The 113,514-nt window shown below is 54.9% G+C and carries 107 protein-coding genes and 1 pseudogene (2 of these 108 running past the window's edge); 42 read left to right on the forward strand and 66 right to left on the reverse strand.

The features are described from left to right. The 23 genes from AC2FAP_RS06070 to AC2FAP_RS06180 all read right to left on the reverse strand — a co-directional run. Nucleotides 1-1,806, reverse strand: the 5' portion of a protein-coding gene (locus tag AC2FAP_RS06070) for a phage tail tape measure protein (RefSeq protein ID WP_485452856.1). The gene continues 645 nt to the left of window position 1, outside the view; the window shows 1,806 of its 2,451 coding nt (coding positions 1-1,806); the start codon lies at nucleotides 1,804-1,806; its stop codon lies off the left edge, out of view. Further along, nucleotides 1,796-1,918 (reverse strand): GpE family phage tail protein, encoded by a 123-nt coding sequence (locus AC2FAP_RS06075; protein WP_032658721.1) that lies wholly within the window; start codon nucleotides 1,916-1,918, stop codon nucleotides 1,796-1,798. Before AC2FAP_RS06075 ends, AC2FAP_RS06070 begins: the two co-directional genes overlap by 11 nt. A 32-nt stretch (nucleotides 1,919-1,950) precedes the next feature. Beyond that, the gene (locus AC2FAP_RS06080; protein ID WP_485452857.1) at nucleotides 1,951-2,244 is read right to left on the reverse strand and encodes a phage tail assembly protein; all 294 of its coding nucleotides are present in this window, start codon (nucleotides 2,242-2,244) and stop codon (nucleotides 1,951-1,953) included. Nucleotides 2,245-2,300: 56 nt separating this feature from the next. Next, nucleotides 2,301-2,819 (reverse strand): phage major tail tube protein, encoded by a 519-nt coding sequence (locus AC2FAP_RS06085; protein WP_126347593.1) that lies wholly within the window; start codon nucleotides 2,817-2,819, stop codon nucleotides 2,301-2,303. Nucleotides 2,820-2,831: 12 nt separating this feature from the next. Next, entirely contained in the window at nucleotides 2,832-4,025 is a 1,194-nt protein-coding gene (locus AC2FAP_RS06090) for a phage tail sheath protein (RefSeq protein ID WP_058681332.1), read from the reverse strand. A 201-nt stretch (nucleotides 4,026-4,226) separates the two neighbouring features. Next, nucleotides 4,227-4,652 carry a tail fiber assembly protein gene (locus AC2FAP_RS06095; protein WP_458655559.1) on the reverse strand — a complete coding sequence of 142 codons (426 nt, stop codon included), beginning with the start codon at nucleotides 4,650-4,652 and terminating at the stop codon, nucleotides 4,227-4,229. Between the two features lie 9 nt (nucleotides 4,653-4,661). After that, a complete protein-coding gene (locus tag AC2FAP_RS06100; RefSeq protein WP_485452858.1) occupies nucleotides 4,662-7,004 on the reverse strand; it encodes a phage tail-collar fiber domain-containing protein in 2,343 nt (780 codons plus the stop codon). 11 nt (nucleotides 7,005-7,015) lie between these two features. Beyond that, nucleotides 7,016-7,546: a phage tail protein I gene (locus AC2FAP_RS06105; RefSeq protein WP_050737060.1), complete on the reverse strand. Its 531-nt coding sequence runs from the start codon at nucleotides 7,544-7,546 to the stop codon at nucleotides 7,016-7,018. Continuing rightward, complete coding sequence (locus AC2FAP_RS06110) at nucleotides 7,539-8,447, reverse strand: baseplate assembly protein (RefSeq protein WP_485452859.1); 909 nt, start codon at nucleotides 8,445-8,447, stop codon at nucleotides 7,539-7,541. The genes AC2FAP_RS06105 and AC2FAP_RS06110 overlap by 8 nt, the downstream gene beginning before the upstream one ends. A 5-nt stretch (nucleotides 8,448-8,452) precedes the next feature. Further along, nucleotides 8,453-8,803, reverse strand: a complete 351-nt coding sequence (locus AC2FAP_RS06115; protein WP_485452860.1) for a GPW/gp25 family protein — start codon at nucleotides 8,801-8,803, stop codon at nucleotides 8,453-8,455. Further along, nucleotides 8,800-9,441 carry a phage baseplate assembly protein V gene (locus AC2FAP_RS06120; protein WP_485452861.1) on the reverse strand — a complete coding sequence of 214 codons (642 nt, stop codon included), beginning with the start codon at nucleotides 9,439-9,441 and terminating at the stop codon, nucleotides 8,800-8,802. Before AC2FAP_RS06120 ends, AC2FAP_RS06115 begins: the two co-directional genes overlap by 4 nt. Before the next feature lie 212 nt (nucleotides 9,442-9,653). After that, on the reverse strand, nucleotides 9,654-10,640 hold the full coding sequence (locus AC2FAP_RS06125; RefSeq protein ID WP_485452862.1) for a hypothetical protein: 987 nt from the start codon (nucleotides 10,638-10,640) through the stop codon (nucleotides 9,654-9,656). Nucleotides 10,641-10,740: 100 nt separating this feature from the next. Continuing rightward, nucleotides 10,741-11,202 (reverse strand): phage virion morphogenesis protein, encoded by a 462-nt coding sequence (locus tag AC2FAP_RS06130; RefSeq protein ID WP_485452863.1) that lies wholly within the window; start codon nucleotides 11,200-11,202, stop codon nucleotides 10,741-10,743. Further along, a complete protein-coding gene (locus AC2FAP_RS06135; RefSeq protein ID WP_485452864.1) occupies nucleotides 11,195-11,662 on the reverse strand; it encodes a phage tail protein in 468 nt (155 codons plus the stop codon). Before AC2FAP_RS06135 ends, AC2FAP_RS06130 begins: the two co-directional genes overlap by 8 nt. Beyond that, nucleotides 11,625-11,870, reverse strand: a complete 246-nt coding sequence (lysC, locus tag AC2FAP_RS06140) for an Rz1-like lysis system protein LysC (RefSeq protein ID WP_485452865.1) — start codon at nucleotides 11,868-11,870, stop codon at nucleotides 11,625-11,627. Before lysC ends, AC2FAP_RS06135 begins: the two co-directional genes overlap by 38 nt. Then, nucleotides 11,758-12,183: an Rz-like lysis system protein LysB gene (lysB, locus tag AC2FAP_RS06145; RefSeq protein ID WP_485452866.1), complete on the reverse strand. Its 426-nt coding sequence runs from the start codon at nucleotides 12,181-12,183 to the stop codon at nucleotides 11,758-11,760. Before lysB ends, lysC begins: the two co-directional genes overlap by 113 nt. Continuing rightward, nucleotides 12,180-12,689, reverse strand: a complete 510-nt coding sequence (locus tag AC2FAP_RS06150; protein ID WP_193136867.1) for a lysozyme — start codon at nucleotides 12,687-12,689, stop codon at nucleotides 12,180-12,182. Before AC2FAP_RS06150 ends, lysB begins: the two co-directional genes overlap by 4 nt. Further along, entirely contained in the window at nucleotides 12,673-12,894 is a 222-nt protein-coding gene (locus AC2FAP_RS06155; RefSeq protein ID WP_014170137.1) for a phage holin family protein, read from the reverse strand. Before AC2FAP_RS06155 ends, AC2FAP_RS06150 begins: the two co-directional genes overlap by 17 nt. Then, nucleotides 12,885-13,088 (reverse strand): tail protein X, encoded by a 204-nt coding sequence (locus tag AC2FAP_RS06160; RefSeq protein WP_063848548.1) that lies wholly within the window; start codon nucleotides 13,086-13,088, stop codon nucleotides 12,885-12,887. Before AC2FAP_RS06160 ends, AC2FAP_RS06155 begins: the two co-directional genes overlap by 10 nt. After that, nucleotides 13,088-13,594: a head completion/stabilization protein gene (locus AC2FAP_RS06165; protein ID WP_485452867.1), complete on the reverse strand. Its 507-nt coding sequence runs from the start codon at nucleotides 13,592-13,594 to the stop codon at nucleotides 13,088-13,090. The genes AC2FAP_RS06160 and AC2FAP_RS06165 overlap by 1 nt, the downstream gene beginning before the upstream one ends. Nucleotides 13,595-13,693: 99 nt before the next feature. Then, nucleotides 13,694-14,449, reverse strand: coding sequence for a phage terminase small subunit (locus AC2FAP_RS06170; protein ID WP_485452868.1), 756 nt, complete (start codon nucleotides 14,447-14,449; stop codon nucleotides 13,694-13,696). 2 nt (nucleotides 14,450-14,451) lie between these two features. Continuing rightward, nucleotides 14,452-15,519, reverse strand: coding sequence for a phage major capsid protein, P2 family (locus AC2FAP_RS06175; RefSeq protein WP_485452869.1), 1,068 nt, complete (start codon nucleotides 15,517-15,519; stop codon nucleotides 14,452-14,454). A gap of 55 nt (nucleotides 15,520-15,574) precedes the next feature. Continuing rightward, nucleotides 15,575-16,429, reverse strand: coding sequence for a GPO family capsid scaffolding protein (locus AC2FAP_RS06180; protein ID WP_485452870.1), 855 nt, complete (start codon nucleotides 16,427-16,429; stop codon nucleotides 15,575-15,577). Between the two features lie 166 nt (nucleotides 16,430-16,595). Here AC2FAP_RS06180 and AC2FAP_RS06185 point away from each other — a divergent pair, with 166 nt between their 5' ends. Together AC2FAP_RS06185 and AC2FAP_RS06190 are read left to right on the forward strand one after the other, a co-directional pair. Further along, nucleotides 16,596-18,365 (forward strand): terminase ATPase subunit family protein, encoded by a 1,770-nt coding sequence (locus AC2FAP_RS06185; RefSeq protein WP_485452871.1) that lies wholly within the window; start codon nucleotides 16,596-16,598, stop codon nucleotides 18,363-18,365. A gap of 1 nt (nucleotide 18,366) precedes the next feature. Beyond that, a complete protein-coding gene (locus AC2FAP_RS06190; protein ID WP_485452872.1) occupies nucleotides 18,367-19,392 on the forward strand; it encodes a phage portal protein in 1,026 nt (341 codons plus the stop codon). Here AC2FAP_RS06190 and AC2FAP_RS06195 read toward each other — a convergent pair. Next, entirely contained in the window at nucleotides 19,389-19,544 is a 156-nt protein-coding gene (locus tag AC2FAP_RS06195) for a hypothetical protein (RefSeq protein WP_485452873.1), read from the reverse strand. The genes AC2FAP_RS06190 and AC2FAP_RS06195 overlap by 4 nt on opposite strands. Nucleotides 19,545-19,732: 188 nt before the next feature. Here AC2FAP_RS06195 and AC2FAP_RS06200 point away from each other — a divergent pair, with 188 nt between their 5' ends. Next, on the forward strand, nucleotides 19,733-20,767 hold the full coding sequence (locus AC2FAP_RS06200) for a DNA-processing protein DprA (protein ID WP_485452874.1): 1,035 nt from the start codon (nucleotides 19,733-19,735) through the stop codon (nucleotides 20,765-20,767). A gap of 1 nt (nucleotide 20,768) precedes the next feature. Then, the gene (locus tag AC2FAP_RS06205) at nucleotides 20,769-22,043 is read left to right on the forward strand and encodes a hypothetical protein (protein ID WP_485452875.1); all 1,275 of its coding nucleotides are present in this window, start codon (nucleotides 20,769-20,771) and stop codon (nucleotides 22,041-22,043) included. Nucleotides 22,044-22,216: 173 nt separating this feature from the next. Here AC2FAP_RS06205 and AC2FAP_RS06210 read toward each other — a convergent pair whose 3' ends face one another. From AC2FAP_RS06210 to AC2FAP_RS06235, 6 genes are all read right to left on the reverse strand, one after another. Continuing rightward, complete coding sequence (locus tag AC2FAP_RS06210) at nucleotides 22,217-24,409, reverse strand: replication endonuclease (protein WP_485452876.1); 2,193 nt, start codon at nucleotides 24,407-24,409, stop codon at nucleotides 22,217-22,219. Next, nucleotides 24,406-25,227 (reverse strand): hypothetical protein, encoded by an 822-nt coding sequence (locus tag AC2FAP_RS06215; RefSeq protein ID WP_088126776.1) that lies wholly within the window; start codon nucleotides 25,225-25,227, stop codon nucleotides 24,406-24,408. The genes AC2FAP_RS06210 and AC2FAP_RS06215 overlap by 4 nt, the downstream gene beginning before the upstream one ends. Nucleotides 25,228-25,239: 12 nt before the next feature. Further along, the gene (locus tag AC2FAP_RS06220) at nucleotides 25,240-25,518 is read right to left on the reverse strand and encodes a DUF5405 family protein (protein WP_088126646.1); all 279 of its coding nucleotides are present in this window, start codon (nucleotides 25,516-25,518) and stop codon (nucleotides 25,240-25,242) included. 22 nt (nucleotides 25,519-25,540) lie between these two features. Continuing rightward, nucleotides 25,541-25,759 (reverse strand): DUF2732 family protein, encoded by a 219-nt coding sequence (locus AC2FAP_RS06225; protein WP_063444016.1) that lies wholly within the window; start codon nucleotides 25,757-25,759, stop codon nucleotides 25,541-25,543. 66 nt (nucleotides 25,760-25,825) lie between these two features. Then, nucleotides 25,826-26,326 (reverse strand): replication protein B, encoded by a 501-nt coding sequence (locus AC2FAP_RS06230; protein ID WP_485452877.1) that lies wholly within the window; start codon nucleotides 26,324-26,326, stop codon nucleotides 25,826-25,828. 166 nt (nucleotides 26,327-26,492) lie between these two features. Beyond that, on the reverse strand, nucleotides 26,493-26,768 hold the full coding sequence (locus AC2FAP_RS06235) for a regulatory phage cox family protein (protein WP_059354248.1): 276 nt from the start codon (nucleotides 26,766-26,768) through the stop codon (nucleotides 26,493-26,495). 124 nt (nucleotides 26,769-26,892) lie between these two features. Here AC2FAP_RS06235 and AC2FAP_RS06240 point away from each other — a divergent pair, with 124 nt between their 5' ends. Continuing rightward, nucleotides 26,893-27,192, forward strand: coding sequence for a transcriptional regulator (locus AC2FAP_RS06240; protein WP_485452878.1), 300 nt, complete (start codon nucleotides 26,893-26,895; stop codon nucleotides 27,190-27,192). A gap of 96 nt (nucleotides 27,193-27,288) precedes the next feature. Next, complete coding sequence (locus tag AC2FAP_RS06245; protein WP_485452879.1) at nucleotides 27,289-28,299, forward strand: phage integrase; 1,011 nt, start codon at nucleotides 27,289-27,291, stop codon at nucleotides 28,297-28,299. A gap of 112 nt (nucleotides 28,300-28,411) precedes the next feature. Here the strand turns inward: AC2FAP_RS06245 and AC2FAP_RS06250 are convergent, their stop codons facing one another. From AC2FAP_RS06250 to AC2FAP_RS06285, 8 genes are all read right to left on the reverse strand, one after another. Then, nucleotides 28,412-29,962, reverse strand: coding sequence for a methyl-accepting chemotaxis protein (locus AC2FAP_RS06250; protein ID WP_449541658.1), 1,551 nt, complete (start codon nucleotides 29,960-29,962; stop codon nucleotides 28,412-28,414). Nucleotides 29,963-30,059: 97 nt separating this feature from the next. Then, nucleotides 30,060-31,076, reverse strand: a complete 1,017-nt coding sequence (locus AC2FAP_RS06255) for a LacI family DNA-binding transcriptional regulator (RefSeq protein WP_040017544.1) — start codon at nucleotides 31,074-31,076, stop codon at nucleotides 30,060-30,062. A 28-nt stretch (nucleotides 31,077-31,104) separates the two neighbouring features. Then, nucleotides 31,105-32,511 (reverse strand): sucrose-6-phosphate hydrolase, encoded by a 1,407-nt coding sequence (locus AC2FAP_RS06260; protein WP_047744687.1) that lies wholly within the window; start codon nucleotides 32,509-32,511, stop codon nucleotides 31,105-31,107. Next, entirely contained in the window at nucleotides 32,511-33,881 is a 1,371-nt protein-coding gene (locus AC2FAP_RS06265) for a sucrose-specific PTS transporter subunit IIBC (RefSeq protein WP_014170153.1), read from the reverse strand. The genes AC2FAP_RS06260 and AC2FAP_RS06265 overlap by 1 nt, the downstream gene beginning before the upstream one ends. Before the next feature lie 67 nt (nucleotides 33,882-33,948). Beyond that, nucleotides 33,949-35,466, reverse strand: coding sequence for a carbohydrate porin (locus tag AC2FAP_RS06270; protein WP_485452880.1), 1,518 nt, complete (start codon nucleotides 35,464-35,466; stop codon nucleotides 33,949-33,951). A 173-nt stretch (nucleotides 35,467-35,639) separates the two neighbouring features. Beyond that, complete coding sequence (locus AC2FAP_RS06275) at nucleotides 35,640-36,545, reverse strand: aminoimidazole riboside kinase (protein WP_449541659.1); 906 nt, start codon at nucleotides 36,543-36,545, stop codon at nucleotides 35,640-35,642. 89 nt (nucleotides 36,546-36,634) lie between these two features. Continuing rightward, a complete protein-coding gene (locus AC2FAP_RS06280; RefSeq protein WP_025204149.1) occupies nucleotides 36,635-37,846 on the reverse strand; it encodes a diguanylate phosphodiesterase in 1,212 nt (403 codons plus the stop codon). Nucleotides 37,847-37,939: 93 nt separating this feature from the next. Then, nucleotides 37,940-39,421: an alpha/beta hydrolase gene (locus AC2FAP_RS06285; protein ID WP_485452881.1), complete on the reverse strand. Its 1,482-nt coding sequence runs from the start codon at nucleotides 39,419-39,421 to the stop codon at nucleotides 37,940-37,942. 266 nt (nucleotides 39,422-39,687) lie between these two features. Between AC2FAP_RS06285 and AC2FAP_RS06290 the strand changes: the two genes are divergently transcribed. The 7 genes from AC2FAP_RS06290 to AC2FAP_RS06320 are packed head-to-tail and all read left to right on the forward strand — an operon-like array spanning nucleotide 39,688 to nucleotide 46,525. Beyond that, a complete protein-coding gene (locus tag AC2FAP_RS06290; RefSeq protein ID WP_252069448.1) occupies nucleotides 39,688-40,542 on the forward strand; it encodes a MurR/RpiR family transcriptional regulator in 855 nt (284 codons plus the stop codon). Between the two features lie 12 nt (nucleotides 40,543-40,554). Continuing rightward, nucleotides 40,555-41,130 (forward strand): D-alanyl-D-alanine dipeptidase, encoded by a 576-nt coding sequence (ddpX, locus tag AC2FAP_RS06295; protein ID WP_014170160.1) that lies wholly within the window; start codon nucleotides 40,555-40,557, stop codon nucleotides 41,128-41,130. A gap of 15 nt (nucleotides 41,131-41,145) precedes the next feature. After that, nucleotides 41,146-42,678, forward strand: coding sequence for an ABC transporter substrate-binding protein (locus AC2FAP_RS06300; RefSeq protein ID WP_449541660.1), 1,533 nt, complete (start codon nucleotides 41,146-41,148; stop codon nucleotides 42,676-42,678). Nucleotides 42,679-42,701: 23 nt separating this feature from the next. After that, the gene (locus AC2FAP_RS06305) at nucleotides 42,702-43,724 is read left to right on the forward strand and encodes an ABC transporter permease (protein ID WP_014170162.1); all 1,023 of its coding nucleotides are present in this window, start codon (nucleotides 42,702-42,704) and stop codon (nucleotides 43,722-43,724) included. Further along, nucleotides 43,721-44,617 carry a D,D-dipeptide ABC transporter permease gene (gene ddpC, locus AC2FAP_RS06310; protein ID WP_410384688.1) on the forward strand — a complete coding sequence of 299 codons (897 nt, stop codon included), beginning with the start codon at nucleotides 43,721-43,723 and terminating at the stop codon, nucleotides 44,615-44,617. Before AC2FAP_RS06305 ends, ddpC begins: the two co-directional genes overlap by 4 nt. Next, nucleotides 44,614-45,600: an ABC transporter ATP-binding protein gene (locus AC2FAP_RS06315; RefSeq protein ID WP_020884089.1), complete on the forward strand. Its 987-nt coding sequence runs from the start codon at nucleotides 44,614-44,616 to the stop codon at nucleotides 45,598-45,600. The genes ddpC and AC2FAP_RS06315 overlap by 4 nt, the downstream gene beginning before the upstream one ends. Beyond that, nucleotides 45,593-46,525: an ABC transporter ATP-binding protein gene (locus AC2FAP_RS06320; protein WP_025204144.1), complete on the forward strand. Its 933-nt coding sequence runs from the start codon at nucleotides 45,593-45,595 to the stop codon at nucleotides 46,523-46,525. Before AC2FAP_RS06315 ends, AC2FAP_RS06320 begins: the two co-directional genes overlap by 8 nt. Nucleotides 46,526-46,551: 26 nt before the next feature. Here AC2FAP_RS06320 and AC2FAP_RS06325 read toward each other — a convergent pair whose 3' ends face one another. After that, on the reverse strand, nucleotides 46,552-47,301 hold the full coding sequence (locus AC2FAP_RS06325) for an SDR family NAD(P)-dependent oxidoreductase (RefSeq protein WP_020884087.1): 750 nt from the start codon (nucleotides 47,299-47,301) through the stop codon (nucleotides 46,552-46,554). A gap of 153 nt (nucleotides 47,302-47,454) precedes the next feature. Between AC2FAP_RS06325 and AC2FAP_RS06330 the strand changes: the two genes are divergently transcribed. Then, nucleotides 47,455-48,360, forward strand: coding sequence for a LysR family transcriptional regulator (locus AC2FAP_RS06330; RefSeq protein ID WP_047955649.1), 906 nt, complete (start codon nucleotides 47,455-47,457; stop codon nucleotides 48,358-48,360). A 23-nt stretch (nucleotides 48,361-48,383) separates the two neighbouring features. Here the strand turns inward: AC2FAP_RS06330 and AC2FAP_RS06335 are convergent, their stop codons facing one another. Further along, on the reverse strand, nucleotides 48,384-48,812 hold the full coding sequence (locus AC2FAP_RS06335) for an OsmC family protein (protein ID WP_014170171.1): 429 nt from the start codon (nucleotides 48,810-48,812) through the stop codon (nucleotides 48,384-48,386). Nucleotides 48,813-48,939: 127 nt separating this feature from the next. Between AC2FAP_RS06335 and AC2FAP_RS06340 the strand changes: the two genes are divergently transcribed. After that, entirely contained in the window at nucleotides 48,940-49,899 is a 960-nt protein-coding gene (locus AC2FAP_RS06340; RefSeq protein ID WP_032678222.1) for a hypothetical protein, read from the forward strand. Between the two features lie 23 nt (nucleotides 49,900-49,922). Here AC2FAP_RS06340 and AC2FAP_RS06345 read toward each other — a convergent pair whose 3' ends face one another. Then, nucleotides 49,923-50,798, reverse strand: coding sequence for a LysR family transcriptional regulator (locus tag AC2FAP_RS06345; RefSeq protein WP_176587201.1), 876 nt, complete (start codon nucleotides 50,796-50,798; stop codon nucleotides 49,923-49,925). A gap of 111 nt (nucleotides 50,799-50,909) precedes the next feature. On the opposite strand from AC2FAP_RS06345, the gene AC2FAP_RS06350 reads away from it, so the two are divergent. From AC2FAP_RS06350 to adhP, 6 genes are all read left to right on the forward strand, one after another. Beyond that, nucleotides 50,910-51,761 (forward strand): Vmh family MBL fold metallo-hydrolase, encoded by an 852-nt coding sequence (locus tag AC2FAP_RS06350; RefSeq protein ID WP_047744697.1) that lies wholly within the window; start codon nucleotides 50,910-50,912, stop codon nucleotides 51,759-51,761. A 231-nt stretch (nucleotides 51,762-51,992) separates the two neighbouring features. Further along, entirely contained in the window at nucleotides 51,993-52,208 is a 216-nt protein-coding gene (bdm, locus tag AC2FAP_RS06355; protein WP_020884080.1) for a biofilm-dependent modulation protein, read from the forward strand. A 95-nt stretch (nucleotides 52,209-52,303) separates the two neighbouring features. Next, entirely contained in the window at nucleotides 52,304-52,441 is a 138-nt protein-coding gene (gene sra, locus AC2FAP_RS06360; protein WP_013096533.1) for a stationary-phase-induced ribosome-associated protein, read from the forward strand. A gap of 176 nt (nucleotides 52,442-52,617) precedes the next feature. Beyond that, nucleotides 52,618-54,315, forward strand: a complete 1,698-nt coding sequence (locus tag AC2FAP_RS06365) for an NAD-dependent malic enzyme (protein ID WP_020884079.1) — start codon at nucleotides 52,618-52,620, stop codon at nucleotides 54,313-54,315. A 322-nt stretch (nucleotides 54,316-54,637) separates the two neighbouring features. Next, a complete protein-coding gene (locus tag AC2FAP_RS06370) occupies nucleotides 54,638-56,347 on the forward strand; it encodes an ABC-F family ATP-binding cassette domain-containing protein (protein WP_485452882.1) in 1,710 nt (569 codons plus the stop codon). Between the two features lie 204 nt (nucleotides 56,348-56,551). After that, nucleotides 56,552-57,562: an alcohol dehydrogenase AdhP gene (gene adhP / locus AC2FAP_RS06375; protein ID WP_020884077.1), complete on the forward strand. Its 1,011-nt coding sequence runs from the start codon at nucleotides 56,552-56,554 to the stop codon at nucleotides 57,560-57,562. 43 nt (nucleotides 57,563-57,605) lie between these two features. Here adhP and AC2FAP_RS06380 read toward each other — a convergent pair whose 3' ends face one another. Further along, on the reverse strand, nucleotides 57,606-58,112 hold the full coding sequence (locus AC2FAP_RS06380) for an RrF2 family transcriptional regulator (RefSeq protein ID WP_014170178.1): 507 nt from the start codon (nucleotides 58,110-58,112) through the stop codon (nucleotides 57,606-57,608). Between the two features lie 199 nt (nucleotides 58,113-58,311). Between AC2FAP_RS06380 and AC2FAP_RS06385 the strand changes: the two genes are divergently transcribed. Beyond that, nucleotides 58,312-59,514 (forward strand): NAD(P)/FAD-dependent oxidoreductase, encoded by a 1,203-nt coding sequence (locus AC2FAP_RS06385; protein WP_449541661.1) that lies wholly within the window; start codon nucleotides 58,312-58,314, stop codon nucleotides 59,512-59,514. Nucleotides 59,515-59,544: 30 nt separating this feature from the next. Here the strand turns inward: AC2FAP_RS06385 and araJ are convergent, their stop codons facing one another. Further along, entirely contained in the window at nucleotides 59,545-60,723 is a 1,179-nt protein-coding gene (araJ, locus tag AC2FAP_RS06390) for an MFS transporter AraJ (protein WP_449541662.1), read from the reverse strand. A 166-nt stretch (nucleotides 60,724-60,889) separates the two neighbouring features. On the opposite strand from araJ, the gene ppk2 reads away from it, so the two are divergent. Continuing rightward, the gene (ppk2, locus tag AC2FAP_RS06395) at nucleotides 60,890-61,708 is read left to right on the forward strand and encodes a polyphosphate kinase 2 (RefSeq protein ID WP_025204134.1); all 819 of its coding nucleotides are present in this window, start codon (nucleotides 60,890-60,892) and stop codon (nucleotides 61,706-61,708) included. A gap of 43 nt (nucleotides 61,709-61,751) precedes the next feature. Here ppk2 and fdnI read toward each other — a convergent pair whose 3' ends face one another. The 3 genes from fdnI to fdnG are packed head-to-tail and all read right to left on the reverse strand — an operon-like array spanning nucleotide 61,752 to nucleotide 66,341. Then, nucleotides 61,752-62,405: a formate dehydrogenase-N subunit gamma gene (gene fdnI, locus AC2FAP_RS06400; protein ID WP_020884059.1), complete on the reverse strand. Its 654-nt coding sequence runs from the start codon at nucleotides 62,403-62,405 to the stop codon at nucleotides 61,752-61,754. Beyond that, nucleotides 62,398-63,282, reverse strand: a complete 885-nt coding sequence (fdxH, locus tag AC2FAP_RS06405; protein ID WP_014170219.1) for a formate dehydrogenase subunit beta — start codon at nucleotides 63,280-63,282, stop codon at nucleotides 62,398-62,400. The genes fdnI and fdxH overlap by 8 nt, the downstream gene beginning before the upstream one ends. An 11-nt stretch (nucleotides 63,283-63,293) precedes the next feature. Then, nucleotides 63,294-66,341, reverse strand: coding sequence for a formate dehydrogenase-N subunit alpha (gene fdnG / locus AC2FAP_RS06410; protein ID WP_252069590.1), 3,048 nt, complete (start codon nucleotides 66,339-66,341; stop codon nucleotides 63,294-63,296). Nucleotides 66,342-66,563: 222 nt separating this feature from the next. Here fdnG and yddG point away from each other — a divergent pair, with 222 nt between their 5' ends. The 3 genes from yddG to AC2FAP_RS06425 all read left to right on the forward strand — a co-directional run bounded on the left by yddG (nucleotide 66,564) and on the right by AC2FAP_RS06425 (nucleotide 69,684). Further along, nucleotides 66,564-67,442 carry an aromatic amino acid DMT transporter YddG gene (gene yddG, locus AC2FAP_RS06415; RefSeq protein ID WP_044857755.1) on the forward strand — a complete coding sequence of 293 codons (879 nt, stop codon included), beginning with the start codon at nucleotides 66,564-66,566 and terminating at the stop codon, nucleotides 67,440-67,442. A gap of 630 nt (nucleotides 67,443-68,072) precedes the next feature. After that, nucleotides 68,073-69,146, forward strand: a complete 1,074-nt coding sequence (gene ompC / locus AC2FAP_RS06420) for a porin OmpC (protein ID WP_032678230.1) — start codon at nucleotides 68,073-68,075, stop codon at nucleotides 69,144-69,146. A 79-nt stretch (nucleotides 69,147-69,225) separates the two neighbouring features. Further along, nucleotides 69,226-69,684 carry a GFA family protein gene (locus tag AC2FAP_RS06425; protein ID WP_020884055.1) on the forward strand — a complete coding sequence of 153 codons (459 nt, stop codon included), beginning with the start codon at nucleotides 69,226-69,228 and terminating at the stop codon, nucleotides 69,682-69,684. A gap of 39 nt (nucleotides 69,685-69,723) precedes the next feature. Here AC2FAP_RS06425 and AC2FAP_RS06430 read toward each other — a convergent pair whose 3' ends face one another. Beyond that, nucleotides 69,724-71,211, reverse strand: a complete 1,488-nt coding sequence (locus tag AC2FAP_RS06430) for an MFS transporter (RefSeq protein WP_020884054.1) — start codon at nucleotides 71,209-71,211, stop codon at nucleotides 69,724-69,726. A 116-nt stretch (nucleotides 71,212-71,327) separates the two neighbouring features. Here AC2FAP_RS06430 and AC2FAP_RS06435 point away from each other — a divergent pair, with 116 nt between their 5' ends. The 6 genes from AC2FAP_RS06435 (at nucleotide 71,328) to narI (ending at nucleotide 80,215) form a co-directional block, all read left to right on the forward strand. Continuing rightward, nucleotides 71,328-71,903, forward strand: a complete 576-nt coding sequence (locus tag AC2FAP_RS06435) for a TetR family transcriptional regulator (protein ID WP_020884053.1) — start codon at nucleotides 71,328-71,330, stop codon at nucleotides 71,901-71,903. Nucleotides 71,904-72,109: 206 nt separating this feature from the next. Beyond that, nucleotides 72,110-73,495 carry a NarK family nitrate/nitrite MFS transporter gene (locus AC2FAP_RS06440; protein ID WP_032678233.1) on the forward strand — a complete coding sequence of 462 codons (1,386 nt, stop codon included), beginning with the start codon at nucleotides 72,110-72,112 and terminating at the stop codon, nucleotides 73,493-73,495. A 66-nt stretch (nucleotides 73,496-73,561) separates the two neighbouring features. Further along, nucleotides 73,562-77,302 carry a nitrate reductase subunit alpha gene (locus AC2FAP_RS06445; protein WP_449541663.1) on the forward strand — a complete coding sequence of 1,247 codons (3,741 nt, stop codon included), beginning with the start codon at nucleotides 73,562-73,564 and terminating at the stop codon, nucleotides 77,300-77,302. Then, nucleotides 77,299-78,843, forward strand: a complete 1,545-nt coding sequence (gene narH / locus AC2FAP_RS06450; RefSeq protein WP_020884050.1) for a nitrate reductase subunit beta — start codon at nucleotides 77,299-77,301, stop codon at nucleotides 78,841-78,843. The genes AC2FAP_RS06445 and narH overlap by 4 nt, the downstream gene beginning before the upstream one ends. Beyond that, nucleotides 78,843-79,538 (forward strand): nitrate reductase molybdenum cofactor assembly chaperone, encoded by a 696-nt coding sequence (gene narW, locus AC2FAP_RS06455; RefSeq protein ID WP_160890601.1) that lies wholly within the window; start codon nucleotides 78,843-78,845, stop codon nucleotides 79,536-79,538. Before narH ends, narW begins: the two co-directional genes overlap by 1 nt. After that, nucleotides 79,535-80,215 (forward strand): respiratory nitrate reductase subunit gamma, encoded by a 681-nt coding sequence (gene narI, locus AC2FAP_RS06460; RefSeq protein WP_014170231.1) that lies wholly within the window; start codon nucleotides 79,535-79,537, stop codon nucleotides 80,213-80,215. Before narW ends, narI begins: the two co-directional genes overlap by 4 nt. Before the next feature lie 42 nt (nucleotides 80,216-80,257). On the opposite strand, the gene nhoA is transcribed toward narI, so the two are convergent. Then, the gene (gene nhoA / locus AC2FAP_RS06465; RefSeq protein ID WP_020884048.1) at nucleotides 80,258-81,103 is read right to left on the reverse strand and encodes an N-hydroxyarylamine O-acetyltransferase; all 846 of its coding nucleotides are present in this window, start codon (nucleotides 81,101-81,103) and stop codon (nucleotides 80,258-80,260) included. Between the two features lie 143 nt (nucleotides 81,104-81,246). Between nhoA and AC2FAP_RS06470 the strand changes: the two genes are divergently transcribed. Beyond that, nucleotides 81,247-81,822, forward strand: coding sequence for a flavin reductase family protein (locus AC2FAP_RS06470; RefSeq protein ID WP_241189654.1), 576 nt, complete (start codon nucleotides 81,247-81,249; stop codon nucleotides 81,820-81,822). A gap of 42 nt (nucleotides 81,823-81,864) precedes the next feature. On the opposite strand, the gene fusA is transcribed toward AC2FAP_RS06470, so the two are convergent. Further along, nucleotides 81,865-83,964 carry an elongation factor G gene (gene fusA, locus AC2FAP_RS06475; protein WP_014170234.1) on the reverse strand — a complete coding sequence of 700 codons (2,100 nt, stop codon included), beginning with the start codon at nucleotides 83,962-83,964 and terminating at the stop codon, nucleotides 81,865-81,867. A gap of 160 nt (nucleotides 83,965-84,124) precedes the next feature. Here fusA and AC2FAP_RS06480 point away from each other — a divergent pair, with 160 nt between their 5' ends. Beyond that, nucleotides 84,125-84,424, forward strand: coding sequence for an ArsR/SmtB family transcription factor (locus AC2FAP_RS06480; protein WP_014170235.1), 300 nt, complete (start codon nucleotides 84,125-84,127; stop codon nucleotides 84,422-84,424). 43 nt (nucleotides 84,425-84,467) lie between these two features. On the opposite strand, the gene pptA is transcribed toward AC2FAP_RS06480, so the two are convergent. From pptA to AC2FAP_RS06530, 10 genes and pseudogenes are all read right to left on the reverse strand, one after another. Next, complete coding sequence (gene pptA / locus AC2FAP_RS06485) at nucleotides 84,468-84,698, reverse strand: tautomerase PptA (protein WP_020884045.1); 231 nt, start codon at nucleotides 84,696-84,698, stop codon at nucleotides 84,468-84,470. 37 nt (nucleotides 84,699-84,735) lie between these two features. Further along, nucleotides 84,736-85,353, reverse strand: a complete 618-nt coding sequence (locus tag AC2FAP_RS06490) for a glutathione S-transferase family protein (protein ID WP_449541664.1) — start codon at nucleotides 85,351-85,353, stop codon at nucleotides 84,736-84,738. A 40-nt stretch (nucleotides 85,354-85,393) separates the two neighbouring features. After that, on the reverse strand, nucleotides 85,394-86,281 hold the full coding sequence (locus AC2FAP_RS06495; protein WP_014170238.1) for a transporter substrate-binding domain-containing protein: 888 nt from the start codon (nucleotides 86,279-86,281) through the stop codon (nucleotides 85,394-85,396). A gap of 9 nt (nucleotides 86,282-86,290) precedes the next feature. Further along, complete coding sequence (locus AC2FAP_RS06500) at nucleotides 86,291-87,064, reverse strand: amino acid ABC transporter ATP-binding protein (protein WP_014170239.1); 774 nt, start codon at nucleotides 87,062-87,064, stop codon at nucleotides 86,291-86,293. Next, nucleotides 87,048-87,974, reverse strand: a complete 927-nt coding sequence (locus AC2FAP_RS06505; protein WP_020884042.1) for an amino acid ABC transporter permease — start codon at nucleotides 87,972-87,974, stop codon at nucleotides 87,048-87,050. Before AC2FAP_RS06505 ends, AC2FAP_RS06500 begins: the two co-directional genes overlap by 17 nt. Nucleotides 87,975-87,983: 9 nt before the next feature. Next, nucleotides 87,984-88,493: a GNAT family N-acetyltransferase gene (locus AC2FAP_RS06510; RefSeq protein ID WP_020884041.1), complete on the reverse strand. Its 510-nt coding sequence runs from the start codon at nucleotides 88,491-88,493 to the stop codon at nucleotides 87,984-87,986. Nucleotides 88,494-88,502: 9 nt separating this feature from the next. Further along, a pseudogene (locus tag AC2FAP_RS06515) lies at nucleotides 88,503-90,766 on the reverse strand (NtaA/DmoA family FMN-dependent monooxygenase). A 16-nt stretch (nucleotides 90,767-90,782) separates the two neighbouring features. After that, entirely contained in the window at nucleotides 90,783-91,904 is a 1,122-nt protein-coding gene (locus AC2FAP_RS06520) for an amidohydrolase (RefSeq protein ID WP_449541665.1), read from the reverse strand. Continuing rightward, the gene (locus tag AC2FAP_RS06525; protein ID WP_449541666.1) at nucleotides 91,883-92,902 is read right to left on the reverse strand and encodes an LLM class flavin-dependent oxidoreductase; all 1,020 of its coding nucleotides are present in this window, start codon (nucleotides 92,900-92,902) and stop codon (nucleotides 91,883-91,885) included. Before AC2FAP_RS06525 ends, AC2FAP_RS06520 begins: the two co-directional genes overlap by 22 nt. Before the next feature lie 110 nt (nucleotides 92,903-93,012). Then, nucleotides 93,013-93,552 carry an AAA family ATPase gene (locus tag AC2FAP_RS06530; protein WP_020884036.1) on the reverse strand — a complete coding sequence of 180 codons (540 nt, stop codon included), beginning with the start codon at nucleotides 93,550-93,552 and terminating at the stop codon, nucleotides 93,013-93,015. Between the two features lie 342 nt (nucleotides 93,553-93,894). On the opposite strand from AC2FAP_RS06530, the gene AC2FAP_RS06535 reads away from it, so the two are divergent. Both AC2FAP_RS06535 and ansP read left to right on the forward strand, forming a co-directional pair. Beyond that, nucleotides 93,895-95,430, forward strand: coding sequence for a methyl-accepting chemotaxis protein (locus tag AC2FAP_RS06535; RefSeq protein ID WP_449541667.1), 1,536 nt, complete (start codon nucleotides 93,895-93,897; stop codon nucleotides 95,428-95,430). Between the two features lie 347 nt (nucleotides 95,431-95,777). Continuing rightward, nucleotides 95,778-97,274 carry an L-asparagine permease gene (gene ansP, locus AC2FAP_RS06540; protein WP_020884034.1) on the forward strand — a complete coding sequence of 499 codons (1,497 nt, stop codon included), beginning with the start codon at nucleotides 95,778-95,780 and terminating at the stop codon, nucleotides 97,272-97,274. A gap of 71 nt (nucleotides 97,275-97,345) precedes the next feature. Here ansP and yncE read toward each other — a convergent pair whose 3' ends face one another. Next, on the reverse strand, nucleotides 97,346-98,407 hold the full coding sequence (gene yncE, locus AC2FAP_RS06545; protein WP_020884033.1) for a 7-bladed beta-propeller protein YncE: 1,062 nt from the start codon (nucleotides 98,405-98,407) through the stop codon (nucleotides 97,346-97,348). Nucleotides 98,408-98,647: 240 nt separating this feature from the next. Here yncE and pqqU point away from each other — a divergent pair, with 240 nt between their 5' ends. Beyond that, nucleotides 98,648-100,762, forward strand: coding sequence for a TonB-dependent receptor PqqU (pqqU, locus tag AC2FAP_RS06550; protein WP_449541668.1), 2,115 nt, complete (start codon nucleotides 98,648-98,650; stop codon nucleotides 100,760-100,762). Between the two features lie 133 nt (nucleotides 100,763-100,895). Here pqqU and AC2FAP_RS06555 read toward each other — a convergent pair whose 3' ends face one another. The 3 genes from AC2FAP_RS06555 to AC2FAP_RS06565 form a co-directional block, all read right to left on the reverse strand. Further along, nucleotides 100,896-101,564, reverse strand: a complete 669-nt coding sequence (locus tag AC2FAP_RS06555; protein ID WP_449541669.1) for a GntR family transcriptional regulator — start codon at nucleotides 101,562-101,564, stop codon at nucleotides 100,896-100,898. Nucleotides 101,565-101,818: 254 nt separating this feature from the next. Then, nucleotides 101,819-102,859 (reverse strand): NADP-dependent oxidoreductase, encoded by a 1,041-nt coding sequence (locus tag AC2FAP_RS06560; RefSeq protein ID WP_025204117.1) that lies wholly within the window; start codon nucleotides 102,857-102,859, stop codon nucleotides 101,819-101,821. A 65-nt stretch (nucleotides 102,860-102,924) separates the two neighbouring features. Continuing rightward, the gene (locus AC2FAP_RS06565) at nucleotides 102,925-103,500 is read right to left on the reverse strand and encodes a helix-turn-helix domain-containing protein (RefSeq protein WP_014170255.1); all 576 of its coding nucleotides are present in this window, start codon (nucleotides 103,498-103,500) and stop codon (nucleotides 102,925-102,927) included. Between the two features lie 150 nt (nucleotides 103,501-103,650). On the opposite strand from AC2FAP_RS06565, the gene AC2FAP_RS06570 reads away from it, so the two are divergent. Beyond that, on the forward strand, nucleotides 103,651-104,169 hold the full coding sequence (locus tag AC2FAP_RS06570) for a GNAT family N-acetyltransferase (protein WP_020884028.1): 519 nt from the start codon (nucleotides 103,651-103,653) through the stop codon (nucleotides 104,167-104,169). Then, a complete protein-coding gene (locus AC2FAP_RS06575; RefSeq protein ID WP_014170257.1) occupies nucleotides 104,166-104,615 on the forward strand; it encodes a DMT family transporter in 450 nt (149 codons plus the stop codon). The genes AC2FAP_RS06570 and AC2FAP_RS06575 overlap by 4 nt, the downstream gene beginning before the upstream one ends. 14 nt (nucleotides 104,616-104,629) lie before the next feature. Here AC2FAP_RS06575 and AC2FAP_RS06580 read toward each other — a convergent pair whose 3' ends face one another. Both AC2FAP_RS06580 and AC2FAP_RS06585 read right to left on the reverse strand, forming a co-directional pair. Next, a complete protein-coding gene (locus tag AC2FAP_RS06580; RefSeq protein ID WP_032680936.1) occupies nucleotides 104,630-104,863 on the reverse strand; it encodes a YdcY family protein in 234 nt (77 codons plus the stop codon). Between the two features lie 51 nt (nucleotides 104,864-104,914). Continuing rightward, a complete protein-coding gene (locus tag AC2FAP_RS06585) occupies nucleotides 104,915-106,513 on the reverse strand; it encodes an ABC transporter substrate-binding protein (RefSeq protein ID WP_485452883.1) in 1,599 nt (532 codons plus the stop codon). A gap of 283 nt (nucleotides 106,514-106,796) precedes the next feature. Here AC2FAP_RS06585 and AC2FAP_RS06590 point away from each other — a divergent pair, with 283 nt between their 5' ends. Genes AC2FAP_RS06590 through AC2FAP_RS06600 form a run of 3 tightly spaced genes read left to right on the forward strand, consistent with a single transcriptional unit; the run spans nucleotide 106,797 to nucleotide 113,306 of the window. Further along, a complete protein-coding gene (locus AC2FAP_RS06590) occupies nucleotides 106,797-108,149 on the forward strand; it encodes an SrfA family protein (RefSeq protein ID WP_485452884.1) in 1,353 nt (450 codons plus the stop codon). 4 nt (nucleotides 108,150-108,153) lie between these two features. Next, complete coding sequence (locus AC2FAP_RS06595; RefSeq protein WP_020884023.1) at nucleotides 108,154-111,135, forward strand: virulence factor SrfB; 2,982 nt, start codon at nucleotides 108,154-108,156, stop codon at nucleotides 111,133-111,135. After that, nucleotides 111,132-113,306: a virulence factor SrfC family protein gene (locus AC2FAP_RS06600; RefSeq protein ID WP_485452885.1), complete on the forward strand. Its 2,175-nt coding sequence runs from the start codon at nucleotides 111,132-111,134 to the stop codon at nucleotides 113,304-113,306. Before AC2FAP_RS06595 ends, AC2FAP_RS06600 begins: the two co-directional genes overlap by 4 nt. Before the next feature lie 33 nt (nucleotides 113,307-113,339). On the opposite strand, the gene AC2FAP_RS06605 is transcribed toward AC2FAP_RS06600, so the two are convergent. Next, nucleotides 113,340-113,514 carry the end of an alpha/beta fold hydrolase gene (locus AC2FAP_RS06605; protein ID WP_342863356.1) on the reverse strand. Its footprint extends 584 nt past the window's final position, so only the last 175 of its 759 coding nucleotides appear in the window; its start codon lies beyond the right edge, outside the window; its stop codon occupies nucleotides 113,340-113,342.

Here is a 113,514-nt window from a genome sequence, read left to right on the forward strand (position 1 = left end):
GACCACCGCGACCACCGGCAGACTGATTGCCCCTAATGCCGCGACAATGGCACTTCCGGCAGTAGTGAAAACGACGCTCAGCATGCCAGCAGCAGCAATAATCGCGTTTATCCCTGCGATGACAGGCCATGCAATCAGACCAATCCCGCCGAGCACCCCAACCAGCGCCAGCCCACCGGCGACAAGGTTAAACAGGGTTTGCGTCAGTTCAGGGTTAGCTTTCGCCCACGCGGCCACCTTGCCGAGCCAGTCTGTTGCGGAAACCGTCAGGCGACGCAGTGCTGAGTCTTCTTTTTCGAAAACCTCAATCTGCAGGTCTTCCCATGCTGACTGCAGGTTTTTCAGATCGCCGTCGAGGTTGTCCGTCTGAATTTTCGCAATGCGTTCGGTCGTGCCTTTAGAATCCCGGATTTGCTGGCGCTTATTATCGAGCGAACCATCACCGGCAGCAGCGACGAGTTTAATCGCGCCCTTCATGGCCTCTTCACCGAAAATCACTTTCAGATATTCGCCCTGCTCCGCCGTACCGAGCTTGTTTTTCGCAAAGGACTTGTGAATATCTTTGAGGATTTTCTCGACCGGCAGCATGTTCCCTTTGCCGTCGCGGGTTTTCACGCCTAATTCTGAAATAGCCTCAACGGCCTTACCCATGGGGGCTTGCAGGCGGTTGAAAATGGCGCTCGCCCCCGTCCCGGCCATCGAGCCTTTAATCCCGTTATCCGCCAGAATGCCGAGCATGGCGGTCGTGTCTTCGATGCTCGCACCTGCAGCCTCAGCAATTGGCGCGACATATTTCATCGCCTCGCCCAGCTCGACGAGGCCGGTGTTTGATGACGTAAAACCTTTAGTCATCACATCCGCGACACGCTCAATCTCGGTGGTCGGCAGGTTAAATGCCGACTGCATGTTAGTGATAATGTCGGCGGCTTCTGCGATATCCACGTCGGCCGCGAGGCTCAGGTTTACGGTCGAACCGGTCGCAGCCAGCACGTCATCGGCGTTATAGCCCGAGCGTGCGAGCGTGGTCTGCGTGCGCGCTACATCACCCGGCGAAAAGGCGGTTGTCGCACCAATATCACGCGCCTGTTGACGAATGGCCGCGAGCTTATCGTCGCCCTTATCGAGCCCGAGAATCGCCTGCGTGCCTGACATCTGCTTATCAAAACCGATACCCGGCGCAATAAAGCGTGACGCACCATAAAGCCCGGCGGTCGCCACCCCGACGCCCACCATCCCGGCATTACGCGCACCGGCGGCGAGCTGTTGCCCGGATTCATAGCGGCTTTTTACCGCGCTGAGTCTGGCCTGTTGCTGACTGACGCGCGCCAGTGCATCACGTTGCCGGTTAAGCTGCGCGGTTGCCTCGCTGATACTGGTTTTAAGGCGTCGCTCGTCTGCCGACAGCGTGCGGGTATTTATCCCGGCCTGCGCGAGCTCGGTGCGCTGGCGCTGCACCGACTGCCTGAGCCCGTTATATTTGAGCTGCAGGTCAGCGGCGGATTTCTTTGCCGCCTCCATCGCGCGCGCCTGCGCGTTAGTCGGGTTTTCTGTGTTTTTAAACTGGACGGCCAATGCTGCGGCCTCCTGTTTCGCTTTATCAAGCGACTGACCGGTCACGGCAAGCTGTGCGCTCGCTTTCCTGAATCCGTCAATTCGGGACGCCTGCGCATTCAGATCGCGCAGGGTGTTTTGAGAAGTGCGGATATCGCCAGCAAGGGTCTTGCTGGCAGTCTGGATAGCTTTGAGCGGTCGGCTTGCCCGGTCTACTGCGTTAAGCAGCACCTCAAGTCTGACGTTATTGCTCATGGTGGTTTCCGCTTCGCTGCAGCGCCTTATCGCGCCATGTGATGAGCTCGGTCACGCTCAGGGAATTCAGCTCTGATGGCGGCCAGTGAAAAATCACCGCGATATCCGCCATCAGGTCATCGACCGACAGGTTATCGGGAAACGTCAGCGAGCCGAAGATGGCGACAAAAAACCAACCACCTTACCGGCGAATAAAATTAGGTCTGATGCTTCCAGACGCGTGACCTCATGCTCGGTGAGTGCCGGGTAAGTCATGCGCGGCAGCACCTTAATCAGCGCATCGACGTCAGAGTTTGCCAGCGAGGCCAGACTCACACCGCGCAGGGTTCCCGCGTTGGGTTTTGTGACGGTCACCTGCTCGATTTTCTTCTCACCGCGCATGATGGGGTTATCGAGGATCACAATGTTTGATTTTTCGGTTTCGTTGATGTTTTCCATGATGTTGGTCTCGTCAAAGTTAACTGACCGGCCAGCCTGACTGACCGGTTAAGGGGTTACAGGCCGATGGCCTTACGGTGTTCCGCCAGACGGTCGACGCCGTCGACTTTCATCACCATGTTGATGACGTCAATCTCGATGACCTCTTTGCCGTCAATCGTGAGCTGGTAGTAAGTACACTCGGTCGAGATTTTGGTCGTACCGCTTTCGCCCTGTTTGTTTTCGCCGCCGTCATACTCTTTGTGACGGCCACGCATGACCACCTCAACGGCAGAAATTGCGCCGGTGTCATCGCGCTGGTATGAGCCGGTAAAACGCAGCGGCACGCTATCCGCGCCCGGTGACGCGTACTGCGCCCACAGTTCGACGTCAGGCAGACCGCCCAGCGTCCACTCAAGCGACAGCGCATCATCATCGAGGCCGAGGTCAATCGACACCGAGCCCGGCATCCCGCCGCCGCGATATTTCTCAAGCTTACGGGTCAGCTTTGGCAGGGTGACGGATTCAACGACGCCCATGTAGCTGAGACCGTCGTTAAACATGTTCAGGTATTTCAGTTTGCGTGGTAACGCCATGCTCTGAGCTCCTTAGCTGTTGACCGAGTCTGACAGGTTCGCCAGATAGGTATCGGTGATGCGCTGGCGCAGGGTCAGGTTTTCCAGCGGCGGGACGGGGGTGTAGTCGTAATCGATATACAGTTTCCCCGCCTTGAGCGTTTCCACGCTGTTTGACTCCGGGTCGTACCAGCAGGAGCCGTCAACGATATAACCGTTGTTTTTCAGCTCGCGGAATTTCGCATTCATACCGGCGACGATGTCGCGAATAAGCGTCGCGGTGACGGGTTTATCAATCGCCCACGCATGCGCCTCCGCCATCGTGTCGGCAAGCACCTGCGCCGTGCGGGTGTAGTTTTCAAACAGGAAAAGCGGGTCATCTGAGCAGGTACGGTTGCCCCAGAATTTAAAGCCGTCGTTACGAATAAGCGTGGTGACACCGGCCTGATTAAGCAGGTTTGCGTCGGTGGCTTTCTCCTGCAAATCCCACGAGACCGAGGCGCTGACGCCGGTGACGCCATTCACGCCGACGTTAGACAGCGTTTTGTGCCAGCCGGTCTCCTGGTCGATTTTGGCGCGCAGGCCGAGCGCGCGGGCGGTCGCCCATGCAATATCGGTATCGTTCGCCGTGGTGTCCCATGCCAGAAAATCAGGGTGAATGACCATCAGTTCGCGCTGGCTGAAATTCTCGCGGTAGGCAATGGCTTCAGAAATGGTCTTGCAGCCCCACGCGCTGATATAGCCAAACGCGCGCAGGCTTTGACAGGTCGCCGCGAGCGCGGTCGCCACTTCCTGAGAGTCCAGACCCGGCACGCCGAGAATGCGCGGCTTAACGCCGGTGACGGTTTTTGCAGCCAGCAGCGCCTTAAGCCCGGTGTATTTGCCGTTTTCGTCGGTGGTGCCGATGATGTTGGAAATGGTCTCTTTCTGCGCCGCTTCCGGGTCTTCAGGGTCGTCGGTACCTTCGGCAACGCGCACAACCACAACGACCGGCTTGCACTGGTCGGCAATGGCCTGCAGGGATTTTGATAATGTGCCTTTTGTACCGGCTTTACCGATAGCGTTTTGCACGCTGGTAATCAGCACCGGCTCATTAAGCGGGAATGTTACGTCATCAGCATCGCTGGCCGTGCAGACCATGCCGATGATGGCCGTCGAGACGGTGGAAATGGTGCGCGTGCCATCGTTAATCTCTATGACCTCGACGCCGTGGTGATAGTCGCCCATCTGTTTAACTCCGTGGTTAAGGGGTGCGACTATTTTCGGTTGTGCTGATGGTCTGCGAAACGTAATGCCGTTGGGGGGAATACAGCACAACGGGCAGTCAGCCGTCACGATAACCTGCCAGTGTGATTCAACGTTTTCAGCGATTAATCAGGGAAAGTCTCTTAAAATTAAGCCCGCACAATGCGGGCTTGTTGTTATTCGTTATTCGTCCGACGGGGGCTCAGGCCATTCGATTTCAGGTGCTAGAGAAGTATCAATACGACTGAGTTTTACACTGAAAATTTCCCATTCTTTAAGCTGCTCCATTTCTTCCTCTGACGCAATTTCGTACTTTACCGCCCTCTGCAGAGGCAAAATCATTTCTTCCGCTTTGCTACCGAGACGGCTTTTTTCTGCCTCCGCTAACGCAGTGTGGTCAATAACCGGATCCGAAAGTAGCGGGGTGCCATCGCTGCCAGAGGTGATCACTTTGCCCCTGCATTGCCCCTCCAGAAGGGAATTATAAAGTTCTTCACTAATTTCTACGGCATCCTCCGGCCAGCCATCCGGGCTGTTCTCATAAAGTGCTTTCATTGACTCAGGATAAAAGCCGTTTTCTTTTGCACTCCAGAAATATCTTTCTTTCATTTTTTTATCCTATTTACCAAATGCGACCCAGAATGCTGTTTTTTCAGGATTGCCGTTCGCACCATAATTAAAACCAGTTTTACTGTGGCTTAACGATCTGATGTTGCTTGATGAGTCGGAAAGGTTACCTGTGCCTGCATCGCTGAGCGTAAGCAGGACGCCCATGCAGAAATTAGGGAACGCCTTAGGAAAATTGACGGCTGTGTTGTAGCCCGTTCGGGTTACTGTTCCCATCTGTATAATCAGACCGGTCGAATTGTCCTGCTGCCACCCTCCGGTAGCAGAAAGAGAAGCGGTGTTTTTGGCATTGTATCCCGCATCACTTTGCGCTTTGGTGTAGTACCGGGCATCGCTCTCAGCCTTGGTATACGCCCCCGTTTTCGGCATATACCCTGCGTCTGATTGCGTTTTGGTGTAGTAACGCCCGTCAAAGTTCGCAAAGCTACCCGGAATGATCTGACCCGGCGCAGAAAAGTTACCGTTAGTATCCCATTTGAAATTAACATCCTGGACGCCACTTCCTTTCATATGCAGGTGCCACGAAAGAGCGTCACCACTTACCAACGTACCTAAGGAAAAAGCCCAGGAGTTTTTACCGGTGATGGATGCCTGTTGTTTAATTATCGGATGGTATTCACTTGCACCAGTGGTTGAATATGAATTAAAAAACGGGGCTTTCGTGCCATATTGATTAGCCCAGCCATAATTCCCGCTATAACCCGCTGTAATTTCCTTTGATGCATAAATTGTGTTGCCTACAGTCAGTGGCGTTTCTGACTGCAGCGCGCCGGTTTCAAGGCTCACGCGTAATGGACGGATTGCATTATAAGCTCCGTAAGCGTCGCCCTTATTGGTCAGCATGAGGTAAAGGTTATACCCGTCATTACGCCAGAATGTACCGTAGTCACCATATGCAATACGGTAACTGTTAGCCGAGCTGGATTGCACTTCCCCGCCTGCGCGTAAGTATCTGCTAAATTGCCCCGCGCCGTTCATCTGAAATAGTAACGAGCCATCTTTACTTCGCTGAGAATAAAAGTGATAGCCCGAGTCATCAGACAATTCAACGACAGTTGGTCGGTCTGCATTCCCCCAAAGGCGCAAGGTGGCGTTTTTGTCAGACGTATTTGAAGAAACGAAGGAAAACTTTTTAGCGTTCCCTGAATAAAACCCGCCATTTTGCGAGGTGAAATGCCCTCGCGCTCTGACACCGGTGCTGGTATTGATTGCCAGCTCCTCCTGTGCATCGGTGGTGCCTGTCGCCAGACGATACTCGCCACCCTGAACGGTTTCATGCCAGATAGTATCCGTCCCGCCTCCGCGCATTTTACGCAGATAATTTTTATTGCCCGTCGCAGCATTGGAAAGTGCCGTCATGTTATAGGTCGACTGCGCTACTGAGTCCTGATTTAACGTTCCGGTCATACTGTCGCCGGATTTACTGACTCGCTCACTGGCATTTTTATTAGCTGCAGCGGCGTTGTCGTTTGCGGTTTTAACCGCTTTCGGCGTCGCCGCCAGTGTCTCAGACGTGCTGTCGGTCGCGCTGCTGAGCTGGACGATGCCCTTTTGCGCCGTGGTGGCGTCCTGAGCCGTGTATTTCCCTTTCGCAAGGTCATATGCAGCCTTAACCGCTTTCGGCGTCGCTGCGAGCGTCTCAGACGCGCTGTCGGTCGCGCTGCTGAGCTGGACAATACCCTTTTGCGCCGTGGTGGCGTCCTGAGCCGTATATTTCCCTTTCGCAAGGTCATACGCCGCCTTGACCGCTTTCGGCGTCGCTGCGACGCTCTCAGACGCGCTGTCGGTCGCACTGCTTAGCTGAGTGAAACCCTTTGCGGTGAGCGTGGCGTCAGGATGGCGACGGGACTGCTCATGCTCCGCGAGCTTATCGTCGACGTAGTCCTGCGTGGCCATCACCGTTGAGGTATCGATCGTCAGCTCGACTGACTCGATGTCGCTCACCATGATAACCATACGCACGGTCTGCGCACGCCCTGAGCCCTCAGCGAGCGCGGGTTTGTAGCTTTCGGCCATGTTACCCACCGCAATCAGCGTGCCGGTGTCATCATAGAGCCCAATTTCACGCATCCAGAAACCGCCGGTTTCAGGCGGGATAAGCAGCTCCGCCACGACATAATTTTTATTCTTTTTTTCCTGGCTGATTTTATTCAGTGCGTGACGCCAGACCTCTTTGACAAGCTTTGTCTGGTTAGGGTCAGGCACCGGCAGCGTGCCGCCACCGTCACCCACGGCCATCGCTGTAAAATTAACTTTTTTCCCGTTCGGGACGGTCGCTGCGGCCAGCTTGATTGCACCGGCTTTGGTGATGACCGTTTTGTATTTCACTGTCATTGTGCTCTCACTTATCCGGGGTAAACCGTGATGATGTCGCCGTCATATGTCAGCGCACCGGTGTAGAGATAGCCCGGCACATCCTGAATGATGTTAAGGCCGATAAGATGGCGACTTGCTGGCTTTGCATCAGCAATAAGCCGCTCCATTTCGTAATACATTTCCTCGGTGATGCCCGTCTCTAACACGCCGATATCGAGGCGAAACGTGCCGGGCGGGTCACTGGTTTCCCACCACTCAGTAACGTTAATCAGATAGCCGAGGGGCTCCACCACACGACGCACCGCCCCTATCGTTCCCTTGTGCGCGTGGATGTACCACGCCGCACGGATCACTTCCCTTTTTGTGGCCTCCGTCCATTTCTCATCCCAGCGGTCAACGGAAAACGCCCACGCCAGCCACGGCAGCAGGTTTGCCGGGCAGTCGTCAGGGCTCCAGAGACGGCGCAGGGGAACGGGGGTATTTTCGATTTCAGCGCAGGCGCGCGCCGCCGCCACCTCAAGAGGCGACGAGCCCACCGGCAACAGTCGGGTATCATTCATCGTTGCCCCCGATGGTCACGCTGTACTCGGTGCACCATGACGCCTGAGTCTCATCGAGCACGATGTCAGCCACCGGCGCGGCCAGCTCGACGCGCTGCACACCCTCAACGTGGAGCGCGGCATAAATCGCAGATTTACGGATGTCACGCCCGAGCCGGTGCTGTGCGGTGATATACGCCTGCAGTTTTGCTTTTGCCGCACTGAGTACCGGCTCACTTTCGGGACCGGGGTAAAGGTAAAGCGACGCGGTGATTTTATAGTCGACAATTTTCGCTGACTGCACGGTCACGCGGTCGGCCACCGGCCGGACGTCCTCGTCGTTAAGCGCAGTGCGCACGTTGGCGAGCAGTTCGTCAGAGGCCACGCCGTTATTTTCACGCGACAGCACCGACACGGTCACACACGCAGGCTCGGGACTTATGACGGAAATATCCGCGACACGCCCGTCAGCGCTGCGGCCATGAAACTGATATGCGCCGGTTGAGCCTGCGGTACTCAGTCCCTCAAAAGCCTGCTGAATGCGCAGGCGATAGTCGGTGTCCGACTCCATCACTGCTGGCGTGGGCGGAAACGTCGTGTCGTCTGCAGGCGTGATGACGAGGCGCTCGACGTTATAATTTCCGCCTATCTGGTCAAGGTCGGCATCTTCCGCATACGCCAGCATGACCGCACGCGCAGCCTCGTTGACGCGCTGTCGCCAGATAACTTCCCGGTAGGCGTTTTCCTGCAGCAGCTTAACAATCGGCTCTGATTCGAGCGTCAGGGTGCGCGCGACGGCCTCCTGTTGTTCTTCTGGGTATAACGAGACGAGCGTTGCCTTGCGCTCGCTCAGGATGCTCTCATAGTCCAGCACTTCCACGACATCGGGCGCGGCGAGCTGGTTCAGGTCAACAATTGCCATAGCGTTTAACTCAGTGGAATGGTGAGGGAAAAGGGCTGGCCGCTGGCCGAGTGCGTGCCGGTGATGTCGACATACAGCCCGCCGTCATTATCCGACCGCTCAAAGGTGATGCTTGTCAGGCTGACGCGGGGCTCCCATTTCTGGATCGCGGAATAACACGCGGCCATAATCTGCAGGCGCAGCGCCGGGGTCTGCGGCTGGTCAATCAGTGCTGACAGGAGCGAGCCGTATTCACGGCGCATGATGCGCGAGCCAACCGGCGTAACCAGAATGTCGCGCACGCTTTGCCTGATGTGCTCGACCTCAGAGATACTGAGGCCGGTCTGGCTGTTCATACCGAGATAACGCACCGTCATTGTGTCCCCTTAGTCCAGCTCCCGCCGCTCTGTACGTTGCCGTGCGCGTGGTCATCCACCTGCACGCCGTTGCTGATAAATTTCCCGCCGGTGTGCTCGATGTTCCCGGTCATCTTCCCACCTTTCTGCACTTCGAGCGTGCCGGTTGTCAGCTTGTTAGTGCATACCACCTCCGGCGTATCGAGCGTGATGCGGCTCGATGCTTTCACCAGCACCACCGGCACGGTGGCCGTAATGGAATCCAACGCGGTGACGTCTGCGGTTTTGATGCCTGACACAGTGAGCGCGCCGTTTTCGGGCTCGTACTCAATAACCGCCCCGTCAGGAAAGGACACGTGAAGCGCATCAGGGGAGGCAGACGGCGCGGGATGGTCATCCGAGAAAATGCCGGGCAGCACAAATGCCGTATCGAGCTCGCCGCCGATCGCCAGCAAAAGCACCTGCTCGCCAACGGATGGAGCCCACCATACGCGCGAGCGACCGGCGCGGCAGGTTAGCCAGTTCAGCCAGGTGGTTTCCATGCCGCCGGTCTGGACACGACAAAGCCCCTCGTCGTGGTCGACGTCGGTCACGATGCCGGTGCGGATAAGGTTGCGGATCGCGCGTGCGATTTCCTGAAGAGAATTTAGATTATTCATGGGGAAAGGATGCCGCCGGTCGAGGCCAGCGGCAATTGAGTGGGGTTTTGTGTGTAATGACACAACAGGCATCAATGTAGCTAGATTGAAATTGTTTATTTTAGAATCTTTTCGAATAGGCACCTAACCGAATAAATACCGCATTATTACCTGACATCTAGCGCATTTAGAAACAAGGCGCATATTTAATGCGCCCAGTTAATTCAACCCTTTCAACTTCCCTTAGAAGAGGCTTCTTTCCTTACCTCGAACTTTCCACCCTTGAACATAATATTCGAATCTTTGATACCATATAGTAGCATCTCGTAAGGATGATTGATTTTTTGTTCTTTCGTAGCAATGCTAGAATTAATCAATTGAAGCAAAGCAACATGATGCTCATTTGTTCCTAGTTCCACCATCTTAGCTGCCATGCAATTAACCTGTTCTCTTTTTAAAAAGTCCTCTCTCAAAGAAAGCAAAGTTAAACTGCGAGCATTGCAAAATTTAATCATATAAACTACAAAGGCACCCAACCCAATATATGAAAATGATACCGCCATATAAATAGCTGGAGGCGTAACAACACTCTCCCTAACCTGCCCCAACACTAAAAACCCCAATAAACCGAAAAAATAAATAAAATTAACGAAAATAAACATGTTACTCATTAATGCCTTGGTACTTCGCGTGGCATTGTACTCTTTTTCTAAATGTTCCAAAAATGAGGAAATCTTTATTAAATTAAGCCGCTCCAAGGTCTTCTCTTCCAAATCTTGAAAACGACCATCATTTCGTATTAGCTTATCTGTAACTTTCTCTACCGATATCTTTATAGATGCGGCAATAACATCTTCAATTTCCTTTTCAGAGTTGGCTTTTGACAGTACATCCTTTGTAATCTCACTCTGTTTAGATTCAATCAGTTTATTTAGAGCATCCTTATATTCAGTAAAACCATCACTACCAACTTCGCTCAATAATATTTCGCGAACATGTTTTTTTAATTGCTCCTCAGCAGTCACCTTCTCTTCCGAAGTAATATCCTTATCTACAGAATCGTAACGATCACTCCCTGCATCTAGAAGATTACGGGATATAAACTTATAAAACGGTTTGCGCAGAGCAACAAAACCAACAACAATTAATAATATAAATGGCGCGGCATTAATAAATGACCTTGTAAACTCAAAAATATATTGATCCACAGTAAATTTCACCTAAGTAAAGTTCCATGCACATATCATCTTACGTCATACCGATTTTGACAATAAAAATATGCACCCTCACTGAGCAAGTTATGCAACAAAGATAAAATGACTACTTATTACAATCACTATTCAAGTGTACAAGAATCAAGTTTTCAATGGCGTGTTTACTATCCTTGTTTAATCCAAGTAGCTGGCGTTCCGGGTATTGCATGGCACAGCTATATGGATTTGGTCGATCTCTAAGTCCAAACTGATGCACCTGTGCAATGCGTTGCACCCTGCCAGTAAACTCCACCACTGCTGCATCATTACGGCCAGTGGCTTTCATGTAGCGGCTTGTGCGGAGCTTCTGGAACATCGCCCGTTTAATCCGACCGGTTTTAGCCCTGAGCGGCTGACGCTTTCGCGCCTGATACGGTGAGCCATTCGGTGCTTTCTGCAGCTTGATACGTTGCTGTTGCGACTTGCGAAGCTCCTTTGCTATCTCTCCGGCCAGCTTACGGCGCGCAGCCGGTGACAGGGCAGCAATCAGACCATTGAGCCGGTCTTCAAAGGGCTTAAATTCACTCATCCCATTTGCTCACCAGTTCGCCGTTGATATAGAGCTCTTTTGGCCGGGTGACGGGCTCCGGCAGCGGCGGCTCAGGGGCATAGCTTACGTGCAGCGCGCCGTTTTCCTCTTTGATGAGGGTGCGCTCGGTGAGCTGCAGGCTGATACTGATATCGACGCTGTCCCCGTCGTTCAAATCCATCTGGAAACGGTAGCCCTTTTTGCGGCCGTCATCGAGCATGCAGATATCCGGCTGGTTTTCCCTGAGCCATGCGGCCACCGGCACGAAAATCAGGTCAGGGTCGCCCACAAAGTCACACACGATCACATTCAGGGTGTAAATTTTCTCATGCGACAGCGAGGCCGCGAGCCGCGCGTCGATATTGCCCTCATCGGCAAAGATGCGCATCATTTCGGGGTTTGTTTCAAGCTGCGGAACGGCTTTAATCAGCGCCTCGCGCAGGCTGCGTGCTTTCTTCATCGAGTTTATCCTGACAGTCTTTGACGGTTTCAACCTGCAGCGCGCAGGCGGCGAGCGCGTGCTCAAGCCTGCGAATATCGGCGCTCAGGTCGCCATTAGTGGCCGGGTCGCTTCCCGGCATTGGGCAATAGCTCACCTTCGGACAGGCGCTGTAAACAATGACCGGCGGAGGCGCAGGCGGCGCGGGTGTGCAGCCGACGCACAACATCAGGCAGCTCAGCGCTATACCAGCGGCGTAGGGTTTCATTCTCATTTATCAGCCTCGTAATGGTTTCTTCACGCCGCACGGCCATTGCACCGGCGGCCAGCAGTTCGCCGCGTAGACTGACCTGCGCGGTTTCATTTCGCCTGGCAATTCCCTGCGAAACGGAAAGCTGATTTTTCAGCATTCCGATCGCGGTTTTTTGTTCAGTGGCGACCCTGTTCGCCCGTTCAAACGAGCGCGTCAGGTTGCCGTTTTCATGACGCTGCCAGAGCACAACAGCAATCAGCGCGACCAGTAAAAACAACATCACTTTCATTGAATCCCCCTGAGGCAGTAAGCACGCTCGCGCGCGCGGCGGTTCTCTAGCCCCTTGTTAATTTCGCCGTTCACGTAAACCCAGCGAGTGAGCTGTTCGCACGCCTGCGGCCATTGCTGGCGCTTGATAAACGAGACCAGCGTCGACCGGCAGGCCGCGCCGGTTCCCACGTTGAAAGAGAAGCTGACCAGCGCGTCGTAAACGTGCTGCGGCATTTTCACCGGCGCGCATACACCCAAACGTTTCTCGACGCTCAGCACATCCGCGACAAGGTTCGCCGCCGCCTGACGCTCGGTGATTTCCCCTTTCGGGACGACGCCTGCAGTGTGGCCGATGCCTGACGTCCACACTCCCGCGCTGCACTGGTAAGGCGTCAGGCGACAACCTTCAAGGTCGGCAATCAGGGCCAGCCCTTCGGGCGAGGTGTTAAGCAGACGAAAGTCAGGCATCAGCGCAGCCAGCGCCAGCACTGCGGCCACACTGCATTTCTTAACGATTGATTTCACGAATAGCCCCTTTATCGAGTCCGAGCGATGTCAGATAGAGGTACGTCTTGCGCTTAAACCAGTAGTTCGTCAGCGCGGTAAAAATGGCGCATCCGCCACCCACGTAAAGCGCCATCTTTTCGGGTGAAATTGCCCCGAGATACGCCAGCGCAACGGCCAGCCAGTAGGCTATAAACGTGGTGATTTTTTCCATGCTCAGTCCCATAGATTCACCGTTTCGGTTCTGGCCGCGCTGTCGGTCTCGGGCAGCTCAATTGCCGTGCCGTGCGGCATAATGACGCCGAGCTCAGACAGGCCGGGATTAGCCTCCAGCACGGTTTCGACCACGCCCTCAGTGCGCCCGTAATATCGAGCACAAATCGCGTCGAGGGTGTCGCCCTGCAGCGCATACGCTTTCATCAGATTTGCCCCACAATACAGCGCGCTTTGTCCTGGATGCGCGCCACTGACCAGCGCATATCCCGCCACATCTCATCGATAGTGCTGTCGATGCTGTCGGCCTTTTTGTCACCTTTGGCGGTCGCATCCGCGCCGCGAAAGCGTTCATAGAGCGTGGCTGTCGTCATGGCACACACGGCGTTGAAATAGTGGAAAACGCGCACGCTCTCACCGTCGAGCTGGTCGGTCGGGACATCCGCCAGCGTGGAGTGACCGGCTTCGAGCTGGCGCTCGCGCCATTCGCTCAGCTCCGCATTTGTCTCCGCGATGGCGGTCTTAATCGCCCGGCGCAGGCGCACGGGGGAAACGGTTTGCTCTAAACGCATTTCCTCCCGCACGCGCTTCGGATCCACGTCAGGAAAAAACAGGGTGTTTTTGATTACCGGCTCGCTCACGCCCGGTGGCGGTATCACCACGCCCGGCACATCCTGCGGCTCTTGTTTTGGCTCAATAATCAGCGTCGTCATGACAACCTCGGGTAATAGGTGGGCGGTGGACGCCGTTCGCAGTCAGGGTAAGGAATACCCGCATTGAACGGCGTGCCGCCCGGCTCGGGGAGCGCTCGGTTAACCTGCGGCTTTTGCCGCCTTTGGTGGACGCCCGCGCCGTGCCGCCGGTTTAGCGGCAGGTTTGCGCGTGCGCGGTTTAGTCGTTTTGGTTTTCGGGGCGGGTTCAGGTTTTGGCCTGAGCTGACGCTCTAACTGCTCGATATCCTTTTTCACCCCGATAGTGCTTTCTAACTGGATCGCACGCTGTAGGTGCGCCAGCGCCTCCGGCAGTTGCTTCGCCTCACGCAGCACGTAGCCAGTGATTTTGTGCAGCTTCGCACGCACGATATCGGGCATATCCGCGCGCTCCGTCAGCGCAATGGTGTCGAGCAGGTTTGCCAGTTCGACCGGCTGTTTTGCAACGAGCAGGCGCTGCGCGGCGAGCGTGACCTCTTCGGCCAGCAGGCACGGCGTCGGACGGCGACCGACCGGCATGGTGAGGCCGTAGGTCATGGCGTAACGGGCTATCTCCAGCGCCCCGGCGATATCGTCAGCATCGAGACGCCACAGCATGACCGTCATGACGATGTCATCCTGCGCCCCTTTACCACTGTCGAGGACGCCAGCCACCCACGGCAGATAGAACGGCAGCAGCTCGCGTTTTTTCGCGGCTTTACGCTCTTTTGAACTGATTTGTTTTAGCGTGCGGTTGTCTGCGGCCAGCTTAACGAGCATCTGCTCATATGCAGTTGCATTGCGCAGTGGGACAGCAGCCCGCCGCGCTGTTTCAGAGGCCGAGACCCGCATCATGTGACGCGCTGCGGGACTCGTCATGGTTACTCCCCGCCTTCCGGTGCAGCAGGTGCGGTGAAGTCACCGAGCGTGATGTTTTCAATCAGGCACCCGGCGGCGTAAGCCTCGACCACGTAGTCGATATTCATTGACTCGTAGTTTTCGACGCGGTCTTTTTTCGGCTCTTCGATGATGGCGCGGCGGTGTGCGTCATCCATAAAGTAAATCGACAGGTTGTCGAGGCGCGTCACCATCAGGGCATTAGCCGGGAAGTACGGCACGCGCACGGCTGGCAGGTTGCCGATTCGCTTCTGGCTGATGATGATGTCAGCGGCCAGCGACTCGGTGTTTGCCTGCTCTTTGTTAACGATAGGGAAATATTTATCCGCCATCAGCTTACGCCCGGTGATGACAACCAGCTCCGGGTCATCCTGATAAATCTCGTCAATCAGATTGCCGGTGGCATCCATGACCAGCGCGTCGAGGTTCGCATAGTCGCCGTTTTTACCCACGCGGATCACTTCAGAAATTACCTCCCCTTCCTCGTCGGTAATTTTTGACATCACGCGCGCTGGCGCTTCATTGCGGTACTTCTGCAGCCAGCCGGTCGCCACGTCCTGCAGCATAGGGTTTTTCGCACGGTCAGACGTCGCCGCGCGCTCGATGCCGTTGAAACCGGCCATGATGAAATCGAGCGACTGACGCTTGATAATCGCGTCGCGGATACGGGTCTGGAAGTCCTGGAATCGCGCCCACAGGTCGAGCTGTTTGTAGCGGATATGGAAGTCAAAGTTAATCTGCGCGCACTCGTATTTGTTAGACTCCAGCGCGGTGAAATCAGCGGTTTTACGCTCGTCGTCACCGGTGGTGTCGGCAGTGCTGGCAATCGTACCGTTAACGCCAACCCCGACTTTTTCGCCTTTAAGCTCGTCGACCGGCACGATGTTGATTTTGGTCAGAAACGCGGATGACATCTGCAGGGTAGTCATCAGGGTTTGCGTGACCGACGGCTCGACGGTGAATTTCTTCGCCACGTCATCGGTGGAAATACCGTTCAGCTCCGCGACGCGGGACAGGTAGGCATTAAATTTGAAACGGGTATCTTTACGCATGGTTATTCCTGTTCGGGTAAAAGGGTTCAGGCCGAGCAACGCGCCCGGCTCGTTATCAGCAGTTGGTCAGCAGCTCGTCGCCCGTACCGCCTTTAGAAAGTTCGCGGCGCGGCTGGCTCTGGCTTTCGGTATTATCGAGGGAGCTTTTGAGGGCGTTAAACGCCTGCGCGCTTTCTTCCGCCTTGCTGGTCACGTTCTGCTTAAGCTGCGCAAAAGCGGTCTCCAGCTCGGTGATGCGCTGGTCGGTGGCGCTGAAATTGGTTTGCACCTGCTCGGTGATGGTGGTCACAGCCTCATGCACATCCGCGAAACGCGCGTCATCGCTGACCTGCTTCCGGCTGAAAATGGCCTTAACCATATCGGTAAGGCTGTTGAACATGGTGTCGGGAACGTCCTCGAATTCCAGCTCAGCCAGTGAGGCGACAGAAAAAACGTCGTCCGGCTGGTCTTTTTTACCGGCGAGCGGGTTCTGCGCGGCGCGGCTGCAGAATTCGAGGTATTCGGTGCCGAGACTTGCCGGGTCATCGGTGACGGCAAGGCCAACGAGGTAACATTTACCGCTGTTGGCAAAGTTCGGGCGGATCTCCATGGAGGTGTAAACCTTCTGTCCGGCCTTCACCATGCTGACCAGCTCGTCGAGCGGGGCGATTTTGCCAAACAGCGCTTTTTTGCCATCGAGCGCAGAACTATCGCTGATAATCTCCGCCTTAAGCTCGGTCACATCGCCATAACGTTTAAACTGGCTGTCAGGCATCAGCCCCCGGATATGTTCGAGGTTGATGCGGCAGCCGTAGACGCGCGGGTCGAACGTGTCAGCCATATCCTGAATATCATCGCCGCTGATGACACGGCCATCGCAGGTGTCACCCTCGACGCCGATGCGAAACCATTTAGAAACTTTCTTTGCCATTGTTCAGGTGTCCTGATGTTAGGTTTTCGGGTCGGGATTAGTTTCCCGACTCCTTTCCGCATCAGCCACCGTTTGCGCTCCTGTTAGATCTGATACAACAGTCACTTAGCGCGAATAACCCCCTATTTCCTTAGCCTTGCCACGTCACACCAAAAACGAGGCAAGCATGACCATTTCAACTGACCTTTCTGTGTTAAATGACCCGCGACGACAGGCGCGGCTGTTGTACTGGCAGGGGTTCGCCGTGCCGCAAATCTGCGACATGCTGCAGCTCAAGCGCCCGACCGTGCAGAGCTGGAAACAGCGGGATGGATGGGAAGAAACCGCGCCGATTAACCGCGTGGAATCGACACTAGAGGCGCGGCTTATCCAGCTCTACGCTAAGCCAGACCTGACCGCGCATGACTTCAAAGTCGCGGATTTTTTGTCGCGCCAGATGGAGCGGCTCGCGCGCATTAACCGCTACGGCCAGACCGGAAACGAGGTGGATTTAAACCTCAATATCGCCAGCCGTAACAAAGGGGATCGCAAAAAGCCGAAACGCAATTTCTTCAGTGATGAAGCGATTGAAAAGCTGGAAGAGATTTTCTTCGACCAGTCGTTTGACTATCAGCTCCGCTGGCATAAAGCGGGGTTAGAGCACCGCATCCGCCACATCCTGAAATCCCGCCAGATTGGCGCGACGTTCTACTTTGCGCGCGAGTCACTCCTGCGCGCGCTTAAGACCGGGCAAAATCAGATATTTTTATCGGCGAGTAAAACGCAGGCGTATGTGTTCCGAAAGTACATCATCGCCTTTGCCCGTCTGGTTGACGTCGACCTGTCAGGCGACCCGATCGTCATCGGCAACAATGGCGCTGAGCTGATATTTCTCGGTACCAATTCCAACACCGCGCAGAGCCATAACGGCGACCTGTATGTCGATGAAATTTTCTGGATACCAAATTTCCAGAAGCTGCGCAAAGTCGCCTCCGGTATGGCCTCACAATCACACCTGCGCACAACCTATTTTTCGACCCCGTCGACGCTGGCTCATGGCGCTTACCCGTTCTGGTCAGGTGAGCTGTTTAACCGTGGCCGCAGCAACCGCGACGAACGTGTCGACATCGATATCAGTCATCAGGCGCTTGCCGGTGGCGTGCTGTGCGGTGACGGCCAGTGGCGGCAGATTGTCACCATTGAGGACGCGCTGGCCGGTGGCTGCACCCTGTTTAACCTCAACCAGCTCAGGCAAGAAAACAGCGCGGATGACTTCCGTAACCTGTTTATGTGCGAGTTCGTCGACGATAAGGCATCGGTATTCCCGTTCGAGGAGCTGCAGCGCTGCATGGTCGATGCGATGGAAGAATGGGAGGACTTTGAGCTGTTCGCTGACCGTCCGTTTAACTGGCGCCCGGTCTGGATTGGCTACGACCCTTCACACACCGGCGACAGCGCAGGCTGTGCGGTACTGGCTCCGCCGGTGGTTGCCGGTGGCAAGTTCCGCATCCTTGAGCGTCACCAGTGGAAAGGAATGGACTTTGCCGCGCAGGCTGAGGCCATCCGTGCGCTGACCGAGAAATATACCGTCGACTACATCGGCATCGATGCGACCGGCATCGGCCAGGGGGTTTACCAGCTCGTGCGCTCATTCTTCCCGGCGGCGCGCGCCATCCGCTACACGCCGGAAATGAAAACCGCAATGGTGCTGAAAGCAAAAGACACCATTCGCCGCGGGTGTCTGGAATACGACGCCGGTGCAACCGACATCACGCAGTCATTTATGGCTATCCGCAAAACCATGACCAGCAGTGGCCGCAGCGCCACCTACGAAGCCAGCCGCAGCGAGGAAGCCAGCCACGCGGATATCGCGTGGGCGACCATGCACGCCCTGTTAAACGAGCCGCTTTCCGCCGGTAGCGGTATGCAATCAAGTTCAATTCTGGATATTAACTAAGATGAAAAAACGCCAAAACAAACAGCCAAAACAGACCAGCATGACCGCCAGCGCGCCGCAGAAAATGGAGGCGTTCACCTTTGGTGAGCCGTCACCCGTTCTGGATCGCCGCGACATCCTCGACTATGTCGAGTGCATCAATAACGGCAAATGGTACGAGCCGCCGGTCAACTTCTCTGGACTGGCAAAAAGCCTGCGCGCAGCCGTACACCACAGCTCCCCGATTTACGTAAAGCGCAACATTCTGACCAGCACCTTTATCCCGCACCCGTTGCTGTCTCGTCAGGACTTCAGCCGCCTTGTGCTTGATTATCTGGTGTTTGCCAACGGCTATCTCGAGAAGCGCATGAGCGTGACCGGCCAGCTCTTTAAACTGGAAACCTCCCCGGCCAAATACACCCGCCGTGGCGTTGAGGATGGGGTTTACTGGTACGTGTCGGACTTCACCCACCCGCACCAGTTCGCCCCCGGTTCGGTGTTTCATCTGCTTGAGCCCGATATTAATCAGGAGCTTTACGGGATGCCGGAATACCTGAGTGCACTTAATTCCGCATGGCTGAATGAATCCGCCACGCTGTTTCGTCGCAAGTATTACCAGAACGGCGCGCACGCGGGTTACATCATGTACGTGACCGACGCGGCGCAGAGCAGCACTGACGTTGAGTCGCTGCGCTCCGCGATGCGGGATTCGAAAGGGCTAGGTAATTTCAAAAACCTGTTTTTCTACGCCCCCAACGGGAAACCGGATGGCATCAAGATCGTGCCGCTGAGTGAAGTCGCCACAAAGGATGATTTTTTTAACATCAAGAAGGTGAGCGCCGCCGACCTGCTCGATGCGCACCGCGTACCGTTCCAGCTCATGGGTGGCAAACCTGAAAATATTGGCTCGATGGGCGATATCGAGAAGGTGGCGCGGGTTTTTGTGCGCAACGAACTGACGCCGCTGCAGGAGCGTTTCAAAGAGATCAATGACTGGCTCGGGATGGAGGTGATCCGCTTTAAGGATTACAACATCGAGACCGACTAAACCCCGCCCCAAATGCCGTCTCCGGGCGGCACATCTTCAAAGCGTGTCAGACGGTGCACACGCGACGCAATCACCACCGCATCACATTGACCGCCCCCACAGCACAGCACGCCGCCACGACGCGCACAGACGCGCAAAATAAATCCTGTCATCACGTCTGGCGCGCAGTGCTATCCCCGCCTCGCCTGCCCGCTTAACCTGTCGGTTTTGATGCAGCTGCATGTGACCGTTAAACGTTGATTGTACAAGACATGAGGTTCATTATTTTATTGTTTTTTTTGCATGCAATCTGATGCAAGAGCATGCACTCTAAAGTCTTGCTTCAACGTGCTACACTTTTATGCAAACCTATGATAAAAGCGATAAAAACACTTCCATTTTGGCGAACATTATGACGGATACTGAAACAGCTCGATGGAACACAGAAAGCGCCGCTTTGTTGGCGTTATCAGAAATACGTGGCGTTAGCTATTGGTCTTTATATAAAGTTGCTCAAAAGGGGATTCGTTTCAGAGACTTAGTCACCTGCCAAACCTTAGCCAACTTTGAGTCGCTACTCGGAGTAAAACTTCATCGCCAACCCTATTCTTTAAATGAAAACAATTGGTCTGTCTTTCGGGATGGTATGATTTCAGCGGCAAAAAGCTTGCTCACACATTATCACAATAGTGGTTATAAAATTATCCACCATGGTTCTCCGAACTATCCAAAAAAATTGAATGACCTAGCAGAACCGCCTTTCTGGTTGTTTGCTCAAGGCGATGTATCCTTGCTAGATAAAAAGTGTGTGGGCGTTGTCGGCACCAGGAACCCAACCGCACTGGGAGTTTATTTAACTCAAGCCGTAATCTCGCAATTTATAGATTCAAACTATGCGACCGTCAGCGGTTTGGCATATGGTATAGATCAATCCGCACATGAAGCATCCCTTTTATTTAAAATACCTACCATTGCTGTATTAGGTACTGGGGTAAACTCAAATTACCCCAAAAATAGTGGTGAGATGAGAGGTCACATTGTGAGTAACGGAGGACTAATTCTTACAGAGTATCTGCCAGACCAAAAGCCATCTCAGGAAAATTTTGTCCGTAGGAATAGAATTCAAGCAGCTTTAAGTGATGTGTTAATTCCTGTTGAATGGAGTCTGAAAAGTGGTACTTCTCACACCGTGAGATATGCTGCCCAATTAAAAAGAGCAATACTTTGCCCTTTACTTAGGGGAACTACTGCTCAGGAAGAAATAAAATACGCCCTATCCGAATATTCAGCCATGATAATGAACACTCCATTATCCGATTTTAAAGACGTGCAAAATCTGATTAAATTAGCATCAAGTGTAAAAACACAGCAACTCTCTCTTCTTGGAGATGAATAATATGCACTTAAAAGCAGTTATATTTTCAATAGCAGATGTTGTATTACCATTGACTTCTAACACTCAACCTCGGGAATTAAAATCACGAATAGACTCTGAGTTACACAGGTTGTTTGCATTTTTGTCATCAAAGGAAATTAAAGTTATCTTTTTGACAAACACCAATAGAAATGTCAGAACACATGAAGGTGTTGTCACATTAGACGAATATTTAAGAAATAAATTCCCAGAGTCAGTTCATTTTTGTCGCGAACTTAACCGCGACATACCAGCAAAGCAAACAGGGAAAGCCATAGATTTCATAATGGCTTCCTTAGAATTAAAACGAAACGAAATGATTTATGTAGGACGCTCTGAGGAAGACTTGCAAGCAGCTACCAACGGGAACACCTTATTTATCAATGCGACTTGGTACGAACCGGTTACAGATTATGGCTTTCAATTTTCAGAACCAAAAGAGATCGCTAGATTTATTGATGTTTTTTGCTTAAGAGAACAGTTGTGGGGATGGCAAGGGCATTTTAATGAAGATGTTCACTATTATGCATTAGCCCCATTTAGTACTTATGTAGCCGAATTTACCATGTATTCCGCAAATGCAAGAGCCCTTGCAAAGCTATCGATTGGAAGCCCTGACTTTTGGATAAGATACCTAGGTGCCAGCATATACTTCTCTGGCTTAAGCGAAGGAGCAAGCTTTATAACCACCTACGTTGGGCATAATGCTGACGACCCTTATAAACTAGCAGATATAATGGAGCATGATCTAAAGGGCTTAGCTGTCTCATTCAAAGGGAAATATCTGAAAGATTTATTCTTACGGCATACAACAGCTATCAAATCACAGCAAGCAAGGATAGATAGGCAAGGGGTCAAAATCACATCGCAGATAAATACGGTAAATTTAAACCCTTCACCAATTAAAAACCTCACCACTGGCGAAAGATATGTCAATAAACCTACATTAAGGGGTAAGAAAATATTGGTTATTGATGATTTCTGTACTGAAGGTAATGCTCATGAAACAGCAAGGATGTATCTCAAAGCTGCAGGAGCCAATGTTATTAATATATCGTGGTTAAAATTCATCAATCGTGACGTTGCTATCTGCGAGCCGACTTGTAGGGTAAGACCATGGGAAGCGAACACGCTTGACGCTGATGATATTAACTATGTAGGCACGATCGGCTATGCTGAAAATGTTGCTCGCGGTGGTGCACCTCAGGAATTATCAGAAAAAATCCAGCAATATGATAATTGGGACTGGCCAGAATAAATTACCCCACAATTCAAAGTGTCCCCCTGAGAATGGGGTACACTTTGAATGCTAAGCAAACAATAATCCTTACTAACACTTAATCGCATACTTGACACTTCAATTGCTTTATTTAAGTTTACTATTTTCTAAGCCGCCAATGTGAACCACGACTCCTTTGTAATCTAATTACCTTACCACTCATCCATCACCGAATATTTGAATTTTTTATCGCCATAAATCATCGTCGCCCCACGCGCCAGCGCTTCAAGCTCCCACCGTTCCGGGGTAATGCCCTCCTGAGCTAAATCGAAACGAATTTTTGCGACGCGATCCCTTTCGTGCTTTGTCATCCTGGCTGATGGCGCTTGCTCGCTTGTTTTGAGCGGCGCATCGCTTCTTTGCTGCCGATGTTTGCTCGGTGCACCAGCTTTTAACGCACCGTTAAGCACCTTCACGACCTCTGGCTCATTCCAGCCGATAATCCCGCGTTCAATCAGATTTAACACCGCTGCGGCTTGCTCAGACGGTGTGGGGGTCATAACTGGATCGCCACCGCCGGTGAGCTTTCCACAGTTATTGACAGGACTCCGAGGCGCGGCAGAGCCGCTTTTTAAGGTCAAAGGCTCAACGGCCAAAACCTTTGGAACGATACGCCATTCGGCTGTACGGGTTACATGGACACGGTCAGTCCCGAGATGAGGGGCATAAATACCGACCACCCTCTCGATATCTTCCTCGTACTCGTTAACCTCATCCGTCACCTTACGGGCGACCCTGACGGCCTGAGCATCACGCGGCATGTTTGCCCCACCCTGCGCGATGATGTACCGCTCAAAGTCACCCTCATCTGCAGCAGCTCGCGCGGCCTCGACCCTGTCGTCAAACTCGCAGGCAATACTCACCCCACGTGGCAGTTTGCGCAGTTCGCGGTAAGCGCCCATCGTCGGGAGACCAATCGGTTTAAACTGAGGGATGCGCCATGTTGACGCCCATGCGGTGACGGCTTCGGCCGTATCTTTCAGAGGCTTGCCGGTGTCGTGATCGAGCTGGCCGTCGAGTGCGTAACCGTCGATATTTTTTGCAATGTATTTAGCGATATAACCCGCCGCTCCGCCCTGATTAAGATGGCGTGACTCAAAGCGCTGTTTTGACGCGCCCTTTTCGTGTCCGTCCTCTTTGAGGGCATAACGACGCATAATTTCGTTAATGGCTTTACGCTGACCGGGTTTGCAAAAAAGCATCATGTGCCAGTGTGGCGTGCCGTCGTGGTGCGGTTCGACAACGCGCATCCCGTAAACATCTAAATCGTTATCTTTGAAAGCTGTACGCATCAGGCTCCAGATTCGGCATAGATAGCGCTGGCCGTCTTTGGGTGTGAATGCTGTTTCGTTCCAGCCGTGATTAAGCTGTACCGTTTTGCTTTCACCTTTGCCAACCTGACGGGTCGGGTGATACTTCGATGGCGTGGTCAGCGTGATAAACATCCCCACGTCACCAACGCTGGTCGCGTAGCGTTCAATCCCGGCGATAGTATTCATCAGCTCCATACGACGTATTTCAGGGTTCGAAATACTCCCCATGACCTTGCTTATGAGGTCAATACGTTCGCCAGTGATTTTGTTTTCCAGTTCGCAGGATTTCAGGTATTCGAGATTAGCCAAGCGGCGCGCGTGAACATCGCGGATCGCTATTTTGCTTGCGTAAGGTGAACGGTCTTTGTTGACCTCACCTGCTGCGATGAGCAGCGCCTCGCGCCAGCGCATCCGCTGCGCCTTGAGCTGGTTGACCCACCACTCGTCTTTAATCAGTCGTGAAATAGCGGAAAATGCCATGCGGATCGTCATCTGACCCTTATGGTATTTTTTCCAGTACATCGGGGTGATGTTAAATGCGCGAGCAACACCGGCCACTTGCCCGTATAGGTGCGACTGAGCTTCATCGGTGAAAAGTGTCTCTTTCCCGCCGTGCGCCTCCGCCCAGGCGTCGCTTAACTCCTCGTATTTGCTCCAGAGCTGAGAGGCAATTCTGGCCGCAAATTTCCTGAGTTCTTTGTCATTCATATCTGGTAAGCGCGCATACTGGTCGCGCTCGGACAGAAAACCAATCGAGGCGGATTCATTCATCCCGCACAGCTCATTAACACGCTCAAGACGCGGCAGCAGCTTGCGCTCAAACGTGTTTTTAAGGAAATACAGCCCACCCAAAGGGCTCTTTTTACGGCGGATGAAGTTATAACGCGCTGTAAACAGGGTTTGCAGGAAAAATGGCAGACGGTCAATACGGTTTAAAACACCTTGCACCTGACGGAGTTCGGCACGTGTAAGGGGTCTGTCGCGGCCAATGGCCTCGCGGGATTTATTCCAAGGGTATGTGAAATCAGTCATGCCACCAAAAGCTCCAACTGTTGCGGATGCTTTGGCATTTCAGACCAGCATTGAATTGCAGGAGGCGTGACACTCTCGATCGCGTTTTTCAGAATAGCGCAGCGACCAATAAGAATGGCGGCTTTAAGTTCACGCTCACTCAGTTTCTGGTTGTAATCCGCCTCCTGAATGAATCGAGTTATCTCAGGGTATTTGCTTGTAAATTTTGGAATATTAGAGGCGAGATTTGTGCTATCTGCAGTAGCAAGCGGATAGTTTCCAAGGACACGGCCATCCAGCATACGAAGGCCATGAATTTTAGTTTTAAAGCTATGTTTCAGATAAATTGCATCGAATGCTTCACGCATCCTGCGATGCCAGCGCTCAGTCCTGATGCTGGCATATTCACCAGATGAGCCAAAGCACACCCGAGGCCATTCATTACAAAGCTCAACCAGTCGGTCTAATGACTCATGAAGATGCCAGACAGGCGCGGCTTTATCCCGGAAACAGCGAGGCATTGAATCGATAAGGGCATCATTGTCAGCTTCTCCACCCTCAACCACATCAGGTATAACAAAGAAAGACACCTTTGGGTGATGATAGTGGGGCAATAACCACCGATAAAACTCCTGCCAATTGATAACAAGACCACGTTTCCACGCGGAAAAAGCCCCATTATCAATAGCAACGGCGCAAGCATATTTAATCGAGGCGGCGAGCTGGTCAGGTCTGGCAAAAGAAACAAAAGCGCCAGCACCATTCACTGCAACACGATGAACGTTACCGGCGTCTCCCCATACTGGCGTGCCGTGATAATGGATAATCGAATCCGTCATCATCAGCACAGCCTAGCTCTTAGCCTTTGAGCTGAAAGCTTGCTGACATTTTTCTGCCAGCCGCTCAACCTGCTTTTCTAAATCCGAAAACTGACGGGACTCACCTGTTAAAATTTTATGCAGTAACAGACCCGAAACGAGCTTAGAAATGGTCGGGTAGTAACCCACAACGTCCAACCATTCCTTACCTTCATTCTTCCCGGATGTAGCGGTCTTTTTTTCCTGCAATATGAATTGATAGCGGTCACTGGTGATGACGTACTGGTTATTAATCTCGATGCGTATGCTCATTTTTGCTTCCTGTTAAAAGTGGTTAGCCAGCCCTACCAAAAATTGAGTTGTGTAACTTTTCCGACTCCTGACCTAATAACTCGATAATCTCGGTACGATTAAGTTCTGACTTACTGATGTGCGCGATAAGCCCGTCAAACTGAGAAGAGAAACGGGTCGCCGTGTCGCGCTGTGCCTCGCTTACTGCCTGCGCTAGAAGTGCCGAATACATCCCCCGTTGCGCTGTATTTTGTTTTTGCATTTGCCTATCTCCGGACAAAAGGAGTCCCCACGCTGTAAGGCGCGTAATAAAACGAATCGAGATTAATTAATGTAAATACTGCTCAGGTTTTACCGAGGTTAAAATGGTTGGTGCGTACTCAAAAAGGCTGAACAGCTCTCGCAGAGCGCGGAAAAGTTTGTCACGCCAATAACAGTCATCTTCATTCAAACGCCAGTGCGGCATCATAAATTCCTGCTCTGTTAGTCCCGCATGAAGAAACAGTGATCGCCTTTGGCTAACGGTCAGGCGGCTGATGAAAGTTGCTTTCGACACTCCAAGTTGGCGGTGCCGGGCGAATGCATTTCTCAATTCATCAAGCGCGCAAACAAGACGCTCACGATCAGCTTCGGTCATTTCCTCTAAGCGCATGACAGAGTGACGCTGTTTTAATTGAGCGTGGAAACAAACCGTAAGACGCTCCCGCTCCATCATATGATTGTAAAAATCGCAAGTGTCTTGCCAGCGAGGCTGAGCCAGATACTTGCAGACCAGACCGCGAAGTGCTGTTGGTTGCTTCTGGATCACATCAAGTGTCATGACCGTCATAACCACAGTCCTCTCTTTTTGACCAGGCGGCGAAGCTTCTCGATAACACCCGTCTTACGGGTTCGGATGATGATGCCCTTGCGTCCGCGACCATGAGTGATAGTGAAGTTGGTAGGTTTAGGGCTTTCTCTTCGAAGCAACTGAGCAATACAGCGAGGTTCATTATTCATACTGGCTCCCCTAACCCGAGCCACATCAGCCAACCGTCTCTAATTTCCTTCGGGCGGCTGTCATAGGCCATCTTCATGCCCTTGTTCCACGCTGGCAGGTAAACCCAGTATTCCCCTGCGCGCCCACTCGTTGACTGGGGATCAGTCATCTCGACTACAGGCAGCTTGCCCTTCTCAATCATGCCTTTAACTGCTGCGGGTGTTTTACCAATAAGACGGGCAAATTCCTGATATGGAACCGCATCTGTTCTGCTTACAAGCTGGTTAGTCATCTGCTACGATTCTCCTTTAGTGTGATTAATTGCTCTAAATAGGGTTTAGTTGCTCTAAAAGGTGATTCATCTATCGGCTAGTTAAATCTACGATAGGTGATAATGTTCAACTATAGGTGATTTTATGTCAATACAGATCCATGAAAAAATCAAGCTGATAAGAGAGTCAGAAAGGTTAAATAGGCGACAATTCAGTGAGTTAACTGGAATCGTTTACGGTTCTTTTTGTAGTTATGAAGCCGGTGACAAAAAGCCGGGAGTCGAACAAATCATGAAAATCCTCCAGCATCCGCGCTTCACGAAATACACCATGTGGTTTATGACTGATCAAATAACACCCGAAGCTGGGCAGATTGCACCGGCTCTCGCGCACTTTGGGCAGCAGACAACAACGTTACCCCACTCAGACCAGAAAACTGGCTAACCATTTACGGCGCTTTTTTGTGCAGCAAATGCACAGTGAGTTTTTGCTATTTAAATCAGGAAATTGAAGTACGCAGTAACATCATCGGGAGGCTTTATGTCTGTTAAAAAGCTCGATGATGGTCGATATGAAGTGGACATTAGACCGAGCGGGCGTAACGGAAAACGCATCCGTCGGAAGTTCGACAAGAAAAGCGAGGCGATGGCTTTTGAAAAGCACACTCAATATAACCATCACTCAAAGGAATGGCTCTCAAAACCAACGGACAAACGCCAATTGTCAGAACTGAAAGAGTTGTGGTGGAAGCTGAAAGGTAAACATGAGGAGCACGGTCAATCGTATCGCAGGAAAATTGAGCGTTTCGAAACGATGACCGGTAACCCATGCGCTTTCCAGATCACCAAGAGCCTGATAACGCAATATTGTGCTCAACGCCGGGCTGAAGGTATTAAGCCAACTACCATCAACCGCGACCTGATTACATTAGGTGGGATGTTTACTACCCTGATTGAGTCAGAAATGTATAACGGCGAGCATCCGTTTAGGGGGTTCAAAAAACTGAAAGAGCAGACTGCCGAAACGGGCTATCTCACTCTTGAGGAAATTGACGCCTTACTGGCAGCGCTATCAGGAGATAATCGTAAAATTGCCGTCTTGTGTCTGAGTACTGGGGCAAGATGGGGTGAGGCTGCAAGGCTGAAAGCGGAGAACGTGATTCATAACCGGGTGTCTTTCGTTAAGACGAAAACCAACACACCGCGCACGGTCCCGATCTCTGATGACGTTGCGGCTTACGTAGTCGGCAAAACACGAGGCTTTCTTTTTCCTGAAGCCAGTTATCCTGACTTCAGGCGAACCCTCAAAGGGGTTAAGCCCGATTTACCGGCCGGACAAGCAACACATGCGCTACGACACTCTTTCGCCACGCACTTTATGATTAACGGGGGCAACATCATTACACTGCAGAGGATCTTAGGTCATACGAAAATTGCGCAGACAATGGTCTATGCGCACTTCGCTCCTCAGTACCTGCAGGATGCGATTTCGCTTAACCCGCTGAAGGGTGCTAATGGTGGTCAGAGTGTCCACAATGTGTCCACACCCTAGCCGCTTTTTATAGCTTTTGACTGCTAGTAGTAAAACGTGAAGCCTTGTCTGGCGCGGCTTTCAAGTTACGCCAGACATTAAAAAGGCTCCCTCAGGAGCCTCTCATTATCAATCAAGCCTGCGCCGGCAAACTAAAGCTCGAAATACTCCTTGAGAGCTGCTGCGCCTGCTCTTCCAGGGAAGCGGCGGCTGCGGCGGATTGCTGAACCAGCGCGGCGTTCTGCTGGGTCACGCCATCCATCTCTGTTACCGCCTGTCCGACCTGACTGATCCCACGGCTCTGCTCTTCAGAGGCCACGGAGATCTGCTCCATCAACGTATTCACTTTATTCACGGAACTGATAATTGAATCAATGACCTCGCCTGAGCGGTTCACCAGTTCAGCACCGTTTTTGACGCTGGAAACCGACTGGGCAATCAGGCTTTCAATGTCTTTCGCGGCAACCGCGCTTTTCTGCGCAAGGGTGCGCACTTCACTGGCCACCACGGCGAAGCCGCGTCCCTGTGTGCCGGCGCGTGCTGCTTCAACCGCGGCGTTGAGTGCCAGAATGTTGGTCTGGAAAGCAATGCTGTTGATGACGCTGGTGATGTCCTCGATGCGCTTAGAGTTCGCCGCGATGGTATTCATCGTTTCGATCACTTCGCGGGTCACGGCCTCACCGGTGTGCGCATTGTTCACCGCGTCCTGCACCAGTTTTCCTGCCTGGTGAACGTTATCGGTGTTATTCGCCACGGTCGCGCTCAGCTCTTCCATGCTGGCCGCCGTCTGGGTTAACGCGGAGGCCTGCTGCTCGGTGCGTGAAGCCAGATCGATATTCCCGGAAGCAATTTCCTGCGCGGCGTGGGTGACGGTATGGCTCGCGTCACGCACCTGGGCGATAGTCGACAGTAGCGCCTGGCGCATCTGCTCCATTGAGCCCATCAGGTGATCGATTTCATTGCCGGAGGTGCCTTTTACCGGCACTGGAATGTCCAGTTTACCGGCGGCAATTTGGCTGCAGTGCTCGCGTACCAGGTTGACCGGCGCGAAAACAAAGCGCTTCATCAGCAGGCTGACGGCAACAATCACGATTACAAACAGGAAAGCAATCGCCGCAATGATCGCCAGACCGGAGATGAAATTACTGCTCGCATCCTCGTTCAGGGTTTTGGCATATTTCTGGTGAACCGCAAGCACCTGATCGAGAACGATTTCATACTGACGGTCGAGGCGGGACACCTCCGGGATAAGCGCATTAAACTTCGCGACATCGTGCGCAGCGGCGGCGTCAATCAACGGTGCCAGCCCCTGGTTACGGTAGTTTTGCCAGGCATCCTGATACGCGCTCACCAGCGGCGCTTCATCCGACAGGCGCGGAGACGCCATAAACGCCGCAAAGGCATGATCCGCTTTTGTGAGGGCCTCTTTAACCGCGGAAAGTTTCGCTGACTCATCAGCCGAGTTCCCCGCTTCCACCATCTTTACGTACTCCATCACCCTGACGCGCAAGGTACGGCTGTGGTTGATGGGGTCAATGATCGACAGCACAACCTGGATTTCTTTGTTCACATTATCCAGGGAATTATTACTTTTAATGATGAGGCCAACGCTGGTAATGGTGCTGACGACAAAGAAGAAAAGCAGAGCAAAAAGGACAATCAGGGATGATTTTTTTAACGACATGGACCGATACCTCAAGAATAAACATTCCCTATCGTTATCGGCCGATCCAAAACTTAAATTAATTAAAGTTATTAACGTTTCCCTTCAGCAGCCAGAGCTATGCTTTCGCTTTATAGCGCCGCTGCAGGGTGGCATCCAATTTTCGCTGTAACGGTTGTGGCGTTTCGCCGTCGATCAGTTTGCCAATCAGATCAAAGCAGTGCCACGCCAGCTGGCGGTTATCCTGGCGAATGGTATCAACCGGAATGGTGAGCGAGTCGTAGAGGTAGTGATCGTCAAAGCTGGCTAACCGGATATCACTTTGCATCAGGTTGTGCTGCCCCATATAGCGCAATACCCCTTCCAGCAAACCACAGGCGGCAGTGAACAAGGCTTTTGGCGGGCGTCCCAGGCGGGCGCACAGCTCGGCGAACATCTCGTAGCCGGAGCTCGGGTGATAGTTGCCGTGAATGATCCACTCCGGACGCAGCGCCACATTGGCCTCTTGCAGCCCTTGCTTAAACCCTTCCAGACGATCGCGCGTCGGGGAAAGCCGCGGCTGCCCGCCAAGGAAGTAAATTTCATCAGGATGCTGGCGCGCAATGTCGGCCACCAGTTCCGCCGTCGGGGTAATAGAATCGGTGATCACCAGCGGCAATGTGCTGTCGTTCATATGGCGGTCAAAAAGGACGACCGGCAGCTGTTCGCTCAGCTTCTGGTAGTCGGCATCATTGAGCATACTGGAGGCCACAATCAGCCCGTCCACCTGACGCGCCACCATGTTATTAACCACCACCGTCTCCTGGCCCGGGTTTTCATCACTGCAGGAGATGAGCAGTTGAACGCCTGCCTCACGGCACAGTGTCTCCAGTTCGTGAGAAAACACCGCAAAGCCGTAGTTAGTGATCTCCGGCACCACCAGACCGAGGGTGTGGCTACGGTTATCACGCAGCGAGCGCGCGTGAATGCTGGGCTGGTAGTGATGCTCTTTCGCAATCGCCAGCACGCGCTCACGCGTCTCTTCCGCCACGCGAAGCTCTTTGCTGCGCCCGTTCAGTACCAGGCTGGCGGTGGCTTTTGAAACCCCCGCCAGTTCCGCGATGTCTTTAATTGTGACGCGTTTTGTTTTTCTCACAACGACTTAGATCCGGCTGCCAAAACCCTTATTCTACCATGCAGCCGCGCAGCGACCAGTAGCGTAATGTGATGTCGGACCCACCTTCGAATCGCACCCGTGCCGGATGGTCAGGAAAATAGCGGCTGCTCATCACCCCTTCGCCATGATTGATGAAAATTTCAACGCTGGAGCTGTCACACAGAATGCGTAAATGATGAACGTCGCCCCGCCAGTAACGGGTCAATGTCTCCCCGGTTTTCAGGCTGGTGCGTTCCAGACGCAATCCGCTGTCCTCGACGATAAGGCGCAACGCACCGGCGAAATCCACGGTTACTGAAGATGAGGTGAGTTCGAACTCAAGGCGCGTCGCATCAAGAGCCGGGGCATCGCTGGCGTTACCCTGCCAGCGACATTCCTCTTCGCGCAGTGCGTGCAGTTCGCGCACCGGCGTCTGCCACAGTTTGCCGTCACGGAAGTGTAATTCTCGCGGACAGGTCATCTGATGGATCCATCCTTGCGCCCGTGTGGGCTGAAGCATCTCTTCTCCGTCCGGCACGCCCATCCAGCCGATCAGTATCCGCCGTCCGTCTTCCGCCACCGTGGTTTGGGGAGCGTAGAACTCGAAACCGGCGTCCAGCTCGTGCAACTCGCCATGTTCAAACGTAGCGCGGGTATGGTCGAACGCCCCGCTCGTCCACGTGGCCGGATAAGTATTGAGATAGCGATGCGGTTCGCGCGCCAGCCCCTGCGGGCAGCAGATCAGTACGTGTGTCCCGTCGAGGTCAAACAGGTCCGGGCACTCCCACATGTATCCCGCCTCGGTCAGGCCGTTCACGCCATGACCGGCAATCTCTCCGCAAGACGCCCAGTGGTGCAAATCGGCAGATGTGAACAGCAGCACCTTGCCGCGTTTTTGCAGATCCTGCGCCCCCAGTACCATGTACCACACCCCGTCGTGCTGCCACACTTTCGGGTCACGCACGTGCCCGGTGTAGCCTTCCGGCAGCGCAAGAACCGGACCGAGTTTTTTGAATGTACCGTCGGGCTGTTGCGTGGCAAGGCACTGCCAGGCGGTGCGGCTGCCATCATCAAATTTCACGTTGCCGGTATAACACAGCGTCAGGACACCGTTGTTATCGACGGCGCTGCCGGAATAGCAGCCGTTGCGGTCATACTCCTCATCGGGCATCAGCGCCATCGGTTCATGCTGCCAGTGGACCAGGTCTGCGGAGCTCCAGTGTCCCCAGCACTTATAGCGATGGTCGCAATCCAGCGGATTCCACTGATAGAACAGGTGGTAGCGCCCGGCAAACCAGATAAACCCGTTAGGATCGTTCATCAGCCCCGTCACCGGTGCCGGATGCCATTGCGGATAATGGCTGTCGGCGTACGCACGCGGCTGGCCTTTCATGACGGCCTGCAGGATTGCAGGCCAGCGGGAAGGTAACGTCATTATTCAGAATCCGTTTTATATTTCAGCAGCAGCGAGACGGTAAACGCCACGCCGAAGGCAATCACCATGCCGATAATATAGTTGAGCAGCGAGCTTGCCTGCACGATCGCCATGCCCGGGATGGCAGTCAGCCCGACGGCGGTCATATAAACATGCACCGAGACCACCCACGCCCCGCCTGCCGCACCGCCAATCAGCGCGGCGATAAACGGTTTCACGAAACGCAGGTTGATACCAAATATTGCCGCTTCGGTAATGCCCAGCATGGCCGAAAACGCGGACGGTAACGTAATGGCTTTAATTTTCGCGTCTTTGGTTTTAAACCAGACCGCCAGACAGGCTCCCCCCTGCGCCACGTTGGCCATCGCCCAGATAGGCAGCAGGAAGTTAACGCCAATCGACGGATTCCCCAGTAAGCCGGCTTCAATGGCATGGAAACTGTGGTGAATACCGGTGATAACGATAACCGAGTAAAGCCCGCCAAATAACAGCCCGGCCAGCCAGCCCGCATGGGCGATCAGGGTGCTCAGAACAAAGGAGATGCCATCCCCTAACGCACGCCCGGCCGGGCCAATGATCAGCAAGGCAATAAAGCCGGAGAGAATAACGGTGAGGAACGGCGTCAGGATCAGATCTAACGCATCCGGAATAATACGGCGCAGGTTTTTCTCCACGATACTCATAAACCAGACGGCCAGCAGCACCGGGAACACCGTTCCCTGATAGCCAATCATGGCAATCTCAAGGCCGAAGAAGTTCATGGTGTGGAAGCCAGACGCCACGCCCCAGGCGTTTGTCAGCGCCGGGTGCGTCAGAATGCCGCCGAGGGTCGCCCCCAGATAAGGGTTACCGCCAAATTCACGCGCGGCCGTGAAGCCAATCAGGATCGGCAGAATGATAAATGCCGCTGAGCTGCACATATCCAGCATGATATAGAGCGCGTTATCGGCATTGACCCAGCCGTAGGTTTTGACCATCCCGAGCAGGCCCATCAGTAAACCGGAGGCCACAATCGCAGGAATGATCGGCACAAAGATGTTTGAGAGCAGTCGGGCAATGCGCTGGAACGGGTTCAGCTTACGTGCCGCCATGTCGGCCGCTTCGGACTTGCTGGATTCGCTAATCCCTGCCGCCTGGATAAACGCGGCGTAGACCTTGTTAACCACCCCCGTACCAAAAATCACCTGCATCTGCCCGGCGTTGCGAAAACAGCCTTTTACGCCGTCAACCTTGCCGATGGCCTGCTGATCGGCAAGCGTGTCGTCGACCAGCACCAGTCGAAGACGCGTTGCGCAGTGCGCCGCACTGGCGATGTTCTCTTTGCCACCGAGCAGCGGAATGAGCGCGCGGGCGATATTATCAAAATCCATAGATACCTCTGCCTGACTGTATTTTTATGATGTGAGAAACGCTCCCGCACTGCGGGAGCGTAAAAGGTTAAAACCAGGTTTCCATCTGTACCCCAAAGTTCCATTCCCCGCCGGCGTTGAAACCGCTGCTGCCAAAGGCATCATCGCTGGCGTAATTATCCAGTTTGCTGCTCCAGTCCATCCAGGTGGCGAACAGACGCAACTCAGGACGGCTGAAGAAATCGCCGATCTTGCCCGCTTTTAACGTTGGGGCAAAGGTCAGCTTGTAGAAACTTCCGTTGACGGCGTTTCGGTCTTTATACCCTTCCGGATTTAAATCCATGTACTGATAGCTGCCCTCAAACGCCAGGGCGAAATTCTGCGTGACTTCTTTAATCAGGCGGGTATTGAGCGTGACCCACTCATAGCTGTCGCCTTTGAAATAGCGGTCTTTACTGCTCTGGGCCAGAACGGCAGGCGCGATGTGCCAGCCGCCACCAAGAGGCGTGACACCGTAACTTGCAAAGCGCCAGGTATCGGCTTCAGAGAGCAATGCGCCATCGGAACCGATGCTCTTCACCTCTGCCCCCAGCCCGTGGCCGTACAGCAGCGCCGTTTTGGCTGAACCTTCGCGCAGGCCGTAGAAACTTTCATTGTGCAATCCGACCAGGGCATGAACGCCATTGTTGGCGGCGTCGGTTTTTATCAGATCGCCATTGCTGTCTTTGCGGTCGTCGTTGTCTTTTGCCCGCAGGCCGCTCACCATTAGCTGGAACGGCCCGGCGAAGTGGTTCATGCTCAGGATGTAGTTTTGAACGTTATTGTCGATTTGCTCTTCGCTGCCGAAGTTACGCCCGTAAAGAGAGAAGTTGCTGCGCAGCGATTCATTCCATTTCACGTCATACACGCCACCACCGGTACCGGCCAGGAACACCACATCGGAGTCCAGCCAGTGAATATCAAAGTTATCCCGGTCAAAGCGTTTACCGGCCCAGAAGGTACTGCCCTTCAGCGCGCCGCTAAAATCAGGCAGATTGCCCAGTTCAGCAAACGCCTGACGAATATTGAGATCGCTGGTGTCAGCGGACCAGTCGTTATAGGTTTTCTGACCATCCGCCAGCATGGCCTTGAAGCGCGTGGTCGCCCCGTTATCCAGGGTCTGTTTGTGTTCCACATTCAGCTCAACGTAGGTATCGGCTTCATTCCCCAGACGCCCGACCGCACCACCGGTTTCCCCGGCTGGCGTCAGATAAGGGCCGCTTTTGCTGCTCGACGCCGCGTCGTTCATCAGCAGGCCAGAACGGGCATAGCCATGAAACTCAAACCCACTGCTCTGATCGGCTTTCTTCTCCAGTGCAGCGGTACGCTGCGCCACTTGCTGGGTTGTTGTTTGCGCCTGCTGCTGGGCAGTCACCAACTGCTGCGTTTTTTGTTCTGCGTCGGTGGCGCGTTTCTCTGCAACCTGCGCGCGGGTTTCCGCAGCCTGAAGACGCTGCTCCAGAGCAGCAAGACGCGCTTCGATACTCGTCATATCCGTTTGGGCAAAAACAGAGGTACTCCCGGCCAGCATGCCTATCATCACGGCAAGTCTGCGTTTTTTATACATTTTGTCGCATCCCTAAAAGAAGTCATTGAAAGTGCTAAATTGCTAAACCGGTTTAGGTTGATGATACTAAACCTGCCAATTTTGGATCGGCAATCTTTTTTGCTAAACCGATTTAGTAAGTGTGATCGAGGCGACAATTCAGGCCGTCGACAGACGGCCCGTTGCGGGAGGAATTACAGTTGCGGGTGATAAGGCAGCGCGGTCATCGCCCCTTTAGCCGTGGTGGCTAACGCGCCGCAGCGCTGGGCTAATGCGATCACGCGTGGAAGATCGTGGCTGTCGATACTCCCAGCGGAAGCCAGTCCATAAAGCAGTCCCGCCACGAAGGCATCACCTGCGCCGGTGGTGTCCACGCATTCAACGGGGGTTGCCGGATAATGCTTCATCGTTCCGTCATGCCAGGCGATGACCCCGTCTTTGCCCTGAGTGACCAGCACCAGCCGGGCTGGACAGCGGCGCATCAGCGCGGCCAGCCCTTCCGTGACCCCAAGGTCGGCGGTTAAAAAAGCCAGTTCTTCGACGGAGAGTTTGACGACGTCAGCGCATTGCAGCGCCTGTTCGAGGCAGCGGCGCAGGTCGTCCTCATCCGGCCAGAGATCCGGGCGGATATTGGGGTCGAAACTGACATAACCCCCCGCTTCCCTGACCGCGTTCATGGCCTGAAACGTTGCAGAACGGCTCGGTTCAGCGCTCAGGGCAATGGAACAAACATGCAGCCACTCTCCTGCGCTAAAGGGCGGCAGGTCGGCTGACGCCAGAAACAGATCGGCGCTCGGGCGAACCATAAAGGTGAAAGAGCGTTCGCCCTGTTCGTCCAGGTCCACGACCACGGTTGACGTGCGGTGTGCCGGGTCGAGGCGCATCCAGTTTACGTCAACCTCCTCGTCAGCCAGCGTTTTATGCATAAAGCGACCGAAAGGATCGTCGCCGACCCTGCCGATAAAGGCGCTTTTCCCGCCCAGACGGGCAATACCGACCGCCACGTTAGCCGGCGCGCCGCCGGGGCATTGCAGCAACCGGCCTTCTCCCTCCGGTAATAAATCCACTACCGCATCGCCAAGTACCCAGATTTTTTGCATGTGATCCTCTCAGCTAAACAATGTTAAACCGTTTTAGCTATTTAAGCACAGGCAGGACGAAGGGGAAATAATACGGAAGGAAAATTGGCTTAACGCACCAGGTGTGGCCAGCTAATATCGCCTACGCCATTCAGCGCTGGACGGGCAAACAGAAAGCCCTGAAAACGTCGGATCCCGGCAGATTCAAGCCAGCACCACTCTTCCAGCTTCTCGATGCCTTCCGCCACCAGGGTGATTTCAAGGTCGGTGCAGCAGCTGACTATCGAGCGCACAATCGCCTGTTTTGGCCCACTGAGATGAATATTGCTGACAATTTCGCGGTCAATTTTAATTTTATCCGGCTGGAATCGGGTCAGCAGTGAAAGCCCGGCGTAACCGGAACCGAAATCATCGATCGCCAGGCCAATACCTTCAGCACGCAGGTGTTTAATGGCGCTATTGAACTTGTTGAACCCGGAAATCATCTCGTTTTCGGTCACTTCAATAACCACCTGCTCCGGCTGAAGCCCATGTTGTTTAATCTGTTCAACCAGAAACTCCACGGCGCCAGGCACTTTCACCAGCGACATCGGGAGAAGATTCACCGCGATTTTATGGCTCCCGATCCCCAGTTTGTCGGCCAGCGCAAAAGCCCAGGCCTTGGTCTGGAGATCGACTTCATAGATTTTGTCCTGATCGAGGCGGCTGAAAAAATGCTCCGGGCTTCCCCCGTCATTACCGCGGATAAGGGCCTCAAGCGAACTGATTTTCCCTTCCAGCGGTTCGACGATGGGCTGGAGGGCGAACTGGCAGGTTTGTTTGTCCAGCAGACCCAGACTCTCGCCAAACGGCGATTTCTCACGCGAGAGCGTCCATTTCTCCGGGGCAAAACGCGCCCCCGACGGGGCCGGTCGTTTGCCGGTAATAAACGTCTGAATAAATTTGAACACCCGATCATCAGATGTCAGATAACTGTCCAGTTTGCTGTAGTGCAGTACCGACTGCAGAACGTCTTTCGGCGACTGGTTCTGCAGGTCAAACAGCAGCATACCGACATTCTCAAAACGTCTGCGGGGGCCGTAATCCCGCATAAGCTCAACCACGCCGCTGTGCCGCTTATCCTCACGGATCTTCTGAAACAGCCTTACCACACTCTCTTCCGAGCCTTCGAGGAGTTGCAGGACATCATCCCCTTTTGAAAGAAGAACGCCGGTAATATTCAACCCGGCATTGCGCGTCCTGGCCTGTTCAACCAGCGCCTGGAGTTCGGCGGATCGGCAGGATAAATTCAACTGGCTGCGGTAAATAAGAGTAGTCAGCACAAAAACGTGTTCCGATAAGAGGTATGCGTTGGACATTACTGTTTAACATACTTCATCTGCGCGACCTAACAGATTAACCCCTTGCGGGAGAGGCTACTTTTTCTCATCCCCGATGCGTCTGTCAATCCTCTCCTGCATGTAGGCATAAAACGGGTTCGACGTCACCCGCATTAACGCGTCTTTGCCTACGCTCAGCACGGAGGTTTCCCCCCACAGCGCAATCGTGCCGAGGCTAATGCCATACCGGTTTTTCTCCGCAGGATGTCGGCCATAGAGATCGTCATCAGGCGGGAACGGCACGGCGACATGCGACAGTGAATAGACCTCCTGCGGCCAGGACATCGCCAGCGGTACCGCGGTCTCATCGGTGCGTCCCGCCGGGGTTATTTTCGCCACCGCGGCAAAACTGTCCGCGCTGGCATTGGTAATGATCGTGACACCGTAACGCCTTTTCGCCACAGGCAGTAACTCAGAGGTTGCCGCCCACGACGACGGTTTAAAGAGAGGACGGAAGCTGGCGGCCTGATTGATATCAAATACAACCAGCTCGCTGCCGTTCGCCGGAAGCAGGTCAAATAAGCCGGTGACCACGGCGCGGGTGCTGACCGTTGAATCCATCACCGACTGGAATGCGAGTACCGGTGGCAGCTGGTCCAGTCTGTGCTCCCGGGCATCCCGCCCCATTTGCTCCTGCAGGGCCTGGGTCAAGAGCCATGACTGGCGCGCCGCATTGACCGGGAAGGAGTTGTATTTATACGGGTTATATTCCGGCGAGATGTTTAACCATGCCGCTTTGGCAAACGGCGGTAACATCGCCGGCAATCCGGCCAATCCTGCAAACCGGGCGAACGCCGTGACGCCAATCATTGGCGAGAGCAGGATGAGCTGTTGCGGTTTGCGAAGCGCAGGCGTGTCCAGCGCATCAAGGGCATATTTCATCGCCAGCGCCCCACCGTTGGAGTAACCCACCAGATGCAGGGGAACATTGTCTCCCGCCAGCCGCGTGGCTTCGCGCACTGCGAGGCGCGTCGCCGCCAGCCACCTCTCCCAGTCAACGTCCGTCAGCGCGCCGGGCGCGGTGCCGTGCCCGGGCAGGCGTGGGACCACCGCCACAAAACCGTGCTGCTGATAATCACGGGCAAGATGCCGGACACTGTAAGGCGAATCTGTTAGCCCGTGCAGCAACACCACCGCGCCGCGTGGCGTTCCGGCAGGCATCAGCACAAAGGAGCGGTTGGCATCGGGTGAAAATTTACCGGGCCAAACCAGGCTCTGACGGTAGTAGCGGTTTAACGGCGTGCGCTCCTCACCCTGGGTTTTGCGCGTTACCGCATTATCCAGATCGGTGAAAATGGCGTTTTCCCGGGCGACATACTGGGCAAAACTCGCCTTATCGATCTCGCGTACGGACATCTCATTTGCCCGCCAGGTATGCCAGAGATGCAGTTCCGGCCCCTGCTGCGAGAGATAAACCCGAACCGCGAGCAGGACGATCAGTACCATTCCTGCGATCATCGCCATTTTCTTTGCGAGCGCCATCAGGCGCACGCTGATACGCCAGGGCAAGTTCGCCATGCCGGGATCCCTTTCATATTTACGTTGTCTCTATCTTATCAAAAATGTGAAGACGCTGACGTATTCACGAAATTCATACCTCCCCGCTCAGCCAGTGCACCAAAAGTGAACTACGCTGCACAAATGTTGATCATTGGTTAACTAAATATTGCATGAAGTTTGCAGCACAGCGGCGTCCCGTCGCTCTGTGGACATGGCACGCGTCATGCATTGTTAATCAAATAACACAAACCTGATGACTGACAGCCTGTTAACAGCGAGGCGGTATGACGACGAAACCCGAGGTGTTGAGCCGTATTGAAGCCACTTTCAGCCAGCTGACCCCCAGCGAGAAGCGGGTGGCGAGCTGGTTGCTGGCGCATGCCGCACAGATCCCGTTTGAAACAGCTGAAAGCGTGGGTCTGGCGACCGGCACCAGCGGCATTACCGTGGGACGCTTTCTGCGAAAACTCGGCTATCGCAATCTGGAAGATGCCAAAAAGAGCCTGCGCGACCCGCATCAGCCCTGGGGTATGAACGAGCGGCTGGACTCCTGGCAGCAGCAGTCCCCTCTGCCCAACCGCCTTCAGCACTCTCTGTCGCTGGAGGTGGATGCCATCACTCAGGTTTATCAGTTGGCGCACACCGACGCATTCCGCCGGGTGGTTCATCAGCTTGCCCACGCGGATGCGGTTTTTGTGCTGGGGATCCAGTCGACACGTGGGATAGCCAACGCCTTCTTCAGCCATCTTGAGTACCTTCGCCCGCGCGTCAGTTACGCCGAAGGCGCGTCCGGCAGCTGGGTTGAATCCCTGAACTCCGGTTTCGCCCACCCCTACGTGGTGCTGACCGATACCCGCACCTATTCCACCATTGCGCGGCAGTACTGTCGGGTCGCGAGCGAAAAAGGTATTTCGCTGGCCCTGATCACCGATATCTGGTGCCCGTGGGCGCGGGATTACCCGCTTGATTTACTGCAGGTGAAAACCGAAACCGGCCATTTCTGGGATTCGCTGGCACCTGTGAGCTGTCTGTTCAACCTGCTGCTGTCAGGTGTCGTGGAAGCGCTGGGTGATGCCCTTCCACAGCGGCTGGCGGTAAACCGGCAATTACAACAAGAGTTTGGTCAATTCGAACGCTAAAGGAGCGGAGCTATGCCCCCAGAGAGTGAACTGATTGATGTGGCGAAGACCTTCCCTGCGCTGCATATCGATCTGAAATATGCCACAGCCGACAACATCACGGGCCGTCCGATTTATCAGGAGGCGCTGTGCCTGCTGCATACCGATGCGGCCACCGCGCTGGCGAAAGCCATCAGCATCGCCGCACTGGCCGGGCTGAAGCTGGTGGTCTACGACGCTTATCGTCCGCAGGAAGCGCAGGCTCAGTTGTGGGATGCCTGCCCGAACCCGGAATACGTGGTTGATGTGGCGATTGGTTCCAACCACAGCCGCGGGACGGCCATCGACGTTACGCTGATGGACGAACAGAACACCGTGCTGGATATGGGGGCCGGTTTTGACGAAATGCACGATCGCTCGCATGCCTGGCACCCGTCCGTGCCGCCGCACGCGCAGCGCAATCGCCTGCTGCTTAACGCCATCATGTCCGGTGGCGGCTTTGTGGGGATCAGCAGCGAATGGTGGCACTTCGAGCTGCCGAACGCGGCCAGCTATCCCCTGCTTGACGATCGTTTTGCCTGTTTCCCGTTGACGCACACCCCTCTTTAAAACTGGAGCACTGCCATGAAAACAACGCTTCTTACTACCCTGATCGCCGCCTCGCTGGCACTCAGCGCCCCGGTTGCGCTGGCTGCCGTCCCGAAAGATATGCTGGTGATCGGGAAAGCGGCCGACCCGCAAACGCTCGACCCGGCGGTGACCATTGATAACAACGACTGGACGGTGACCTACCCCGCCTATCAGCGTCTGGTGAAGTACAAGCCAGGCTCCACCGAGGTGGAGGGCGACCTGTCAACGGGCTGGAAGGCGTCAGCGGATCAGAAAGAGTGGACCTTTACCCTTACCGATAACGCGAAATTCGCCGATGGCACGCCGGTTACTGCCGAGGCGGTAAAACTCTCCTTTGAACGTCTGCTGAAGCTTAGCCAGGGGCCGTCTGAAGCGTTCCCGAAAGATCTCAAAATTGATGCGGTCGATCCGCACACGGTGAAATTCACCCTCAGCCAGCCGTTTGCCCCGTTCCTCTACACCCTGGCCAACGACGGTGCGTCGATCGTTAACCCGGCGGTGTTAAAGGCGAACGCTGCCGATGATGCACGCGGTTATTTAGCGCAAAACACCGCCGGGTCCGGGCCATTCATGCTGAAAAGCTGGCAGAAAGGTCAGCAGCTGGTGCTCGTTCCGAATCCACACTGGGCGGGTGAGAAGCCGCACTTCAAGCGCGTTTCGGTGAAAATTATTGGTGAAAGCGCTTCACGCCGCCTGCAGCTTTCCCGTGGCGATCTGGATATCGCCGATTCACTGCCCGTCGATCAGCTTTCAGCCCTTAAGCAAGAAGGCAAAGTGGCGGTGGCGGAATATCCGTCCCTGCGCGTGACCTATCTTTATCTGAATAACAGCAAAGCCCCGCTCAATCAGGTGGATTTACGTCGGGCCGTCTCCTGGGCAACGGATTATCAGGGGATAGTGAAAGGCATCCTGAGCGGCAATGGTAAACAGATGCGCGGCCCGATACCGGACGGCATGTGGGGGTTTGACGCCACGGCAATGCAGTACAGCTTTGACGAGGCCAAAGCCAAAGCCGCGCTGGAGAAAGTCAAAGACAAGCCGACAAGCCTGACATTCCTCTATTCAGACAACGACCCCAACTGGGAGCCGATCGCCCTGTCCACGCAGGCGAGCCTCGGCAAGATCGGCATCAACGTGAAGCTGGAAAAACTGGCTAACGCCACCATGCGCGATCGTGTCGGGAAAGGTGACTATGACATCGCCATTGGCAACTGGAGCCCGGACTTTGCCGACCCGTACATGTTCATGAACTACTGGTTTGAGTCCGACAAAAAAGGGTTGCCGGGTAACCGCTCGTTTTACGAGAACAAAGAGGTCGACGCCCTGCTGAAGGCGGCCCTGAAAACCACCGATCAGGCGGAGCGTACCCACGATTACCAGCAGGCGCAGAAGGTGGTGATCGACGAGGCGGCCTACGTGTATCTGTTCCAGAAGAACTACCAGCTGGCGATGAACAAAGAGGTGAAAGGCTTCACCTTTAATCCAATGCTGGAGCAGGTCTTTAACATCGCCACCATGAGTAAATAACGGTTCTCGCCGGGGGAAAGTGTATGACGTTCTGGAGCATTGTGCGCCAGCGCTGCTGGGGGTTAATCCTGGTGGTGGCCGGTGTCTGTATCATCACCTTTATTATTTCACACCTGATCCCCGGCGATCCGGCCCGCCTGCTGGCCGGAGACCGCGCCAGCGACGACATTGTGCAAGGCATCCGCCAGCAGCTGGGGCTGGATCAACCGCTGTATATCCAGTTTGGTCGCTATGTGGATGCGCTGGCCCATGGCGATTTAGGCACCTCTATCCGCACCGGGCGACCGGTTGCGGAAGATTTGAAGGCCTTTTTCCCGGCCACCCTGGAGCTGGCTTTTTGTTCCCTGCTGCTGGCGCTGGTTATCGGCGTGCCGCTGGGGATTTTATCGGCGGTCTACCGTGACCGCTGGCTGGATCATCTGGTGCGGTTAATGGCGATGACGGGCATTTCAACGCCCGCATTCTGGCTTGGGTTGGGGGTGATAGTCCTCTTCTACGGGCATCTGCAACTTCTGCCAGGCGGCGGAAGGCTTGACGACTGGCTCGATCCACCGACGCGCGTTACTGGCTTTTATCTGGTGGATGCGCTGCTGGAAGGCAACGGGGAGGTCTTTTTCAATGCCCTGCAGCATCTGATTTTACCTTCAATGACGCTGGCATTTGTTCATCTCGGCATTGTGGCGCGTCAGGTTCGCTCGGCCATGCTGGAGCAACTCAGTGAAGATTACATACGAACCGCACGCGCCAGCGGATTGCCCGGCTGGTACATCGTGCTGCGCTATGCCCTGCCCAATGCGATGATCCCGTCGATTACCGTGCTTGGACTGGCGCTGGGCGATCTGCTGTATGGCGCAGTCCTCACCGAAACCGTCTTTGCCTGGCCGGGAATGGGCGCCTGGGTCGTCACCTCTATTCAGGCGCTCGATTTCCCTGCCGTCATGGGCTTCGCGGTAGTAGTCTCACTGGCCTATGTGCTGGTTAATCTGGTGGTCGATCTGCTCTATCTGTGGGTTGACCCGCGAATCGGGCGCGGAGGTGCCGAATGATGTTGACTCAGGAAACGCCCGTCCCGGTTAAAACAGCGAAAGCAGGCATCAACTGGGCAAAACTGTTCTGGATGCTGCGTAAAAGCCCCCTCACGCTGATTGGCGCCGCGATCATGATCCTGATGCTCCTGCTGATGGTGACATCACCGTGGATTGTGCCGCATGACCCCAATGCGCTGGATTTGACCGCGCGTCTGCAGGCTCCGTCTGCCGAACACTGGTTTGGCACCGATGAGGTTGGCCGCGATCTGTTCAGCCGGGTGCTCGCCGGCAGCCAGCAGTCGATCAGCGCGGGGCTGGCCGTCGTGGTGATTGCGGGCGGTATTGGCTCGCTGCTGGGCTGTTTGTCTGGCGTACTGGGCGGGCGCGGCGACGCCATTATTATGCGCATTATGGACGTGATGCTCTCCATTCCCTCGCTAGTGCTGACCATGGCACTGGCAGCGGCGCTGGGGCCGAGCCTGTTTAACGCAATGCTCGCCATCGCGATTGTACGTATCCCGTTTTACGTGCGTCTGGCACGCGGGCAAACCCTTGTCGTGCGCCAGTTTACCTATGTTCAGGCGGCCCGCACCTTCGGCGCATCACGCTGGCATTTAATCAGCTGGCATATTCTGCGCAACGCCCTGCCACCGCTGATTGTGCAGGCTTCGCTGGATATTGGCAGCGCCATTCTGATGGCCGCCACGCTGGGCTTTATCGGTCTGGGCGCACAGCAACCCACCGCCGAATGGGGCGCGATGGTTGCCGTAGGGCGCAACTATGTACTTGACCAGTGGTGGTATTGCGCTTTTCCTGGTGCGGCTATTTTGATTACCGCCGTGGGCTTTAATCTTTTTGGTGACGGCCTCCGCGACCTGCTGGATCCGAAATCAGGAGGGAAACAGTCATGACCGACTCTGTTTTAACCATCGAGGATTTACATCTGAGTTTCCCGATATACCGCGGTGAGGTTCATGCGCTGAACCACGTCTCGCTGGAGATTAAACGGGGGGAAATTGTCGGCGTAGTGGGCGAGTCGGGGTCCGGGAAGTCAGTTACCGCCATGCTCGCCATGCGCCTGTTGCCGGAAGGCAGCTACCGAATTCATCACGGTCAGGTAACATTGCTGGGAGAAGATGTTCTGACCGCATCGGAAAAACAGCTTCGCCAGTGGCGCGGGGCAAAAGTGGCAATGATTTTTCAGGAGCCCATGACCGCCCTTAACCCAACGCGACGGATTGGTAAGCAAATGGTGGAGGTGATCCGCCAGCATCAGCCGCTCGACCGTCGCGCGGCGCAGCAAAAAGCGATTGCCCTGCTGGAGGAGATGCAAATCCCGGACGCGAAAGCGGTGATGGCGCGTTATCCGTTTGAACTGTCCGGCGGCATGCGTCAGCGAGTGATGATCGCCCTTGCCTTCTCCTGCGAGCCTGAACTTATCATCGCCGACGAGCCGACCACGGCGCTGGATGTGACCGTGCAGCTGCAGGTACTGCGTCTGCTGAAGCACAAGGCGCGGGCCAGCGGAACCTCGGTGCTGTTTATCAGCCACGATATGGCCGTGGTTTCCCAGCTCTGTGACCGGATGTATGTGATGTACGCAGGAAGCGTAATTGAGAGCGGTGCCACGCAAACGCTGATCCACCATCCCGTTCATCCCTACTCCATCGGTCTGCTGCAATGTGCACCTGAAAACGGTGCGCCGCGCGAGTTGCTTCCGGCCATTCCCGGCACGGTGCCTAATCTCAGCCAGCTTCCACAAGGCTGCGCGTTCCGCGAGCGCTGCTTTGCCGCCGGGACGAAATGCGGTGAGGCACCGCGCTTGCTTCCCAATGGTGCAGAGGGCCAGATGGCTGCCTGCTGGTACCCGCAACGGGAGAAACACCATGTCTGACATTTTGCTTGAACTGGATAGCGTGCATGTCAACTTTCCCGCGCGCAAAAACTGGCTGGGCCGCGTTACGGAACAGGTGCATGCCCTCAATGGGCTGGACCTGCAGATCCGTCGCGGCGAAACGCTGGGCATTGTTGGGGAATCCGGCTGCGGGAAAAGCACGCTGGCACAGCTATTGATGGGCATGCTCAGGCCCAGCACCGGCGACTATCAGCGGACGCATCACGCGGGCGGCATGCAGATGGTTTTTCAGGACCCGCTCTCCTCCCTCGACCCGCGTCTGCCGGTGTGGCGCATCATCACCGAGCCGGTGTGGGTGCAAAAACGCAGCAGTGAACGCGAACGGCGCCAGCTGGCAGAGACGCTGGCGATGCAGGTGGGTATTCGTGCGGAATATCTTGACCGGTTACCGCATGCCTTTTCAGGCGGGCAGCGCCAGCGCATTGCTATCGCCCGGGCGCTGTCGTCCAATCCAGACATCATCGTGCTCGACGAACCCACCAGCGCGCTGGATATTTCCGTGCAGGCGCAAATCCTCAACCTGCTGGTAAAACTGCAGCAGGAACGGAACCTAACCTATGTGTTGATCTCACATAACGTCTCGGTAGTCAGACACATGAGCGATCGTGTGGCGGTGATGTATCTGGGCCAGATCGTGGAACTGGGAACTACCGATCAGGTGCTTGTCAGGCCGCGCCATCCCTACACCCGGCTGCTGCTTGATTCCGTTCCCAGAACCGGTGAACCGCTGGATGAAAACCTGGCGCTGCGTAAAACAGAGCTTCCTGGCAATCGCCACCTTCCCACCGGCTGTTATTTCCGGGACCGCTGTCCGCAGGCAGCGCAAGGATGCGAACATCCGCAGTCGCTACAGCCTTCAGTTGAGGGCTGTAGCGTGCGTTGCTGGCGCAATCTGAGCGAGTAGCCACGCAGGGTTGCGCTGTTTCACGTTTAAATTTGCGCCATTCCACCGTCGACAAACAGTTCGGTGGCGTTGATAAAGCTTGCTGCATCTGAGGCCAGAAACGCCACCGCTTTCCCCACTTCCCCCGGCGCGCCTAAGCGTCCCAGCGGCACCTGGGCGGCCAGCGCGTCATACAGCCCCTGACGATGTTCTTCCGGCACCAGGTCACCCAGCCCTGGGGTTTTGATGGGCCCCGGGCTCACCACGTTGACGCGAATACCGCGCCCCTGCAAATCCAGCGCCCACGAACGGGCAAAGTTGCGCACGGCGGCTTTACTGGCGCTGTATACGCTAAAGTTTGCGGTTCCTTTAATGGACACCGTGGATCCGGTCAGAATGATCGACGATCCGGCTGATAACAGCGGTAACGCTTTTTGCACGGTGAACAGTACACCGCGAACGTTGGTTGCAAAGATGCGGTCAAACTGCTCTTCAGTGATAGCGCCTAACGGCAGCATGTCGCCACCACCCGCATTGGCGAACAGAATATCCAGACGCCCTTCGTCTTTTGCAATCTGCGCATAGACTTTATCGAGGTCGGAAAGTTGAGAGACGTCCGCACGGATGCCGACCGCCGCGGTGGCAATTTGTGCAACGGCAGCGTCCAGCTCCGCCTGACGACGTCCGGTGATATAAACCTTCGCGCCCTGGGCCGCCAGTTCCTGCGCGGTGGCGAGACCGATACCTGTGCTACCGCCCGTAACCAGGGCAATTTTACCTGCGAGAGACGTATTCATGTTATTCACCTTTAATCATGTTTTCAGGATGCCCGCAAAAACGGTTGAAGAGGTTTTCGCTTGCGTTGAATAAACTCTATCGGTTGCAGGATTAATGAAAAACGGGCAAAAATGAAAATCACTATTCACAGGTGGAAATAATCCGGAGTACGAATGGACCAGCTCATGGCAATGCGCGCATTTACGCGGGTGGTGGAAACCGGAAGTTTTACGCGTGCGGCTGATTCTCTGAATATGCCTATCGCCACCCTGAGCAAGCTGGTGAAATCGCTCGAAGCGCACCTGGAGATCCGGCTTTTACACCGCACGACACGACGGGTAGTCACCACACCGGAAGGTGCCGGGTACTATGAAAAAGCGCTCAGGGTGCTGATTGATATTGAAGATATCGATACGTCGTTTCGCGTTTCTCGCGCGACGCCGAAAGGCCATCTGCGCGTGGATGTGGGCGGTTCAACCGCGCGCGACGTGCTGATCCCCCTGCTCCCGGATTTTATGCAGCGTTATCCGGAAATACGCATCGATCTTGGCGTGGCCGACCGGCCCGTGGATTTGATCAGCGGTAACGTTGACTGCGTGATCCGCGGCGGCCCTCTGGACGACTCCTCCCTTATTGCCCGTCATCTGGGCGACGCTGAAATGGTCACCTGCGCGACGTCCGATTATTTAAAACATCATGGCGTACCGGCCTATCCGCGGGAGCTGTGCAATGGCCATAAGCTGATTAGCTACCTTTCTCCCGTCACCGGTCGGGCCTTTCCGTTTCGCTTCAGGGAAAAGGGAGAAAAGCTGGAGATAAGCATTCCGCACTTCCTTGGGGTCAATGAAAGCAACGCTCATCTGGCGGCGGCGGTGGCAGGTTTAGGTATTATTCAGACATTTCAATATTCGGCAAAAAGGCATTTACAGGCGGGGACGTTAACTGAAATTCTTAGCGACTGGCGACCTGACGCTTATCCGTTTCATGTGGTTTATCCGCAGAACCGGCATCTGACACATCGACTGAGAGTGTTTATCGCCTGGCTGGCAGAGGTGTTTCCTGCCGCGCTGAAGGGATAGCCGGGTGTTAACCCGGCTGAGGTTTAATTGAGCGTGTAATCCAGCGTGATTTCCGCATTCAACAGCTGGGAAACCGGGCAGCCGGCTTTCGCTTTCTGAATAACGCCATCGAACTGCTGAGGGTCAATGCCGGGTACAGTAACCTTGCTCTGCAGTGCGACCTTCGTAATGGCGAAACCGCCCTCTTTTTTATCCAGTGACACGTCGGCGGTGGTATCAATGGAATCGGCGGTGTAGCCTGCTTCACCCAGCATCAGCGACAGTGCCATCGAAAAACAGGCTGCGTGTGCGGCACCAATCAGTTCTTCCGGGTTGGTCCCTTTTTCGCCTTCAAAACGGGTGTTGAAGCCGTAAGGCTGTTGATTGAGAACGCCGCTCTCGGTAGAAACAGTTCCTTTTCCGCGTTTAATATCGCCAGACCAGTGTGCTGAACCGTGCTTATGAATTGTCATTCTTGCTCTCCTTTTGGCTTACAAAGGGTTAAGTATAGACCAGAGATCTGACGCGTCCTGGAACACAGAGTATTCTGGTTGGCGTTGATGCGATACATCACTTCGAACCATCAAAAGGGAAAGGCCTATGATGCTAAACACCAGGATTGTCGTGGCGCTGACCACGCTCGCCGTGACGTTCCCCCTCTTTGCCAGCACGCCGGAGAATTTTATCTATACCAGCTCGGGCGACCTTGATGCCGCCGCCGCGCTTATCGCCCGTCGTGATATCGGTGGCGCGCAGATCGTTTATAACTGGCGTGCACTGGAGCCTGAGAAAAACAGATATGACTTCTCATCCATAGAGAGAGACCTGGCGCGCCTGAAGGCCAGCAATAAAAAGCTGTTTATTCAAATTCAGGATCGCTTCTTCGAAAAAGATGCCCGGTATGTCCCTGATTATCTGATGGCAGACACAAAGTACAGCGGCGGTATTTCTCCGCAGTTTGACAACCCTGGTGAAGGGAAACCTACAGGTTCAGGCTGGGTAGCCCGTCAGTGGGATCCTGCCGTGCGTGAACGGTATCAGGCCTTACTGGCAGCCCTGGCGAAGCGTTTTGATGGCCAGGTTTACGGTGTGAACTTACCTGAAACCGCCATTGACCTTGATGAGAAAAAGCCGCCGACAGGATTTTCGTGCGACAACTATTTTGCCGGAGAAATGGAAAACCTCGCCTTTGCGCGAAAGGTTTTCACGCAATCCCATGTCGTACAATATGTGAACTTCTGGCCGTGTGAATGGAACAATGATCATAATTACATGGGGCGGCTGTTTGAATACGCCAGTGCCCATAATATCGGGCTTGGCGGACCGGATATTGTTCCCAACCGCAAGGCGCAAATGAAAAACGCCTATCCGTTCTTTAACCAGTATAAAAACAAACTGCCGCTGGTCGCCATGGCCGTTCAGGAGCCCACACTTACCTATAGAAACCCGGCTACCGGCAAGCCCTTCACCAAAGATGAATTTGTTCAGTTCGCAGAAGCGTATCTCGGCGCAGATATTATTTTCTGGAGCACGACGTCGCCCTGGCTGACGACGAAATAAGCCACAGGCTCACTGCGCGGGCATCAGTTCAGATGCCCTGCAATTTCATCAAGAAAGACGCGCAGGGCCGCAGGCTGATATTCCCGCGACTGGTAAATCCCGTGAATGGCGAGCGGCTTAGGGACTAAGTCTGTTAGCAGCGGGACCAGCAGCCCTTGCTCGAGCGCCCCTTGCGCTTCGTGCTCGGGCAGCATTGCAATACCGCAATGTTTAACCGCCGCGTCCATCAACAACGACGAGATGCTGGCGCTAAGATTGCCGCTCACCGCGACGCTCACGCTTTCGCCTTCCAGCGTCACAAAATGCCACGACTGACCCGCAAAGAAGCTGTAATGCAGACAATTGTGCTGCGCCAAATCCTCAGGCGTCACGGGCGTGCCGTGCTGCGCAAGATAGTCCGGCGAGGCGCAAAGCACCGAACGGCACTCACCCAGCCTGCGGGCAATCATCCCCGGCTCCGGGTTATCGGTAATACGCACGGCTACGTCAATTCGCTCGCCCACCAGACTCACAGGATGGTTATTCACATCCAGTTCAATTCTGAGCTGCGGATAACGCGCCAGCAGCCCGGGCAGTACCGGCGCAATCATGTGCATGGCGGTAAAGTGCGCGCAGGCTACCCGTAAGGTGCCGGAAGGTAAATCTTTCTCCGACTGGCCTTCAATCTCCTGCGACAGTTGCGAAAGGGTACGCGTTTTCTGCAGTACCTTTTCCCCTGCTGCGGTCAGCGTCAGCTTACGCGTTGAGCGGTTCACCAGGCGGGTCCCCGCCCACTTCTCCATCTGCTCAAGATAACGGCTTACCATGGGCCGGGAAATGCCCAGCGCACGGGCTGCGGCACTCAAACTTCCCAGCTCGCAAATCCGGTTATAGACCTGTGCGGCAATAACGCGATCCATATAACGCTCCATTTGCTCGATTTATGAAACTAAGCATGTCTTGTTTCAGGAATTCTGGCAAATGTAGAGTTCGGTACAATAGGGTCTTTCCTGATAAAAAGAGACATGATGATGAAGCTCACTCGCCTTGCACTGCTATGCACCCTCTTCACGCCGGCGGTCTTTGCCGCACCGTTGACCATTGATACCTGGAACCCGCAGGAGAAAGGCATTTTTGCGGTCTCGTCGACGCTGGTGTCCGGCCCGAAAGAGGCCGTCCTGTTTGACGCGCAGTTCAGCGTGAAAGACGGTGAAGCACTGGTGGAGAAAATTCGCCGCAGCGGTAAAACCCTGAACAAGATTGTGATCACCTCCGGCGATCCGGACTTCTACTTTGGTCTGCAGCCGCTGGTTAAAGCATTCCCGAATGCGAAAGTCGTGGCGACTCAGCAGGTGGTTGACCATATCAAGGCCACCAAAGATGCCAAGCTGGCCTTCTGGGGCCCACAGATGAAAGACGGCGCGCCAACAACGCTGATCGTTCCCCAGGTGCTGACCTCCACCACGTTTATGGTTGATGGTGAGAAAATCGATATTGAACAGCCAGACAGCTACGCGGCCTATGTCTGGATCCCGTCGGCGAAGACGATTCTTGGCGGCACGGGCGTTTCATGGGGCATCCATCTGTGGACGGCCGATACCCAGACCTGGGCGCGTCGCCAGCAGTGGCAGGATACGCTGGAAAACATGGCGGCGCACAAACCTGAGCGCGTGATCCCGGGTCACTATCTGGGGACGCCACCGTCAGGTACCGGCGCTATCGATTTTACCCGTGAATATCTGCAGCGGTTCGAGCAGACGCTGGCTAATCACAAAGATTCTGCTGGCGTCATTAGCGCCATGAAAAAAGCGTATCCGGGCCTGGCCGAAGAGAGCTCGCTGGAATTAAGTGCGAAAGTGAATACCGGCGAAATGAAATGGTAAATTAATCTCTGCTCCTGCTATTTTCTCGGATAGCAGGAGCAGCATCAAAATATTCCCCCTCGTCCCCTGTCATTATTCCTCCATTTCTAAAAGTGTCTAAAAGCATGCACTTATGTCATTTTTATTTCTAAGATGAATCTTAGACACAGCAAGGAAAATATTTGCCATTCTGTTTGTGAATTACATTTTTTGCGAGCCGTACCATTACACAGACAACGACACGGAGGCAGCATGTTTACTTATTACCCGGCAAATACCGCAGCAGCACAACCTGAACTCGTTAACGCGATCGCACAGGGTCTTCACGCCGAACACGGTGCTGTGACTGAAGATGACATTTTGATGGAACTGACCAAATGGGTGGAATCCACAGACAATGACATCCTCAGTGACATCTACCAACAGACCATTAACTACGTGGTCAGTGGACAGAATGCCTCTTTGTAAAAACCTGCTAAGCTGGATCTGCAACCTAAGGGGTTACATTTCGTTTGCGTAAGCAAACTTGTCCTTAAAACTATCAACAGGATTGAGGAGTAAAGATGAAATCGAACCGTCAGGCACGCCATATTCTGGGACTGAACTACAAGCTTTCTAACCAACGTAAAGTGGTGATTGAGGGCGACAGTGAAACGCAAGTCACCCATGCCACCGGCAGAAAACGCCACGCTGGCAAGTAAGTTCCAGTAAGAGATCCTGAACACCATCGGCAAAACCGATGGTGTTTTTGTTTATGTGTTGCGGTAATTAACATTTAGCTCCTTTATAATACCGCCTGACCGCACCCCACCGCACAGGCCAGAAAGATGACAAACAGCAGTGTCAGGGACGGATCTTCAAAAAAAGAGTGAGTGACATGGACAACAAACTGAAAAAACATCGTTCCTTATATATCCCTTATGCCGGTCCGGTTTTACTGGAATTCCCCCTGCTCAACAAAGGCAGCGCCTTCAGCATGGAAGAGCGCAGCAGCTTCAACCTGCTTGGTCTGCTGCCCGAAGTGGTGGAAACCATTGAAGAACAGGCTGAACGTGCGTGGATCCAGTATCAGGGTTTCAAGACTGAAATCGACAAGCACATCTACCTGCGTAACATTCAGGACACCAATGAAACCCTCTTCTATCGCCTGGTTCAGAACCACCTCGAAGAGATGATGCCGGTGATCTACACCCCAACGGTGGGTGCGGCGTGTGAACGTTTCTCTGAGATCTACCGTCGCTCCCGCGGCGTATTCATCTCCTATCAGAACCGTCACAATATGGACGATATTCTGCAGAACGTGCCGAACCACAATATCAAGGTCATTGTTGTGACTGACGGGGAACGTATTCTCGGCCTCGGGGATCAGGGCATTGGCGGAATGGGGATCCCTATCGGTAAGCTCTCCCTGTACACCGCCTGTGGGGGTATCAGCCCGGCGTACACCCTGCCGGTAGTGCTGGATGTGGGTACCAACAACCAGCAGCTGCTCAACGATCCGCTGTACATGGGCTGGCGTCATCCGCGCATTACCGACGATGAGTATTATCAGTTTGTTGATGATTTTATCCAGGCCGTTAAAGCACGCTGGCCGAACGTGCTGCTGCAGTTTGAAGACTTTGCGCAGAAGAACGCCATGCCGCTGCTGAACCGCTACCGCGATGACATCTGTTCATTCAACGACGACATTCAGGGCACCGCCGCCGTGACCGTTGGGACGCTGATCGCCGCCAGCCGTGCGGCAGGCAGCCAGTTGAGCTACCAGAAAATCGTCTTCCTGGGGGCAGGCTCTGCGGGCTGCGGTATTGCCGAGCAGATTATTGCTCAGACGCAGCGCGAGGGCTTGAGTGAAGAACTGGCCCGTTCCCGCGTCTATATGGTTGACCGTTTCGGCCTGCTGACCGACGGTATGCCTAACCTGCTGCCGTTCCAGACCCGACTGGTTCAGAAACGCGAGAACCTGAAAAACTGGGATACCGACAACGAGGTGCTCTCCCTGCTGGACGTGGTGCGCAACGTGAAGCCGGACATTCTTATCGGCGTTTCCGGGCAAACCGGCCTCTTCACCGAAGAGATTATTCGCGAAATGCACAAGCACTGCGAGCGCCCTATCGTGATGCCACTCTCTAACCCGACTTCCCGTGTAGAAGCAACGCCGCAGGACATCATCGCCTGGACCGAAGGTAACGCACTGGTGGCAACCGGCAGTCCGTTCGACCCGGTGGTGTGGAAGGATAAAACCTATCCGATCGCGCAGTGCAACAACTCCTACATCTTCCCGGGGATTGGTCTGGGGGTTATCGCGTCCGGTGCGTCACGCATTACCGACGAAATGCTGATGTCCGCCAGCGAAACCCTGGCGAAACACTCACCGCTGGTGAATAACGGTGAAGGCCTGGTGTTGCCAGAGCTGAAAGACATTCATAAAGTGTCCCGTGCGATCGCTTTCGCAGTAGGAAAAATGGCACAGCAGCAAGGCGTGGCGGTGAAAACCTCCGCCGATGCGCTGCAGCAGGCCATTGACGACAACTTCTGGATGCCGGAATACCGCAGCTATCGCAGAACGTCTATCTAAAGAACAGGCCGGGTCAGGCAATCATGCCTCCCGGCCTGCCATTCTGCCCGCGCTTGCCGGGCCGTAAAATCCCCGCTACACTGCCTTCATCCATTAACCTACTGAATATATAAGGAGGCCAATTATGCTGTACTGTGAAATTTTCAATGTTTCACATACATATGGTGATCGCACCAGCTCAAGCGTTATCGGTATCGTGCTGCGATAACTTCTGCTTGAGCGAAGACACCAACCCCTAAATCCCTTCTCTCGGGCTTACTGAGTTATCGTCAGCGATGTTTGACGAGGCATAAACATGCCTGTAACTCTTGGGTAAGCAACAATGAGCACTTTACTCACTGCACAATCTCTACGTGTTGATACGGCGTTTGGTACGCTCTTCGACTCGCTCTCCTTTACGCTGAAAAAAGGCGATCGCATCGGTCTGCTGGGCGACAACGGCTGCGGTAAAAGTACGCTGCTGAAGGTGCTGGACGGTACGGACACGCCTGCCGCCGGAACGGTCGCGCTGGCCGGGCACTGCATCATGGCGCGCGTAGAACAACATCTCCCGGACGGGATTTATCCCCTGAGCATGCTGGATGCCGTGCTGGCACAACTGCCTGCGGCTGAACGCGAGAGCCTGCGCTGGAAAGCGGAAACGCTGCTGGCGAGTATGGGCTTTACGCCGCAGGACTGGACATTAACCTCGGCAACGTTGAGCGGCGGGCAACATACGCGTCTGCTGCTGGCGCGGGCTTTGATTAATGCGCCGGACCTGCTGCTGCTGGATGAACCGAGTAACCACCTCGATTTACCTACCATGCTCTGGCTGGAGCAATTTTTACAGGCCTGGTCAGGCAGCTTTGTGCTGGTTTCACATGACAGGCAGCTGCTGGATGCCGTAACCAACGGCAGCTGGATCCTGCGCGATAAGATGCTGCATTACTTTGCCCTTCCCTGCACCGCCGCACGCAAAGCGCTGGATGCGAAAGACGAAAGTGATGCGCAGCGCCACAAGGCAGAACAAAAGGAGATCGACCGCGTCGCGGCCAGCGCAAAAAGACTGGCGACCTGGGGCAAAGTCTACGACAACGAAGACCTGGCCCGCAAAGCGAAACAGATGGAAAAGCAGGTTGAACGGCTGAAAGAGAGCCAGACGGAGGTCACGGCGGGAAGTCAGTGGACATTAACCCTGCGCGGCGACGCGCTACGGGCCGACCGTCTGCTGGAGCTGGAAAACCTCGCGGTGCCGCCGGCGCCCGGGCTGCCTGCGCTGTTTAATATTGACATCGCGCGTCTCAAAAGCGGCGATCGCGTGGCCATCGTTGGACGTAACGGCTGCGGTAAATCATCCCTGATGAAGCTGATCTGGCGGCATTTTCGCGGCGAGCAGGCTGACGATGGGCTGAAACTCCATCCACGCGTATCGCCTGGCTATTATGACCAGACGCTGAACCAGCTCCCGGACGATGCATCGCTGTTTGACGCACTGGAGCCGTTTGCACCCGATCCGCAGAATCGCAAGATGGCCCTGATCGGTGCCGGCTTTGCGTGGCCACGTCATGGTCAGAAAGTCAGTACGCTCAGCGGTGGAGAACGATCTCGCCTGCTGTTTGTTGGCCTGACGTTAGCGCGCTATAGCCTGCTGATGCTGGATGAACCGACCAACCATCTGGACATGGAAGGCAAAGAGGCGCTGACGGAAACCCTGCAGCAATTTGAAGGTGGCGTGCTGCTGGTCAGCCATGATCGCCAATTAATCAGCCAAAGCTGCAACCGTTTCTGGCTGATTGAGGACGGCAGGTTGAGTGAATGGCATGACGTCGAAGCGGTCTTTGAACGGCTGCGTGAAAGTGCGGGCCTGATAACATCGCCGTGTTCACCGAAACAACAGCACGATCGCCCTTCGCAGTTTGACGACCTGCTCGAACGGCTGATCGCGCTGGAGACATTGCTGGAGGAAGACCTGGCCCGCAAACCGAAGCACCAGAAGCCGCAGTTGCAGGCGCAATGGCGCCAGGAGATTGAGGCGATAGAAGCAAAACTGTAAGTCCGCGCCCGGCGAGCGTCTCGCCGGGCCGCTCTGCCCCTGAATGCCCCCCTGATTATTAGAGGATCGCTGTATTCTTAATCCGAAATCGAATCAAATGATGACATTATGTTGCTGCCACCTTGCATTAACGCGCCTAAGTATTAATCCTTAAGAAGTAGTACACCTGCTATGCAGAATCTCATCATGAACAAGGAGAAACATATGAAGGCTGCTGTTGTCACTCAGGATCATCAGGTCAATGTCACCGAAAAATCATTACGCCCGCTTAAGCATGGAGAAGCCCTGCTGAAGATGGAATGCTGCGGCGTATGTCATACCGATCTTCACGTGAAGAACGGTGATTTCGGCGATAAGACCGGGGTGATACTGGGTCACGAAGGAATAGGGATCGTTAAAGAGATTGGCCCAGGCGTCAACTCGCTGAAAATTGGCGACCGTGCGAGCGTGGCATGGTTTTTTGAAGGCTGTGGACACTGCGAATACTGTAATACCGGCAACGAAACCCTGTGCCGGGATGTGAAAAACGCGGGTTATTCCGTTGACGGTGGGATGGCTGAAGAGTGCATCGTGACCGCCGATTATGCGGTAAAAGTGCCGGACGGTCTGGATTCCGCAGCGGCGAGCAGCATCACCTGCGCGGGGGTCACCACCTACAAAGCGGTAAAAGTGTCCCACATTAAGCCGGGCCAGTGGATTGCGATTTACGGTCTTGGTGGTCTGGGTAACCTTGCGCTGCAGTACGCTAAAAACGTATTCAACGCCAAGGTCATCGCCATTGATGTGAACGATGAACAGCTGAAACTGGCCGCGAGCATGGGGGCAGATTTAACCATTAACTCTCGCAGCGAAGATGCAGCGAAAATTGTTCAGGAGAAAACCGGAGGCGCACATGCCGCGGTGGTAACTGCCGTGGCAAAAGCAGCCTTCAACTCAGCGGTGGATGCCGTGCGTGCCGGTGGCCGCGTGGTCGCCGTGGGCCTGCCGCCGGAAGCGATGAGCCTGGATATTCCGCGCTTGGTCCTGGACGGCATTCAGGTCGTCGGATCGCTGGTGGGAACCCGTCAGGACCTGATGGAGGCATTCCAGTTTGCGGCAGAGGGCAAAGTGGTGCCAAAAGTGACAATGCGTCCGCTGGAAGATATCAATGCCATCTTTAAAGAGATGGAGCAGGGTCAAATCCGCGGTCGTATGGTGATTGATTTACGCTCTTAATCGCCGGTTGCCGGGGGGCGGTTTTGCCTTACCCGGCATTTCACTACGACGATCGCCGGTCAGAAATCCACTCCTGAACCTCAATCTGAAAGGTATCCGGCGCTTTGCGGTACATCTTGCGCGCCAGATCGAGAATGGTATGTCGCGCTAACTCCTCTTCCATCCGTTGCTGTGCGCTGTCCATGACCGAACGTACGCCACACGGGCCATTGCACACCCAGGCAGGAGGCGTTTCATTAAACACCGCCAGCCGCTGACGCACCTCGCGACACTCAAACATGTTCTTCTCACCGTCAATGGCGTGCGCCACATCCAGTACGGTGATCAACTCAGCCGGGCGCGCCAGTTTAAACCCGCCGCCCTTACCTTCCGTGCTGCTCACCAGCCCGGCACGTGACAAACGGGTGAAGATTTTTCCCAGGTAATCATACGGCACACCCTGCAGGGCGGCCATTTCCCGGACGCTCATCTCACGCTCATTGCCTTTTGCATCCACCATGCACATCAGGCTGTGAATGCCGTATTCCACACCGGAACTGTAAAACGCCATGGTTAACTCCGAAGTTATTTATCTGGGTCATTATAACGGCGTTATTGCCCACAATCACAACTACCCTCCCCTTTTTCATTAACATGCTGATTTTATGCAGCATTAAAATTTAACTCAGAAAGAAGTTGTCGCAGTTAACTACGACAAGTATAGTTGCAGTTATGTCAGGTATACAGCGTGATGATCAAAAGGATCGAAGATGAAGAAGCAGATTTTAATTGTGGGCACCGGTTTTTCCGGCATGTGGGCTGCCGTCAGCGCCGCGCGTCTGAATGCGCTGGAGGGCAATAACAGCCTGAAGATCGCCGTACTGGCACCCGCCCCCGAGTTGCGTGTTCGCCCGCGCTTCTATGAAGAGAACGTGACGTCGCTGGTCTCGCCGCTGACCGGACTGTTCGCTGAACTGGGTATTGATTTTATCGCCGGTAAAGCAGAATTCATTGATATAAAAGGGAAAAGTGTTTCCTATCGTGATGCGAATGGCGTAACTGCCGCAGTGAGTTACGAGCGGTTAGTGCTGGCCACCGGCAGTCAGAGCAAGCGTCCACCGATTGCCGGGCTGGCTGAGTACGCCTTTGATATCGATCAGCTTGAATCCGCACAGACCTTTGAGCAGCATCTTGACTCCCTGGTCTCGCGCCCTTCCACCGCTGCGCGCAATACCGTGGTTATCTGTGGCGGCGGTTTTACCGGCATTGAACTGGCAACCGAGCTTCCTGCCCGACTGCGCGCTCGCTTCGGTGATGATACGGCGACAAGAGTTATCGTAGTTGAGAGGGGTCATGTCATTGGCGGACGATACAGTGAAGCATTGCGTAACACCATTGAAGACGCGAGCCAGGAACTGGGGATTGAGTGGCGTCTGAACAGTGAAATTGAGGCCATCGATGCGAACGGCGTAACGCTGAAAAACGGCGAACGTATCCCCGCTGCAACCGTAGTCTGGACGGCAGGCGTTGAAGCAAACCCGCTTGGACAACAGATTAACGGCGAACGCGATAACCAGGGGCGTCTGAAAGTGACAGAAACGCTGCAGGTTCCGGCTCATCCGGACGTGTACGCGACGGGAGATATGGCCTACGCCAGAACGGACGAGATGGGGAACACGGCGCTAATGACCTGCCAGCACGCGATCCAGTTGGGTAAATTTGCCGGCCACAACGCGGCAGCCAGCCTGTTGAATCGCACGCCTTATCCTTACCGCCAGGTTAACTACGTGACCTGTCTGGACCTGGGTGCCTGGGGTGCCGTTTACACTGAAGGGTGGGACCAGGCCGTCAAATCGGTGCGTGATGACGCAAAGAAAATCAAAATCGCCATCACCAATGAACTTATCTACCCGCCAGCAGCGGACAAAGCCGTGGCGTTTGCCGCTGCCGATCCGTTGGCGAAATTTGTCTAGCGCCCTTCTACCGCGCCTTACCGGCGCGGTTCAACGTGCGGAAGCGAGCGAACCGGCGTCTGCCTTTCTGGCCCGAAGGTGCGCGTAGATCAGCAGTGAACTCATGGCTGAGAAAGAGAGCACAGCCGCTGGCAGCGTGACATAGCTCCAGCTAAAGCCTAGCGTGATCATCATCCCGCCAAAATACGCCCCTATCGCACTGCCGAGGTTAAATGCCATCTGCCCGCCTGCGGCACCCAACATCTCACCGCCCTTCGCATTTTGCAGGAGAAGAATTTGCAGCGGCGCAGAGAGTGCAAACAGCCCGGCACAGCAGATAAAGCCCATCACCAGCGACGCCGTTTTATGTTCCCCAAAGGCGAATAGCAACAGCAGTGACGCGACAATGACCATGTCGGTGGTGGCGGCAATACGCAGCGGACTGAAGCGGCCCGATAATTTCCCGCTCATGAGATTACCTAACACCATACCCAGCCCCATCAGCATCATGATGACCGTCATGACGCCTTCGGAGAAGCCAGAGACGTTGACCATAAACGGTTTGACGAAGCTGAACCACGCAAACACACCAGCATTGCCAAACATGGTGGCGGCAAAAATCAGCCACGGCTCCGGTTTTTTCAGAAAGGAAAATTGCGCGGTCAATTTGATTTCGGAGCGATCATGGATGTGCGGCACCCAGACCAGTACCGAGATGATCACCAGAGCATCAAACAGGGCAATCAGGAAAAAGGTATAGCGCCAGCTGAATTCATGACCCAGCCAGGTGCCCAGCGGTACGCCCACCAGATTGGCAACCGTCATGCCGGCTATCATGCCCGCCACGGCGACCGTCACCTTCCCCGGAGGCGCAATTCTCGAGAGAATAATCGCCCCGACGCCAAAAATGGCGCCGTGCGGAAAACCGGAAATTAGCCGCCCTATCGCCAGCCAGGCATACGACGTAGAAAAGGTAAAAATTGCATTACCGACGGCACACAGCACCACCAGAAACAACAGCGTGGATTTTAACGAGAACTTGCCTGAGAACAGCGCCACAATCGGGGCACCAATCACCACACCAAAGGCGTAAAACGAAATCATATTCCCGGCGGCGGGAATTGAAATTCCGGTGTCATGGGCCAGTTCAGTTAATACGCCCATAATGCCAAATTCAGCCATTCCCAGGCCAAACGTGCCAAGTGCCAACGAAAAAATTGTCTTTTTCATACCACAACCACTGGTTAATAACGCGCGACGGGCATTATTGAACAATCTTGTATGGTGAGCCAGTTCAAATCAGCTGGCTGACACGTTAATCCATTAATTCAGGTGGATTACACTTCATAGTGCGGCCCCGCTTTTTCCCGCGCCGGACAACCTGAGGATGACAATCATGGGAAGCAAGAAGAAAACCAGTGTCGCAGTTGATGTCATAAAGCATGAGCCGTTAAAAACGAAAGAGTATGAAAAAGAACTTCGTCGCCTCCACGTTGAACTGGTTAAACTCCAGCAGTGGGTCGTCGCAAAGGGATTAAAGGTCTGCATTGTCTTTGAAGGGCGCGACGGTGCCGGTAAAGGCGGAACCATTAAAGCCATCACTGAACGCGTTAGCCCACGCGTCTTCCGGGTTGTTGCGCTCCCCGCCCCGACGGAAAAAGAGAAGACCCAGCTCTATTTTCAGCGCTATGTTCCCCACCTGCCAGCCGCCGGCGAAATTGTCATTTTTGACCGCAGCTGGTACAACCGTGCGGGCGTTGAACGGGTGATGGGATTCTGCACACCGGAGCAGGTCGAGAAGTTTCTTGATGGCACGCCGGTGATGGAAAAAGCAATGGTGGATGCCGGGATCATCCTGCTCAAATACTGGCTGGAGGTCACGCCGAAAGAACAGGAGCGTCGTCTGCGCGATCGTATTAACGACGGGCGAAAGACCTGGAAATTATCGCCAATGGACATTAAGTCTTTCAATCTATGGGATGAATATACCGTGGCGCGAGATGCGATGTTTGCTGCCACCGACACCGCCTGGGCGCCGTGGTTTGTCGCCCGTTCGGAAGATAAAAAACGCGTGCGCCTGAACATTATTTCGCACCTGCTGGCGCAAATCCCGTACAAAGCCATTCACATCGAAGCGGTGAGTTTGCCGAAGCGTAAGATTGGTAAAGTGAAGCCGACCCAATACCCGTTCCGGTATGTTGAAGAGCGTTTTTGACTGAAGTGTTCGCGGGTCATTCGCTGACCCGCGAGCGCGGGACTTACGGCATCCCTTTCGTACTGTCCTGTTTCGCTTCCAGCCGCTCAACGTCACGGTACCAGCGCGGGTGGTGTTTCTGCGCCCAGCGGCGGCTCACCTTCCCTTCAATCATGCCTTTAATCGACCCTTTGACCCAGAAGGCCATATACATGTGGATCAGGATGGCGTGGATCAGAATGATGGCTGACGTCGCGTGAATGAGCAGCGCGTAGCGAATCACCTGAATGGGGAAGTAGTGCGCAAAGTACGGCCGCCAGATAATGACGCCGGTGACCAGCAGAACAAAAATCATGCTCATGATGGTCCAGAACATCATCTTCTGCCCGGCGTTGTATTTCCCGACCTTCGCAACCTTATGCTCATTGCCCTTCAGAACCTCAATAATCCCCTTCAGCCATGGAATGTCATGCTTGTCCGGAATATTGTGATGTACGAAGCGCGCAAACATAAACATCAGCACCACGAAAATCAGCACGCCGAAGAACGGATGCAAAATACGCCCCATCTGTGGCGTCCCGAAGGTTTCCGTCAGCCACTGCAGCGTCGGGAAGAAGAAGGAGATCCCCGAGACCGCCACCAGGAAGAAGCAGATCACTACCGTCCAGTGACAGGCACGGTCGACAAACTTCGTGCGCACAATCCATGACTTACTCATGAGGTTCCTCCTCGTCGTCATCCACCTCTTTGTTGGGTCCGATACCGATGTAGTGATAAATCAACCCGGCGAAAGTAGCGATAAAGCCCGCCGCAGAGAGCGGTTTGAGCGCCCCTTTCCACAGATTGATCGAGGTATCGATCGCAGGATCTTTCGGCAGATTGTGGTACAGCTCCGGCTGGTCGTTATGGTGCAGAACATACATCACGTGCGTTCCCCCCACACCCTGCGGGTTATAAATGCCCGCACTGGCGTAACCGCGCGCTTTCAGTTTGTCCACGCGCTGCTGGGCTACCTCCAGCATCTCTCTTTTTGTCCCGAAGTGGATAGCCCCGGTCGGGCAGGTTTTCACGCAGGCAGGCTCCTGCCCGACGCTCACGCGATCGACACACAGGGTGCATTTGTAGACCCGGTTATCCTCTTTACTGAGGCGCGGAATATTAAACGGACAGCCCGCAATGCAGTAGCCGCAGCCGATGCAGTTATCCTGCTGGAAATCGACAATCCCGTTGGCGTACTGGACGATGGCCCCGGCTGACGGACAGGCCTTCAGGCACCCCGGATCTTCGCAGTGCATACAGCCGTCTTTACGGATCAGCCACTCCAGCTTGCCGTTCTGATCGGTTTCGCTAAAACGCATTACCGTCCAGGATTTGGCACTCAGATCCGCCGGATTATCGTAAACGCCGACGCAGTGTCCCACTTCATCGCGGATATCGTTCCACTCCGAGCAGGCCACCTGGCAGGCTTTACAACCCACGCAGGAAGTGACATCGATAAGCTTGGCGACTTCTGCCTTATCATCCCGCGCACGAGGCGCGGGGGTGATGGAGTTGGTCGCGGAGCGTTTAATAATGTCCTGTGTTTCCATTGCCATGTATTCGCTCCTTACGCTTTCTCGATGTTGACCAGAAACGCTTTGTACTCCGGCGTTTGCGAGTTGGAATCGCCGACGTTTGGCGTCAGGGTATTGGCGAGGTAGCCTTTTTGCGCCACCCCTTCAAAGCCCCAGTGCAGCGGAATACCGATGGTTTCCACCTGCTGACCATGTACGCTCAGCGCCTGCAGACGACGCGTAACCACCGCAACCGCGCGAATAAAGCCGCGCTTGCTGCTCACCTTCACGCGGTCACCGTTGGCAATACCCTTCGCTTTCGCCAGCGTTTCGCTGATCTCCACAAACTGTTCCGGCTGGGCAATGGCGTTAAGCCGTGCATGCTTGGTCCAGGTATGGAAATGCTCGGTCAGGCGGTAGGTTGTCCCGACATACGGGAACCTGTCCTTCTTGCCTAAACGCAGGACGTCCTCTTCATAGATACGCACCACCGGACTGGATATGACGTTCGGGTGCAGCGGGTTGGTACCGAGCGGCGTTTCCATTGGCTCGTAGTGTTCCGGGAATGGCCCCTCCGCCAGCTTATCGAGGGCAAACAGGCGTCCCAGCCCTTCCGGCTGCATGATAAACGGCCCGGTCTCACTACCCGGTGCGGCGGTGCTGAAGTCCGGAATATCGTTACCCGTCCATTTGCTACCGTTCCATTCGATCAGCATCCGTTTCGGATCCCACGGTTTGCCGTTGATATCCGCAGAAGCACGGTTGTACAGCACGCGACGGTTCAGTGGCCATGCCCACGCCCAGCCCAGCGTATTGCCCAGCCCTGACGGGTCGGCGTTATCGCGGTTCGCCATCTGGTTACCCTGTTCCGTCCAGCAGCCGGTGTAGATCCAGCATGACGACGCGGTCGTGCCGTCATCCCGCAGCAGCGCGAAGCTGTTGAGCAACTGACCTTTCTTCGCCAGCAGCGTGCCGTTCGCGTCATACAGATCCGCCAGCGCAACGCCGTTATTCTCTTTGGCGACCTCTTCGGATTCAGGATGGTCCGGCTGTTTGTAATTCCAGCTCATCCTCAGCAGCGGTTCAGCGCCTTTTCCGCCTTCGGTGCGATACATTTCACGCAGACGATGGTAAATCCCGGCCAGGATTTCGCCGTCGTTACGCGCCTCACCCGGTGCATCCTGGCCTTTCCAGTGCCACTGCAGCCAGCGGCCGGAGTTGGCAATCGACCCGTCTTCTTCTGCAAAACAGGTGGACGGCAGGCGGAACACTTCGGTCTGAATCGATGCAGGATCGACGTCGTTCATCTCGCCGTGGTTCTGCCAGAAGTTGGAGGTCTCGGTCACCAGCGGATCGATAACCACCATGTATTTCAGTTTGCTCAGGCTGCGAACGACCTTGTTTTTGTCCGGGAAAGACGCCACCGGGTTAAAGCCCTGGCAGATGTAGCCCGTGACGTTGCCCTTATCCATCATGTTGAAATACTTAATGACGTCGTAGGCCTGGTCCCATTTCGGCAACCACTCGAAGCCCCAGTCGTTTTCCTTCTGCGCGGCATCGCCATAGAACGACTTCATCAGGCTGACGAAGAACTTCGGATAGTTACTCCAGTAGTTCACCTGATCGGCACGCGTCGCTTTTGGCGTGTTGACCGCCAGATAGCTGTGCAAATCAGTCTGCTTTTCAGACGGCAGCGTCAGATAGCCTGATAGGCTGGTCGACAGCAGGCCCAGATCGGTCAAGCCCTGAATGTTGGAGTGTCCGCGCAGGGCGTTCACGCCGCCGCCGGCCATGCCCATGTTTCCGAGCAACAGCTGGATCATTGCCATGGTGCGGATGTTTTGCGCACCGACGGTATGCTGCGTCCAGCCGAGTGCATACAGGAACGTCGTGGTTCTGTCGGCGGCGCTGGTAGAGGCCAGTACATCACACACCTTGAGGAAATCTGCTTTTGGCGTACCGCAGATATTCTCCACGACGTCCGGCGTATAGCGGGAAACATGCTGTTTCAGCAAATTCCATACGCAGCGCGGATGGTTCAGGGTCTCATCGCGTCTGGCGTAGCCGTTTTCATCGAACTGGTAGTTCCAGGACGATTTATCGTACTGCCGTTTTTCCGCGTCATAACCGCTGAACAACCCCTCTTCAAAGGCAAAATCATCCCGTACCAGGAGGCTGGCATTGGTGTAATGCTTAACGTATTCAGCGTTAATTTTATTGTTTTCAATCAGGTACAGCAGAACGCCCGAGAGGAACGTAATGTCCGTACCGGAGCGAATAGGCGCATAGATATCCGCCACCGATGCCGTACGCGTAAAGCGCGGATCGACAACGATCAGCGTCGCATCGTTATTGTTTTTCGCTTCCATCGCCCAGCGGAAACCCACCGGATGGGCTTCAGCGGCATTACCGCCCATCACCATCACGACGTTGGCGTTTTTAATATCAACCCAGTGGTTGGTCATCGCACCGCGACCAAATGTTGGAGCAAGACTTGCTACCGTTGGTCCGTGTCAGACGCGCGCCTGGTTATCTACCGCCAGCATGCCGAGGGAGCGCACAAATTTTTGCGTCAGCATGCCGGTTTCATTACTTGCCGCGGACGCGCACAGCATGCCGGTCGACAGCCAGCGGTTCACCGTAACGCCCTGCGCGTTCTTTTCGATAAAGTTGGCGTCGCGGTCAGCTTTCATCAGTTTTGCGATTCGGGAAAACGCCTCATCCCAGGAGATACGCTGCCATTTGTCAGATCCTGGCGCACGGTATTCCGGATAGCGCAGACGGTTTTCGCTGTGGACATAATCCAGCAGACCCGCCCCTTTCGGACAAAGTGCGCCACGGCTCACCGGATGATCCGGGTCCCCTTCAATATGATAAATCGCTTCTTTGGCGTTCTTCGCGCCATCGCCCAGGCTATACATTAAAAGCCCACAACCTACGGAACAGTATGTGCAGGTGTTACGGATCTCTTTCGCGCGCAGCAGTTTATAGTTGCGTGCCTGAGCCAGCGCCATTTTGGGTGCAAATCCCAGCATTGCGGCTGTTGTTCCGGCCATACCGCCCGCGCAGATTTTAAAAAATTGTCTGCGGCTGACGTCCATTGTTGTCCTCGTTTTCATATAAGACTTCGCGCCGCAAACTAGCAGTAAAGCCCCTGATTTTTTTGCGTCAAATCAAGGTCACTTGTCTTCACCCCCTTAATAGTCACCCCCAGGGAATTTGAATACCTCTTTTTGATTAAAGACTTAAGAGAATAATTCGCGATGGCAGGAGGATTAATGCTATAAATTTTTTCCTTTGATTTTTATAGCGATGGCAGGGTTATGGACAGAAAGAGAGCAACGCTCACGGGACTGGCGGCGATACTGTTGTGGAGCACCATGGTTGGCCTCATTCGTAGCGTCAGTGAGGGGCTGGGACCGGTGGGAGGCGCAGCTATGATATACACCCTCAGCGGATTACTGTGCCTGGTGACGGTAGGATTCCCTGATATCAGACGGTTTTCCCCCCGGTATCTTATTGCCGGCAGCGTGCTGTTTGTCAGCTATGAAATTTGCCTCGCCCTGTCGTTAGGCTATGCCGCAACGCGCTCCCAGGCTATCGAAGTGGGAATGGTCAATTATCTCTGGCCAAGCCTGACGATCGTGTTTGCCATTTTATTTAACGGCCAACGGTCCACCCTGTGGGTGATCCCGGGCTTAGCCGTCTCATTGCTGGGCGTCTGTTGGGTATTAGGCGGAGAACAAGGGCTACATCTTGATGAAATCATGCGTAATGTCATCTCAAGCCCGCTCAGCTACGCGCTGGCGTTCGCCGGGGCTTTTATCTGGGCGGCTTACTGCACCGTCACCAGTAAGTTTGCCAACGGGCAAAACGGGATAACGCTTTTCGTGCTGCTCACCGCGCTCAGTCTGTGGGTGAAATATGCGTTCAGCGAACAGCCGCAAATGGTGTTTACTCTCCCGGTGGTCGTGAAGCTCATCATGTGCAGCGTCGCACTGGGGTTTGGCTATGCGGCATGGAATATCGGTATTCTTCATGGCAACGTCACGGTACTCGCAGCGGTATCCTATTTCACGCCTGTACTCTCAGCAGCACTTGCTGCCGTATTGCTGAATTCCCCCCTCTCGTTTTCTTTCTGGCAAGGCGCATTAATGGTTTGTGCCGGGTCATTGTTGTGCTGGTACGCCACGCGAAAATAATATCGCTATCTTCTGCCGGGTCCATAATCGCCCGGCGGGAATTAACATAAATTTAATATGTGATCGCGCGTCAAAATAATGATCGGCGCGTTAGAAAAGCCGTTTAGATTCTGTTTATATTACCGCCCTTTCGTAAATCTCCGTCGTCTTTTATTGACATAACTTGACACCGTTACGTTATTAATCCCTTGCGAATATTAACAATGTATATAGCACAAAGTGCAATAGTATGTTTCTGTGTGTTTCATGTCCAACAACGATTATCCCGTACAATGGAATAGTTAACCAATTGATTTTAAACAACTGACATTTATATCAAACGAGCAAAAAGACAGAAAATACCGACAATTAACAAAAGAAACTAAAACGGCCGAAAACTATATTGCGGCCAATGGTTTTGTTGAATAATTCATCAAAAAATGCACAAATCCCCACCATCTCATTCGTTACAGCCGCAATTTATCCGATCCGGATCACACTAATTGAAATTATTGCTAATATTTTGAAACTTATTATTGAAACCCTACTACAAGATTCTTAAAAATAGCATGCCATTGATGATTAGCCTCGTTTAGAAATCGTTCAAAGTGGCTCAGGAAATACTGAACAAAATTATAAGGAATATTTAAGATGAAACTTAAATTAGTTGCAGTGGCAGTGACTTCCATGTTGGCAGCAGGCGTTGTAAACGCGGCTGAAGTTTTTAACAAAGACGGTAACAAACTGGATCTGTACGGCAAAGTAACAGGTCTGCACTATTTCTCTGATGACGCTGGCAACGACGGCGACAAAACCTATGTTCGTCTGGGCTTCAAAGGTGAAACTCAGATCAACGACCAGATGACCGGTTACGGCCAGTGGGAATACGAGTTCAAAGGCAACCGCTCTGAATCTCAGGGTTCTGACGGCAACAAAACCCGTCTGGCATTCGCGGGCCTGAAATTCAACGAATTCGGTTCTTTCGACTACGGTCGTAACTACGGTGTTGCTTACGACATCGGCGCATGGACTGACGTTCTGCCAGAATTCGGTGGTGATACCTGGACTCAGACTGATGGCTTTATGACTGGCCGTACGACTGGCGTTGCAACTTACCGTAACACCGACTTCTTCGGTCTGGTTGATGGCCTGAACGTGGCTGCTCAGTACCAGGGTAAAAACGACCGTAACGACATCACCGAAGCGAACGGTGACGGCTGGGGTCTGTCTTCTACTTATGAATTCGAAGGCTTCGGTGTAGGTGCTACCTACGCGAAATCTGACCGTACTGACCGTCAGGTTGCTGCTGCAAGCAATCTGAATGCAGGCGGCGAAAACGCGGAAGTATGGGCTGCGGGTCTGAAGTACGATGCCAACAACATCTACCTGGCAACCACCTACTCTGAAACCCGTAACATGACCAACTTCGGTAGCGGTTTCATCGCTAACAAAGCGCAGAACTTCGAAGTGGTTGCTCAGTACCAGTTCGACTTCGGTCTGCGTCCATCCATTGCTTACCTGAAATCCAAAGGTAAAGACATTGGTACTTACGGCGACCAGGATCTGGTTGAATACGTTGACGTTGGCGCGAGCTACTACTTCAACAAAAACATGTCTACCTACGTTGATTACAAAATCAACCTGGTTGACGACAGCAGCTTCACTAAAGCAGCTGGCGTTGCTACCGACAACATCGTTGCTGTTGGTCTGACCTACCAGTTCTAAGATTTGTTAGTATAAAAAAGCCAGCCTTCGTGGCTGGCTTTTTTTATTCGGTTTGACTGGCGTAATAAAGGAGCACGCCATGCATATTTTCAAAGGACGCTGCCTGTGTGGGATGAGCCAATTCAGCGTTTCCCTCAACAACTTCGACGTCTATGCCTGCCACTGTACCCAGTGCCAGAAATGGTCGGGGGGAATGGCCATGTATCTGGAAGCGCAGGGTCAACCGCTTGTGGAAGAAGAGTCGATAGCCCCTTCTCATTTCACGTCATCTGCGCGCGGCGAACGCTGGTTTTGTCCCGGATGCGGTTGCCCGCTGTGGTTTACATTGACCGCACGCTCAACGACGCGCTATTTCATTCCCTGGACACAGCTTGAGATGAGCGAAGACGAACGTCGCCGTCTGATACTTGCCGCTGAAATCTATACAGAAACGCAACCCGCATTCTTCGGCCTGACCGGGCAATACGCGCGCTTTAGCGGCACCGAAATTGAAGCACACGACAAGCGCTGCCTGCTGACTCCCCATGACGCACACTGAGGGTTGCCCGGTAAGCATTGCACCACCGGGCCTGTTTTTTTACTGTTTCGGTACGTTTGCCAGGCTAAACCAAATCCCGACCGCCAGCACCAGTAACATTGCGCCGGCACTGCCTAACGCCACGCTGTGTGACGTGATAAAGGCCGTTTTTGCCGCCGCAATTAACGACTCCGCCAGCCCTGGAGTCAGGCTCTGCGCCACGTTCACCGCTTCGCCAATCGATGACGAGGCCTTATCGGCCAGCGTCGCGCTCAGTCCCTGCGGCAGAACAATTGACGCCGAGAAGCTGCGGGTTAACAGCAGACCAAAAATGGCAATGCCTAACCCTGCACCCAGCTCATAGGACATGGTTTCAATCGCCCCTGCGGCAGCCGCTTTCTCTTTTGGCGCAGCCGCCATAATTGCCGAGGTTGAGGCCAGCAGCGCACTGGCTGCACTGAAGCCCAGCAGCACCATCAGACTCCATGCCTGCCAGTGCTGCGTGCTGAAGTCGAGCAGCGACAGACCGATAAAGCTGACGGCACTCAGCCCCATTCCGCCTGCCGCCACCAGGCGCAGCCCCAGACGACCGACCAGCACACCGGCAATCGGCCCGCTAAACCCGCTGGCAACCATCAGCGGCAGCATAAACATCCCCGCTTCAAACGGCGTAAAGCCATGTACAAACTGCAGCTCCTGAGCCATCAACAGCTCAAACCCCACCAGCGCGATCATGGCGGTCATCGCCATCACGACACCGCTTAAAATAATGCGATGACAGAACAGGCGCATGTCGATCATCGGCACGCGGGCGCGAAGCTGGATCCGCACAAAGATCATCAGCATCACCGCTCCGGTGAGCAGCGTCATTGCCACCAGCCACGGAGAAAGCACCCCTTTGAGCGCGGTTTTCGCGCTGTAGACCAGCAGCAATATCGCCACAATCAGCATGACTGCATGGGCAATATTCAGCGGCTGTTCCGGGCGTCCCTGTTGACGAGGCACCAGACGCGCGGCAAGGGAAACAACGATGACCACGATCGGCACGTTGATCAAAAAGACCGATCCCCAGTAAAAATGCTCCAGCAACATACCGCCAATCAACGGACCAAACGCCGCACCGCCTGAACCGACGGCGGCCCAGACCCCAAGCGCGATGTTGCGATCGCGCGCATTAACGAACAACGTGCGGATACCCGCAAGCGTGGCCGGGATGATCATCGCCGCCCCAATCGCCAGCGAGGCGCGGGCAGCAATCAGCCATCCTGCTGAAGGCGCAAATGCAGCTGCCAGCGATGACAAGCCAAACAGCGTACTGCCAATTATCAACAACCGTTTAAAACCAATGCGGTCACCCAGCGCGCCCATCGGCAGCACCATCCCCGCCATCACCAGCGAGTATATATCGATGATCCACAATAATTCGTTACCGCTGGCACCCAGCGTCATACTCAACGTCGGCGCCGCTACGTGCAGTACCGTCGCGTCGATCGCCACCGGGATATACACCAGCACGATAATGACTAACGCTAACCACTGACGAAACATAAATTTCCTTTTCTTTTAAATCATGGACACATGTCCAGCTTGCGATCCTACGTAAAGTTGAACGAGTGTCCAGCTTTTTGTTACACTTGTTTCAGTCCCATTAAGAGTGAGTGAAAATGCGATATCTGAGCAAGGATGAAAGGCGGGAAGAGATTTTACAGGCCGCTATGCGCGTGGCGCTCTCTGACGGACTTTCCGCAATGACGGTACGGCGAATTGCCGCCGAAGCCGGCGTTGCCACCGGACAGGTCCACCATCATTTCACCTCTGGCGGGGAGCTAAAATCGCTGGCTTTTGTGCGGTTGATCCGTGAACTGCTGGATGCGGATGTGGTCGGCAAGCAGGCCAGCTGGCGACAGCAGCTGCATGCCATGCTCGGCAGCGATGATGGCCGGTTTGAGCCCTATATTCGCCTGTGGCGTGAGGCGCAGATCCTGGCAAGCCGGGATACGGACATCAGGGGTGCATATGTACTGACCATGGAGATGTGGCACCAGGAGACCGTCGCCCTTATCAAAGCAGGCACTGACGCGGGAGATTTTACCCCGGGCGATCGGCCAGAAAATATTGCCTGGCGTTTAATTGGTCTGGTGTGTGGCCTGGACGGCATTTATATATTAGATATCCCAGAGATGGACGACGCTGCCTTTAATAACCATCTTGATAAATTAATCTCTCTGGAATTGTGTTAATACTCACTTATGAGTATTAACAGCCCTCACTTACAATTCGTAACACATTAAGCGAACCCTTATTTCCCCTCCCGGCTCAGGGATTCGCTTTTTTATCTATCCTTTCAGATGTATCCCAAACCATCCAATAATTCCAGAAACACACTGTCAGACATCCACCTGTTTTTACTCCATTTTTTCTTTTTATGGTTAAGCAAGAGGGCGACATGTCACAACAAAGTGAGAAGAATAATCCTTATCTGCTGAGCAACTGGAAACCCGAAAATGCGCAATTCTGGGAGAATAAAGGAAAACATATTGCCCGAAGAAATCTTTTAATTTCTGTGGCTTGCCTGTTATTAGCGTTTTGCGTATGGATGTTATTTAGTGCCATTGCGGTCAATCTGAATAAAGTTGGATTTAATTTTTCCACCGATCAGCTTTTTATGCTAACAGCCTTACCCTCCCTGTCCGGTGCGATATTGCGCGTCCCCTACTCGTTTATGGTTCCTCTCTTTGGTGGACGCTACTGGACGGTGTTAAGCACGGTGATCCTGATTGTTCCCTGCGTCTGGTTGGGGATCGCGATTCAGGACACTGCCACTCCCTACTGGATCTTTATCGTCATCGCGCTGCTGTGTGGTTTTGCCGGCGCTAACTTCGCCTCCAGCATGGGCAATATCAGCTTCTTCTTCCCGAAAACGAAACAGGGTAGCGCCCTGGGGATTAACGGCGGGCTGGGGAACCTGGGCGTGAGCGTAATGCAGCTGGTCGCGCCGCTGGTGATCTTCCTGCCCATGTTCACCTTTCTCGGCGTAAACGGCGTGCCGCAGGATGACGGCTCAACGATGTGGCTGGCCAATGCCGCGTGGATTTGGGCGCCCCTTCTCCTGCTGGCCACGATTGCGGCGTTTTTCGGCATGAATGACATCGCGAGCTCTAAGGCCACGATTGCCAGCCAGCTACCGGTGTTAAAACGTTTTCACCTGTGGCTCCTGAGCCTCCTCTACCTGGCAACCTTCGGTTCGTTTATCGGTTTTTCAGCAGGCTTCGCCATGCTGTCGAAAACCCAGTTTCCTGACGTCAATATCCTCCATCTGGCTTTCTTTGGCCCACTGATTGGCGCGCTGGCCCGTTCTGCGGGCGGGATGATTTCAGACAAACTCGGCGGCGTACGCGTCACCCTGATTAACTTCGTCTTTATGGCGCTTTTCAGCGCCCTGCTTTTCCTGACGCTTCCCGGTTCCGGGTCGGGCAGTTTTCTCGCCTTCTATCTGGTCTTTATGGGCCTGTTCCTCACCGCCGGACTGGGCAGCGGGTCAACGTTTCAGATGATTGCCATCATTTTCCGCCAAATCACCCTCATCCGCGTGAAGCAACAAGGGGGAAGTGACGAGCAGGCGCAGCATGAAGCAGTGACCGAAACCGCGGCAGCGCTGGGCTTTATCTCCGCCATCGGTGCCGTCGGCGGGTTCTTCATTCCGAAAGCCTTCGGCACGTCGCTGGCCATGACCGGCTCGCCTGTGGGTGCCATGAAAGTTTTTCTCGTGTTTTACATCGTCTGCGTCCTGGTGACCTGGCTGGTTTATGGCCGCAAATCTTCACAACAATAACAATTACACATTCGCCTGAGAGTGGGCAGCCCTCTCCGAAAAGGCTATCGAAGCAGGAGAAATGTCATGAGTAAACTGTTGGATCGCTTTCGCTATTTCAAACAAAAAGGCGACAGCTTCGCCAATGGACACGGGCAGGTGTACAACACCAACCGTGACTGGGAGGACAGCTACCGACAGCGATGGCAGTTCGACAAGATTGTGCGGTCCACCCATGGCGTGAACTGCACGGGCTCCTGTAGCTGGAAAATCTACGTCAAAAACGGCCTGGTTACCTGGGAAACCCAGCAGACCGACTACCCGCGTACCCGCCCCGACCTGCCTAACCACGAGCCGCGCGGCTGCCCGCGCGGTGCAAGTTATTCCTGGTACCTTTACAGCGCCAACCGGCTGAAATACCCGCTGGTGCGCCGCACGCTGATCGAACTGTGGCGTGACGCGCTGGCGCAACACAGCGATCCGGTGCTGGCCTGGGATGCCATTCAGAACGATCCGCAGAAGAGCCGGAGCTACAAGCAGGCACGCGGACACGGCGGATTTATCCGCTCCAGCTGGAAAGAGCTAAACCAGCTGATTGCTGCCGCCAACGTCTGGACCATTAAACATTACGGCCCCGATCGCGTGGCCGGTTTTTCACCGATTCCGGCGATGTCGATGGTCTCGTATGCCGCCGGGACGCGTTATCTCTCTCTGCTGGGCGGCACCTGTCTCAGCTTTTATGACTGGTATTGTGATTTGCCGCCCGCCTCGCCCATGACGTGGGGCGAGCAGACCGACGTGCCGGAATCCGCAGACTGGTATAACTCCAGCTATATCATTGCCTGGGGGTCTAACGTTCCGCAGACGCGTACGCCAGATGCCCACTTCTTTACCGAGGTCCGCTACAAAGGCACCAAAACCGTGGCCATCACCCCGGACTTCTCCGAGGTCGCCAAACTGAGCGATCAGTGGCTGGCACCCAAGCAAGGCACCGACAGCGCGCTGGCGATGGCCATGGGCCACGTGATCCTTAAAGAGTTCCATCTCGACAACCCCAGCGAGTACTTCCTCAACTACTGCCGCCGCTACACCGACATGCCGATGCTGGTGCTGCTGGATGAACAGGCCGATGGCCGCGTGGTGCCGGGGCGGATGCTTCGGGCCTCTGATCTCACGGACGGGCTGGGTGAAGCCAATAATGCTGAGTGGAAAACCGTCGCCTTTGATATCGCCGGCGATCTGGTGGTGCCGAACGGGTCCATTGGTTTCCGCTGGGGCGAAAAAGGCAAATGGAACCTGGCGCCGCTGGCGGCAGATCATGAAACTGAGCTCACCCTCTCGCTGCTGATTACCCACGACAGCGTGGCAGAGGTGGCATTCCCCTATTTTGGCGGCAATGAAAATCCACACTTCCGTAGCGTCAAGCAGGAGCCGGTCCTGACGCGCCGTGTACCGAGTAAAACCCTGACGCTGGCCGATGGCAGCCAGAAACGGGTGGTCAGCGTCTACGATCTGATTCTCGCTAACTACGGCCTCGATCGTGGTCTGGAAGACAGCAACGCGGCGGGCAGCTATGACCAGATCAAAGCTTACACTCCCGCCTGGGGCGAGCAGATCACCGGCGTCCCTGCTTACCTGATAGAGAAAATTGCCCGTGAGTTTGCCGACACGGCGCACAAAACGCACGGCCGGTCGATGATTATCCTCGGTGCCGGGGTGAACCACTGGTACCACATGGACATGAACTACCGCGGGATGATCAACATGCTGGTGTTCTGCGGCTGCGTGGGTCAAAGCGGCGGCGGCTGGTCACACTATGTGGGTCAGGAGAAGTTGCGTCCGCAAACCGGCTGGCTGCCGCTGGCGTTTGCGCTGGACTGGAACCGTCCCCCGCGCCAGATGAACAGTACGTCGTACTTCTACAACCACGCCTGCCAGTGGCGTTATGAGAAACTGACCGCGCAGGAGTTACTCTCTCCGCTGGCGGACGCGACAAAATTCACCGGTCACCTGATCGATTTTAACGTCCGGGCAGAGCGTATGGGCTGGCTGCCCTCGGCGCCGCAGCTAAACCTCAATCCGTTGCACATTAAAGCCCGGGCCGACGCCGCCGGCATGACCCCGCAGGAGTACACCGTGCAGGCATTAAAATCGGGCGATATACGTTTCGCCTGCGAACAGCCTGACAACGGTAAAAACCACCCGCGCAATCTGTTTGTCTGGCGGTCTAACCTGCTTGGTTCCTCGGGGAAAGGTCACGAGTACATGCTCAAATACCTGCTCGGTACCGAAAGCGGCATCCAGGGCGAAGATTTAGGGTCGACGGATGACGTTAAGCCCGAAGAGGTGGAGTGGCAAACTCAGGCCATCGAGGGCAAGCTTGACCTGCTGGTGACGCTCGATTTCCGCATGTCCAGCACCTGCCTGTTCTCCGATATCGTGCTGCCCACCGCGACATGGTATGAAAAAGACGACATGAATACGTCGGATATGCATCCGTTTATTCATCCGCTTTCAGCTGCCGTCGACCCGGCATGGGAATCCCGCAGCGACTGGGAGATCTACAAAGGTATTGCCAACGTTTTCTCAGAGGTGTGCGTCGGCCATCTTGGCACCGAAACGGACGTGGTACTGCAGCCGCTGCAGCACGACTCCCCGGGGGAACTGTCACAGCCGTTTGATATTCAGGACTGGCGCAAAGGCGAATGCGATCTCATTCCGGGTAAAACGGCGCCGACGATTGCGGTGGTCGAACGGCATTATCCGGAAACCTACGAGCGCTTTACATCACTCGGCCCGCTGATGGACAAACTCGGCAACGGCGGAAAAGGCATTTCATGGAATACCCAGAGCGAGGTCGATTTCCTTGGCAAGCTGAACTACGTCAAGCTCGATGGCCCGGCAAAAGGACGCCCGCGTATTGAAACGGCGATTGACGCCTCTGAAGTGATTCTCGCCCTCGCCCCTGAAACGAATGGCCAGGTGGCAGTGCGAGCCTGGCAAGCGCTGGGCGTACTGACCGGTCGCGATCACACCCATCTGGCGCTGAACAAAGAAGATGAGAAAATCCGCTTCCGCGATATTCAGGCCCAGCCGCGGAAAATTATCTCCAGCCCCACCTGGTCGGGCCTTGAGAGTGAGCATGTCTCCTATAACGCCGGTTATACCAACGTTCACGAGCTTATTCCCTGGCGCACCCTTTCCGGTCGTCAGCAGCTGTATCAGGACCATCCGTGGATGCGCGCGTTCGGGGAGAGTCTGGTGGCCTATCGCCCACCGATTGATACCCGAAGCGTTAGCCATATGCGCGAAATCCCGCCGAACGGCTTCCCGGAGAAGGCGCTGAATTTCCTGACGCCACACCAGAAATGGGGCATTCACTCGACCTACAGTGAAAACCTGCTGATGCAAACTCTGTCACGCGGGGGGCCTATCGTCTGGATCAGCGAAACCGATGCCAGAGAGTTAGGCATTGAGGATAACGACTGGATCGAAGCCTTCAACGCCAACGGGGCCCTGACCGCCCGGGCAGTGGTGAGCCAGCGCGTCCCGCCGGGCATGACCATGATGTACCACGCGCAGGAACGTATCCTGAATATTCCGGGTTCAGAAGTCACCGGCCGTCGCGGCGGGATCCATAACTCGGTGACGCGCGTCTGTCCCAAACCGACACACATGATTGGCGGCTACGCCCAGCTGGCGTACAGCTTCAACTATTACGGCACCGTCGGCTCTAACCGCGACGAGTTCATCATGATCCGCAAAATGAAAAACATTAACTGGCTGGATGGCGAAGGTCGGGATCAGGTACAGGAGGCGAAAAAATGAAAATACGCTCACAGGTTGGAATGGTGCTGAATCTCGACAAATGCATTGGCTGTCACACCTGCTCGGTCACCTGTAAAAACGTCTGGACCGGGCGTGAAGGTATGGAATATGCGTGGTTCAACAACGTCGAAACCAAACCGGGGATTGGCTACCCGAAAAACTGGGAAGATCAGGAGGAGTGGCAAGGCGGTTGGGTACGCGGGATCACCGGCAAGCTGACGCCGCGTCTCGGCGGGCGCGTGGGCGTGCTGTCGAAAATTTTTGCCAACCCGTCCCTGCCCGGCATTGATGATTACTACGAGCCCTTCACGTTTGATTACCAGGATCTGCACCGTGCACCACAAGGCGATCACCTCCCGACGGCCCGCCCGCGCTCGCTGATTAGCGGCAAACGGATGGACAAAATTGTTGGCGGCCCGAACTGGGAAGAACTGCTTGGCGGCGAGTTCGAAAAACGCGCCCGCGACCGCAACTTCGACAAGATCCAAAAGGAGATGTACGGCCAGTTTGAAAACACCTTCATGATGTACCTGCCGCGCCTGTGTGAACACTGCCTGAACCCGAGCTGCGTGGCCACCTGCCCGAGCGGTGCCATCTACAAGCGTGAAGAAGACGGCATTGTGCTGATTGACCAGGACAAATGCCGTGGCTGGCGCATGTGCATCAGCGGTTGCCCGTACAAGAAAATCTACTTCAACTGGAAAAGCGGAAAGTCGGAGAAATGCATCTTCTGCTACCCGCGCATTGAGTCCGGCCAGCCAACCGTCTGTTCGGAGACCTGCGTCGGGCGTATTCGCTATCTGGGCGTGCTGCTGTATGACGCGGATCGCATTGAAGAAGCGGCCAGCACCGAACATGAAACCGACCTCTATGAACGCCAGTGTGACGTGTTCCTTGATCCGCATGACCCGGCGGTCATTGAAGAAGCCTTCAAGCAAGGTATTCCGCAGAACGTGATTGACGCCGCCCAGCGTTCCCCGGTTTACAAGATGGCGATGGACTGGAAGCTGGCCCTGCCGCTGCATCCGGAATACCGCACCCTGCCGATGGTCTGGTACGTTCCGCCGCTGTCACCGATCCAGTCTTACGCAGATGCGGGCGGCCTGCCGCTCAACGACGGCGTGTTACCGGCGGTCGAAAGCCTGCGCATACCGGTGCAGTATCTGGCCAACATGCTCAGCGCGGGCGATCCTGCTCCGGTGCTGCGCGCCCTGAAACGCATGATGGCCATGCGTCATTACAAACGCTCTCAGACCGTTGAAGGCGTGACCGATACGCGTGCCATCGAAGAAGTGGGCCTTAGCGTCGAGCAGGTCGAAGAGATGTACCGCTATCTGGCGATTGCCAACTACGAAGATCGTTTCGTGATCCCCACCAGCCACCGCGAAATGGCGCGCGACGCCTTCCCGGAACGCAACGGCTGCGGCTTCTCCTTTGGCGACGGGTGCCACGGTTCCGACACCAAATTCAACCTCTTTAACAGCAGCCGCATTGATGCCATCAACATCACCGAAGTGCGCGACCACGGGGAGGGAGAGTGATGCAGATCCTCAAAATCATCGCCCTGCTGATTGAGTATCCCGATGAAACATTATGGGAAAATCGCGAGGAAGCACTTTCCCTGATAGAACAGAATCTCCCTGCGTTACTGCCCTTTGCCCGCCAGCATCTGGATGCCGCGCTGCTGGATAAGCAGGCCGAATGGTGCGAGGTGTTTGAGCGGGGTCGTGCGACCTCGCTGCTGCTGTTTGAGCACGTTCATGCTGAATCCCGCGATCGCGGCCAGGCGATGGTCGACCTGATGAGCCAGTACGAAAAAGCCGGCCTGCAGCTGGACTGTCGCGAGCTGCCGGACTATCTGCCGCTCTACCTGGAGTATCTCAGCCTCGTCACCGACGACGAGGCCCGCGAGGGACTACAAAACGTTGCGCCGATCCTGGCACTGATTGGCGGTCGCCTGAAGCAGCGCGGCGTGGCGCATTATCAGCTATTCGATGCGCTCCTGACGCTCGCAGGCACGCGTCTGACCAGCGACAGCGTGGCGAAACAGGTTTCCACCGAGAAACGGGATGATACCCGCCAGGCGCTGGACGCCGTCTGGGAAGAGGAACAGGTCAAGTTTATCGAGGACAACGCCACATCGTGTGACACCTCACCGATGCAGCAATATCAACGACGCTTTAGCCAGGACGTTGCCCCGCAGTATGTCGACGTCAGTGCGGGAGGCCCAAAATGATCCAGTTTCTGAACGTCTTTTTCTACGATATTTACCCCTACCTGTGCGGCACGGTTTTTCTGGTGGGAAGCTGGCTTCGTTATGACTACGGGCAGTATACCTGGCGCGCCTCCTCCAGCCAGATGCTGGATAAGCGCGGCATGGTGCTGTGGTCGAATCTGTTCCATATCGGGATCTTGGGGATCTTCTTCGGACATCTTTTCGGGATGCTGACGCCGCACTGGGTTTATTCGTGGTTTCTGCCGATGTCGCAGAAACAGCTGATGGCGATGATTCTGGGTGGCGTTTGCGGCGTGCTCACGCTGGTGGGCGGTGCGGGATTATTGATTCGCCGGCTGACGAACCCGCGTATCCGGGCGACCTCCTCCACGGCAGATATCCTGATCCTCTGCATTTTGCTGGTGCAGTGTATTCTTGGGCTCACCACCATTCCGTTCTCAGCGAAATATCCCGACGGCAGCGAGATGCTCAAGCTGGTGGACTGGGCGCAGTCGGTAGTGACCTTCCGCGGTGGCTCGTCCGAACATCTGGCGGGCGTGGCGTTTATCTTCCGTGTCCATCTGGTGCTGGGCATGACCATTTTCCTGATCTTCCCCTTCACCCGACTGGTACACGTCTGGAGCGCGCCGGTGGAGTATTTAACACGCAGGTATCAGGTGGTGAGATCGCGCCGCTGAGTGTTACCGGGTGGCGCTACGCCTGAGCGCAGCGCCACCGTTCTATTTCCCGGCCTGAGGATGTGTATCAAACCCGGCCATCACCGCCGTCAGCGCGTCCAGCGAAAACCCGTGTTTGGGATCGTCTACGCCCAGTCCAAACCGTGACTGCATCACCTGATACAGCGCGTTCGCGTCGGGAAGATGGACCTGCTCTTCCGCATGCCCCTTCTGCCAGTGGGTAAAGTTAAAGTTGGTCAGGGTCAGCTTTCCGCCGTCAGGCAGATGGCGACACATCAACAGATGGTGACGAAAATGGGATTGCGGCCAGTGCGCCGACCAGAAGTTGCCCATCACGTAATCGCTGAAATACTGTGTTGTCAGATCAAAATGGTACATCGACTGCCAGTGATCGTGGTGGCTGAACTGCAGGATCCAGTCGTTGCCCTCGCTCAGCAAACGATACAGCCCGTGGGGTGTCTCCTGCTCCTCGTTGGCGAGCAAACGAATCGGCGCCGTCAGCGTCTGTCCGCCAAAACCGACGTCGGCAATCCAGCGCTCGCCGTTGAGTTCAACCAGCAGCAGACGATGCGTACGCGGCGGCATCTGTGGCGGACTGGCTAAGACCACGCGGCCCAGCACGCTGCGAACCGTAAAGCCCACTTCACGCAAAACGCGTTCAAAGAGGCCGTTCTGCTCAAAGCAATAGCCTCCACGACGCGCCGTCACCAGTTTGTCGACCAGGCACTGATCTTCCAGATGGATTTCGCGCGGCATCACGACGTCAATATTCTCGAAAGGGATCGCGCAGTTGTGGTGTAGATGCAGCGCCCGCAGGGTGTCGATGTCAACCTGAACAGGCTGTTGCCAGCCCGTACGGGCAAAATAAGCACTCAGAAATGGGGACATGATTCGCTTCCATGATGTGATGTTCCCTGTTTATAAACTATTTTCCGGCCTCCATATGCGCAAAAGTGCTTTTTGCGGGTGCATCTTGATTTCGGCTACCCATCAGACGTTTAATGCCAGCATACCTGCTGAGAGGAATGTTCATGAGCGCGTTTCGTCCCGTTGAATTAAAGCATGCCAGCCGTCTGCTGAACCATGGCCCTACGGTGCTGATTACCAGCCGTGATGAGTCTATCGACCGTCGTAACGTCATGGCTGCGGCCTGGTCGATGCCGGTGGAGTTTGAGCCACCGCGTATCGCAATTGTGGTGGACAAAAGCACCTGGTCGCGCGAACTGATTGAGCGCAGTGGGAAGTTCGGCATCGTCATCCCCGGTGCGGCAGCGGCTAACTGGACTTACGCCGTCGGCAGCGTGAGCGGGCGCGACGAAGACAAGTTCAACTGCTACGGGATCCCGGTTGTGCAAGGTCCGGTACTCGGCCTGCCGGTGATTGAAGAGAAATGCCTGGCGTGGATGGAGTGTCGTTTACTCCCGGTTACCTCAGCTGCCGAAAAATACGATACGCTGTTTGGTGAGGTTGTTTCGGCAGCCGCAGATGAACGCGCGTTTGTCGCCGGACGCTGGCAGTTTGACGGCGATAAGCTGAACACCCTGCATCATCTGGGGGCCGGGACGTTTGTGACCAGTGGGAAAATGGTAAAGGCGCTGGAAAAATAGCCTATAAAAAAAGCCCTCTCCGCGAGGGAAAGGGCTTTTAAATTACTTCGCGCGCCGTGCAATAATTTCATCCGCAACATTACGCGGTGCTTCCGCGAAATGATGGAATTCCATCGTGTAGGTCGCGCGGCCTTGCGACATCGAACGCAGCGTCGTGGCATAGCCAAACATCTCCGCCAGCGGCACATCCGCGCGAATAATCTGACTACCGTACTGCTCTTCCATTCCCTGCACCATGCCGCGGCGGGAAGAGAGATCGCCCATGATGTTGCCGGCGTACTCTTCCGGTGTTTCCACCTCGACATGCATGACCGGTTCAAGAATAACCGGGTCCGCTTTGCGAGCGCCCTCTTTAAAGCCGAGGATCGCCGCCATGCGGAACGCCATTTCCGAGGAGTCGACCTCGTGATAGGAGCCAAACGTCAGGGTCGCTTTCACATCGACAACCGGATACCCTGCCAGGACACCGCTGTTCATGGCTTCGCGTAGGCCTTTCTCCACAGACGGAATATACTCGCGCGGGACAACGCCGCCCTTGGTGGCATCTTCGAATACAAAACCACTGCCGGGCTCTAATGGCGCCAGACTGAGCACCACATGGCCGTACTGCCCTTTACCGCCGGACTGTCGGACAAATTTCCCTTCGATATCCTTCACCGCTTTACGCAGGGTTTCACGGTACGTTACCTGTGGGCGACCAATGTTCGCCTCAACGCCGAACTCACGCCTCATGCGGTCAACGATAATCTCAAGATGTAACTCACCCATCCCGGAGATAATTGTCTGGCCGGACTCTTCATCGGTGTGCAGACGAAACGAAGGGTCTTCCGCTGCCAGGCGCTGCAATGCAATGCCCATTTTCTCCTGATCGCCTTTGGTTTTCGGCTCGATCGCAAGCGAGATAACCGGGTCCGGAAACTCCATCCGTTCCAGCGTAATGACGGCGTTCGGGTCGGTGAGCGTGTCACCGGTTGTCACATCTTTCAACCCAACGCAGGCCGCGATATCGCCCGCGCGCAGTTCATCCACTTCGTGGCGATCGTTAGCATGCATCAGTACGATGCGCCCAATGCGCTCTTTCTTCCCTTTCACCGGGTTGAACACCGCGTCGCCTTTGCGCAGCACGCCAGAGTAAACGCGGATGAAGGTCAGCTGTCCGACGTACGGGTCGCTCATCAGTTTAAAGGCCAGCGCAGAGAAGGGCTCGTTGTCGTCTGGATGACGCTCGGCATGCTGCCCATTCTCATCCACACCATCAATGGCGGGCACGTCCAGAGGCGACGGCATCAGTTCAATGACCGCATCAAGCATGCGTTGCACGCCTTTATTTTTAAACGCGCTGCCGCACAGCATCGGCTGGATTTCACCGGAGATGGTCCGCATACGCAGCCCCCTGATGATTTCCGCTTCCTCTAAATCACCCGTTTCCAGGTATTTATCCATCAGCTCATCGCTGGCTTCCGCCGCCGCAGAGACCATTTTTTCCCGCCATTCCTGCGCAGTACTCACTACGTCATCCGGCACAGGAGCATAGGTAAACACCATGCCCTGGGTGGCATCGTCCCACAAAATGGTACGCATTTTGATGAGATCCACCACGCCGGTGAAGTGTTCTTCTGCCCCCACCGGAATAACAATCGGGACCGGATTCGCTTTCAGACGCTCCTGCATCATTCGCACGACGCGGAAGAAGTCCGCACCCGGGCGGTCCATTTTGTTGACGAAGGCCAGCCGCGGGACATGATATTTGTTCGCCTGACGCCAGACGGTTTCCGACTGCGGCTGCACGCCACCGACGGAGTCATACACCATGACAGCGCCGTCGAGTACACGCATGGAACGTTCCACCTCAATGGTAAAATCCACGTGGCCCGGGGTGTCGATAATGTTGATCCGGTGCGGTTCAAAGCCCCGGTCCATACCTGGCCAGAAACAGCTGACTGCCGCAGAGGTAATGGTTATTCCGCGCTCTTGCTCCTGTGCCATCCAGTCGGTAGTTGCCGCGCCATCGTGTACTTCACCCAGTTTGTGGCTCATACCGGTATAAAACAGGATGCGCTCGGTGGTGGTCGTTTTACCGGCATCGATATGCGCGGAGATACCGATGTTGCGATAACGTTCGAGAGGGATGGGTCGGGGCATAATATTTCCTTAGTCATTAAGACTGCGTTGTGACGACCGGGATGGTCGCGTGTTCGTTCGTTTGCTATAATAGTCCTATTGTACGAGTATTATCGAACTATTTTTTTACGGTTGACCTATTGTTGATATAGCTCAATCTGACACCAGACGCAGGAAAACGATGATCCCGAACCACCCTGAAACTGAACAAATACTGCTGGAAAATGTGCTTTTTGCCCTCGGTAACCCGCTACGGCTGTCGATTATCCGCAGGCTGGCCGATGGCAGCGAACTGAGCTGTAACGCGCTGCGCCCGGACGAGGTGGTGAAATCGACGATGACCCATCACTGGCGCGTCTTGCGCGACAGCGGCGTGATTTGGCAGCGCCCGCAGGGACGAGAAAATATGATTTCACTGCGCAGGGACGATCTTGATGCCCGCTTTCCGGGGCTGATGGCAATATTGCTGCAGACGAAGTAACGCGTGTGTCGTGTCGGGCGACTCCGCGCCGCCCGACCCTCTCTCACATTGAATAGCCGGGTTTCTTAATTAAGTGATCCAGGTTGGGTTCAATTTCGGTATCCCAGACCTGCGCTTTCCAGTCGGCTTCCTGCACTTCATTCAGGGCGACCGAAATAGAGCGATCTTTACTGTTCAGATGACGGGTAATCACCTCGGCAATATCCGCCGCCAGCGCGGTTTTTTGGTCGTCGTTCAAATCACGGGGAAAACATTTGATATCTACGTGTGGCATATGCAGGCTTCCAGTTATGAATGTGAGTTCCACGTTATCAGATTATCTCGTTTGCCTTTAACACCTTGTGCAGTTCCGGCAGCTGGCACACGGTATCCGCAATCGCCGTTATCTTTGGCGTATTCGCTGCAAACCATGCATGGCGAGGCCCCCAGGTGCGTGCAACCGTGATGTAGACGTCAAGCAGCGTCAGCCGTTCCCCGAGTGCAAAAGGGGTGGCACTGAGCTGGCTGTCAAACCACAGATAGAGTGATTTTCGGTACTCAATACACCTGTTTTTCAACTGCTCCGGCGCATCCGGCACCCAGCGGTCGGGGTAGTCGGCGTAGGTAAAGGTGGGATAAACGTTCGCAACAAACCAGATGAGCAACCGCTGAAACTGCTGCCGCTCAGCCTGGCCGACGGCAGGCGCAAGATCGGGACATCTGTCCAGCACCATCAGGGCAATCGCCGCCGTTTCGGTCATGATCGCCCCGTTTTCCAGTTCCAGCGTGGGTACCTGACACAGCGGATTGCGTGCTTTCAGCAACTCACGCTGCGGGCCGGGCTGGTCAAACCCGTCCACGTTGATAAATTGATAAGGGATGTCTGCCAGAGTCAGCATCACTTCACTGATTGCCGATCCCCAGCCGGGTACTCCATAGAGTTTAATCATGTTGCCCCCTCCGGGATGAAAACCCTAAGTGTAGACACGACTAATAGGTTATCCCAGGCGGGTTCACGTCGGATTGCGTCACCGCTTCGCCCTCTTCTCCCCAGCGTGCCAGCACCCGCTGGTACTCTCCACGCGTAATAGCGCCCTCCAGCGCAGCCTGCAAAGCATAAACCAGCCCATTGCCTTTTTTGGTCGTCGTGGCGACATAGGCTCTCTTCGGCCCGAGACCCACTACGCGCGTTTTGCCGGTCAACGCCGCTTTATAGGCGGATACGGATTGAGGTCCGAAGAACACATCCGCCCTGCCGGACTGAATATAGAGGTTGCCGGAAGCATCATCGGTCAGATAGACCGGCAGCGCAGGCTCACGACCGGCTTTTTTGTTCTCTTCATTCCAGCCCAGCAGAATGCGCTCCTGATTGGTCCCGGAACCCACAATCACCTTTTTGCCTGCCAGATCTTTTGCGCTGTTAATCGCCTGGACCGCGCTGGTGGATTTCACGGAAAACGCCAGCGAGTCGACGCGATAGGTCGCAAAATCAAATTTCTCTTTTCGCTGTTCGGTCACCGCAATATTCACCAGCGCCACGTCATAGCGTCCGGAGCTGATCCCCAGCGGCCAGTCTTCCCAGGCCGTGGGAACCAGCTTCAGCTTTAACCCCAGACTCCCCGCCAGCAAGCGGGCAATATCCGGATCGCTGCCAATCCGCGTCCGGTTATCGCTGGCAAGCAGCGCCAGCGGTGGAGAGTTAAGCGCTGAGATCGCTACCGTGAGCGTGCCCGGCTCAACAAATTTATAGTTCGCGGGGATTTTCGCGACGGCCTGCCGATCTACCGTCACCGGCAGCGGCTGCTCGTTGGCGTGTAAATCGATACCCGCATGGCTCGCGGTCGTAAAAGCCAGACCAGCCAGAAAAGCATATTTCATCTGCGCTCCTTACAGCACTTTTGACAGGAACTGGCGCGTTCGCGGGTGCGACGGACGGGTTAATACGTCGTCACTGCTGCCCTGCTCCACAATTTTGCCGTCGACCATAAAGACCACCTGATCCGCCACTTCCCGGGCAAAGCCGATCTCGTGGGTGACCACCACCAGCGTGGTACCCGAGCGGGCGAGCTTTTTAATCACGTCCAGCACTTCGCCAACCAGTTCCGGGTCGAGCGCTGAAGTGGGCTCATCAAACAGCATTACCCGGGGACGTAACGCCAGCGCGCGGGCAATGGCAATACGCTGCTGTTGGCCCCCGGAGAGATGGCGCGACCAGGCATCGGCTTTATCGCGCAGCCCGACCACATCCAGCAGGCTGTATGCCCTTTCAACGGCTTCTTTCTTACTCAGTTTTTTATGGGCGATGGGCGCTTCAATCAGGTTTTCCAGCACTGTGAGATGCGGAAAGAGATTAAAGTTCTGGAAGACATAGCCCACATTGACGCGCTGTTTGAGGATCTCTTTCTCTTTCAGCTCGTAGAGTTTGTCACCCTGACGGCGGTAACCGATGTAGTCACCGTCAATCTGGATAAACCCTTCGTCGACGCGTTCCAGATGGTTAATGGTACGCAGAAGCGTCGATTTACCCGATCCGGAAGGCCCGAGGATCACCGTTACCGATCCGGGCGGGATCTCCAGCGAGACGTTATCAAGCGCTTTATGGCGACCAAAAAACTTACTGACGCCGGTAATCGAAATATGCCCTTCAGGAGAGGTTTGCATGGACGGGCTCCTGTACTGATGCGGTGGATACGGAACGGACGCGACTGGCTACCCGGTTTTGATTAACGGCTGAACGGCGTTCGCTGCGGGCAAGCCCGCGCTCCACAACATGCTGAATGGCAGACAACACGGTGGTAATCACCAGATACCAGACCGCACCGACCATCAGCAGCGGGATCACCTCCTGCGTGCGGTTATAGATCATCTGAATGGTATAGAAGAGTTCCGGCATCGCCAGGACATACACCATCGCCGTGCCTTTCGCGAGACTGATAATTTCATTAAATCCGGACGGCAGAATCGTGCGCAGCGCCTGCGGCAAAATGATACGCACCGTACGACGCCAGGCTGGCAGACCGAGTGCCGCCGCCGCTTCGTACTGACCATGATCCACACCCAGAAAACCGCCGCGAATGATCTCGGCGGTATACGCGCTCTGAACCAGTGTCAGTCCCACCACGGCGGTGGAAAACTGTCCCAGCACGTTGATGGTTTCGAAGCGACCCCAGGTAATGGCGGTGAAGGGTACGCCGAGCGAGAGCGTGTCGTAGAGATAGGAAAAGTTATAGAGAATGATCAGAACCACAATCAGCGGCAACGAACGAAACAGCCAGATATACCCCCAGGCCAGGCTGCTCAGCAGCCAGGATGAAGAAAGCCTCGCCAGCGCCAGCAGGCCGCCGATGACCACGCTCAGCGCAGTGCCGATCAGGGTCAACAGCAATGTCTGCCCTACGCCTTCAAGGATAACCGGATCAAAGAACCAGCGGGCAAAAACAGACCACTCCCAGCGCGGGTTAAAGGCCACGGACTGAATGACCACCGCAAGCACAAACAGCGCCACCACGGCACCGACAGTCCGCAGCGGATAACGCGCCGGGACCACCTTAATGGTTTCAACGTTGCTCATTGTCATTCCTCATGCTGTTTTACTGAACGCTTCACTGATCAGCGTTTTGGTGAAACGCAGCCGGCCATCAAACGGCGGCTGGCTGTACTCTTCCGGATCGCGGTTCAGATCGAACTGCGGCTGATAGCCCTGGCTGATATAGAGCCTGACCGCCTCCGGCTGACGAAAACCGGTGGTGAGGTAGATCTGGCTGTAACCGGCCTGTACCGCCCGGCGCTCCAGCTCCTGGACGACGCGGGCCGCCAGACCCTGTTGACGCAGCGCCTTGTGCGTCCAGATTCGTTTGATTTCAGCGGTGCGTTCATCAAACGGTTTATACGCGCCGGTGGCGATGATGTCGCCGTCACGCTCAAGGACAATAAACAGCCCCTGCGGGGCCAGGTACCACTCCGTGAGCTCCACTTCCGCGTCTTTAGAGAAGTAGTCGCCATAGCGGGCGGCATATTCACCGAATAATCCGTCGATAATGGGCTGAAGATCGGCGTCTTCCGGTGACACGTCCCGAAATTGCTCGCGCATAGCGCCTCCTTAGTCACCCAGTCCTGCCGGGTTCACTTCTGATTGAGGGATACGTTCTACCCCTTCCCCCCAGCGGTTCAGCACTTTGTCGTAATCGCCGTTTTTGATGACCCCGTTAAGTGCAGTCTGTACCGGCTCGACCAGGCCGCTGCCTTTTTTCAGCGTCACCGCAATGTGCGCCGCCTTCGGCCAGCCGCCGTCGACAATCCCAACCCGTTTCGTTTTCCCGGTCAGCGCCGCTTTCCATGCGCCAGTCACGTTCGGGCCAAAGAACGCATCTGCGCGACCTGACTGGAGAGACAGGGTTTGTGATGCATCGTCTTTGGTGTAGATCGGGGTAAACGGCTTCAGGCCTTTCTTCACGTTCTCCGCATTCCACGCCAGCAGGATAGCCTCCTGGTTGGTCCCGGAACCTACGATGATGCGCAGCCCGGCGATGTCCTCCGCCTTCTGCAGCGAGGTAATCGGGCTGGTCGATTTCACATAGAAGCCGAGGGAATCTTTACGGTAAGTGGCAAAATCAAACTTCTCTTTGCGTTCTCTGGTCACGGTGATGTTGCTGATCGCCGCATCGTATTTCCCGGAGGCGACGCCGAGAGGCCAGTCCTCCCAGGAGGTTGGCACCACATTCAGCTCCAGCCCAAGGCTGTCGGCCACCAGACGGGCAACGTCCACCTCGCTTCCGAGCAGCGTTTTATTGTCGTCGGAAAAAACGGTCAGCGGCGGTGAGTTAAGCGCGGCAACCGCCACGGTGAATTTGCCCGGCACGGCGAAGCGATAATCTTTCGGCAGTTGCGCGATGGCGTCGCTGTTTTTGGCGGTGTTGACGGGCGTTTTGTTGGCTTCCAGGCTCACGCCAGTGCCATTAATGTTCACATTCTCTGCCCAGACGGCAGGGGAAAAGGCCAGCGCAAGCGCCAGAATAAGCGATGATTTCTGCATAGCGAGGTTCTCTATTATTGTTGTGTGAACTGGTTTTTCGGTTCGTCTAAACCCAGACTGTCGCGCAGCGTAGTGCCGGGATAGTCGGTGCGGAATAACCCGCGGGCCTGTAACACCGGGACAACCTGGTCAACAAAACGCGGGAACGTGTCCGGCGTTCCACCCTGAATAATGAAACCGTCCGCGGCGAATGCCTCAAACCAGCCCTGCAGACCGTCTGCCACCTCCTCCGGCGTACCGGAAAAGCGCGGGCGCGGGGATGCCGCTTCGAGTGCAACCTGACGCAGGGTTAAGTTGCGTTCGCGAGCATTACGCTTAATTTCATCGGTCGTGCTGCGAAAACTGTTTTTACCCAGTTCACCGATGTCCGGGAACGGCTCGTCGAGCGGGTACTGGCTGAAATCGTGATGTTCGAAATAACGGCCGAGGTAATTCAGGGCATCGTTAATCGACACCAGAGCCGCGGTTGTCTGATACTGGTTCTCCACGTCCTCCGCGTCTTTGCCAACAATCACGCTGACGCCCTGAAAAATATGTAAGTCCGATGCCCTGCGGCCATTCGATTCAAGCTGGTGTTTCACGTCGCGATAAAACGCTTTGGCTTCCTCTAACGTTTCATGATGGGTAAAAATGGCGTCAGCATGTTTCGCAGCCAGTTTTTTTCCGTCATCCGATGCACCTGCCTGAAAAACAATCGGGCGTCCCTGCGGCGTGCGGCCAATATTGAGCGGACCGGCCACCTGGAAGAAATCGCCGTGATGATCAAGCGTATGCAGTTTTGCCGGGTCAAAGAACTGCCCGCTCTCTTTGTTGCGCACAAAGGCATCTCCCTCCCAGGAATCCCAGAGTCCTTTCACCACGTCGAGGTATTCATCCGCTATCCGGTAGCGCAGCGCATGTTCAGGGTGTTTCTCGCGCGAGAAGTTTTTCGCCGACCCCTCGAGCGGTGAGGTCACCACGTTCCAGCCTGCGCGTCCGTTGCTCAAATGATCCAGGCTGGCAAACTGGCGCGCCACGGTAAACGGTTCGCTGTAGGAGGTCGATAAGGTACCGACCAGACCGAGGCGCGACGTCAGACTTGCCAGTGCAGACAAGACCGTTAACGGCTCAAACCGGTTTAAGAAATGCGGGATGGATTTCTCGTTAATATAGAGGCCGTCGGCGACGAATAAAAAATCAAGCTTCCCCTCTTCGGCTTTTAACGCCGTGGCTTTTACAAAATCAAAATTAATGCTGGCATCGGCGACCGCCGCCGGATGACGCCAGGCAGACATGTTCCCGGAAGCACCATGCAAAATGGTTCCCAGCCGCAATTGTCGGGTTGCAGACATATTCACCTCTTCAGAATTAAACGTGTTGCAGGGCTTTTTCCGCAAGCTGTGCAAAATAGCGGGCAGCGGGCTCAATTAATGCTTCATCCGGGTTGAAGGCCGGGTGATGTAAACCGAACGGACTGGCGCTGCCGATGCTGACAAACGCCCCGGGGATCTGCTGCAGATACACCGCGAAATCTTCCCCGCCCATATGCAGCTCGGCGTGCTGCGTTTCATACCCAGATTCTCTGGCAACGGCGGTGGCAAATTCGGCCCAGTGCACGTCATTGACCAGCGCGGTAGGCCCGGCGTACCAGGTAATGTCGATCTGCGCGCTAAACGCGCTGGCAAACCCGGCGGCAATTTCGCCGACGCGTGCTTTCACATTCTGCTGCACTTCCACGCGGTGGGTGCGAAGCGTGCCTTCCAGCTCAACGCTTTCCGGCAGGACGTTCCAGGTATTGCCCCCGGTAATGCGCGTGACGCTAAGCACCACGGAATCAAGCGTGTTGACGTTGCGGCTGGCAACGCTCTGCAACGCCGTTACCAGCTGGCTCGCCAGCACGATGGCGTCGTTACCTTCATGCGGACGTGCAGCATGCGCGCCTTTACCGGTAATTCGGATAACAAACCGGTCGACGTTGGCGTAGAACGGCCCACCGCGGGTGGCAAATTCCCCGACCGGCAGCCCCGGCTCGTTATGCATCCCGAAGATGGCACTGACATCACGTAAGGCACCGGCCCGCACCATACTTTTCGCGCCGCCAAAGTTCTCTTCAGCCGGCTGAAAGAGGATCCGCACGCGCCCGTTTAAAGACGCTTCACGCTCTTTAAGTTTTAACGCCGCCCCGAGGATCACACTGGTATGAATATCGTGTCCGCAGGCATGCATCACACCCGCACGCCGTGAACTAAACGGCACGCCGCTGCGCTCTTCAATGGGCAAGGCGTCAATATCGGCCCGCAGCGCAATCAGCTTTTTTCCCGTGCCAATTTCGGCCACCACGCCGGTCTGAAGCGCATAAGGCAGCGGCGTAATACCAGCCGTCGTCAGCCACTGACGCAGGCGAGCGGTCGTTTCGACCTCCTGGCCGGACAGCTCCGGGTTCTGGTGCAGCTCCCGGCGCCAGGCAATCAGTTGTTCGTCAAAACGCATACGGCGACCTCCTTGTTAAGCTTCGCCTGCGCCAGCAGACGCAGAGACTGTAGTCGCGTTACGCCATCCGCAACGGGGGTATCAATAATGAATTCATCAATGCCCCATTTTTCGTGCAGGGCGTTCAACTGTTCCAGCACCGATTCAGCTGTTCCCGCCAGCAGCGACTGTGCCCGACGGGCAATGCGCACCGGCTCGCTGCCCGCCTGTCGGGCAAAGGCATAGGCCTGCTCTTCGCTGGCCACGGTGACGCGCTGCCCATTTGCCAGTTCGACGCCCCAGACTTCAACCTGTTGTGCCAGTGCCTCCACCTCAGCCTGCGACTGGGCGACGATGACCTGCACCGCCACAATCGCATCCCGGGCGCTGTGGTTACGCCAGGTGGTGATGACTTCACGCAGCAGCGCCGGATCCCCATTCAGGTGAGCAGCAAAGACAAAATGCCAGTCAAGTTTCGCGGCCAGCAGCGCGCTTTCGGTACTGGCCCCCAGCAGGAACCCCTGCGCCGGAACCGGCGGCAGCGGCGTCGCGCGAACGGCCTCGTCCACCGACTGATTTTCCGGCTGGATCCAGTGATGAAGCTGTGTCAGCTGTTCGGCAAAACTGCCTTTTTGCTGTTGATCGAGGCCCTGCTGCAGCGCCCGGGTGGAGAGCGGCAGGCCGCCTGGGGCTTTCCCGACGCCCAGATCCACGCGCCCGGGAGCAAGCGCGGCCAGGAGGTTGAAATTTTCTGCGACTTTGTAAGGGCTGTAGTGCTGGAGCATGACGCCACCAGAGCCCACGCGGATACGCCGTGTTTGCCCGAGGATCCAGGCGATTAACAGTTCGGGTGAAGGGCTGGCCAGCTGGGGCGTGTTGTGGTGTTCGGCAATCCAGAAACGGTGATAGCCCAGATTTTCTGCCTGCTGTGCCAGCGCCAGGGTTCGCGCCAGTGCATCGGCAGCCGTTTCGTTTTCAGCGATGGGGCTTTTATCCAGAATACTGATTCGCCAGGACATGTTGCGTTCTCGTTTGACTTAACATGTCATCATTATTAAAGGCGTATTTCACCTCTGAGAAACAATTAATTTACATTTGGTTTGCCGGAAATCAGATATATAAATCCATGCTACGCGTGTGACTTAAGCGATGAAATGAGGTTTTCCACCTCACTGCGGCGGGTAATGCGGACAAAATGAATATGGGCGTATTGCGGGTCTACCATATCGCGTGCATAACGTGCGCGGTTGCTGCGCCAGGTTTTGATTGTCCAGATAATAATGGACTCACGGCTCAAGAATGAGCGACGAAAACTCTCACAGTTTCCCGTACCGGGCCACAGTTCCTGTTTGTGCCAGGCGCGCCTGAACGCTCGGGTGACAGCCTGATACAGGGTTCGGGCGAACCCATAATCCACCCACACCACCCGATCCACGTCTCGCCATTTCACAGGACGCGTACGGTTATAGTTGCCATCAAGCACCCACTCCGCTGACGCCTTTAGCGTCGTCTCCAGTTTTTCCAGCAAGATAGCGTCCGGTGTGCCCTGCCAGTCCGGACACCAGTAAAGTCGGTCCATTTCAATGTAAGGAATATCCAGTTCTGCGGCGATACGCTTCGCCAGAGTGCTTTTTCCACTCCCGCTGGTGCCAATCACATTTACTTTCACCCTGCTGCCCCCTGTTGAAGAAAAACCCTTAAAGCATAGCGTTTTCATCTTGTTAACGAAACGCTATTTCGGCGGGTCAGTTTACGTCGAAGAGTGATCTCCCGCTTTTAATTTGCCTTATGGCGTTTATTTGCAGGGCGCCACAAAAACGCATCGATAAATATTTTCATTTTTATTACATCGGTCGCATTTTAAAAATAAAAAATACTAAATACAGGGTATTCCGGAACGCATAACTTTCGTAGAGAATATGCCGACAGTAAAAATAAAAACAAACCTTACAAACTTGCCTGAATGTTTAACGGGCTCTTTTTTTATTGATATATGACCATGGGGTTACTGATGCGGAATAACACTCCCGTTACACAAAGCGAGTATTTACTTAACGAAGGTTCGACGCTTATGTCGACCACCAATACGCACAGCCATATTACCTATGCGAACTCTGCCTTTATTGACGCCAGCGGCTATAAAGAAGAGAGTCTTCTCGGTGAGCCGCATAATCTTATTCGCCACCCCGACATGCCTGCCGAGGCGTTTGGCGACATGTGGTTTACCCTGCAACAGGGTGAGACCTGGACGGGGCTGGTCAAGAACCGCCGCCAGAACGGCGATCACTACTGGGTGCGCGCCAACGTCACCCCGGTTTATCAGAATGAAACGTTAACCGGCTATATTTCTGTGCGGAATATTCCTTCGCGTGAAGAGATTGCTGTCAATGAAAAACGGTATGAGAAAGTGCGCAATAATGAATTAAAACATCATCGCTTTTATAAAGGCCTGTTTGTTCGCCACGGTCTGTTCTCTTTTGCGTCGCTGTTTAAACGCCTCAGCACCAGTAAAAGGATCCATCTTGGTATTGCGATAACCGCCCTGTTCGCCTGCCTGCAGCTGTTTATATTTGCCGATCGTATTGTTGAGTCTGTAGGTCTGGCTCTGCTATTTATTGCCCTGGCCGTATATCTTCATGCGCAAATTGCGAAGCCGGTTAAATCCATTGTCCAGCAAATGCAGCGGGTGGTTTCAGGACGTAAAGCGGACTATTACCATTTTGACCGCGTCGATGAAATCGGCCTGATGATGCGCATGGTGAATCAGTCGGGTCTGAACCTCCATTCGCTGGTGGACGATGTCGGTGCGCAAATCAGCGGTATAAGTACAATCAGCCAGCAGGTGGCGAAAGAAGGTATGGCATTACAAACGCGTACCGAAGAAACCGCAGACTTTCTGCAGCAAACGGCCTCAGCCGTGGAAGAAATTGCCAGCGCGGTTCAGCAGACGGCTGAAACGGCGAAAGACGCGATCCTGATGGCAGATCGCACCCGCACCAGCGCTCACCGCGGTGAAGCAATGATGAAAGAGACTATCGGCATGATGCAGTCCGTGTCGCAGGATAACAGCCAGATCGTCGACATCATCAGCGTCATCGATCGTATCGCCTTCCAGACCAATATTCTGGCGCTGAACGCGGCCGTTGAAGCGGCGCGTGCGGGTGATGCCGGCCGCGGTTTTGCGGTCGTGGCGGCCGAAGTCCGCAACCTTGCCCAGCACTCTGCCATCGCGGCCAAAGAGATCAAAACGCTTATAGAGAAAAACGTTTCCAGCGTGAACGCCGGCGTGGAGAAGGTCGAGCAAACTGAATCGCAGCTCACGGTGATGATTGGCAATGTCATGGAGATGTCTTCTCTGATTAAGGAGATAGGCCACGCCACGCAGGAGCAAACGCAGGCGCTGACCCTGATTAACGCGTCCATCTCCCGCATCGGTACAATGACCCAAAACAATACCGGTATGGTGGATAACGTGACGGACGCCGCACACCATCTGACGCAGCGCACGACCCGCCTGCAACAGGCGATTGCCGTTTTTGGCGGTTGAGCAAAGGCGCCGTTATGCGCTGGTTGCTTTGCGCAATCATTAAGCGAAACTGATGATTAAAGCACCACTTCATCAATGGATTTGTCTAAAAACTCACCGCTATTCAGCGTGTTGTGATCCCCGTCTGCTCTGACCACACGATTTCCTTCGACGTGCATCACTTTCGGCACGGTTATATTTTGCGTCGCTTATGAATTGCAGGTAGGATGCCTCGCCATGTTTCGCCTTATCCATACGCAGAATGACTGGGAAGGCAACATGTGTTTGCGCAGAAGCAATCGTTTGTATTGCACTCTGCCAGGCAGGACTATCACGATAATGGTTCAGACAGGCAAACAGGTAACTCAATGAAAACAAGCAATAAAAGCGCAGCCGATCATCACGCTGCTAAACGTCGCTGGTTAAACTCCCATGAAGAGGGCTACCACAAAGCGATGGGCAACCGTCAGGTTCAAATGATCGCCATCGGCGGCGCTATCGGAACGGGTCTGTTTTTAGGTGCTGGCGCTCGTCTGCAGATGGCTGGCCCGGCTCTCGCCCTGGTCTATCTGGTGTGCGGGATCTTCTCTTTCTTCATTCTTCGTGCATTGGGCGAACTGGTACTGCATCGCCCTTCCAGCGGCAGTTTTGTCTCTTACGCCCGTGAATTCCTCGGTGAAAAAGCGGCCTACGTTGCTGGATGGATGTACTTCGTCAACTGGGCAATGACCGGTATTGTCGATATCACCGCCGTCGCGCTTTACATGCACTACTGGGGCGCGTTTGGTGATGTGCCACAATGGGTGTTTGCGCTGGGCGCACTGGCCATTGTCGGCACCATGAACATGATCGGCGTGAAGTGGTTCGCGGAGATGGAGTTCTGGTTCGCGCTGGTAAAAGTGCTGGCCATCGTGGTGTTCCTGGTCGTAGGTACGGTGTTCCTCGGTAGCGGTAAACCGCTCGATGGCAATGCCACCGGTTTCCACCTGATCACCGATAACGGCGGTTTCTTCCCGCATGGCCTGCTGCCTGCGCTGGTGCTGGTTCAGGGTGTGGTGTTCGCGTTCGCGTCCATTGAGCTGGTCGGCACCGCGGCGGGTGAATGTAAAGACCCACAGACCATGGTACCTAAAGCCATTAACAGCGTTATCTGGCGTATCGGTCTCTTTTATGTTGGTTCCGTGGTGCTGCTGGTTCTGCTGCTGCCGTGGAACGCCTATCAGGCGGGTCAAAGCCCGTTTGTGACCTTCTTCTCTAAACTGGGCGTGCCTTATGTTGGCAGCATCATGAATATCGTGGTGCTGACGGCAGCACTCTCCAGTCTGAACTCGGGTCTTTACTCTACCGGTCGTATCCTGCGCTCCATGTCGATGGGCGGTTCGGCGCCGAAATTCATGTCGAAGATGAGCCGTCAGCATGTGCCTTACGCGGGCATTCTGGCGACGCTGGTGGTGTATGTCTTCGGCGTGTTCCTGAACTACCTGGTACCGTCTCAGGTATTCGAAATCGTGCTGAACGTTGCCGCGCTCGGCATCATCGCCTCCTGGGCCTTTATCGTGGTCTGCCAGATGCGTCTGCGCAAAGCGATCAAAGAAGGCAAAGCCGCTGAAGTCAGCTTTAAGCTGCCGGGCGCACCGGTGACCTCCTGGCTCACCCTGCTGTTCCTGTTCAGCGTGCTGGTGTTGATGGCGTTTGATTACCCGAACGGTACCTACACGATCGCCACCATTCCTCTGCTGGCCGTATTGCTGATTGCCGGCTGGTTTGGCGTGCGTAAACGCGTACAAGAAATTCACAGTACGGCGCCGGTTCATCCTGATGATGCCAAACACGACGCCCCGCTGGTTGAAGAGACGTCGCGTTAATATCGACCTGCTGGTTAATACAAAGGGAAGGCATTGCGCCTTCCCTTTTTCTTTGTATTGAGGAGCGAAATTTAGAGCGTGATACGAATCACGTCATCAGGCTGGGTGGCTTCCTGCTGACGGGTCGATTTTTGTTTTACCGTCACATACAGGGTTTTGCCATCAGCAGAGAGCGCCAGACTGTTCGGGTAGACCGGGGTGTCGAAGGTTTTGGTAACGTTGTAGGTTTTCGCGTCGATTACGCTCACCTTACCCGCTTCACGGTGCGTCACATACGCTTCGTTGCGCGCCGGGTTAAACAGAACGGCCAGCGATTCAGGCACGGCAATTTTCTTGATGACGCTGCCGTCCTTCAGATTCACCACCAGCACTTCCGGCTGCTTTGAGTCGGTTAAGAACGCACGCTGTCCGGCGGTATCCAGGCTCAGATTCAGGTAGAAGTGCTCCTTACCGTCGTCCTGCACTTTTTTACGGCTGAGGATTTTGTGGGTTGCCGTATCAATCGTCACCAGTTCGCCATCAGCATTGGTGGTGTAAAGACGTTTTGCCTTCGCATCCAGCGCCAGGCCGGTGCTGAATTTACCGGTGCTGCCGATGGTCTCTTTCAGCTTCAGCGTTGCACCATCCACCACCCAAATCGCGCTCTCCTGGCCTACGCCGGTGATGTAAACCGTGTTTGTGCTGTCATCGGCCACCAGCTGGCGTGGCTGCAGCGGTTTGACGGTTTCACTGCGCTGACGGTTATCCAGCACCAGTCGCCCTTTCACCTCACCCGTTTTGGCATCAATCGCGGTTACCGCGCCGTTGATGGTGTTACCAAACCACAGCGTCTGGGTGGCATTATCAAGGGTGGCACCGAACGGTTTGAGATCGTTATGAATGACCTGCGTCACGTCCAGCGTGACCGGGTCAAGGCGATAGACAATCCCGCCTTTGTCCGTTTTGCGGCTCTGCGATGTCGCGACCCACAGCGCATTCTCCTGCTGGCTCACGGCCATTTCATATGCGCCTTTCCCTACCGCTTTGCGCAACATCTCTTCGGCAGCATGAACCTGGAAGGTTCCGGCAAACAGTAACGCCCCTGACAGCAGAGACATACTCAGGCGCGGCGAGCACAGATGACGTAAAGACATAACAATTCCTTTTTTGAATACAGGGTTTACTGCTGACATCACTTCCGGCAGGCAACGTCATGGCATTGCCGTTTTGATAATGAGAATAGTAATCATTTATGAGTTAAATGTGGAGTTTTTCTTTCCTTCCCGGCCTTTCATTAACGCAATGTGCGGTTATAGTTTTCAAAAGATTTACAAAAGATTTAACATATATGGACATGTTCCATTTGGTACGTTTTTCCATAACCGGTCTATTTCATGAAAATCATTTCTGCCCGTAAGGCAACGCTTCCACTGCTGCTGGTTCCTGTTATCTCTGCGCCTCTCACTGCGATGAGTGCCGATGAACAGACCATGATCGTCAGCGCCACGCCGCAAACCGTCTCGGAGCTCGATACCCCGGCGGCGGTCAGCGTCGTGAATGGCGATGATATGCGTCATGCTGCGCCACGCATTAACCTGTCTGAATCTCTTGGCAGCGTGCCGGGGCTGCAGATCCAGAACCGCCAGAACTATGCTCAGGATCTTCAGCTTTCGATGCGAGGGTTTGGTGCCCGCTCAACCTTCGGCGTGCGCGGTATCCGTATGTATGTCGACGGTATTCCGGCAACCATGCCGGATGGACAGGGACAAACCTCCAATATCGATCTCTCCAGCGTGGACAGCGTAGAAGTGCTGCGCGGCCCCTTCTCTGCCCTTTATGGCAACGCCTCTGGCGGCGTGATCAACATGACGACCCAGACCGGGCAGCAGCCGCCGACCATCGAGGCCAGCAGCTATTACGGCAGTTACGGTACCTGGCGCTATGGAATGAAAGCCACCGGCGCGATGGGTGACGGGACGCATGCCGGGGATGTGGACTACACCGTGTCCACTACCCGTTTCACGACCAAAGGTTATCGCGACCACAGCGGCGCGCGGAAGAATCTCGCCAACGCTAAACTGGGTGTTCGTATTGATGACGTGAGCAAGCTGACGCTGATTTTCAACAGCGTGGACATGAAAGCCAACGATCCGGGTGGACTGAGTGCCCAGGAGTGGCATGACAACCCTCGCCAGTCTCCGCGTGGCGACCAATACAATACGCGCAAGACCATCAAGCAGACCCAGGCTGGCCTGCGCTACGATCGTCAGCTCAGCACCCAGGACGATCTCAGCGTCATGATGTACGCCGGCGAACGTGAAATGACGCAGTACCAGTCAATTCCTTATCAGCCTCAGCTGAGACCTTCCCACTCCGGCGGCGTGATTGATATGCAGCGCCATTACCAGGGGATTGATACCCGCTGGACGCACCGTGGCGAACTGCTGGTTCCGGTCACCTTTACCACCGGTCTGAACTACGAAAACATGAGCGAAGATCGTCGCGGATACGAGAACTTCGTGATGAACAACGGCGTGCCGGAGTACGGCGTCAAGGGTGACAAACGTCGTAACGAACGTAACCTGATGTGGAACGTCGACCCGTACCTGCAAACCAGCTGGCAGTTAACGCAGAAACTCTCCGTGGATGCCGGCATCCGTTACAGCTCGGTCTGGTTTGACTCCAACGACCATTACGTGACCCCGGGCAACGGAGACGACAGCGGTGACGCAAGCTATCACAAGTGGCTCCCGGCCGGATCGGTGAAATATGCCGTGACCGATGCGTGGAATCTCTATGCTGCGGCAGGTCGCGGGTTTGAAACGCCAACCATCAATGAGCTCTCTTATCGTGCGGATAACCAGGGCGGCCTCAACATTGGCCTGAAACCTTCCACGAACAATACCTATGAAGTGGGCAGTAAAACCCGTATCGGTAATGGTCTGCTGACGGCAGCGCTGTTCCGCACCGATACGGATGATGAGATTGTCGTCGATGCCAGCGCTGGCGGTCGTACCAGCTATAAAAACGCCGGTAAAACCCGTCGTCAGGGGGTTGAAGTTTCCCTGGATCAGCAGTTTGCTGAGAACTGGAAGCTGAAAATGGCGTGGACCTATCTGGACGCCACCTATCGTACCAACGTGTGCAGCACCGGCGACTGTAACGGCAACCGTATGCCAGGCATTGCCCGCAACATGGGTTATGCCTCGTTTGGCTGGCAGCCGGAAGAAGGCTGGTATGCGGGATCGGATGTGCGCTACATGAGCGATATCATGGCGGATGACGAGAACACGGCGAAAGCCCCGTCCTACACGGTGGTTGGGCTGAATACCGGGTATAAATTCAACTACGGTAACTGGGGAATGGACGTCTTTGGTCGCGTCGATAACCTGTTCGATAAAGAGTATGTCGGATCGGTTATCGTGAATGAATCCAACGGGCGTTATTACGAACCTGCACCGGGCCGTAACTACGGCGTAGGTCTGTCAGTCTCTTATCGCTTCGAGTAAGCAAAAAGCATTCTTTTTTGCTGAATATTATTTTTATAAATGGAATAACGCTCCTGATGGCAATAAGCCATCAGGAGTATTTAACCAGGAATATAATTCGCGGCAGGATATAGTCGCTCTGCTAAATAATCTCTCAGTTAAAATATTGTCGCTGTAAAAGCGTGTTCGCTTCGTCAATCAACGTCTCTATCGCCTTCTGACTGCCATCAACATCTCTTCGCTCAATCGCGGACAGGAGCTCGGCGTAGTGATAAGTCGACACCTTGATGTCGTTAAGCTCCTGATGCAGATAGTTCATGCAAGGTCCAATACGCACCCATAGCTGCTCAATTAAGGCGCTGAGTGTCGGCATTTCCGCGTACTGATAAAGCGTAAACCGAAAGATGCGATTAGCATGCAGCGCCTGCTGAACGTGCCCGTTGCGCATGGCTTCATGGAATGTCTCTGATAGCTTGCGCAACACCTCCAGCTTATTTTCCGTCATATGCTGACAGGCGGCAGCTACCGCCATAGGCTCAAGCTGTTTTCTGATGGCGTTAATCTCGTTATAACGCTCAAGCGTGACCTCAGGAACCAGAAACGCCTGGGCCGGCGTGGCGTGTAATGCCCCAGACGACACCAGACGCAAAAGCGCCTCGCGGACCGGGGTAATACTGGTTCCTAATTTATCAGCAATTTCTTTGGTAATCAGTCGAGCGCCAGGTTTCAGTGAGCCTGTAATTAACGCGCCTTTCAAACTGAGTTCGACTTGCATGGTAAGACTGATCCTTTGCGCTTTTTCTAAATGGTCCAAATCAAGCATGTTCAATTCCTGTAGCTAATACTTAATGCTATTTTTAAACGCCGTTTTTTATAAACGACGCTGTTCCGATATATCCTGTATCGTCATGCCTGGTGATGGGAAGTCTGTAAAAATGTCAAGAAATGCAAAATTTATTTTTTTTCGTTTTCGTGCTCATCTGAACGGAAGGCGCGAAAAGCCATGTCCAGTTAATTAAAGACAATATATCGTATCTTCACAAATAAATATGGCGGGAAACCCCGCCATATTTTAGATTATTTATTGTCACCCGCGACGCGAATCACGACTTTGCCGAAGTTTTTTCCTTCAAGAAGGCCAATCAGCGCATCAGGCGCATTCTCCAGGCCATCTGTAACCTGCTCACGGTAGTGAATTTTGCCTTCCTGCACCCAGCGCCCCATCTCATCCTGGAACTCCTTGATGCGATGGCCGTAGTCCTGAGCGATGATAAACCCCTGCATACGAATCCGTTTCTTCAGAATCGTCGCCATCAATAACGGCAAACGATCCGGCCCTTCCGGCAGACCCGTCGCATTGTAACCGCTCACCAGACCACATACCGGTACGCGCGCCGAGGTGTTCAGTAAGGGCAACACGGCGTCAAAGACTTTCCCGCCGACGTTTTCATAATAGACATCAATCCCTTTCGGGCAGGCCTTTTCCAGCTGGGCCGCGAAGTCATCGGCATGGTGATCCAGGCACTGGTCAAACCCGAGCACCTCGACGGCATGGCGGCATTTTTCTGCACCACCGGCAACGCCGATCACCCGGCAACCTTTGATTTTACCGATCTGCCCGACCGTCGCACCAACCGGCCCCGTCGCCGCCGCAACCACCAGCGTTTCACCGGCTTTAGGCTGGCCGATGTCCAGTAGCCCCATATAGGCGGTAAACCCTGGCATACCCAGAATGCCCAGCGCCCACGAGGGGTGAGAAATATTATCGCCCAGTTTCACCAGGCCGCTGCCGTCTGAAATTTCATACTCCTGCCAGCCGCTGTAGCCCAGCACCCACTCACCCGGCGTATAGTCCGGATGGTTTGACTGCTCCACGCGGCTGACCGTTCCCCCCACCATGACCGCCCCAATTTCCACTGGCGGTGAATAGGAAGGTGCATCACTCATGCGGCCACGCATGTAAGGATCAAGCGACAGCCAGACCGTGCGCAGCAAAAGCTGTCCTGCCTGAGGTTCAGGAACAGGCTGCTCTTCCAGACGGAAATTCTCCGCGACCGGCGCACCGTGCGGACGAGAAGCCAGAACCCAGCGGCGATTTTGCGAAACAGATTGATTCATCAGGAACTCCTTCTGGTACAAATGTCATTAGAGCCTGGCTCATGATCGGCGTAAACGCTTTAACTTTACGAGCCAGACTGGTTAAGCCGCACAACCAGATAGATACAGGTTTCATTCGTCTCATTAATGAACCGGCAGTCGTTGGGCGGCCCCAGTTCCAGGCAATCACCGGCGTGCATTTCATGACGGGTATCGCCCTCCTGGAAAACCAGTTCGCCAGACTGCAGCCAGATAAGCTGGCGCGCCAGCGCATACGACGAGGCGGGCATAGGGACATCGCTTCCCGCCGGCAGCTCAACCTGAACAAGATCGATGGGCAGATCGGTGCGGGGTGAAACGTGGCGGCGGAGGTAGTGTGTCTGAGGGTCACGCCAGACGGGCTGGTTTTCCAGACGCAGCAGCTTTCCTTCCTGCATTTCGGCTCTGGCGATCAGCGTTGACATGCTGATGCCAAACGCGCCGGATAACCGCGCAAGCAAGGTCGCCGTCGGGCTGCTGTCCCCGCGCTCTATCTTGTGGATCATGGCGCGCGAGACGCCGGCCCGGTCAGCAAGCTCGCTTAATGACCATCCTCGCGACTCGCGTTCAAGGCGAATTCGCGCGCTAATCCTTTGATTCATTGTGTCTGCCATAGTATTCATGACGTCATACTATAGTGTATGAACGGCATTTCAACGCGGTTTTGATAACAAAAAAATCTGGCTTATGTCATAGCCATCCGTCTGTACAGTTGTGTAATATCGTACTCATAACGTAATACTATAGTGAACAACACACTCAGAGGTTCAAACATGATCGTTCGTCATGCCTGCAAAGAAGACTGCGCCGCTATTGGGGAGATTTACAACCACGCGGTGCTGCATACTGCCGCGATCTGGAATGATAAAACCGTCGATACGGATAACCGCATTGCCTGGTTTGAGGCGCGTGCCCTCGCAGGCTACCCGGTGCTGGTGAGTGAAGAGAATGGCGTTATCACCGGCTACGCCTCGTTTGGCGACTGGCGCGCCTTTGACGGTTTCCGGCATACGGTAGAGCATTCTGTCTACGTTCATCCGGATCATCAGGGCAAAGGTATTGGCCGCACGCTGATGAACGCGCTGATTATTGAAGCGCGGACCCTCGGCAAACACGTCATGGTGGCGGGCATTGAGGCGCAAAACCAGGCCTCTATTCATCTTCATGAGACGCTCGGTTTTGTGACCACCGGCCAGATGCCGCAGGTGGGCACGAAGTTTGGCCGCTGGCTGGATCTGACCTTTATGCAGTTGCAGCTTGATGAGCGCAGCGATCCGGATGCTATCTCATGAATCAATCTCTGACGCTGGCTTTTCTGGTGGCGGCGGGAATTGGCCTGGTGGTGCAAAACACCTTAATGGTGCGCATCACTCAGTCCTCCTCGACCATTCTTATCGCGATGCTGCTGAATTCGCTGGTTGGCATTGTGCTGTTTGTCAGCATTCTGCTGCTAAAACAGGGCTTCGCCGGATTTAGCGAGCTGGCCTCAACGATCCGCTGGTGGACGTTGATCCCGGGGCTGTTAGGGTCGTTTTTTGTTTTTGCCAGTATCAGCGGCTATCAAAATGTTGGCGCAGCGACAACCATCGCCGTGCTGGTGGCAAGCCAGTTGATTGGCGGGCTGGTAATGGATGTACTCAGAAGCAATGGCATCCCCTTGCGCGCGCTGATTGGCCCGGTGTGCGGTGCCGTAATGCTGGTGGTCGGGGCGTGGCTGGTCGCGAGACGCCAGTTCTGACCCCCGGCTCACCGCTACAGTATCGTACCGCCTTTGGTCAGCAATTCCTGACGGGCGTCCATCTCTTCTTTATGTTGCTTACCGTGATGTGCAATCGCGGTACGCAGACGCTGCTGCTGACTGTAGCGATCTTCACGGCTTAACGCTGCGTCGTCGCTCAGTTCGATCAGCAGTTCATTCATTCGGCTAATTACTCCCGCTTCGATGGCGGTATCGACACGGGCGATAACTTCATTTAAATGTGACATTGTCACTCCTTGTCAGATGCCCGGCAGGCGCGGTGCCTGCCGGGAAAAATGTCAGTTCAGTTTCGCTTTGGAGAAATCGCTGCCCATCAGGCTCACGCTGTACCCCGTTACGTTGCTGCGGGTGGCGTAGAACGTTTTGCCGTTCGCCAGCGCAATCCACGGTGCCTGGGCATAGAAGATCTCCTGCGCCTGGCTGTAGAGTTTTGCACGCTCACCCGGGTTGCTGGTCAGTTTGGCTTTCTTGACCAGATCATCATACCCCTTATCGCACCAGCGCGCGGCGTTCGATCCAGTTTTGATGCTGTCGCATCCCAGTAGTACATCAGCAAAGTTATCCGGGTCGCCGTTATCGGACATCCAGCCAAACAGCGCGGAATCATGCTCCCCTTTACGCATACCGGAGAGATACTCGCCCCACTCGTAAGAGACAATTTTGGCCTTCACGCCGACTTTCGCCCAGTCGCTCTGAATCATCTCCGCAATTCGCTTCGAGTTAGGGTTATACGGACGCTGCACAGGCATTGACCACAGCGTCACGTCCGCACCCTTCTCCAGACCGGCCTGTTTCAACAAAGCTTTCGCTTTTTCAGGATCGTAGCTGTAGTCCTTCAGATCGTTATTAAAGCCCAGCATATTCGGCGGAATGGGGGATTTCGCCACCGTACCGGAACCCATAAAGACCGCATTCACGATGGCTTTTTTGTCCGTCGCATAGTTCAGGGCCTGACGCACCAGCACGTTATCAAACGGTTTTTTCTCGGTATTGAACGCCAGATACCCCACGTTCAACGCCTCCACGGAGTGCAGCTTCAGGTCTTTATTTTTGTTAATAACATCAAACTGAACCGGTGACGGCGCCGGAATGATCTGGCATTCGTTGGTCTGCAGCTTCGCCAGACGCGTTTCTACGTTTGGCGTGATGGAGAAAATAAGATGTTTCGTCGGAACCGCACCTTCCCAGTAGTTCGGGTTAGCGACGTAGCGGATCAGCGAATCCACTTTGTACTGCTGCAGAACGTACGGCCCGGTACCAATCGGCCAGGTATCGACATTCTCAGGCGTCCCTTTTTTCAGCATCGCGTCAGCGTATTCAGCGGAAAGAATAGAGGCGAAATCCATCCCCCAGTCAGCTAGGAATGCGGCGTTTGGTTCGCTCAGCGTAAACTGCACGTGATAATCATCAACCTTTTTGACGTCCTGAATCAGCTTGTCCAGACCTACGTCATTAAAGTATTCGTAATTACCCTGCGAAACATTGTGATAAGGATGCTTAGGGTCTTTCTGACGCATGACGGAAAAAATAACGTCATCCGCATTAAAATCACGGGTCGGCTTGAAGTATTTATTGCTGTTGAACTTGACCCCTTTACGCAGCGTAAAGGTATAAGTCTTACCGTCCGGGGAAATCGTCCAGGACTCTGCCAGCGACGGTACCGGGGTGTTTTTCACCGGGTCGAAATTGATCAGGCGGTTATACAGGACCTGAGAGCTGGCCACGAATGACGGGCCTGAGCTGGCGATCTGCGGGTTGAAAGACTCCGGTGATGCTTCAGAGCAATAAATGATGGTGTCATTATTCGCCGCCCATGCGGCACCTGCTGGTAAGAGAGTGCTCAGCGCGAGGGCGAGCAGCGTTTTCCCTGTAGACATGGTTATAACCCTGGCAGTTTTATTATATTGGACTGTAATAACAGCACAGCCGCTATAACCTGGCAAATAACGAATCACTATCAGGTTATTCTAAAGCAACGTTTTCCGCTGGTTTTACAGCCAGTGCGCCAGAGGTTGATTTGCCTTAAGTGCCATTATTCGTCAAGCACAACCGCACCTTTCTATGCCACAAGAAATCGTCCCTTTTGGCGTCTCTTCCTCCGTTTGGTTGCTTCCCGATTTCGTTAAAGTAACGGTGTGAAGAAGTATATGGGATCAAATCGTGGCAAAAACTCTTTTACGCAGCGGTAATCTGGATGACTTTCAGGCCGTTGGCGGCGGCGGACAAGCCGTTTTTGAATCAGCGTTACAAATCCGGGAAGCGCTCCGGTTACGCAAACAACAGGCGATTGTCGACTGTCTGGCTATTCCGCAGGTCAATGATGGTGGCGACCGTGTCGACTGGTATTCGCCGGTCGACGGTTGTGTAACCAGCTGGAAAGCGGCGAACGAAGACGATCGTTATCGCGCCCTGCGCTATCTGGAAAATACGCTGGCCAGCGTTGAATCGCTGAGTAAGAAGTGCCTGCAGTCGCCAAAAACAGCGCAACAGCTTTTCGGCTCCCTGCTGTCGAAAGCATTTCAGTTTCCCGGCGAAAATTTCCTTTTCCTGGTTGATGGAAAGCCGGTCATAAGTTTCTGGGGGTTTGTAAACCTCAATGAGAATGCGCGTGACGACGTACTCGACTGTTTACGTGAATCGCTGATCCCTGAGCCAGCCCCGATTGTCATTGAAGCCCCTGAACCCGAGCCGGAACCGACCCCAGTCCTGACCTTTGAACAGGCCGATGAGCCGCTGATTGCCCCGGCCACGGTGGTACGCATCACGCCGGACGAACTGTATACGCCTGAACCTGCGCCGGTCACTGTGCCACCTGTGGAAGAACCCGAGCCAGAGCCTGCGATCGTAGCCAAAAAACGCCGCGTTCCCCTGTGGACGCTTCCGGTTGCCGCCGTGATCGTTGCCGCGATTGCCACCCCGTTGCTGTGGCCAAAACAGGCCCCTTCTGCTGAGCCAGTGGCTGTCGTTGCCCCTGAACCTGTCGCCATTGCGCCAAAGCCGATTAAAGCCGTTGAGCCACTGCCGATGAAATTACCGCTGCATCAGGCAGAGGTGGTCGCGAGCAAAGAAAAAGAGCCAGCTCCCGTTGCCGCCCCAGCGCCTGCGCCGGTTGTGATTGCGGCGATCCCGAAAGACGCCATGGTCATGGAAGCAAACCAGGTGAAAGCGGGGTCGACGCGTTTTCTGAACGGAACATGGCGTGCGATCCTCGACGTGAAAGATCCGATTACCGGCAAACCACCGTCGCTGCGCTATCAGATCCAGAACAATAAAGGCTTCGCTCGTGTTGTTCACGGTGACAATGTTGTCTGCCGCGTGGAGGTTTTCTCCGGGCTGCACAGCAATGGCGAACTGATGATTAAGAGTCGCGGTAATGCCCGCTGCACAGACGGTTCACGCTACCCGATGCCGGAAGTTGCCTGTAAAGCAGGTACCAGCGATGTCGCTGACTGTAATGCCCGTTATGATGCCAAAACCGTCGTTCCACTGACGTTCAAGAAAGCAGGTGCCTGACCCTATGCTGGTAAATCTTTGCGACTATAAACAGAGCGTCACGCTTATTGCCAACAGCGGCGTGCAATTCCTCGATTTTGGCCTGACTCCGCAGGACACCGCCAGCAACGGGCGCTTCGTACGTAAAACCGCCAACGGTCCGCTTCTGCGTCTCGATTTCGATCTCGTCAACGGGCGTTACACGCTGCCGGGATTGAACGGCGGACAGCCTGAAGTGGTGAAACCGGAAACCACGATCCCACTGCATCAGTCCCTGACGGTGCTGGATGGTGTCTGGCTTCCCATTCCCTTCCTGCGCTTCAATCCGCCACGTACCTTTGTTGACGGGCCGGATAACTGGGCGCGCGTCCAGGTGCGTAAACTTGAAACGCCTGATGCGGCAGGTAATACACACCGCGTCACGCTCGCTCTCGACAGCCAGATTGCAGAGCATGCTACTGCCGCGCTGTCCCCGGTTGAAAATGACATTCTCAACGGCACCCGTTTCGGACTGGCATGGCGTGACGATGAGGTGGAAAGCTTCCTCGACCAGACCTGGATTGACGGCTGGCTGCGCGAGGCGTTTACCCACTATGCGACCGACGTTGAAAACCGCGCGGAACGCGACCTGCAACAGGCAATGCGCAGCTTTGAGTACCAGGCACACTGGCTCAACCTGCTGTCCATGCTTGGGGAGCAGCTTACCGTACCGGAAGTGAAATTTGTCACCCATACCCTCAGTACGCCGGCTATTCCGGTCGACCTGATCCTCGACGTCGGGAATACCCATACCTGCGGCGTTATTATTGAAGATCACGGTGATGCGAACGACGGTCTGCGCCAGACGGCCGAACTGCAGGTGCGCTCGTTAAGCGAACCACAGTTCCTCAATGAGCCGCTGTTTACCAGTCGTCTCGAATTTTCAGAAGCGCGTTTTGGCAAGCAGCACTTCTCGGTGGAAAGTGGGCGTGAAGATGCCTTTGTCTGGCCGTCTATTGTCCGCGTGGGCGATGAAGCACGCAAACTGGCTACGCGCCGTCTGGGCACGGAAGGTAACAGCGGTATCTCCAGCCCGCGTCGCTACCTGTGGGATGAAACCCCGGTGGTCCAGGACTGGCGCTTTAGCCAGATGAACAGCAAGACCCAGCGCGAACCGCTGGCGACCGCGTTCCCGCTGATGAACCTGATGAACGATGACGGTGAACCGCTCTTTACGCTGCCGCAGGACGAGCGACTGCCGGTTTTCTCCCCGCAGTACAGCCGCAGCACGCTGATGACGCATATGCTGTGCGAACTGCTGGCACAGGCGCTGGGGCAGATCAACAGCGTTGCCACGCGCCTGCGTCTGGGCTTTCCGGCCTCACCACGCCAGTTGCGTACGCTGATCCTGACCCTGCCCTCGGCGATGCCGAAGCAGGAACGCGAGATCTTCCGTCGCCGCATGTTCGAAGCGATCGCTATCGTCTGGAAAGCGATGGGCTGGCACCCGCAGGACGACGATTTTGCCACCCGTAAGCACCAGGAAAAAAGCGTGGTGCCGGTACCTGCAATCCAGATGGAGTGGGACGAGGCCAGCTGTGGTCAACTGGTGTGGCTGTACAACGAAGCGATCTCACATTTTGGTGGTCAGACGGAAGCGTTCTTCGCCTCCCTCGCCCGCCCGGATCGTGAACCTGAACCGGGCGTGCAGCCGGGGCGCTCGCTGCGTGTCGCCTCTATCGACATTGGCGGCGGCACAACCGACATGGCGATCACCCATTATCAGCTGGATGACGGCTCCGGTAACAACGTCAAAATCACGCCGCAGCTGCTGTTCCGCGAAGGGTTTAAAGTGGCCGGCGACGACACCCTGCTGGACGTCATCCAGCGCTATGTGTTACCCGCCCTGCAAACCCAGCTGCAGAAGTCCGGCATCGCCGATGCCTCTCTGCTGATGGCCTCGCTGTTTGGTGACTCAGGACGTATCGATACCCAGGCGGTATTGCGCCAGCAAACGGCGCTTCAGCTCTTTATGCCGATTGGTCATGCCATCCTTGCCGCGTGGGAATCCAGCGACATCGACGATCCGCTGGCAGGCTTGCATGCCACCTTTGGCGATCTGCTGTCGCAGAAACCGACCCGCAACGTGATGAATTATCTGCAACAGGCCGTCGATCATGCCTTGCCGGCAGGTTCAGAAGCCTTCGATCTGTTTGCCGTTCCGCTGCACGTGAATTTCCGTGAAATGCAGGATGCGATGCTGGCAGGCCAGTTCACGCTGGCGTCACCCCTGCATGCGGTGTGCGAGGCCATTTCACATTACAGCTGCGATATTCTGCTGATCACGGGGCGTCCGGGTTGCCTGCCTGGCGTTCAGGCGCTTATTCGCCATCTGCAGCCGGTGCCGGTTAATCGCATCGTCTGGCTGGATAAATACCAGGTTCATGAATGGTACCCGTTCAGCCAGCAAGGACGCATTGGTAATCCAAAATCGACCGCCGCCGTCGGCGCGATGCTTTGCAGCCTGGCGCTTGACCTGCGACTGCCGCGCTTTAACTTTAAAGCCGCGGATATCGGTGCATATTCGACTGTTCGCTATCTGGGCGTCCTGGATAACACCGTAAACACCCTGCGTGAAGAAAACGTCTGGTATCAGGATATCGACCTGGATAAACCGGGTGCGAAACTCGACGCCCGTCTGCACTTCCCCCTGCGCGGAAATGTGACGCTCGGTTTCCGCCAGCTGGCGAACGCGCGCTGGCCGGCAACGCCGCTCTATACGCTTAGCATCAACTCGGCCGAACTGGCCAAAGCGATTGCGGGTGACGGCGTGCTGAACGTGCGGCTCAAACTTTGCGGCGGCAATAAGCATGAAGGGCCTGAATCCTTCGCGCTGAGCGATGCCTGGTTGCAGGACGGGACGCCGGTTCCGCCTGATGCTTTAACCTTCAAACTGAATACTCTGGCCGATCGCCGTCATAGCGGCAGCCACTACTGGATCGACAGCGGGAGCGTATACCTGAAATGACTGCGACGATGACCACCACTCAGGCCTTAATCGGGTGGATAAATGAGACGCGCCTGAACGCCCCTGTGCTGGATAACGAGGCCGATGCCCTTCTTGCGCGCATCAACGCGACGCAGGCACGGGAGCAGGCCATTGACCGCGCCCTCTCCCGCCCGGGCAGTATTGGACTTTACGGTCATTCTCAGAGTGCTAAAGCGCATCTGCTTTTATCGCTGTGCGGCAGCGGTAATGGCCGCCTGAACGTTACGCCAGGCCAGCGTACATTTGACTATTTTTCGCATATTAATCCGGGACATGCCCTGACCAACATGGCCGTGCGGTTCACCCACGGAAATGCAGAGGTGATGGATGAGGCGTTCCCGCTGCGCCTGAGCCTGGTGACAGAGGCAGAGCTGGTTCAGCTGTTTATCGCCCGCACCACGCTGCAGCCGGACATCCGCGCCGTGGATAAAGCGGTCATTGAGACGCGCCTGGAGAAGTGGCGTGGCCTGCGCCAGCCGCAGGGCGTTCCTGGTATTACGGCTCAGGACGTGGGTGCCATCGCCCGCTTCTGGCAAAGCTCAGTACCTGCCGCGAAACAGCAAATTGATGATGCCCTGTGGCATCAGTTTGCACAGCTGGTCCCTTCGCTCGATCTCAGCACGCGAGCCAGCGTCTGGTCGCTGCTGTGGGGTGAGCAACAGGAGTTGACCCAGCAGTGGTTAAAGCTCGCTCATGTCCTGCATCAGACCAGCCATGCCGGAGCACTCGCCGCCCCGCTCAGCCTGCTGGTCGATAACTTCGGGCTGCCGGGCGAAGGGTTCCTGACTCACGGCACCTTTACCCTTCCGGAGGCCCAGGAGACGCTGCTTCATCCGCTGAACAACGGCGAGATGCTTAACGCCATCAGTATCCCTGTCGATACGCTCGCCTTCCTGACGCGTGAGCTGGTCTTGCCGGTCGAAAGCTGCGCCCTGGATAATGTCGATATTATTGATATTCCGGTCTTTTCAGATAACAGCGCCGATACACTGATCCAGGCTAAATGCCAGTGGTTGCTGGAGCATTATCGCCAGCAGCTGCAACCGGACGTGCTTGTTATCTGCAATGCGACAGCCCAGCACGAGCAAACGGCTAAAAAAGCCCGGGTGCTGATGAACTGGGTCAAAGAGACTCAGCCGGTTGAAGAATCCGCCCTGCCGGGGCTGGTGTGGGCGATTACGCCTCACGACGCACGTTTTACCACCCGTCAGAACCTTGATGAAACGGTACAGCACCTGTTGGGCAAACCGGGTGTGCGCTGGGGGACACTGCAGGCGCTGGACAGCCACAGCATGCAGCGCGTGATCGAGTGGTTGTCTCAGGCCACGTTACCCGCTCAGCGGCAGAAGCGTCTTAGCACGCTGAAAGCAATGCTGCGCCAGGAACTCTCGGCCCTGATGAAGGGGTATCTGGCACCGCTGGTTGAGGAACCCGGCGCCAGACGAACTCAGGCCGAAAACATGGTGCGCGTTCTGCAAAGCTCCGCTGCCCGCCACGGTGAACTGCTTGAAGGTCTTCTGCCGCCGCTTAAAGCCTTTGAAACCCTGCTGGCCGTTCAGCAGCCCCGCGAGGAGCAGGTGAACGGACTGTTTACGGATACCATTGACCTGTTTGCCGAGCATGCCCAGGAGAACGCCAGTCCATTCCAGACCAAAGACAAAGCTCGCCTGGCACATAAAGTCTGGATAAACCATCTGCGCCAGTGGAGCCGCAACGATGCCACTGCCGCGCGCCTTGGGCTGGAACCCGCTGTTTTGCAGCAAATTGCTGACGTTCTGGTGGTGGCCAGCTACCGACTGAACCTGCCGCAGCAGTTGCAGAACATCGTTGAAACCGACAAGAGCAGTGCAGCCCAACTGCATGCCGTGATGGGCAACTTCATTGGCTGGCTGGGCTACGATCGGACACCCGCAGAGGCACGCCCGGCGAGCCGCATCCGTAAAGGCCAGGCAATCTTTGTTACGCCGGTGGTCAACAGTACCGCGCCGCGCCTGACGCGTCTGGGAGAACAACCCGTACATGCGGCAACGGTGTATGTCTATGACTGGCTAGTCGCCCTCTATAGCCGGGCAATAGAGAACATCGATTTCCACCACCCGCACGATGTACAGCCTGCCGCACGCCAGGCCTTACAAGCCCTGTTACGTTAGCGCTCCTGGCCCGCAGAGATGCGGGCTATCCTTTCAGGTCGTGGTCATACACTCTGCTAACGTCTGCGCCAGTGCCGACGGATTTTCCCATGACATGGAGTGTCCGGCCGCTGGGATGATTTTCACCTCAACGCCCCGCTTTTGCAGAGAGTCCACATCATCATCAGGTAGAGACCACTTGCCGAAAATCAACGTCACCGGACAGCGC

The sequence above is a fragment of the Enterobacter cloacae complex sp. 394I7 genome (assembly GCF_057320345.1).

Excerpts from the sequence above, each read along its gene's own strand:
- AC2FAP_RS06075 (WP_032658721.1), bottom strand. The coding sequence starts at position 1,918 with ATGGCGGATATCGCGGTGATTTTTCACTGGCCGCCATCAGAGCTGAAT.
- AC2FAP_RS06080 (WP_485452857.1), bottom strand. The coding sequence starts at position 2,244 with ATGGAAAACATCAACGAAACCGAAAAATCAAACATTGTGATCCTCGAT.
- AC2FAP_RS06085 (WP_126347593.1), bottom strand. The coding sequence starts at position 2,819 with ATGGCGTTACCACGCAAACTGAAATACCTGAACATGTTTAACGACGGT.
- AC2FAP_RS06090 (WP_058681332.1), bottom strand. The coding sequence starts at position 4,025 with ATGGGCGACTATCACCACGGCGTCGAGGTCATAGAGATTAACGATGGC.
- AC2FAP_RS06095 (WP_458655559.1), bottom strand. The coding sequence starts at position 4,652 with ATGAAAGAAAGATATTTCTGGAGTGCAAAAGAAAACGGCTTTTATCCT.
- AC2FAP_RS06100 (WP_485452858.1), bottom strand. The coding sequence starts at position 7,004 with ATGACAGTGAAATACAAAACGGTCATCACCAAAGCCGGTGCAATCAAG.
- AC2FAP_RS06105 (WP_050737060.1), bottom strand. The coding sequence starts at position 7,546 with ATGAATGATACCCGACTGTTGCCGGTGGGCTCGTCGCCTCTTGAGGTG.
- AC2FAP_RS06110 (WP_485452859.1), bottom strand. The coding sequence starts at position 8,447 with ATGGCAATTGTTGACCTGAACCAGCTCGCCGCGCCCGATGTCGTGGAA.
- AC2FAP_RS06115 (WP_485452860.1), bottom strand. The coding sequence starts at position 8,803 with ATGACGGTGCGTTATCTCGGTATGAACAGCCAGACCGGCCTCAGTATC.
- AC2FAP_RS06120 (WP_485452861.1), bottom strand. The coding sequence starts at position 9,441 with ATGAATAATCTAAATTCTCTTCAGGAAATCGCACGCGCGATCCGCAAC.
- AC2FAP_RS06130 (WP_485452863.1), bottom strand. The coding sequence starts at position 11,202 with ATGAGTGAATTTAAGCCCTTTGAAGACCGGCTCAATGGTCTGATTGCT.
- AC2FAP_RS06135 (WP_485452864.1), bottom strand. The coding sequence starts at position 11,662 with ATGAAGAAAGCACGCAGCCTGCGCGAGGCGCTGATTAAAGCCGTTCCG.
- lysC (WP_485452865.1), bottom strand. The coding sequence starts at position 11,870 with ATGTTGTGCGTCGGCTGCACACCCGCGCCGCCTGCGCCTCCGCCGGTC.
- lysB (WP_485452866.1), bottom strand. The coding sequence starts at position 12,183 with ATGAAAGTGATGTTGTTTTTACTGGTCGCGCTGATTGCTGTTGTGCTC.
- AC2FAP_RS06155 (WP_014170137.1), bottom strand. The coding sequence starts at position 12,894 with ATGGGACTGAGCATGGAAAAAATCACCACGTTTATAGCCTACTGGCTG.
- AC2FAP_RS06160 (WP_063848548.1), bottom strand. The coding sequence starts at position 13,088 with ATGAAAGCGTATGCGCTGCAGGGCGACACCCTCGACGCGATTTGTGCT.
- AC2FAP_RS06165 (WP_485452867.1), bottom strand. The coding sequence starts at position 13,594 with ATGACGACGCTGATTATTGAGCCAAAACAAGAGCCGCAGGATGTGCCG.
- AC2FAP_RS06170 (WP_485452868.1), bottom strand. The coding sequence starts at position 14,449 with ATGACGAGTCCCGCAGCGCGTCACATGATGCGGGTCTCGGCCTCTGAA.
- AC2FAP_RS06175 (WP_485452869.1), bottom strand. The coding sequence starts at position 15,519 with ATGCGTAAAGATACCCGTTTCAAATTTAATGCCTACCTGTCCCGCGTC.
- AC2FAP_RS06180 (WP_485452870.1), bottom strand. The coding sequence starts at position 16,429 with ATGGCAAAGAAAGTTTCTAAATGGTTTCGCATCGGCGTCGAGGGTGAC.
- AC2FAP_RS06185 (WP_485452871.1), top strand. The coding sequence starts at position 16,596 with ATGACCATTTCAACTGACCTTTCTGTGTTAAATGACCCGCGACGACAG.
- AC2FAP_RS06190 (WP_485452872.1), top strand. The coding sequence starts at position 18,367 with ATGAAAAAACGCCAAAACAAACAGCCAAAACAGACCAGCATGACCGCC.
- AC2FAP_RS06195 (WP_485452873.1), bottom strand. The coding sequence starts at position 19,544 with ATGACAGGATTTATTTTGCGCGTCTGTGCGCGTCGTGGCGGCGTGCTG.
- AC2FAP_RS06200 (WP_485452874.1), top strand. The coding sequence starts at position 19,733 with ATGCAAACCTATGATAAAAGCGATAAAAACACTTCCATTTTGGCGAAC.
- AC2FAP_RS06205 (WP_485452875.1), top strand. The coding sequence starts at position 20,769 with ATGCACTTAAAAGCAGTTATATTTTCAATAGCAGATGTTGTATTACCA.
- AC2FAP_RS06210 (WP_485452876.1), bottom strand. The coding sequence starts at position 24,409 with ATGACTGATTTCACATACCCTTGGAATAAATCCCGCGAGGCCATTGGC.
- AC2FAP_RS06215 (WP_088126776.1), bottom strand. The coding sequence starts at position 25,227 with ATGACGGATTCGATTATCCATTATCACGGCACGCCAGTATGGGGAGAC.
- AC2FAP_RS06220 (WP_088126646.1), bottom strand. The coding sequence starts at position 25,518 with ATGAGCATACGCATCGAGATTAATAACCAGTACGTCATCACCAGTGAC.
- AC2FAP_RS06225 (WP_063444016.1), bottom strand. The coding sequence starts at position 25,759 with ATGCAAAAACAAAATACAGCGCAACGGGGGATGTATTCGGCACTTCTA.
- AC2FAP_RS06230 (WP_485452877.1), bottom strand. The coding sequence starts at position 26,326 with ATGACGGTCATGACACTTGATGTGATCCAGAAGCAACCAACAGCACTT.
- AC2FAP_RS06235 (WP_059354248.1), bottom strand. The coding sequence starts at position 26,768 with ATGACTAACCAGCTTGTAAGCAGAACAGATGCGGTTCCATATCAGGAA.
- AC2FAP_RS06240 (WP_485452878.1), top strand. The coding sequence starts at position 26,893 with ATGTCAATACAGATCCATGAAAAAATCAAGCTGATAAGAGAGTCAGAA.
- AC2FAP_RS06245 (WP_485452879.1), top strand. The coding sequence starts at position 27,289 with ATGTCTGTTAAAAAGCTCGATGATGGTCGATATGAAGTGGACATTAGA.
- AC2FAP_RS06250 (WP_449541658.1), bottom strand. The coding sequence starts at position 29,962 with ATGTCGTTAAAAAAATCATCCCTGATTGTCCTTTTTGCTCTGCTTTTC.
- AC2FAP_RS06260 (WP_047744687.1), bottom strand. The coding sequence starts at position 32,511 with ATGACGTTACCTTCCCGCTGGCCTGCAATCCTGCAGGCCGTCATGAAA.
- AC2FAP_RS06265 (WP_014170153.1), bottom strand. The coding sequence starts at position 33,881 with ATGGATTTTGATAATATCGCCCGCGCGCTCATTCCGCTGCTCGGTGGC.
- AC2FAP_RS06270 (WP_485452880.1), bottom strand. The coding sequence starts at position 35,466 with ATGTATAAAAAACGCAGACTTGCCGTGATGATAGGCATGCTGGCCGGG.
- AC2FAP_RS06275 (WP_449541659.1), bottom strand. The coding sequence starts at position 36,545 with ATGCAAAAAATCTGGGTACTTGGCGATGCGGTAGTGGATTTATTACCG.
- AC2FAP_RS06285 (WP_485452881.1), bottom strand. The coding sequence starts at position 39,421 with ATGGCGAACTTGCCCTGGCGTATCAGCGTGCGCCTGATGGCGCTCGCA.
- AC2FAP_RS06290 (WP_252069448.1), top strand. The coding sequence starts at position 39,688 with ATGACGACGAAACCCGAGGTGTTGAGCCGTATTGAAGCCACTTTCAGC.
- ddpX (WP_014170160.1), top strand. The coding sequence starts at position 40,555 with ATGCCCCCAGAGAGTGAACTGATTGATGTGGCGAAGACCTTCCCTGCG.
- AC2FAP_RS06300 (WP_449541660.1), top strand. The coding sequence starts at position 41,146 with ATGAAAACAACGCTTCTTACTACCCTGATCGCCGCCTCGCTGGCACTC.
- AC2FAP_RS06305 (WP_014170162.1), top strand. The coding sequence starts at position 42,702 with ATGACGTTCTGGAGCATTGTGCGCCAGCGCTGCTGGGGGTTAATCCTG.
- ddpC (WP_410384688.1), top strand. The coding sequence starts at position 43,721 with ATGATGTTGACTCAGGAAACGCCCGTCCCGGTTAAAACAGCGAAAGCA.
- AC2FAP_RS06315 (WP_020884089.1), top strand. The coding sequence starts at position 44,614 with ATGACCGACTCTGTTTTAACCATCGAGGATTTACATCTGAGTTTCCCG.
- AC2FAP_RS06320 (WP_025204144.1), top strand. The coding sequence starts at position 45,593 with ATGTCTGACATTTTGCTTGAACTGGATAGCGTGCATGTCAACTTTCCC.
- AC2FAP_RS06325 (WP_020884087.1), bottom strand. The coding sequence starts at position 47,301 with ATGAATACGTCTCTCGCAGGTAAAATTGCCCTGGTTACGGGCGGTAGC.
- AC2FAP_RS06330 (WP_047955649.1), top strand. The coding sequence starts at position 47,455 with ATGGACCAGCTCATGGCAATGCGCGCATTTACGCGGGTGGTGGAAACC.
- AC2FAP_RS06335 (WP_014170171.1), bottom strand. The coding sequence starts at position 48,812 with ATGACAATTCATAAGCACGGTTCAGCACACTGGTCTGGCGATATTAAA.
- AC2FAP_RS06340 (WP_032678222.1), top strand. The coding sequence starts at position 48,940 with ATGATGCTAAACACCAGGATTGTCGTGGCGCTGACCACGCTCGCCGTG.
- AC2FAP_RS06345 (WP_176587201.1), bottom strand. The coding sequence starts at position 50,798 with ATGGATCGCGTTATTGCCGCACAGGTCTATAACCGGATTTGCGAGCTG.
- AC2FAP_RS06350 (WP_047744697.1), top strand. The coding sequence starts at position 50,910 with ATGAAGCTCACTCGCCTTGCACTGCTATGCACCCTCTTCACGCCGGCG.
- bdm (WP_020884080.1), top strand. The coding sequence starts at position 51,993 with ATGTTTACTTATTACCCGGCAAATACCGCAGCAGCACAACCTGAACTC.
- sra (WP_013096533.1), top strand. The coding sequence starts at position 52,304 with ATGAAATCGAACCGTCAGGCACGCCATATTCTGGGACTGAACTACAAG.
- AC2FAP_RS06365 (WP_020884079.1), top strand. The coding sequence starts at position 52,618 with ATGGACAACAAACTGAAAAAACATCGTTCCTTATATATCCCTTATGCC.
- AC2FAP_RS06370 (WP_485452882.1), top strand. The coding sequence starts at position 54,638 with ATGAGCACTTTACTCACTGCACAATCTCTACGTGTTGATACGGCGTTT.
- adhP (WP_020884077.1), top strand. The coding sequence starts at position 56,552 with ATGAAGGCTGCTGTTGTCACTCAGGATCATCAGGTCAATGTCACCGAA.
- AC2FAP_RS06380 (WP_014170178.1), bottom strand. The coding sequence starts at position 58,112 with ATGGCGTTTTACAGTTCCGGTGTGGAATACGGCATTCACAGCCTGATG.
- AC2FAP_RS06385 (WP_449541661.1), top strand. The coding sequence starts at position 58,312 with ATGAAGAAGCAGATTTTAATTGTGGGCACCGGTTTTTCCGGCATGTGG.
- araJ (WP_449541662.1), bottom strand. The coding sequence starts at position 60,723 with ATGAAAAAGACAATTTTTTCGTTGGCACTTGGCACGTTTGGCCTGGGA.
- ppk2 (WP_025204134.1), top strand. The coding sequence starts at position 60,890 with ATGGGAAGCAAGAAGAAAACCAGTGTCGCAGTTGATGTCATAAAGCAT.
- fdnI (WP_020884059.1), bottom strand. The coding sequence starts at position 62,405 with ATGAGTAAGTCATGGATTGTGCGCACGAAGTTTGTCGACCGTGCCTGT.
- fdxH (WP_014170219.1), bottom strand. The coding sequence starts at position 63,282 with ATGGCAATGGAAACACAGGACATTATTAAACGCTCCGCGACCAACTCC.
- yddG (WP_044857755.1), top strand. The coding sequence starts at position 66,564 with ATGGACAGAAAGAGAGCAACGCTCACGGGACTGGCGGCGATACTGTTG.
- ompC (WP_032678230.1), top strand. The coding sequence starts at position 68,073 with ATGAAACTTAAATTAGTTGCAGTGGCAGTGACTTCCATGTTGGCAGCA.
- AC2FAP_RS06425 (WP_020884055.1), top strand. The coding sequence starts at position 69,226 with ATGCATATTTTCAAAGGACGCTGCCTGTGTGGGATGAGCCAATTCAGC.
- AC2FAP_RS06430 (WP_020884054.1), bottom strand. The coding sequence starts at position 71,211 with ATGTTTCGTCAGTGGTTAGCGTTAGTCATTATCGTGCTGGTGTATATC.
- AC2FAP_RS06435 (WP_020884053.1), top strand. The coding sequence starts at position 71,328 with ATGCGATATCTGAGCAAGGATGAAAGGCGGGAAGAGATTTTACAGGCC.
- AC2FAP_RS06440 (WP_032678233.1), top strand. The coding sequence starts at position 72,110 with ATGTCACAACAAAGTGAGAAGAATAATCCTTATCTGCTGAGCAACTGG.
- AC2FAP_RS06445 (WP_449541663.1), top strand. The coding sequence starts at position 73,562 with ATGAGTAAACTGTTGGATCGCTTTCGCTATTTCAAACAAAAAGGCGAC.
- narH (WP_020884050.1), top strand. The coding sequence starts at position 77,299 with ATGAAAATACGCTCACAGGTTGGAATGGTGCTGAATCTCGACAAATGC.
- narW (WP_160890601.1), top strand. The coding sequence starts at position 78,843 with ATGCAGATCCTCAAAATCATCGCCCTGCTGATTGAGTATCCCGATGAA.
- narI (WP_014170231.1), top strand. The coding sequence starts at position 79,535 with ATGATCCAGTTTCTGAACGTCTTTTTCTACGATATTTACCCCTACCTG.
- nhoA (WP_020884048.1), bottom strand. The coding sequence starts at position 81,103 with ATGTCCCCATTTCTGAGTGCTTATTTTGCCCGTACGGGCTGGCAACAG.
- AC2FAP_RS06470 (WP_241189654.1), top strand. The coding sequence starts at position 81,247 with ATGAGCGCGTTTCGTCCCGTTGAATTAAAGCATGCCAGCCGTCTGCTG.
- fusA (WP_014170234.1), bottom strand. The coding sequence starts at position 83,964 with ATGCCCCGACCCATCCCTCTCGAACGTTATCGCAACATCGGTATCTCC.
- AC2FAP_RS06480 (WP_014170235.1), top strand. The coding sequence starts at position 84,125 with ATGATCCCGAACCACCCTGAAACTGAACAAATACTGCTGGAAAATGTG.
- pptA (WP_020884045.1), bottom strand. The coding sequence starts at position 84,698 with ATGCCACACGTAGATATCAAATGTTTTCCCCGTGATTTGAACGACGAC.
- AC2FAP_RS06490 (WP_449541664.1), bottom strand. The coding sequence starts at position 85,353 with ATGATTAAACTCTATGGAGTACCCGGCTGGGGATCGGCAATCAGTGAA.
- AC2FAP_RS06495 (WP_014170238.1), bottom strand. The coding sequence starts at position 86,281 with ATGAAATATGCTTTTCTGGCTGGTCTGGCTTTTACGACCGCGAGCCAT.
- AC2FAP_RS06500 (WP_014170239.1), bottom strand. The coding sequence starts at position 87,064 with ATGCAAACCTCTCCTGAAGGGCATATTTCGATTACCGGCGTCAGTAAG.
- AC2FAP_RS06505 (WP_020884042.1), bottom strand. The coding sequence starts at position 87,974 with ATGAGCAACGTTGAAACCATTAAGGTGGTCCCGGCGCGTTATCCGCTG.
- AC2FAP_RS06510 (WP_020884041.1), bottom strand. The coding sequence starts at position 88,493 with ATGCGCGAGCAATTTCGGGACGTGTCACCGGAAGACGCCGATCTTCAG.
- AC2FAP_RS06520 (WP_449541665.1), bottom strand. The coding sequence starts at position 91,904 with ATGCGTTTTGACGAACAACTGATTGCCTGGCGCCGGGAGCTGCACCAG.
- AC2FAP_RS06525 (WP_449541666.1), bottom strand. The coding sequence starts at position 92,902 with ATGTCCTGGCGAATCAGTATTCTGGATAAAAGCCCCATCGCTGAAAAC.
- AC2FAP_RS06535 (WP_449541667.1), top strand. The coding sequence starts at position 93,895 with ATGCGGAATAACACTCCCGTTACACAAAGCGAGTATTTACTTAACGAA.
- ansP (WP_020884034.1), top strand. The coding sequence starts at position 95,778 with ATGAAAACAAGCAATAAAAGCGCAGCCGATCATCACGCTGCTAAACGT.
- yncE (WP_020884033.1), bottom strand. The coding sequence starts at position 98,407 with ATGTCTTTACGTCATCTGTGCTCGCCGCGCCTGAGTATGTCTCTGCTG.
- pqqU (WP_449541668.1), top strand. The coding sequence starts at position 98,648 with ATGAAAATCATTTCTGCCCGTAAGGCAACGCTTCCACTGCTGCTGGTT.
- AC2FAP_RS06555 (WP_449541669.1), bottom strand. The coding sequence starts at position 101,564 with ATGCTTGATTTGGACCATTTAGAAAAAGCGCAAAGGATCAGTCTTACC.
- AC2FAP_RS06560 (WP_025204117.1), bottom strand. The coding sequence starts at position 102,859 with ATGAATCAATCTGTTTCGCAAAATCGCCGCTGGGTTCTGGCTTCTCGT.
- AC2FAP_RS06565 (WP_014170255.1), bottom strand. The coding sequence starts at position 103,500 with ATGAATACTATGGCAGACACAATGAATCAAAGGATTAGCGCGCGAATT.
- AC2FAP_RS06570 (WP_020884028.1), top strand. The coding sequence starts at position 103,651 with ATGATCGTTCGTCATGCCTGCAAAGAAGACTGCGCCGCTATTGGGGAG.
- AC2FAP_RS06575 (WP_014170257.1), top strand. The coding sequence starts at position 104,166 with ATGAATCAATCTCTGACGCTGGCTTTTCTGGTGGCGGCGGGAATTGGC.
- AC2FAP_RS06580 (WP_032680936.1), bottom strand. The coding sequence starts at position 104,863 with ATGTCACATTTAAATGAAGTTATCGCCCGTGTCGATACCGCCATCGAA.
- AC2FAP_RS06585 (WP_485452883.1), bottom strand. The coding sequence starts at position 106,513 with ATGTCTACAGGGAAAACGCTGCTCGCCCTCGCGCTGAGCACTCTCTTA.
- AC2FAP_RS06595 (WP_020884023.1), top strand. The coding sequence starts at position 108,154 with ATGCTGGTAAATCTTTGCGACTATAAACAGAGCGTCACGCTTATTGCC.
- AC2FAP_RS06600 (WP_485452885.1), top strand. The coding sequence starts at position 111,132 with ATGACTGCGACGATGACCACCACTCAGGCCTTAATCGGGTGGATAAAT.